The following is a 115,343-nucleotide window of genomic DNA, read 5'->3' as shown; positions in this document are numbered from 1 at the left end:
TCTCGACGCTCAGGACGTGTGAGGTGCTGTTGAAGCTGAACTTCGTGGTGGCTCCGGCGCGCGGCACGGTGAAGCTGATGTTGCCGCCGGAGGGGCTGCCGCCCTGCCCGTAGCTCTCGTCCCAGGACTGGCCGATGGCCGTCTTCACCTGATGGGTGCCTGCGGGGATGGAGTTGGTGCTCCAGGTGTAGGTGCCGTCGGCGTCGATGTCCTGGAGCCAGGACTTGAGGCAGTCCGAAGCCCAGTCGGCGGCGCAGCCGATCTCGGACTGGAAGGTGCCTCCGACGGTGACGATCTTGCTGGTGATGTCGTCGGTGATCCAGTGGGTGACGGGGTCGTAGACGAAGGTGACCCTTTTCCCGCCGACGGGAACGGTCAGGGGGATGTCGGCGCCGTAGGACTGGGCCTTGGCTCCGTAATTCTCCGACCAGCTCTTGTTGATCGCCGCCTTGTAGGCGTACGTGCCCGCCGGGAGGGTGTAGGTCTTGGACCAGGCGCCTGATCCGTCGGTGCGGGCGGTGAGCTGGGCCTGGGAGCAGTCGGGGGACCAGTCTGCTGAACAGCCGATCTCGCTGTTGAACGTGCCGGGGACGGAGACCGCGGTCGGGGCAGCGGCCTGAGCCGGAGCGCTGAGGGCGGGGACGAGGGCGAGGCTGAGGGCTCCGGCTGTGAGGGCTGCGGACAGGGTGCGGGTTCTGCGGTGCCGGGGTGGGTGCGAGGTGCCGTGCATGGTGGTGCCTCCTCGAAGGGGGTCCGCTCCGACCGCCGTGTCAGAGGGCCGTGAGCGGGTGGGGGCGTGCCGGTTGATCGTCGGCGGCGCGGCCGTGCGGCAAGGCAGTTGACTGCCGGCTTGGGTGCGCGTGCTTTTCGGGGGCGTCAGGGGCGCGCGCTCTTAACCTGTTTGCTAACTCAAGTTAATAATGTGTGTAGCGGAGGGCGTCAAGACGTCGCGCAGGAGATTCCCGTGACGGGAAGCAGGCCGCGCGCACAGGGTGGCCGGGCATGCTCGTGTGGCCCGGCAGGGCAGCGGTGGATCGCTGTCCTGCCGGGCTGGGTTGTGGCTGTTCCGGGTCTTGGTTACCGCTCGACGAACACGGCGACCGTGTGCGCGGGGACGGTGAACGTGCCGCTGTCGGTGCGGAACGTGGACTGCTTGACGACTGCGTCGCCGCCCTGCGCCAGGACCGGATGCAGCACCTGCCGGCTGCCTGTCAGGCCCTCCAGAGTCTGCTTCTGTGCTTGGGGAGTGGCGTTGTGGACGACTGTGACGGACTTGTAGGTGTCGAGCCCGTGGCCGTTCAGGTGCTGGGTGATGACTCCGGGGGTTTCGCCAGGTGTGCCGGAGAGCGGGAAGCTCAGGCGCTTCTGCACGGAGGCGGCGGTGCCGAGTGCGAAGAGCGGGGTGGACTTCTTGATTCTCAGGAGTTGCTGGAACTGAACAGTGGTGTCACCGATCTCGCCACACCCCGGGATCAAAGACGCGTCGGCCAGCAAGGGCTTGGCGTGGTCCCACTGGCCGCGGTTGGACTCGGCAAGCGGCAGGCCGTGCCCGAAGCCGTTGCCGGCGCGGCAGTCCCACTGTATGGCGTTGAACCAGTCGCCGCTGTCGTAGGAGTTGCCGTCCAGCGATTTCGAGCGCAGCAAGTCAGTGCCGGCCTGGGCCATGCTCGGGCTCTGGGAGAGGGTGCTGATGGCCAGAGCCAGGGCCTGGACACGGGCGCGGGCGGCCGGCGTGGTGGCCGCCGGAAGCTTGTAGGCCAGCGCGTCGTACAGGGCCAGGTTGTCGTGGGCCTCGACGTAGTTGACGGCCTCGCCGGGAGAGGCGGTGTAGCCGGCCGGGTGGCCGTTGTAGTCGAGCTGGGCTCCTGTGCGCCGGGTGCCGTCGCTGGTGGTGAAGGAGTAGTCGGCGAGGTTCCCGGTCAGCCCGATCTTTACCAGGTCCATGTCCTTCAGCAACCGGGCCTTCTGCTGGGCCGAGGTGCCGTTGACGTCGGCCCCGTTGGGGTCGGTGAACAGGCCGCTGGCGAAGCCCTGGCGTCGGGGGTCGGTATCCGAGATCCCGCCGCCGCGGACACCGTCGCGCAGCCGGTCGTTGAAGGTGCCGATGCCGGTGCCGGCCATGTTCTCCTGGGTGGCCTGGACGAACCGGGCGTCGTCGGCGACCACTCCGTAGTTCCAGCCCTCCCCGTAGAGGGCGATGTTCTTCCCGTCGATGCCGTCGCGGCGGGGGGTGAGGTCGGCCAGGGCGTCGTCGACGTCGAGCATGGTCTGCTTCGGGTCCAGGCCCATCAGGTCGAAGCGGAAGCCGTCGATGCGGTACTGCTTGGCCCAGGTGGTGACGGAGTCGACGACGAGCTTGTTCATCATCGCGTGCTCGGGGGCGGTGTCGGCGCAGCAGCTGTCGCGGGTGACGGTGCCGGTGGCGTCCAGTCGGTGGTAGTAGCCGGGGACGATGCGGTCCAGGACAGAGGCCGGGTCCTGGCCGGCGGCGGCGGTGTGGTTGTAGACGACGTCCATAACGACCCGCAGACCGTTGTCGTGGAGCCGCTGGACCATCCGCCGGAACTCCACGGTGCGCGAGGCGCCGTTCGGGTCGCCGGCGTAGGAGCCCTCGGGCACGGTGAAGTGGAGCGGGTTGTAGCCCCAGTTGTAGGCGTCGGTGGCCTGGGTGCCGGCCACGCACGCCTGCTGCGCCTCGGAGTCCGGAGCCATCGAGGGCAGGTCGCATGCAGGGGCGGCCTGGTCGGCGCGCTTTTCAGCGGTGCCGGCGAAATCGAATGCGGGCAGGAGCTGCACGGAGGTGATGCCGGAGCCCGCCAGCTCCTTGAGGTGCTTGAACCCGGATGACGCCGGGTGGGTGAGGGCATCGTACGTGCCGCGCTCGGCGGCGGGGACCTGCGCGTCGGCGGCCGAGAAGTCCCGCAGGTGCAGTTCCTGGATCTGCTGCTCACCGGCGGCGACCGCCTTGGGCGAGCGGCTGTCCCTCCACCCTCGTGGCGCGGTCGCGGGGTCGTCGAGGTCGACGATCTGGCTCAGCCGGGAGTCGGCGGACAGCGAGAGCGAGTACGGGTCGGTGACGCGGTTGGTAACGGTCTGCAGGACGGCGGGCGCCCACACCTTCACGGCGAACCGGTAGTAGGTGTTCTTCCAGTTCTTCTCACCGCGGACCGACCAGACGCCGGTGCGGGCGTCGAGCTTCATCGCCACGAGACGCGGCTCGGTGGACGTCGCCGTGTCGTACAGCTCGGCGCTGACGCTCTTCGCGGTCGGCGCCCACAGTGAAAGCGTCGGCTTGGCGCCCCGGAAGACGGGACCGAGTTCGGCCTTCTTCGCCCGTGCGGCGTAGAGGTCGTCGAGTACGCCGGGGGTCTGCAGGCCGGTCGCGGTGCGCAGGGTGCCGTCCGGGGCGAGGGCGGCGACGGCGACCTGGCCCTTGAGAAGATCGGGAGCCTTGGCGGCCCAGGCGCGCGGCAGCCGCAGCGCTCCGAGCTTCGCCAGGTGGGGGTACTTCTCCTTCAGCGCGGTGGGCAGTCCTGCCGAGTCGTAGGTCAGGGGGATGACGGTGCCGCCGGTGATGCCGGTGCCGCCCGCCGCGAGGCCGCCGTCGGGGGCAGCGGCGAGGTGGTAGGTCCCGGCGGCCGGTTTGTCGCCGAGGTCCCAGGCGATCAGGTCGTCGGTGAGCCAGTGTGCTGCTCGGGGGGCGAGGCTGGGCTTGGGATCGCCCGCGTAGACGTTGAGGACCGGCGAGGAGGCGGTGTGGCTGAACGTCGTCCTCGCACCGTCGTCGGCCACGGTGAACGGGGTCTGTGTCCCGGTGGGTGTGCCGGGCAGCCCCAGGGCGGCACGGGCCTTGTAGGTGCCGGAGGGCAGGGAGGCGGTGGTGAAGGTACTCGTGCCGTCGCCGTCGGGGTCGGTGAGCCAGGAGGCCAGGCAGTCGACGGCCCCGTCCGTCACGCAACCCAGTTCGCTCTGGAAGTCGCCGGTGGCGGTGACGAGGGTGGTGTTGAGGGTGTCGGTGACCCAGTGGGTGACCGGGTCGTAGACGAAGGTCACCTCCGCGCCGCCGGCCGGGATGCTCAGGGGGATGTTCGCACCGCCCTGGACGGCGTTGAGCCCGTAGTTGACCGCCCAGCTCTTGTCGAGCGCGGCCTTGTAGGAGTACGACCCGGCCTTGAGGCGGGCGGTGAGGGACCAGGCACCGTCGGCACGGGGCACCATCTGGGCCTGGTCGCAGTCGGGCGCCCAGTCTCCGGCGCAGCCGAGCTGGGAGTCGAAGTCGGAGGCGATGGCGACCGCGGCGGGCGGTGCTTCCGCGGCGAACGCCGGGGTGATGCCCGCGGCGCCGGTGGTGCCGGCCAGGACGAGTGCGGTGACGGTGAGCTGGGGTATCGACCGGCGGCCGGGGCGGGGCGCGCGGAGGGGTCTACGAAGCATGGAGACCTCGCTGTCTCGTGGGCAGGACGGAGGTGAACCGGCGGGGCGGTCCCGGTGCGGGAAGATGGAACGCGGGGTACAGGGGGCGGGAAGGCGCCGGGGCGGGGCCCCGGTCGGTTCAGCGGGCGGTCCACCAGGCGGTGGTATCACCCGGCAGGAGCGCCTCGGTGCCCTTGATGGTGATCTGGGCGTTGGCGAGGAGCTGTTCGCCCGGAACGGTGAGCCGGACCGGTGCATCGGTGGTGTTGACGGTGCAGGTGAAGACCCTGCCATCGGGGGTGGGACGCTCGAAGACGAGAACGCCCTGGGGACTGTCCAGCCAACGCAGGTTGTCAGCTGCGCCCAAGGCGGGGTGGGCGCGGCGGATGGTCAGCGCGGCACGGTAGAGCTCAAGCGTCGAGGCGGGGTCGCCTGTCTGCACATCGACACTGAGCTCGGCCCACTCGGCGGGCTGGGGCAGCCAGCTCGGCCCGCCGGTCACCGCGTTGAAGCCGTAGGGGGCCTGGGTGCCGGACCACGGGATGGGGACCCGGCAGCCGTCGCGGAAGCCGTCCTGGCCGTCGGCCCGGAAGTAGGAGGGGTCCTGCCGGGCCTCGTCGGGCAGGTCGGTGACGTCGGGCAGGCCCAGCTCCTCCCCCTGGTAGATGTATGCGGAGCCGGGCAGGGCGAGCATGAGGAGAGTAGCGGCGCGAGCGCGCCGCAGCCCCAGTTCCCGGTCGCCGGCGGTGCGGATCTGGGTGCCCAGACCGGGTGGGTTGGCGAAGCGGGTGGTGTGCCGGGTGACGTCGTGGTTGGACAGGACCCAGGTGGGCGGGGCGCCGACGTGGCGCACGGTGGCGAGGGTCTCGTCGATGACCTGCCGCAAGGGGCCTGCTTCCCAGGAAGTGGCCAGATACTGGAAGTTGAACGCCTGGTGCAGTTCGTCGGGGCGCACGTAGTTCGCGGTGCGCTGAAGAGTGGGAGCCCACGCCTCCGCGACGCCGATGCGGTCCCCGGCGTACTCCTCGAGGATGGTGCGCCAGCCGCGGTAGATGTCGTGCACGCCGTCCTGGTCGAAGCACGGCCCGGCACCGCTGTCCAGCAGGTGCAGCGGGTTGTGGACGCCCAGGTCGGGCAGGCCGGGGGCTTTGACCAGGCCGTGGGCGACGTCGATGCGGAAGCCGTCGACGCCCAGGTCGAGCCAGAACCGCAGGATCGAGGCGAACTCGTCGTGGACGGCCCGGTGATCCCAGTTGAAGTCCGGCTGCTGAGGGGCGAACAGGTGCAGATACCACTGTCCTGGGGTGCCGTCCGGGTTCTTGGTGCGGGTCCAGGCGGGACCGCCGAAGACCGACTCCCAGTCGTTGGGCGGCTGCTCGCCGCCTGGCCCCAGACCGTCGCGGAAGTGAAAGCGTTCGCGCAGGCGGGATCCCGGACCCTCCCGCAGGGCTTGCTGGAACCAGACGTGTGCGTCCGAGCAGTGGTTGGGGACCAGGTCGACGATGATGCGCAGGCCCAGCTCGTGGGCATCCTCGATCAGGGACACGGCATCGTGAAGGGTGCCGAACATCGGGTCGACGACCCGGTAGTCGGCGACGTCGTATCCGGCGTCGGCCTGGGGGGAGGAGTAGAAGGGGGAGAGCCACACCGCGTCGACGCCCAAGGAGCGCAGGTAGGGCAGCCGGCTGCGGATGCCGGGCAGGTCGCCCATGCCGTCGCCGTTGGAATCGGCGAAACTGCGCGGGTAGACCTGGTAGATCACCGCTTCGCGCCACCAGTCGGCATTGGGAGCGGGCGGTGCGGACGGGACGGAGTGGTGAGCAAGCAGGTGCTGGGTCATGGAGTGGGGTCCTCACGACGGTGGCGCGCGGCGCGCCGACGGCAGGCAGGGGCTTCGCTGCTGAGCAGGGCCACGGGATACGCGGGGCAACGGCTGGAACGGCGCTGGGTCAGCCTTTGGTGCCACCGGCGGTGAGGCCGGTGACGAGGTGCTTCTGGACGACGTAGAACACCAGGCCGGCGGGGATGGCGATGAGCACGGAGGTCGCCGCCATGTAGTTCCACTGGGAGTTGAACTGGCTGATGTAGGACTGCAGGCCCACCGCGAGGGTGTAATTGCCTTCCGAGAGCATGAACTTCGACGCGAAGGCGACCTCGCCCCAGGCGGTGAGGAAGGTGTAGAACGCGGCGACCGCGAGACCGGGCCGGGCCAGCGGCAGGATGAGGCGCCAGAACGTCCCGAAAGGGGTCAGGCCGTCGATGCGCCCGGCCTCGTCGATCTCGACGGGGATGGTGTCGAAGTAGCCCTTGAGCAGCCACGCGCAGTACGGCACGGCGGTGGAGCAGTAGATAAGGACGAGGCCGCCGTAGGTGTCGAGCAGGCCGATGCTGCCCATGATCTTGTACAGCGGCACCATCAGAACGGCTACGGGGAACATCTGGGTGAGCAGGAAGGTGTACATCAGCGAGCCGCGGCCCAGGAACTTCATCCGGGAGACGGCGTAGGCGGCGCTGGCGGCGATCATGACGCCGATGAGCATGGTCCCGAAGGCGACGATCAGCGAGTTGATCATCCAAGTGCCGAACCCGGTGTCCTGGAGCACGTGTCCGTAGTTGGACAGGGTCAGGTTGTCAAGGATGCGGCCGGGGTGCTGGTAGTCGTTCTTGTCCGGGCCCAGGGAGATGTAGAAGATCCACAGGATGGGAAAGACGGCGATGAACGCAGCGGCGATCAGGAAGCCGTGCAGCGAGGCGGAGACGGAGCGGCGTCGTGCGCCGCGCGGACGGTTCGGGGTTGCCTTCCGGTCCGGCGCGGGGCGGCGGGCGGCCGGAGATGTGGTCGCGGTGGTGGTCATGCCAGAACCCCCTGGTCGTTGCGCTTGAGCCAGCGGCGGTAGACGCTCGTGAAGACGACCAGGATCGACAGGCACAGGATGCCGACGGTCGCCGAGCCGGCGTAGTCCTGGGGCTGCTGACCGAAGAAGAGCCGGTAGGCGTAGGTCACGAGGATCTGGACGCTGTCGCTGTTCCCGCCGAACAGCAGGAAGATCACGTTGAACTGGTTGAACGTCCAGATCACACCGAGCAGGATCACCGTGCTACTGACCGGGCGCAGCCCGGGCAGGATGACGTGGACGAACCGCTGCCAAGGGCTGGCGCCGTCCATCTCCGCCGCCTCGTGGAGTTCGCGGGGAATGGCCTGTAGTCCGCCGAGCATGGAGATCATCATGAACGGCACCCCGCACCAGATGTTCACGCCGATCGCGGCGAACTTCTGCGCCAGTGGATCACTCAGCCAGGACGGTCCGGGCAGTCCGACCAGGCTAAGGAGCTGGTTGACGACACCGTCGTCAGCCAGGATCAGCCGCCAGCCGAAGATGGTCACGAACGTCGGCACCGCCCACGGCAGGATGAGCAGCAGCCGGTAGAGGCTGCGCGCCCGCATGTCGCGGTTGAGTGCGATGGCCAGGGCCAGGCCGATGGCGTAGGTCAGGGCGACGCAGGCCACCGTCCAGATGATCGTCCACACCAGGTGCGGCCAGAACTGGTTGTTGGCCCCGGTGAGGACGTCGGCGTAGTTCTTCAGCCCGACCCAGGAGAAGCTGTCGGGGATGTGGTTGACGCCGATGGTGCGGCCGACGTTCTGGCTGGTGGCGTCGGTGAAGGTGAGGTAGACCCCCTGCACCAGCGGGTAGGCGACGACGGCACTCAGGACGAGGACCACGGGTACGCACATGGCCCAGGCGTACCAGCGCTGATCGTAGGAGTTCTTGACACGGTTGAGCGGGCCGGAACCGGGCCCGGTAGTTCGCTGGCGACGGTTCGCGCGGGCAGGCTTGCCCTCGACGACGGCGGTCATCTGGCACCTCGGGGACAGGGATGAGGAAGAGAGACGTCGGGTGCGCCCCGCCCGCATCCGGCGGGGCGGGGCGGACCTCGTTCCTTAGCTGACGCTGTAGTTCGACAGGAGCTTCTTCGCCTCGGTGGCCGCGTTGTCCAGGCCGCCTTCGGTGCTCTCCTGGCCGGAGAGGATCTTGATCAGCTGGGTCTCCAGCGGGGTGTACAGCGAGCTGTACTCCGGCAGGGCCTTACGCGGCTGACCGCTGGGCAGGACCTTCTGGTACCCGGCGATGCCCGGGTTGGCCGTGACCTCGGCGGTGTAGGCGTCACCGCGGGTGGGCAGGGTGCCGTTCTTCAGGGCGACCTGACTCTGCGACTGCGCGGAGGTCATGAAGGCGATGAACTTGCTCGACGCCTCCTGGTGCGCGGCGTCCGAGCCCGCGTAGGCGACGAGGTTGTGACCGCCCAGCGGCGCCCCCGCCCTGCCCGTGCTGCCGGCCGGTACGGGTGCGATACCGAGGTTGTTCTTGTCGGCGAAGGCCGAACCCTTGAAGACGTTGGCGTTCTCCCACGGGCCCTGGATGATGGAGGCGACCTTGCCGCTGCTGAAGGCGTCCATGATGTTGGGGTAGGCGTTGCTGGTGGTGTCCAGCTTCCGCGTGCCCTTGGCCTTCACCAGGTCCTTGAGCGTGTCGATGCCCTTGATCGCGGCCGGCGAGTTCAGTGTGATCTTCTTCGCCCCGGGGTCGACCATGTCGGTGCCCTCGCCGTAGAGGAACGGCATGGCGTAGTAGCCCTGGGGGTTGAAGGCGAAGCCGTCGACGCCGGTCTTGTCCTTGACCGTGGCGATGTCGCTCTTCCACTGCGTCCAGGTGGCCGGCGGCTCGGTGATCCCGGCCTTGGTGAACAGGTCCTTGTTGTACATCATGGCCAGGGTGTCGGTGACCTGCGGAATGCCGTAGAGCTTGCCCTCGTACCTGCCCTGCTCGATCAGGCCCGGCTCGAAGGCGGCGACGTCCTTGCCCGCGGCGGTGTCGTCCAGCGGGGCGAGGTAGCCGGCCTTCGCGAAGCCCGGGGTCCAGCCGACGTCGGCGCGCAGCACGTCAGGGGCTCCCTTGCTGCCCGCGGCCGTCTGGAACTTGGTCTGCGCGTCACCGAAAGGCACGCTGACGTAGGTGACCTCGATGTCGGGGTTGGCCTTCTCGAACGCCTGGACCAGGGCCTTGTACGTCGGTCCTTCGTTGGTGGCGTCCGAGGTGTCCCACCAGGTGATGGTCACCGGGCCGGAGGCGTCCCCGGAGTCGGAGGTACCGCCGGAGCAGGCACTTGCACAGATGCTGATGGCCGATATCAGGGCGGCTGCGGCGATGCCACGGCGCATGAGGACTCCTCGATGGAAAGACTGATCCGACGACGGCGGACCCGGTACTGCCGCCGGCAACGGGGCGAAGCCGGCGGCAGTCTGCGGATGCACCTCCAGCACGTCCGTGCGCTGGAGGCCGGGCCGCGGGGCATGCTTCCTCACCAGGAGGAGGGCTGGTTGCCTCATTTTCTGGTGTGGCGAGAGTCTTGCGAACTCTTCGTTTCGCAGACGCTAGCAGGTTATTAACTGGAGTTAGTTAACGGTTTTGTAACGCGCTCGCCATCTTGACCGAACCGTGGTGGGGCCATGGCGAACGCCGCCCGAACACTCCGGAAACCGGGGTGGAGGGCGGCGCGGGACGGAAGGGCCGGGGGAGTACTCGGTCAGCCGGAGAGCCCTGTTCGGCCGGGGCGGCTGCTGGAGTCGCGAACGACCAGGTGAGTGCCGAGGAGCTGGTGCGGGTGCTGGTCCTCGTCACGCATCGCGGAGAACAGCAGATCGGCGGCCGTGCGGCCCTTGGTCGTGATGGCCTGGCGGATGGTCGTCAACCGAGGGCGCGTCCACGACGACTCCGGCAGATCGTCGTACCCGGTCACCGTCACGTCGCCGGGCACGTTCAGCCCGAGGTCGTGCATGGCGTCCACGGCACCGAACGCGAGGATGTCCGACATCGCCACGACGGCAGTGGGCGGCGCCGAAGCCATCAGCGCCTTCGCGGCACGGAACCCGTCCATCCTCGTTGCGGGCACCTCGACCAGCTCAAGGTCGCCCAGGCCCATGCCGGACTCCCCCAGAGCCCGTGTGATCCCCGCGATACGGCGCGCCAGCGGGCCCCGGTAGCCGCGCTCCGCGTGCTCCGGTCCGGGATCGATCGAAAGGAGTGCGATCCGCCGGTGCCCCAGATCCAGCACATGACGCATCACCTCGTACGCCCCGCCCTCGTCATCCACGTCCACGCTGGACACGTCCTGGTGAGGACTGCTGTCCACCAGCACGAACGGGATACCCCGCCGGCGCAGCTCCGCCACTTCACCGCGGTCGTGCTCCAGCCCGCACACGATGAATCCGTCGACCGCCGCGTACGGAATGGCCTTCAGCATCGAGTCCCGCAGCGGAGGGGTCAGCAGCAGCGTGTACCCCTGCTCGTCGCACACCTGACCCACCCCCGTCAGGAACCGGGCGTAGTAGGGGTTCTCCATGACCTTCGCCAGGTTCTGCGGCAGCAGCACACCCAACGACTGCGTCTGACCTGCCTTCAGCATCCGTGCCAGCGTGTTGGGCACATAACTGAGTTCCTGCGCCGCGGCGAGAATCCGGTCACGCGTGGCGGTCGAAAGCTTCTCGGGACTGTTGAACGCGAACGACACCGCCGACCGCGAGACACCTGCGGCCTTGGCCACGTCATTGGCGGTAGGGCGCGTTCGCCCGCCACGCGGCCCGGCCCCGGACGAAATGCTCGACATGCCAGCCCCCGATGTCTAAACGATTACTAACGATATAGCGCAGATAGGCCAACTGGACGAGGAAGTCGAAGGTCGACCGGCGCACTCTCCTTCGCTGCCAGGGCCCGGTGGGCATTAACCCATTAATAACTTGAGTTAGCAAACCTGTCCCCGGCACGCCCGCCGGAATCAGCCACGGTGGGGCATCGACTGCCGATGCGTAGCCCACAAACGCGGGCCGGTCCGCGATGCAGTCCTGATGACGGCACTCGGCGTCATCCGAGCCGTGCCGCGCCGGAGGGCTGATCCACTTCGTGACTGTGGTCACGAAGCCTTGCGTGACATACCCGGCCTCGGACCAGATCCTCTGGGACGGATCACTTCACGACACTGCTCACGAGGCGTCCCGAACCCGACAACCTCGCACCCGGCAAGGAAGTTGCCCGCTGAACGGCCAGGGCATGCCAGGTGCGCCCAGGCACACAGGAGCGGTCATATTTTCAGCACCGGTTTGGTCTAGACCAAGTCGGGTACGCTTTCATCGCCAGGCAATGACCGCCCACGGTCATGGAGTTGCTGCTTGACATGCACATGCCTGCTTCGCCTTCGGGCGGGCGGGCACGGACCCCCCACAGGAGTTGTCATGAAGAGCAAGAAGATGCTGGCCGCCGCCATCGGCGCGGGAATCGCCCCGCTTCTGGCCGTGAGCCTGCCGGCCGGCGGCGCGAGCGCGCACGGCTACATATCCTCGCCCCCCAGCCGACAGGCCCAGTGTGCCGCGGGCGTGGTCCCCTGCGGTTCCATCAAATACGAGCCGCAGAGCGTCGAGGGCCGCAAAGGTCTGACGAGCTGCAGCGGAGGGAACGCCGCCTTCGCCGAGCTCGACAACGACAGCAAGGGCTGGAAGGTCACCCCGGTCAGCCGGACGACCAGCTTCAACTGGCGGCTGACGGCACGTCACGCCACGAGCACCTGGCAGTACTACGCGGGTGGCCGGAAGATCGCGGAGTTCAACGACGGCGGTGCCCGGCCGGGCGAGACCGTCACTCACCAGGTGAACTTCGGCAGCCTGAACGGGAAGCAGAAGGTGCTGGCTGTGTGGAACATCGCCGACACCGTCAACGCCTTCTACGCTTGCGTGGACGTGAATGTGAGCTGACATGGTGCCGCACCAGCCGGCCCCGACGGGCCGGCTGGTGTCCCGGTGCCCGGAGTGGACGATGCGTCGCTCGCCCCGGACACCGGGTCCCTCTTCCTCGTTCCTCTCCCGGCCGCCCGGCGGCCAGGAGCCTTCGGACAACCGCGTGCGAGCACGTGCGAGAGGATGGGTACGGCATGGAAAGAGCCGGAGAGCGAAGCCTGTGCCCTCCTCAAGGGCCTGCCCCGGAGCAGACCGGGGACGGCGGGCCGGCCACCCGGACGGTCCGGTCCCTGGCCGGCCGGGTCCAGCGGCACGCCGCGGCGTTCCTCAGAATGTGCGTGGGCACGGTGTTCCTCTGGTTCGGGGTCCTCAAGTTCTTCCCCGAGGCCAGCCCCGCCGAGGGGGTCGCCGTCCGGACCGCGACGAAGCTCACCCTCGGCCTGCTGCCCCCGGACGTGGTGCTACGGACACTGGCGGCGTTCGAGACGGCCATCGGCCTCGGCCTCGTCACGGGAGTGCTTCTCCGTATAGCCCTGGTGGGATTCTTCGCCCACATGGCCGGCGTCTTCTCCGCGCTCGTGCTGCTTCCCGGAGAGATGTGGCAGGAGGGCGCGCCGGTCCCCACCCTGGAGGGCCAGTACATCATCAAGAACGTCGTCCTGATCGCGGCCTGTCTCGTGGTGGCGGCCGACGAGTGGGACCGGGACGGCGGCGCCATGCGGACGTCCGGGGGACCGGAACGCACCGACCGGCGCGTGATGGATCCTCCCGAACACCCCACGAGATACTCGCTGTTCGGGACTGAGTGCCACAAGAACGCTGCCCCTCAGGTCCCCGGCAGCCACCCCTCCAGCAGGTCGACCGACCGGTCGCCACATCGAGACGAGGTGCCATGAACCGACACGTACTCACCGCCGGAGCGGTCGCCGTGACCCTGCTCGCCGTCGCCGCCCCCGCCGCTCCCGCCGCCACCGAGGTGAAGGCCCGCGTCGGCGCCGACTGGGTGACTCAGTCGATCGTCTTCACCGCCACCGCGGGCGAGGCCAACGACCTCCACGTGATCCCCATGGACCTCGGCGACGGGGTCCGGCGGATCGGCTTCCGCGACGCGGTCCCGCTCGAACCAGGCGACCACTGTGCGTACCTCGAACCCGGGAACGACACCTTCGTCGTCTGCGAACTGCCCACCGGCAGCTCCCAGCCGGATGAAATCGACATCTTCCTCGGCGACCGGGACGACACGATCGTCACCAGCGACCCCGCGGTCGACACCGTCCGCGGCGGCCCCGGCGACGACACGCTGCACGCCCATACCGCGCATACGGTGTGGGGAGAGGCGGGGGACGACATGGTCATGGGGCGCGCGGTCCTGGACGGCGGCGACGGCATGGACCACCTGATGGGCGACGACAGCGACCAGCGGCTGCGGGGTGGCCAGGGTGACGACATGATCGAGGCGTACGGCGGTGCGGACATCGTGTCCGGCGGCCGAGGCGACGACGACGCCATGGGCGGGGACGGCCGTGACATCGTCCTCGGCGGCTCCGGCGACGACACGCTGCACGGCGAGGGCGGCGATGACCTGGTCAGTGGAGGCCCCGGGAAAGACGCCGTCGAAGGCGGCCCGGGCCGCGACATCGTCCTCCGATAGGCGCGTGCCTCCCACGCCCCGGAGATCTGGGACCGTGTCCTACATGATCAGCCCCACGCCCGCTGGCGATGTGGCGGCCCCGAGGGCGAGCGGCCCGTCCCAAGCACCGCTCCAGGCGCCGGCCGGCCCCGGGCTGGGAGGGGTGGCGGAGGAAGGAACAGCGTGATGGCCGCATGCGATCAGAAAGCGGGGAAGCAAGAGGTCGGTGCCGTGTCGTGAGGGCTGGTCCGGTGGGCGCTGGTGAAAACAGGTGCCGTGCGTGGTCGCTGACGACAGAATGGCTCTATGCCTGAGCAGAGGACAACCGCATCCCGGGGTGAGCTGGCGTTAGCCGTGCACGGCACCGAGGCCGAACAGCATCTGCGTCTGCTGTATGACTGGTTGACGCTTGAGGACGATCTCCGCGGCCGCCTTCGCCTGCGCTCCCGGCCTGTGGCCGAGGGTGAGATGGGCGGCGTGCTGGACGTGCTGACGGTGGCCCTTGGCGCGGGCGGCACCGGTGCGCTGATCGCGCGCTCGGTGTCCACATGGCTGAGTCAGCGCCGGGCTGACATCACCGTCACCGTCAAGGCCCCCGATGGCCGTGAAGTGAGCATCGACGTGAAACGCAGCCAGGATCCGCTGGCCATCATCCGTGAAGTCGAGCGGCTCGCTGCGCCGCCCCAGGAATAAGACGGTCCCGGTGACCGAGACGTGGTTCCCCCGTGCCGACGCCAGCCGGATCGTCCTCATCGGCGCCGGCACGTTCCGGGACCGAGCACTGCCGCCCATCGCGGCTGTCGACAACAACCTCCGGGACCTCAAGAACGCTTTCACCCATCCCGAACACGGGCTCGTCGCCGGACAGCCCACCGGACACTGCACCGTCCTGGGCCTGGACGGCGAACCGGTGGACCAGGCGGCCGTGGGCAACGCTCTGCAACGCGCCGGCAGCGAAGCAGACGACTTGCTGCTGGTCTACTACAGCGGCCACGGCCTCCTGGACGACGACGGCATGCTCTATCTGACGCTCAAGCACACCGACCCGGAGCGTCTGCGCTACACGGCACTGCCCCTTGACGTGATCAAACGTGATCTCGCCACAGCGCCGGCGCGGGCACGGGTACTGATCCTGGACTGCTGCTTCTCGGGCAGGGCCATCGCCGCCATGGCCACCGCCCCCAGCCTGGTGCTCGGTCAGCTCCCCGCCGGCGGCACCTACACGCTCACCTCCACCACCGCGACCGCCCCCTCCCACGCGCCTCCAGGCGACCGGCACAGCGCTTTCACCGCGGTGCTGCTGAACGCCCTCGCGGCAACCGAGCCGCTGAACATGGACCAGATCTACCACTACGCGGAAAGCGAGCTGAGACATCTCGGCCTTCCCAGTCCCCAGCGCCGGGGTACGGGAGCCGCCAGCTGGCTCGCCCTGGCACGCGGTCCCCTGCCGCACCCACCGCTTCCCACCCCAGCCCCGTGGCGCCGGCTGCGGCCGGCGCTCCTGTGGCCACTGGCAGCGGCAGTGATTGCGGCCGCCCTGGCCGTACCGGCTTTCCTGCTGTCGCAAGGTCACTCAGCGAAGGGAACGCCCGGCGCTTCCCGCTCCGCCAAACCCTCGCCCACCCCGTCCACCACAGCGCCTTCCCCCAGCGTCGGAGCCGGCTCCGGCGGCAGCCAGACAGAGCCCTCCGCGAACCCCAGCCGACCCCGCGAGGAACAACTCACCGCCGGCCTCCCCTGGACCGACAAACCGAGAAAGACCGCCTGGACGAAGGACCGTGAACTCGGAATCAACATCAACGACATCAGCGTCGGCTACTTCGTCATCACACCCACCCGCAGCTGCACCGTCAAGGGTGCCGAAATGGGACAGTCCATCGTGATCACCGGACCGGGGGACAACTGGACCAGACTCATCATCACCGACCTCGGCCAATTCGGCCCCGACCTGGAAGACCTCCCCGTGACCTTCCAGATAACCCGCGGACACGGTAACGCCCCCCACGGCAAGAAAGCCTGCACCTGACACCCGTGGGCAGCACGCGATGTCCCGTACGGTCCGGTCGTCGCCTGCGTGTGGTCGGAGTCTGGCCGAGCCGACGTCATCTCTGTTCCATAAGTTGAACTGGTTTCGATATCCGCGCGGCAAACGCTGCAATAGCTATTCGTCGGCTGCGGGGCGCAAGCATTTTCCTTGATAAGACTCCGTAGCCTGTCCACCACCCCTCCAACAGGAGCTCTACGGGTCGACGTGCACACTTTGCCTGCAAACGGCGCGGTGGGCGAGTAAGGGCCTGGCTCGATGATGCGCTTGACCCCCGGCGGGGGAGCGTCTGCCGACCCTGCACAGGGCATGATGGGCCGGCCCTCCGGCCCTCCGGCGCTGAGCAGCTGGTCGATGCGGCACCAACCGCATCGGTCGCACGCTCGCTGCCATTCACGCTTTCGAGATCGCTTGGCGCTCAAGATGAGAAGTGTGCGGTGATGCGGGGCGGTTGGCACTATGGCGCACCCACCCCTGCTTGGGTACCGTGCACTCGTTGCCATCGTCGTGCATGCCACTCACGATCAGGGGATCTTCATGCGCCTGGAGAAGAGCACTGCCTACCTTGCAGTTTCGGGAGCAACTGTGCTGGCTGTCGTCGGCATCTCCAGCCCTGCCCAGGCCGGCTCTTCGATGTGTCTCACGAAAGCTGTCTCCAGTTCCACCCCTGGGCTCTCCATGCAGACCTGTGGTCACGGGCTGATGAATCAGGCAAACGGTCAAGTGCTTGTGTACATGGTCAATGCGGATGTGGCAGTGCAGCACTACGTACGCGACATCTCGCTTACCTATGGCCTCGGCAGCTCCGGAGTAGGCTACGGCGGCTGGACCTGTGTCGTGAACAAGTGGATGAAGAGCGGCGACTCCTTCAAATGCACCACTGTCTCAAGTACGGTCAACCAGAATTACGGAGCTTGGTGGTCCGCCCAGTCCACGGTCGACTACTGGAACCCTTCTCTCGCCGGTTATCGGGAGACCACCGACAAAGTCTCCATCTACGTCGACGGTTACAACTGATCAGGTTGCGCCGGCGGCTGGCCTGCCGCTCGGATGTGGTGGTGCAGGATGGCGGCGTCGGCGTCCAGCCCTCGGTCGGTGTAGATGGAGGCGGCTTCCTGCCAGCAGTCGACCGCCTCGTTCACGCGTCCGAGGGCGAGTAGGGACGTCGCGAGGACGGTGAGAGGTCCGGCGAGGGTCTCTTCCTGGCTGCCCAGGGACGTGCGGCCGAGCGCGATGGCGTGTCGGCAGTGAACGATCGCTGTGTCGTGGTCGCCGATGCCCTGCCGGCCCACGGCGATGGCGGCGAGAGCGCATGCTTCGCCGTCCGTGTCGCCGAGCTCGTGTCGCAGTGCCGCGCTGCGCGTGCCGCAGTCGATGGCCTGCTGGTGGTTGCCGAGGTCGGAGTGGAGTGCGGCGAGGTGGCCTTCCGCCACCGCTTCCCACCGTCCTGTATCGAATCCTCTGCTGAGCAGGCGGGCCTCGTCGAAGTGGTGCTGCGCCTCGACGAAGCGGGTCTGCCGGCGCAGTAGTTGGCCGAGTTCGATGCGGGCGGCGATCTGGATGTGGACGTTGCCGGCCTCTTGGGCGAGCCGGCAGGCACCACCGAGGTCCGCCTGCGCGTCGGGGTGTTGCAGGTGTGCCAGCGCTTCTCCTCGGGCGAGCAGGGCGTTGGCTTCGTGGACGGTCCGGCCGGACCGCCGCGCCGCGCGCAGAACCGCGCTCGCGGTGTCGACGCGTTCCTCCCAGCCGCCCATGAGCACGAGGAAACCAAGAGCGTCGAGGAGGTACAGGGCGTAGTCATCCATGGTGCGGTCCACTGCCTGGTACAGGGCGGCGATCAGGTTGGCTCGTTCGTCGGTGAACCAGGCCCAGGCGTGGTCACGGTCGGCCACGGGGTGGGGGTGGGCAGGTTCGGCGACCGTGGTCACCACGCGTGTGCAGGTCGGGTAGAGCCGGCGGTCGGCGGTGTGAGCGGTGTGGCTGTACCAGGTGAGCATGGCGTCCAGGGCGTCGCGGCGCCGGCCCTCGCTGTCGTGTTCACCGGCCAACTCCTCCGCGTAGGCCCGCAGGAGGTCGTGGAAGCGGTATCGGTCGTGTGCGACGGGTTCGATGAGGTGGGCGTCGGCCAGCGCGTTGAGCAGTTGCCGGGTCTCGCGTGGTGGCCGTTGCGCGAGGGCCGCGGCCGCGGGTGTCGAGATGTCCGGACCCGGATGAAGACCCAGACGCCGGAAGAGATCCGCCTGCCCGATGGACAGCTGATCGTAGGACCAGGCGAGTACGTTGCGGACCGCCGCGTAGGGGTCGCGGCCCCAGCTCAGTGCGTCGAGCCTGGAGTTCTCCTCGGCGAGCTCGGCGACTATGTCGGCGACGGAGACATGTCCGTACGCAGCTGCGCGCCCCGCGGCGATGCGCAGCGCCAGAGGAAGGCGCGCGCACAGCCGGATGAGGTTGTCCACCGCAGCCGGTTCCGCTCGGGCCCGATGAGGGCCGATGATGCCGACGACCAGGTCCAGCGCCTCGGACGGGGCGAGCACGTCGAGAGTGAGACGGTGTGCGGCCTCGGTGATCACCAGGCCGGTCAGGCTGTCGCGGCTGGTCACCACCACCATGCAGCCGGGTGCTCCGGGCAGCAGCGGGCGTACCTGCTCGGCACTGTGCGCATTGTCGAGCACGATCAGCATGCGCCGTCCCGCCGCGAGTGTGCGGAAGAGTCCCGAGCGGGCGCCGGTCCCAGCTGGTACCGCCGCCGGGTGCACGCCGAGCGCGACCAGGAAGTCGTCGAGAGTCTCATCCGGACTCGCGGGCTTGCCGGGACCGTATCCGCGGAGGTTGGTGTGGAGTGTGCCGTCGGGAAACCGGTCCTGGACACGGCGGGCCCAGTGCACCGCGAGCGTCGTCTTGCCCACTCCGCCCGAGCCGTCCAGTGCGGAGATCACCACGGCCTGCCCGCCGGCCGGCGGCAGCAGGGCGTCGAGCGCGGCCAGGTGATCAGCCCGGCCGATGAAGTCACGGACAGTCTGCGGAAGTTGGCGTGGCACTGGTGGGGCGAGGGACCACGGCTGCCTCATCGCGGGCACGCGATGGATACCCCGGGTGCGAGGGTCCGGGCGGGGCCTGGGTTGTTCGCCGCGCAGGATCTGCTCATGCAGGCGCCGCACATCCGGCCCGGGGCCGACGCCGAGTTCCTTGGCGAGACGGGTTCCGAGGCGATGGAAGACGTGCAGCGCGTCCGCGCGTCGGCCGCAGTGGACCAGCGCCTCCATCCACCGCATGTGCAGGGTTTCGCGCAGTGGATGGTCGTGAGCGAGATCTGCCAGGTCGTCGGCGACCTCGTGGTGCTCGCCGAGCTCCAACCGCCATGTGACGGACAGCTCCAGCGTGCGGAGCCGCTGCTCGTCCAGCCGTGCGGCGGATCTGGCCAGTGCCGCGGTGCCTAAACCCTCCAGGGCGCTGCCGCGCCAGAGGTCCAGCGCCGTTCGGATCACCCCGACTGCCTGCTCCAGCCTTCCTTCCGCCGCGTGGCGACGGCTGTCGGCGACCCCAGTGGTGAACCGGAGCGAGTCGAGGTCCTGTTCCCCGACCCGGATCAGGTAGCCGGCGTCCTCAGTACGGATGAGCCGCTGTCCGGTGTCGCCCAGCCGTTCACGCAGCGCCGAGACCGAGTTCTGCAACTGCTTCACAGCGGTCACAGGGGGCTCGTCGTCCCAGGTCATGTCGACGAGTCTGGACAACGGCACCACCGAGTTCGGCGCCAGTAGCAACGCGGCCAGTACCCGCTGCCGACGCGCTCCGGGCACCAGTAGCCGTTCCTGGCCCGTCCGGACCTCAAGCGGCCCCAGAACGCGAAAGTCCATCCCCCGAACCGCCCCCGTCACCCAAAGTAACCCGTTGGAGCATAGCGTGCGCACGAATGATCGCTCAACGCCTGTGATGACGCGCTGATGACGCAATGGTGACTGCACACGAGAGGGTCGTCGACGTCGCCACCCAGCCCCGGTCGCCGGGGCCGGGGCGAGGGCACGTCGTCCTCGTCCCGCACAACCCGGGCCGGTGGTCGATCGGCGGCCAGGCGAGGAAGGAAGCGAGATACCTCGCGCGGAGCATCACCAACAAGAGGACGGAAAATCATGAGGAAGCTCATCAGCAGTCTGTTCGTCATCGGCATCGTGCTGATCGCGACACCGGCTTCGGCCTCACCCGGGACGGACCCCACACCGACGGCCTCGACCGGGCCGTACTGCTCGACAAGCCTGAGCACCGGGCGATCCGCCTGCTTCGAGAGCGAAGCCGCCCTGAAGCAGCACGTGTCGGCGTCAGCGGAGCTGGATCTGGTCTACCTCTACAACTGGTACAACTTCCAGACGGGAGGTGGCTACAAGATCCTGACCGGCAGCCACGCCTGTTCGGCGGACACCAACACGGTGGAGTACTACGACGGCAACCTCGGCAACGACACCTGGTATCCCAACGGGTTGAACATGAACGACACCGTCACGTCGGTCAAGACCGCGTACCAGTGCGACATCAAGTTCTTCGAGGGGACGAACTTCACCGGAGCCTCCACCTCGTACATCAACCAGTGCTCCTTCCTCGGCGGAGGAGGAACAGGGGACTGCCCGGCCGGCAACTGGAACGACAGGGCCAGTTCCTTCTACATCAGCTGACAACCGAGCGCGCGACACGAGCCCCTCACAGGTGGAGCTCTGCGCCCCGGCCGTGACCTTCCCTGGTGACGTCACCGGCCGGCCGGCCGAGGCCGGATCGCCGCTGCGGGCCTTTGGCGGCCCGCAGCGGCGATCCGGCTGTTCTCGGAATCAGATCTGCGGGGTGAAGCGTTCCCAGACGCGGTGGGCGCCGAGGAGTTCGGTGACACCCTGCAGTACGGCGGCGCCGCTGTCGGCGGTGACCACGCCCGGCGCGCCGGTGGGCACGCCCGCCGCGGCGAGGGCGCTGTCCCCGCCGCCCCAGGCGCCGATGGCCTTGCCGTGGCGGAACGCCTCGTTCACCAGGAGCAGGGCACGGGGATCGGTGACGACATCCGCCGCGGTGCCGGGGTTGTCGGCCTTGGCGTCCCTGGCACCCGCCGCGTCGCCGCCGGTGCCGGGTGCCCCGGCGAGCAGGATGGCATCGAACTCGACGGACCGGGCGGTGGCGAAAGTGCGCTGGACGGTGACGGGCTCGCCGTCCGCGTCGAGCTTGCCACCGGCCGGGGCGATGACCAGGGGCACCATCCCGGCGTCGAGCACCGTCTGCCGGACGGCGCGTACCCCGTCCAGGTCGGCGTGGGCGTCGGCGACGATGCCGATGATCCGCCCGTCGAGCGGCCACACCTGGCCCAGCTGGGACAGCGCGGGGCTCGGCTGCGGGTCGGTGAGCCCCGCGTCCGGGCCAGGGGCGGGCAGACCGAGCCCTGCGGCGACCTCTTCACAGAGCTGGGTGTCGATGCGGGCGAGTACGGTCAGCGCCCGCTCCTTGATGGCCTGCTCGTAACATTTGCCGAGTTCGAAGGTGTAGGCGGCGATGATGTGCTCGCGCTCGACCGGGGTCATGCTGAGCCAGAACTGGCGGGGCTGGCTGTAGTGGTCGTCGAAGGAGGCGGGGTTCTCCCGCACCTTGCGGCTCGCGGCCACGGCGGCCGGGGCCTCGATGAACGCGCTGGTGTCCTCACCCGCGAGGAACGGGCAGCCGCCGTCGAGGGAGTTGGGCCGGTACGGTGCGACGCCGCGGTGGACCGCGGTCTGGTGCATGCCGTCGCGGAGCATGTCGTTGACAGGGGCGTGGGTGCGGTTGATCGGCAGCTGCGAGAAGTTGGGGCCGCCGAGCCGGCTGAGCTGGGTGTCGAGGTAGGAGAAGAGGCGGCCCTGGAGCAGCGGGTCGTTGGTGACGTCGATGCCGGGGACCAGATTGCCCAGATGGAAGGCCACCTGCTCCGTTTCGGCGAAGTAGTTCGACGGGTTGGCGTTGAGGGTCATCAGGCCGATCGGCTGGACGGGTGCGAGCTCCTCGGGGACGATCTTCGTCGCGTCGAGCAGGTCGATGCCCTCGAACATCTGGTCCTCGGTGTCCGGGAAGACCTGCACACCCAGTTCCCACTGGGGGAACGCGCCTGCCTCGATCGCGTCGGCCAGGTCCCTGCGGTGGAAGTCGGGGTCCACCCCCGCCGCGATCTGCGCCTCCTCCCACACCAGGGAGTGCACGCCCAGCTTGGGCTTCCAGTGGAACTTCACCAGCGTGGTGGCGCCGGCGGCGTCCACGAGGCGGAAGGTGTGGACGCCGAAGCCCTCCATCATCCGGTAGGAGCGCGGGATACCTCGGTCGGACATGTTCCACAGGGTGTGGTGGGTCGCCTCCGTGTGGAGGGTGACGAAGTCCCAGAACGTGTCGTGGGCGCTCTGCGCCTGGGGGATCTCCCGGTCCGGGTGCGGCTTGCCGGCGTGGATGATGTCGGGGAACTTGATCGCGTCCTGGATGAAGAACACCGGGATGTTGTTGCCGACCAGGTCGAAGATCCCTTCCTCCGTGTAGAACTTCGTCGCGAATCCCCGGGTGTCGCGCACCGTGTCGGCCGAGCCCCGCGAACCCAGCACGGTCGAGAACCGTACGAACACCGGAGTCTCGACGTCCTTCGCCAGGAACGCCGCCTTCGACAGCTTCGCCGCCGTGCCGTAGCCGCGGAACACACCGTGGGCCGCTGCTCCACGCGCGTGCACGACCCGCTCCGGGATGCGCTCGTGGTCGAAGTGGGTGATCTTCTCCCGCAGGTGATGGTCCTGCAGCAGCACCGGACCGCGCGGGCCCGCCTTCAGTGAGTGGTCGGTGTCGTGGAGCCGGGCGCCCTGCGCGGTGGTCAGGTAGGCCCCGCTCTGCGCCATCCGGGCCTGCTCGGCCCCGGTGGGCTGCCCGGTGGGGCTGACGGTCTCCGGACCGTGCTGGTCCGCCTTGGGCGGCAGCGGCTCCAGCGGAGTGGTCGGTTCCTCGACCGGCGGGGAGACCGGTCCGGGTTTGCCGGGAATGCCGTCCTGCGGACCGTCGCCCTCACCGCGGAGCGTGTCCGCGATTTTTTCCGCTGCGGCCTTGACGGGGTTCTGCTCGTTCATCTTTTACTCCTTTGTACGTTGCGTTCAGGGGAAATCCGGGAGATGCGGCCGGGAGCACGGCGAGTGCCCGGCACGTTCACGCGGGCGGGTGGCTGCGGGCACCCGGTGGCGCCAGGTGTCACCCGGGCCACCGGTCCACCGCCCGTCTTCGGCGGCAGTCACGCTCCTGGAGGCACCGGCCTCGCTGAGGTGCCGGAGCCGGACCTCCACGAGGGAGCCGTTGACGCGGATATCGCAAGCCGGTCGGGCTGGGGTGGCCGGACCCGTCGTGCCCCAGCCGCCCGAGAGGCGGAGTGTGCGGCCGGCCAGGGTCGGCGCATGCATGCGCTGACCAAATCGTCGGTGCCCGGCGTCTGCCGGAAGGCCAGGTGACCGCCGACAGCGCAGCCCGCGCTCACTGCGGCCGGCCCGGCCGGCCCGCACAGCCGGCCGCGGGTACGGGCGGGGAGGGGAACCGGGTAGCAGGTCCCACCTGCCGCATCGGACGCTGCGTGCACCGGCCCGACACGCATCTGGAGGTGCCGCAGCTCCGCCCAGTCCGTCCGTCCGGCCGCCGCAGGGGGAAGCGCGGCCGCCAGGCCGTCCGCCACCGCGCACGGGCCGCCCGCTGCCGGCCTCGTACTGAGTCCGGCACCGCGGCCGACCTCAAGCCCTTCAGGGGCAACCGCACCGTCAGCGGATGTACGGGACGACCCAGCCACCGGCCGTGCGGAACATCCCCGATCCGGCCCAGGGACAGTCCCCGGACCGCACCTCGCGCCGCGTCGGCCTGCGGGTCCACGCGGTCGGAATGCCCGACACGGTCGATCATGGGGGCCAGGACCTGCCCCGGCCCCGCATCGGACGGCGAGACCGTGCGGGGAGCGCACGTCGGCCTGTCCCGCGTAGCAGAGGTATCCATGCACCTCGTTTAACCCACCAGCGCCCCTGGGAAACAGGCGAGATCGAGGCCATCGGACGCGAAACAGCCTGCCGCACCGCCGCACAGCGGGCACAGCCCTGTAAGAACTCCTCCGGCGTACCGACAAGCACTCACCCGGATCGCCCAGACACCCCGTCACCGCGTCCGGCCGCTCGGTCCCGCAGCGCTTGCCGTACCCGGACGCTGGGCGTTACCGCACCTGCTCATGGACGGCACCAGACGGCCCACGGGGGAACTGGCTCGGTGGGCCGGGGAGCCTGGGGGATCGATCTGATGCTCAGTCCTTCAGGACTTCACCGGCGACCTTCAGTTGCGCCTCGATGGACTTCCGTACCTGATCGAGCTCCTCGGCGTGTCGCTCAATCGCCTGCTTCTGGTAGGCGACATCGACGGCGTACCAGACACCCGCGACATTGTTCTCCATTTTGCACACGGCATCCGTGGTCGCGACGGTCTTCTCCTCCGGAGACGCCTTTTCGCCGGACCACTTCTTATCACTGGATGCATCGACCGGGGTTCTGTAGTGATATCCCTTCCGCTCCATGCAACGCGACCACTTGGCGAAGACGGCGAGCACACGCTCATCTCGGAGCGACCTACCGAAGCTGTCGAGATTCACGTCGTTGGCGATCTCCACGTCCCCGTAGTTGCCCAAGGTCTGCTGTGCCTCGCCGATGCAGCCCCCTTCGGGTACCGTTCGGCCATTGAAATCCTGACCACCCTTGCCCGTCTTCTCGCCAGGTTTGTCAGTGCCCTGGAGGACCATTCGCTCTCTCGGGCCGACCTCCGTCCGCTGCTCCTTGGCTGCTCTCATCTCGGCATCCGATTCGGTGCCGGAGGAGTGGGCTCCGGGATTCTCGTACCCGTGGACGGCGGTTTGCGAGGGATCCAGCTTGCCGTATCGGTACTGAGAAATACGCTGGCCGGTGGGCCCCGAAGTAGGCATGGGTTCGTCATAGGTGATACCGAACCGCTTCATGCATCGCACGCGCAGCACGGACTCGGCCCTTCCGAGTTCGGTCCACTGTTCTTCAGTGAGCAGATACGCCTCCACGGGGACGGGATCGATCACTGCCGTGGTGATCTTCGGTATCTCGACTGCGGCAGGACGGCCTGGGCCGGCACCATCCGCCCCCGCCCCGGACCGGCCGACGGGAGGGCTGGTGCAGCCTGCGAGCAGTGCCGCTGCCAGCGAGGCCGGCAGTGCAGCCAGAAGGGTGCGGTGGAGGGAATGTCCCATGGGCGTTGGTTCCCTTCGGAACTAATATCTGGAGGTGCGGGGATAAAGGAGGGGCACTCCGCCAGGTCTGTCGGGCGGAGTGCCCCTCGTCACGCAATGTACTCAGCTACGAGGCAGAAGAAGCTCCAGGAGAAGCGTTCCGTCGCAGCTTCGGGGTGCCTAATTCGTTCCGTAGTCGATGAACTTCCCGGATGCGTTGTTGTTCTTCATCGTCGCGTTGAGGTTTGCTTTTCCATTCTTGGCAATGGTCTGGTAGGCGTAGGAACCGTCGTAGTTCGAGTTGTAGTAGATGCGCACTCGGCTGAGCCTGTCCCAGTTGTCCACAGAAGCAGCGTTGTTCTTGACCTGCTGGCCAGCCCCGGCGCTCCCGTTGATGCTGGCTTCGAAGTAGCGACCGGCATAGTCCGGGGTGTCGTACAGCTGGTCGAAGAGTGCACCCTGGTAGTCGGAGTTGTAGTGCAGGCAGACGTGGAAGTCGCTGCACGAGATGATGGCGTTAGCGGGGGTCGCGAAAGCCAGGGTGGATCCGGCGACGGTCAAGGCAATGCCGGCGGATGCGGCGAGTCGCTTGAGGTGCATCAGATTTCCTTACGTGAGACAAGGGGAGTGGGGATTTCCTCATGGCACTCCCCGTCCAAGGGAGGAGAACGCCATAAGCGCATCCGTGTCGACCTCGGCTGGAGTGGAGTGCGAAATCCGGGGAGGAAGAGACTTTCAGGCGGCGACATGTACGTCGGGGTGGTTACACGCGTCAACGCCGACCCGAGCTCGCTCCCTGCGGTGGCCAGAAACTATCAGGCCCCATGACGGAAAATTGACGCAACGTCACCGCTATCGGGCGGGCTCCGTAAGGTGATCTCTCTAATAGGGCTCTACGGTTGACGCGGAAGACGCTGTAGAGGTAGAGGGCTGGCGTGGAGTTCCCTCTTGCATGCTCTGCGGCGCAGACAGCCCGCACCGCAGAGGTTTGAGGTGTCATCAGAACGGCGCGTTCCGGGGGCCCGGGGAGCGCGCGAACGATCAGATCTCGTTCCACGGGACAGCCGGCCGATCAACGACGTGATCCGGGTGAGGGTCCGCCGCTGATCGGCCCAGCCGTGCGCCGACTCCCTTACGGGAGGCTCAGACGGCAGTCGTACGGTCCGGGTCGTCCAGGGGGGTGTTCACCCGCAGCCAGAGATAACCGTACGGCTCCAGCTCGGTGCGGACGACACCGCCGGCGGCCGACTTCAGGGTGTCGCCGGTGAGGATGTCGGTGACCAGGCGACCGCCTTTCAGCCGGGGGACCGTCATGGTCGCGGTGACCGGGCGGTCGGAGAAGTTGTGTACGGCCAGGACCGCCCCTTCCGCGAGCGAGCTGATGTGGGCCAGGACGCCGGGGTCGTCGGTGTCGAGCACCTCGTACGTCCCCCAGGCCAGTTCCGGTGCCTCGCGGTACCGCTCGATCAGTGTCCGCATCCGTCCGAGCAGTGACCCCTGGTCGCGCGTCTGGTCGTGCACGTTGACCTCCTTGGGCCCGAACGCGCCTGCCACGACCGGGTTGGGCAGGGCGTCGCCGTCCGCGGTGGAGAAACCGCCGCCCTTGTCGGGGGTCCACTGCATCGGGGTACGCACGGCCTGCCGGCCCTCGGCGGCGAGATTCTCACCCATCCCGATCTCCTCGCCGTAGAAGAGGACGGGGGTGCCGGGCAGGGTGAAGAGCAGGCTGTAGGCCAGTTCGACCCGGCGCCGGTCGCCCGCAACCATCGGCGGCAGCCTGCGGCGCAGGCCACGGCCGTAGAGCTGCATGTCCTCGTCGGGGCCGAAGGCCGCGAACACCTCGGCGCGCTCGTCGTCGTCGAGCTTGTCGAGCGTCAGCTCGTCGTGGTTGCGGACGAAGGTGGCCCAGTGCGCGTCGCGGGGCGCACCGGGGCGCTCGCGCAGGGCGGCGGCCAGCGGGCCCGCCTCGCCCCGGGCCATCGACAGGTACATCCGCTGCATACCGATGAAGTCGAAGCACATGGTCAGCTCGTCGCCCCGGCCCGACTCCGGCTCCCCGAAGAACTTGGCGGTGTCGGCGTAGGGCAGATTGACCTCACCCAGCAGCACCGCGTCACCGTTGCGGCGCCCGACGAAGGCCCGCAGATCGGCGAGGTACTCGTGCGGGTCGGGGAGGCGGTCCGCGTCCTCCTGGCCGTCGGTCTCCAGCAGGAAGGGGACCGCGTCGACGCGGAAGCCGGACAGCCCCAACTGCAACCAGTACCCCATGATGCGGGCTATCTCGTCACGTACCGCGGGGTTGGCGACGTTGAGGTCGGGCTGCTGTTTGAAGAAGCGGTGCAGGTAGTACTGGCCGGTGGTCTTGTCCAGCTCCCACACACTGCGCTCGGCGTCGGGGAAGACCACGCCTTCGGGGCCGTCCTCGGGCGGGGTGTCGCACCAGACGTACCAGTCACGGTGGGCGGACGTACGGCTGGAACGGGCGTCCTGGAACCACGGGTGGTGGTCGGAGGTGTGGTTGACCACCAGGTCCGCGATGACCCGGATACCCCGGTCGCGGGCGGTCCGCACGAACTCGGTGAAGTCGCCGAGCGTGCCCAGTCGTGGGTCGACGCCGTAGAAGTCGGTGATGTCGTAACCGTCGTCGCGCTCCCGGGTCGGATAGAAGGGCATCAGCCACACACAGGTGACGCCGAGGCGCACCAGGTGGTCGATCCGCTGGGTCAGGCCGGCGAAATCGCCGGTCCCGTCGCCGTCACTGTCCTGGTACGTCTCGACGTCCAGGCAGTACACGACCGCGTTCTTCCACCACAGGTCGGAGGTCCGGGTCAGTCTCATCGGGCACTCTCCGCGAGGTAGGGGTGGGGCGGGTCACGTCGAGCTGCGGGAGCACCTCGGCGCCGAACGCGTCGATGAACGCGCTCTGCTCCCGGCCGACGTGATGCAGCATGACCGCGTCGAAGCCGAGGTCGGCGTACTCCTGGAGCCAGGCCGCGTGCCGACCGAGGTCCGCCGAGATGTTGACGGACTCGGCGACCTGCTCGGGCGTGACGTGCTCACTGACGCTGTCGAACAGCTCCGCCGAGTCCAGGTCCCAGCTCACCGGCGGTCCGTGGACGTTGGTGCGCCACTGGTCATGGGCGAGGGCGAGGGCGGTGTCCGGGTCGCGGTCCCAGCTGAGGTGGACCTGGAGGTGCAGCGGGCCGACGCCGCCGGCGGAGCGGTACGCCTCCACGATCCGGCGCAGCTTCTCGGCGGGCGCGTTGACGGTGATCAGGCCGTCGGCCCACTCCGCGCACCAGCGGGCGGTGGCTTCGCTGCACGCGGCGCCCACCAGCGGCGGCACGGTCTCAGGGCGGGTCCACAGCCGGGCCCGGTCCACGACCACCAGTCCGTCGTGACTCACCTCCTCACCGTGCAGGAGCGCCCGGATGATGTCGACGCACTCACGCAGCCGCGCGTTGCGGACATCTTTGCGCGGCCAGCGCGCGCCGGTGATGTGCTCGTTGGACGCCTCTCCGCTGCCCAGCGCCGCCCAGAAGCGGCCCGGGTACATGGCGGCGAGGCTGCCGATGGCCTGCGCGATGATCGCCGGGTGGTAACGCTGCCCCGGCGCGTTGACGACTCCGAACGGGATCTGGTCGGTGGCCTGGAGCGCGGCGCCGAGCCATGACCACGCGAAGCCGGACTCTCCCTGCCGGACACTCCAGGGCGAGAAATGGTCCGAGCACATAGCGGCGGTGAAGCCGGCACTCTCCGCGCGGACGGCCGCGGCCAGCAGGTCGGCGGGAGGCACCTGTTCGTGCGAGGCGTGGAATCCGTAGACGGTCATGGGGTGCGCGTACCCGGTCCCGCCAGGATCACCGACGTGAGGTCACCGTGTCTGCCGGTGCACCCTCGCCTCCCACGGTGCGAGCACCAGCCGACCGGGTGCCGCGGGAGCGGACGGGCCGTTACCCAGGACGACTTCGGCACCCTCCCAGCCGTCGGGCAGATCCACGGCGACCGTCTCGCCTGTGAAGTTTCCGGCGACGAGCAGCTTCGTGTGTCCGAAGCTGCGGGTGAAGGCGTAGATCCGCTCGTCGTCAGGCAGCAGCATGGTGAAGTCGCCGTGCACCACGGCCGGTTCACTGTGCCGTAGCGCTATCAGCCGCCGGTAGTGGTGGTAGACGGAATCGGGGTCCGCGCGGGCGGCGGTGGCGTTGACCTCGGTGTGGTCGGGGTTGACCGGCAGCCAGGGGGTACCGGTGGTGAAGCCCGCCTGCGGCGAGGCGTCCCACTGCATGGGGGTACGGGCGTTGTCCCGGCCCATGGCCTGAAGACCGGGCAGGATGTCCTCGGGCTTCGCTCCGGCGCCCAGCGCCTGCGCGTAGTGGTTCAGGGACTCGATGTCCCGGAAATCCTCGATGGTGCGCAGCGGCGCGTTGGCCATGCCCAGCTCTTCGCCCTGGTAGATGTACGGCGTGCCCCGGTGCAGGTGGAGGACGGTGGCCAACATGGTCGCCGACCGTGTCCGGTGGCGGGGCCCGTCGTCGCCGAACCGCGAGACCACACGAGGCTGGTCGTGGTTGTTCCAGTACAGGCTGTTCCATCCGACGTCCGCCAGGCCGGTCTGCCAGCGGCCCAAGGACGCCTTCAGGTCGGTCAGCCGCAGTGGCCGGGGATCGAACTTGCCGTCGCCGTGGTCGAGTCCGACGTGCTCGAACTGGAACACCATGTCGAGTTCGGCACGCCGCGGGTCGGTGAACAGCCGGGCCTCCTCGACGCTCACCCCGGGCATCTCTCCCACGGTGAGCAGCCGGCCGGGATACCGGGCGATCACCTCCCGGTGCATTTCCTGGAGGTAGTCGTGGATGCGCGGGCCGCAGACGTAGTGGGGCGATCCGTCGCCGAACGGCCCGTCGCCGTGCAGCACACCGTCCGGCAGCTCCGGATCCTTGGAGATCAGGTTGACGACGTCCATCCGGAAGCCGTCCACACCGCGCTCCAGCCACCAGCGCATCATGGCGTACACGGCCTGCCGGAGGTCGGGGTTCTCCCAGTTGAGGTCCGGCTGCTGCGGCGAGAAGAGGTGGAGGTAGTACGTGTCGCTCAAGTCGTCGCGCGCCCAGGCCGGGCCGGAGAAGAACGAGCCCCAGTTGTTGGGTTCGGCGCCGTCACGGGGCGGACGCCACCAGTACCAGTCACGTTTCGGGCTCTCCGGGTCGCGCGAATCCTGGAACCAGGGGTGCTCGTCGGACGTGTGATTGACGACCAGGTCCATGACCAGCTTCATCCCGCGTTCGTGCACGGCGGCCAGCAACCGGTCGAAGGCCGCCAGATCACCGAACACAGGGTCGATGTCCTGGTAGTCGCTGATGTCGTAGCCGTTGTCGTGCTGCGGCGACGGGTAGACGGGGGACAGCCACAGCACATCGACGCCCAGCTCCGCAAGGTGGTCCAGCCGGCCGGTGAGCCCGGCCAGGTCGCCGATGCCGTCCCCGTCCGAGTCGGCGAAGCTGCGGGGATAGACCTGGTAGACGACCGCGGTCTTCCACCACGGCTGTTCGCCTCGCACCTCGGTGTCGGCCACCATGGAGGTCTCTCTCTCGCCTCGGGAATCAGGGGACGTCGATTCCCTTCCCCGGACACGGCGGTTGTACCGGAGGGCCGTGCAGGAGAATGCCTACGGAGAACCTGCCATCGGGGCACGAAGGGTCAGCGGCGGCCGGTGGCCAGCGTGACGAGGAACTGGCCGCCGCCCGGCTCGATGTCGGCGGTCACCGGCAGCCCCGGTACCAGGCGGGAGAACCGGTCCACCAGCCAGTCCGCCGCCTCCTGGGCGTCCCGCCTGGTCGGACAACGCCCCACCATCTCGCGGCCCCCCTTGCGCTCCAGCCTCCCGGCAACCGTGATCAGCGGCGCGGGTTCGACCACGTACAGGCGGTCCGGCCAGGCGATGACCACCTTGACCGCGCCCTTGCGGGTGTTGCATCCGCGGTGCGCGAGCCGCTCGGTGACCTTGGCCTTGCGGTCGGCGGTCCGGCTGTCGACGCTGGGGCCCCGCGGGTCGTTCACCGACTCGTCGGGGTCGACCGGTTCGTCACACACCCAGCATCGCCAGCCGTCGCGCTCGGCCACATCATCAAGGAGACTCATCCGAGCAAAGTAGCCTGCCCGGCCGCCACCTCGCGCACCAGGGCCGCGGCGAGGTCCTGGTGCCCGCCGGCCTGCCTCGCTGGGGCGCGGGTGTCGCCTCGGCACGGAGTCCGGTCGCGGAGGACGGTCGAGGGGCAGACGAGCTCAGTCCGGTGGGGGATGGTGCGGGCGGGGTTCTCGCTCGTCGACGGCGACAGCGAGACACGCGGCGATCAGCACGACGTTCTTGATGATGTACTGCCCCTCCAGGGTGGGGGCGGGCGCGGTGCCGTCCCACATCTCGGCGGGCAGGATGAACAGCGCCGAGAAGACGCCGGCCATGTGGGCGAAGAACGCCGCCAGCGCCAGCCGTAACAGCACCCCGGTGACCAGTCCGATGCCGATCGCGGTCTCCAGAAGGGCGAGGAGCAGGCAGGACGCGCGTACGGGCAGAAGATCGAAAGTCAGGACATTCATGGTCCTGATGGCGACGCTTTCGGCGGGACTGACCCCGGGAAAGAACTTCATCAGGCCGAACCAGAGAAAGACCAGACCCACGGAGACCCTGAGAACGGTCGTACTGTGCGGACGGTAGCGGTCCCGGGCGACGGCCAGTGTCGCGCGAATCCCGCGGGGCGGTTCACCGGTGCGTCCCGCCGGCGCGGCACTGCGCCGGCTTTCGTGGCTTCTGGTTCTCACGTTCTTCCTCCTCCAACTCGCGGAGCTCTTAGGCGAAGGCGCGTCCCGTGCCGCTGGTGGCGCGGGCGGTTCCACCGCCCCACCTGCTGACGGTCATCCTCTGCGGCCCCAGTCACAGGCTTCCGAGGGCGTTTCACGTCCCCCTGCCGGGGACGACGGGGGAGACGACGGCATGCCGCACCACGGTCCCGGCCGGTACGCACCCAGCAGGTGGCACAGCTGGAGCTCCCCGACCGGAGCCCCGTCGACCGCGAGGCCCGGGTCAGGTTGGCGGCCGGACCTGAACGACGCCCTGCTCTCGTCGGCGTCGGAGCAGGGCCGGTTCGGGCACCCGGTCTTCAGCTGGTCGAGCAGGCCGGGGCAGGCCGTGGTGGACCCGGCGGCGCGGGCTGGAGGCGAAGACGTACGAGGAGGTACTCAGGCTGCCGGCCGCCCCGCCCCCGGGCCGGGGTGACGTCATGTGCCGTTGCGGTCCTGTTCAGCAGCCGATCCGGTCGGCGTCCAGCGCGATGTCGTCCATCCGCACGTCGTAGGAGGACGGGCTCGGGCTGCCCTGGTACAGCTGCCAGCCGATCTTCACCGTGTCGAACCGAGGGAAGACGAAGTCGGTGTCGGCGCCATCGTGATGACCGGTGGAGACGGTGAGCTCCGGCTTGGCCCGGCCGTCGATCCAGAGGGAGATCTCGTTGTCGGAGGCGTCCATCCGCCACTCCACGCACTGCCACACGCCCGCGCGGGCCGGCGCCGACTCGCGCCAGGCCGTCCAGTCGCCGGTCGGGCCCCCGTCGGAGCCGATGCCCCACAGGTTCTTCCCGGCCGTGGGTACGTACTGCCCGCCCAGGGGGCGCACGTATCCCGGTCCCTCACCGGTGGCCTCAACCATGGTCCAGTGCGCCCAGTCGGGGGCGACGGGGAAGGCGCCGACGCGCAGACGTACCCGGCCCCAGAAGCTGTTGCCAGGCGGCTTCACGTCGCTGACCTCCAGGAACGCCCGGCCGTTGTCCTCGGTGCGGATGCGCAGGTGCTTGCTGTGGCGGCTGGCGTCCCGCTCGACGGTCAGTGTGCCGTTCGCGCTGTCGGTGGTCCAGCCGCGGCCCTTGGCCTCGCCCGGCGGCAGGGCGGCGAAGTCCTCGCAGAACATCAGGGTGCGCGAGGCGCAGGTACGCGCTTCGGACTTCCCCGCACGGTGGTCCGGGCCGGGGCCGGAGCCCCACGACACGGGCGCGGTCGTCGCCGACAGCAGCCCCACGAGGGCGACGAGCATGGTCTTCTTCATCTGTGCAGCCTCCAGTCCGGGTTCAGGTGCCGATGCGGCACCTTCGCCTCATTTCCGAACAGAACCCTTGCCCCAGGAGGCCGACGAGGCCGGGGTCGCCGGTTCGGCCCGCGGTCCGAACGGTCTCAGTAGCGGTGCGGCCCTGCTGCATCCCACATCAGCCGCGGCCGGGCGAGCCCCACGCCGTGGAGGGCGGGCGAAGCCGGTGGCCTGCGGTGAGAACGACCACAGGCCACCGGTCCTCAGACGCGCTGTCTCACGCGGGGGCGCCGTTCCATGGCGCCGTCCTCCGCACGGAGCGGTAAACGTGCGACTCCTGCGAGGCGCCGCCGGAACAGCAGGTCCCCTGGCGTACTAAGCCACCGTGCACGCCGTCCCGTTGAGGCTGAACTGCGTCGGCTTGGCGAACGTTCCGGTATACGTGCCCTGGAAACCGAACGACTGGGTGCCGCCGGCAGGTATCTGCGCGTTGGAGGACGTGTTCGTCGCGGTCACCGCGCCGGAGGACGGGCTGACCGTGGCGTTCCAGGCGCTGGTTACGGCCTGGCCCGCGGGGAGCGTGAAGGCGGTCTTCCACCCGTTCACGGGCGCCGTACTCGTGTTGGTGACCGAGACGTTGGCGGTGAAGCCGCCCGGCCAGGAGCTGGTGCCGTAGGAGACGCGGCAGGCGCCCGGTGCCGGTGTGCCGGGGTCACTCGGACCACTGCCGCCCGTGTTGACCGTCGACGAGAAGGAGTTGACCTTCAGGCCCGCTCCGTTCTGCCAGGGTTCGAACCCGGCCTGCACGCTCGTCAGGTACCAGGAGGGCTGGGCCATGCCGCGCGCCACGGTCGCGTCGACGAAGTCCATGACGTCGAAGCTCCAGCTCGAGATCGCCGACGGTGCGACGAAGGAGATGACGTCATTGGCACCGTTGCTGCCGGTCCAGATCTCCCAGGTGCGGCCTCCCACCGCCGCCGTGCCGACGCGCGAGCCGATCGGCTGGATGGCGCCGGCCCGGTTGAACCAGATCATGATCTCCGTCCTGCTCACACCGTCCTTCTTGGGCGTCGGGTCCAGCCAGATGTCGTACGAGGCGTTGTAGACCGCGTTGGAGACGTAGCCGTAGGAGATGCTGCTGGGCGCGCTGCTGATCGTGCTCAGCTGGATCGGCAGGTTGGTGCCGGGGGAGCAGTTCGTGTAGTGGCAGCCGTTGTAGACCGAGGGATAGGACTTGGGAGCCCCGTTGGTCGGGACCGATCCGTCGGCCCGGGTGAGCTCGAAGCCGGTCGCGGTGGCGTTGACGCACTGCGTGGCACTGGTGCCCCAGCGATTGTTCTGGACCACATAGCGGCCCTGGATCGTCGTGGACCCGAACTGGTCGCAGATCAGGGTGTCGGCCTGGGCGGGCCCGGCCGTCGTCACGAGAGCGGCCATCGACGCCAGCACTGTCGCCATCGTGGCGAGGGCGGTGCGGGCGGAGCGGACTCGGTTGAGTAGCGGACTCATGCGGACCCTTTCCGTAAGCGTGGGGGGTGGGAGCGCTCCCAGTTCTTACTTAGGTCGGGACTGTAGGGACGGACGGAGGCACTGACAAGACCTGTGACCGAACAACTCGTCCGGGATGGCGCCGAGTTGACGCCGGGCTGCGGGACGGCGAGGGCTCGGGCGCGTAACATCTTCTGGCCGCCGGGTGAGGGTTTATCGAGCCGAATTCCGTCACCCTGGCCCAAGTCGCTTCCGGGAGGCTTGCACGGGGGCGCTGACCAGGGAGTCGTCCGTGACGGACGTGGTGGCGGCCGTACTCCGGAAACAGACCGCCTTGCGCCCGTGCCGAGGTCGGCCAGGTACGGGACGTCAACTTCTTGGCTTGTTCACGTCAGGTTTTACCCGTTGACGATCGCGTCCCCACTCTCCACAGTTAGGCATCGGTCCACGGTGGGAGCGCTCCCGCAAGTCGGGTTCGATCAGCAGCCGACTGACCGCTTCGTCGTACTCCCGTCCCCACCGCGTGATCCGGGCCCTCGGATCACGCCTCCCCATCCGCCCTGCCCGCTCAGGAGGAACTCCCATGCGCACCACCTCTCTACGGCCGATGCTGGCCACGTTGGCCGCACTGGCCCTGGTGCTCGCCGCGGTCGCCGTCCAACTCACTCTCTCCCGGCCGGCCACCGCTGCCGCCGGACAGACCACAGTGGTCTCCGGCGGTCCGAGCACCTTCACTCAGCAACTGCCGACGGGCGGGGCCTCGCAGTACTCCACTCCGCTGGAACGCTGCCACACCAGTCCCAGCTATCCCCTGGGTGGCACCAACCCGATCCTGAGCGAGCCGCTCACCACAGCCTTCACCTCCAACGTCCCGCTCTCCGTCAGCGTGAAGGCCGACAGCACCAGCGGTTACGGGGTGCGGGAGCTGGTCTTCGTCAACCGCTCCAGCAAGCCGATCCACCTGGACTGCGGCGTCCTGATCTTCCGCGCCCCCTCGGGCTCCGACCAGCACCACTACGGCGCCTCCCAGGCATTCGGCCACCCGCAGCAGGACTTCCTCGAGGTCAAGCGGGGTGACGGAACGTCGTTCTACATCGCACGGCTCGGCTTCCACGACGTGCCGCTCGCACAGCGCGGCATCGACCCGGGTCACACCTGGGTCTACAGGCTCGGAGGGTCCGGCCAGAGCGCGCTGCCCCTGGAAGCGACACGTGACTCCATCCGCTTCATCGCGGACATGAACGTCTCGTCCAACACCGACCTGGTGAAGAAGTACGGCACCAACCGCTACGCCAACTGACCATCCCGCGCCTCCCGGCGCTTCGTGCACCGGGAAACCACCGGCCGACCTCCCACCGCGGGTCGGCCGGGCGAGAGCCGCCGCGGGGGCCGGGCGATCACCCCCCGGCCCCCGCGGCCCTCGCCTTCGCCCCGGAGACATCGAAGGCATCGGAGACGGAGAGATCGTCCATGCAGAGACTCGTACACCGACGTGCTGACGGGCCGCCGGCGGGCCTCACCGCCCCCGGGGCGCCCGTCGACGCCGTGCCGGGGGCCCGGCACACGCGGCGTACCCGGCTGTTGCGGTTCGGTTCGGTGATCGTGGTTCTGATCGTGATGGTGCTCGTCAGCCGGGCCCAGGACACCGGTGGATCGCCCACCGCCTCGGGGCGTTCGGCGGGGGACGGTGCGACGGCCCTTCAGGCCGCCAGGTCGGCGGCGCAGACGCATCTCGGGCTTCTCTCGGGCGGTGACTGGTCGGCGGCCTGGAACGGATGGAGCGGGGACGCCCGGCGCCAGGTGCCGCGTGACACCTATGTCGGCACCCACCGGATCTGTCATCCGCTGCTCGCCGTTCCCCTCGAGGTGGAGAGGGCCGCTTCGGTGGACCGGCGCACGGTCGAGATCCACTGGCGCGGCGGAGGGGTCACAGGCACCCTGCTCATGGTGTCCGAGGACGGTGCCTGGCGGGTGGCTCCGACAACCGCCGACGTACGGCCGTACGCCAAGGGGGCCGCGGCGGCCGTCGCCGAACTGCGCCGTCGAGGCGAATGCACCATGCGGTGAAAGCCCGGTACCGGCTGCGACGCGGTCGTTCTCCGGCCAGGAGAACGACCGCGTCGCAGCCGGCGTGCCGTGATCCCCGTCAGGCGTCCCCTCCTCCTCCGTAGGACGTGTCGCCCTCCTCCGACAGGGACCGCGGACCGCCGGAGTGCGCCTCGCTCACAGACGACAACCGTTTCCGCGGCAACGCGGCAACGTCCGTGCCTGCCTCGGACGTCGGGTCAGCGTGCCTGTCCGACCGCCACGTTGTCGAAGGAGGCGGAGGTGTTGAAGACGCGGACACCGTTCGCGCCGCTGGGGTACGTGGAGTCGGTGACGGAGATCTTCGGTGTCGTCATGTCGTCGACGTACACCCTGATCGAGGAGCCGACGGCCGTGACGCGCAACCGGTGGGTCGAGCCCGGGGCGATAGGCATCTGGGCGGTCCCCAGCTGGGTCCAGTTGTCATTGGCCCGTCCGAGCACGACCCTGCCGTTCGGGCCGATGCCCGCGTAGTAGCCGGAGTAGCTGTCCCAGCCGACCGATGGCCGGGTCGTGCGGAACGTCAGGCCGGCGTCTCCGGCGCCCGAGTTCAGCGTCACGTCGGCGTCATAGGTGAAGTCGGCGAAGTTGGTGTCGAGCAGCGCCTTGCCGCCGAGGTCGTTCTCCACCCGGTAGCGCCCGTCGCGGACCGACCAGGAGCCGCCGTACGTCTTCCAGCCCAGCGCGTTGCCGTCGGCGAAGTTGTCCTTCACCTGCATCGCCACCCGCCGGATGGTCCCGTCGGAGTTGAAGTACAGCCGGTCGTAGGCGAGTTGACGGTGGTTGCCGTCCGTCTCGCTGAGCGGGCGGCGGTGGTAGACGATGTACCAGATGTCGGTACCGGGCACGTTGACGACCGAGTGGTGGCCCGAGCCGCGGGCGACGGCGGGGTCCTGGGCGAGTACCTTGTCGAGCTTCCTGAAGGGGCCGGTGGGCGAGTCGGACATGGCGTAGGACACGGAGTAGTCCGGGCCCGTCCACCCTCCCTCGGACCACATCAGGTAGTACCGGCCGTTGCGCTTGAACATGTAGGAGCCCTCGGTGTAGTTCTCCGGAGTGATCTCCTTGTAGGTCGATCCGTCGGCATGGGTCGCGAGGCTGGTCATATCGGGGTTGAGCTTGACGACGTTGGCGTGGTGCCAGCCGCCGTAGTACATGTACGCCTGACCGTCGTCGTCGATGAAGACGTCCTGGTCGATGGGCTGGGCACCGTTGTGGAACTGCGAGATCAGCGGCTTGCCGAGGGCGTCCTTGTACGGCCCCTCGGGGCGGTCGGCGACGGCCACGCCGATACCGCCGAGCTGGGAGTTGTTCTGGATGTCGTTGGCCGCGAAGTAGAGGTAGTACTTCCCGTTACGCTGCACCGGCGCCGGCGCCCACAGGGCGTACTTGGCCCAGGAGATGTTCGCCGTGTTCAGCACGTTGGGGTGTTTGGTCCAGTTGACCATGTCGGTGGAGGAGAACGCGTCGAGCGAGGTCTGCTCGTAGTAGCCCTTCGACGTCGTGGGGAAGACCCAGTAACGGCCGTTGTAGACCTCGGTGTCCGGGTCGGCGTACCAGCCGTCGACGAAGGGGTTGCCCGCCTCGGAGGTCGAGTACTCGGGAGCGGCGACGGCGGCGGAGGGGACGAGCATGGCGATGAGCCCGCCGGCCAGCAGCGAGGCACAGGACCTCGCGATGAGCCCGGTTGTTCTGACAGTCATGACTGGAGCTCCGATGCAGGGAGGGACCGCCTGGTGAACCAACAGGAACGAACAGGTTTCAATGAGATTGCACACTCTGTCCGGCGCACGTCAAGAGGGCGCACGTCCCTCCGTTGCGTATCGGTCGGAGACCGATACGCAACGGAGCCGATCAGGCGCCCTCGCCGTCTGCGCCGTCGACCACATCGACGGACACCCCTGCGCCTCAGGCGATTTGCTGGGAGCAGGACGCTCGCCCGGCGTCAGGGAGCTCGGGGCCCGAGCCCTGCTTCCCTCTTCCTCGCTCATCCCGTAGCGGGGTCCCGGAAGACAGCTCCAGACGCCGCGCACCCCTTGGCTCATGGAGGAACTCCACCGAAACTGAACACTCAAATCGCGACAACGTTGTCGTCATGAGTGAGGGACTCGATGCCCGTCCTGTGCTCTGGACGAGGAGGCCGTCATCCCTCACCATGCTTGTCATGAACCTGACCTTGAAGCAGGGTGTCGCTCTGTCCGCGACCGCCGTCCTCGCCCTGAGCGCCGCAGGTGTCGCCCAGGCGGAGCCGACAGTTCCGACGCACGCGGTCATCGTCTGTGACAGTGCGAGCTTCTACGCGAACTATGACAGTGCGTCAGGTCCGGTCGGCCTGAAACGCGTACTGCTCCGCGGTGACAAGGTCGGGCACACCCGCGGTGCCCACCCGGTCTACAACGGCTGGGCGGCCACCTTCGACTTCGGGCCCAACGACTGGGGCTTCGTCAGGCAGGAGTGCCTGGGCGGTTTCGGATCGTGGTGATCGAGCGCCTCGACGAACGGAAGGACCACTCATGACCCGTACCAGCAGGCTCGCCGCTCCGGCTCTGGCCCTTGCCGCGATCACCGTCATGACTGTCAGCCCTGCCGCCGCCGACAACGGCACCGTGGGCCAACGCGAAACCGTCTGTGCCCAGGACCTCTTCGTCCGGGTCACCGCCCCTCACGGAGCGTGGATGGGGACCTTGTACCGAGGCCAGACCTTCCTGGTGGAACAGGGCGGCGGGGACTGGGTCTACGGTTTCGCCTACGGGGACATCAACCGGCGCGGCTGGGTGCAGAACGGCTGGTTCTGCTGAGCCCGGTGATCTTCCTGGCCGTGCCGTGCCGTGCCCCGCGCCCCGCACGTCGGCGGGGCGCGGGGCACGGAAGGCCGCCCCAGTCGGGAACATGATCCGCGAACCGGAATCCTGCGGTGCCGGCGAGCTGTGAGCCACCAGCCCTCTCGGTTGTCAGCCGTGTGCCGTCCCGCCAGGACCGGCCCGTTTGTCAGTCCTTCTCGTCCGGGTGGCGGCCCGGACCCTCGGTCTGCGGCGACAGCGGGGTGGGGGAGAGGACGGTGGGCTCCTCGCCGTTCTCCAAGAGGGTGTCGGCCGAGCCGATGATGAGCGGATCGGCCTCACCGACCACCTCCGGGTCCCGGGCGTCGTAGTCGCAACGCAGCAGCAGGTGGCGCATGGCCTCCAGCCGGCCGCGGCGTTTGTCGTTGCTCTTCACCACGGTCCACGGCGCGTGCGGAGAGTCCGTCGCGCGGAACATGTCGACCTTCGCCTCGGTGTAGGCGTCCCACAGGTCCAAGGAGGCCAGGTCGGTGGGGGACAGCTTCCACTGCCGTACGGGATCGACCTGACGGATGGCGAACCGGGTGCGCTGCTCGCCCCGCGAGACCGAGAACCAGAACTTCACCAGCACGATCCCGTCGTCGGTGAGCATCTTCTCGAAGGCCGGGGCCTGCGTGTAGAACCGCTCGTAGTCCTCGGGAGTGCAGAAGCCCATGACCCGCTCGACGCCCGCGCGGTTGTACCAGGACCGGTCGAAGAAGACGATCTCCCCGGCGGCGGGCAGGTGCGTGACGTAACGCTGGAAGTACCACTGACCGCTCTCGCGCTCGGTGGGCTTGTCCAGCGCCACCACCCGGGCCCCGCGCGGATTGAGCCGCTCGGTGAAACGTTTGATGGTGCCGCCCTTGCCGGCCGCGTCGCGGCCCTCGCACACCACCACGATCCGCTGGCCGGTCTCCCGCACCCACTTCTGGAGCTTGAGCATCTCGATCTGGAGTATGCGTTTCTGCCGCTCGTACGGCTGGCGGCGCAGCTTCTCCTCGTACGGGTGGTTCTCCCGCCAGGTCTCGAGCGGCTTGCCGTCGCCGTCCAGCAGGATGGGCTGCTCGGGCCGCTGCTCGTCCACCCGCAGCCCTTCGAGGAGGACCGCCTCGGCGTCGGACACGTTCTCGCGGCCTGCCTCCGCCGTCGCCGGCCTTCCACGGTCAACCACAGGTGAACCCCTTCACTTCTTGCCTCGCCTTCTTCACGATACCGTCCTGAAATCGGTCGAACCGGATGAGATCGGGCTCAGGTCGCATGCCGTGCGACCAGCCGCCCGCGTCCGAAGTGGAGGAACGGGGAGCCGTGAGGCGACTCGGTGGACCTGTCGTGTGCCCGGTTACGGGCCGGGCATGTGCGGATGTGTCGTGCACCGCTTGGCGGAACGCGCCGTTTCATCCCCGCTCCGGTGGCAAACAGAACAGCGCAGACAGAACAGCACGCACAGAACAGGCCGCCGAATCGCGCCCACGCACGTCGGCCGCTTCCCCCTGACCCACCCGCACCACTCACTCACCCCGCTCGCGGCACGGTCGTCACCACGGCTCACCACGATGCTCAGCCCCAGTCGGCAGCTCCGCTGCCGGCACAGCGGTACCACACAGAGGAAAAAATGACCCGCAATGCCCTCGGAGCCCCTTCGCAGACGCCGCTCCGCAAGGTCCTCACCACGCGCCTGCTGTACTTCTTCATCCTCGGCGACGTCCTCGGCGCCGGGGTGTACGTACTGATCGGCGAGGTGGCGGGGAAATCCGGCGGCGCGGTCTGGGTGCCTCTGACCGCCGCTCTGCTGCTCGCCCTCCTCACAGCCGCCTCGTACGCCGAACTGGCGACGAAGTACCCGCGCGCGGGCGGCGCCTCCCACTACGCGACCCGCGCCTTCGGCCCCGTCGTCGGCTTCCTCGCCGGATACTGCATGCTCGCCGCCGGCATCGTCTCCGTCGCGGCGCTCGCCCGCGGCTTCGCCGGCGACTACCTCGGCGCGTTCGTCACGCTGCCGGTCGCCGTGGTGGCCGTCGTCTTCCTGGGCCTGCTGGCCCTGCTCAACGCGCGCGGCATCCGCGAGTCCACCCGCGCCAACACCTACGCCACGCTGATCGAGACCGGCGGCCTGCTGCTCGTCATCGGCCTCGGCGCCTGGGTCCTGCTGCGCGGCGACGGCGACCTCGGACGGCTCACCCAGCTCGGCACCGACACCGCGTCCCCCATGACGGCCGTCCTGGCGGGCGCGGTCCTCGCCTACTACTCCTTCGTGGGCTTCGAGACCTCGGTGAACGTCGCCGAGGAGACCCTCGACCCCAGGCGCTCCTACCCCAAGGCCCTCTTCGGTGCCCTCCTCACCGCCGGTCTCGTGTACGCCGCCGTGGGCGCCGCGGCATCCGCCGCCGTGCCGACCGACGTCCTCGCGTCCTCGGACGGACCGCTGCTGGAGGTGGTCAAGGTGGCCGGAGGTGTACCGGAGAAGCTGTTCGCGCTGATCGCCCTCGTCGCCGTGGCGAACGGGGCCCTGCTCACCGGCATCATGACCTCCCGCCTCGCCTACGGCATGAGCCGCGAAGGTCTTCTGCCCGCCTTCCTCACCCGGGTCCTGCCCGAGCGGCGCACCCCCTGGGCCGCCGTCGCGGCCACCACGGCCCTGTCCGCGCTGCTGGCGACCACCGGAGAGGTGGACGTCCTGGCCGGCACCCTCGTCCTGCTCCTGCTGGCGGTCTTCCTCACCGTCAACACCGCCGTGCTGGTGCTGCGCCGCGACAGTGACGCCCCCCAGGACCACTTCCGTACGCCCACCGCCGTCCCGGTACTGGGTGCGCTGTCCTGTGTCGGTCTGGCCACCCAGATCGAGGCCGAGGTGTGGCTGCGTGGCCTCGTCCTGCTCGCCGTGGGTGTCGCGCTGGGAGCGCTCACCCTGTGGCAGCGGCGACGCGCGGGGGCGGCCACGCCGTCGGCGTAGAGGTATCCCCGCTCCGTTCCCCGTCCGGCAGGAAGGGTCGTCGAACACCGGGCGTCTGGGGCTGGCCGAGGAGGCGCTCTTCTACCTGCCGGCTGCCGCCGAGACGTATGTCATCGGCATGGGGGACCGGTCGGCATGGTGGACCGGTCGAGAGCGGCAGGGAACGTGCCCGGCGTCGAGGTGAAGGCGGAGAAGGTCTTGGGAGAGCCCGATTCCGCGGGCCTCGGCGCTATCGGGCGAGCGTCGCGCTGACGGTCTTGCCGCCGGACGGCCGGTGGCGGACCGAGGTGGTGTGCGCCAGACGGTTGACCATGGGCCAGCCGAAGCCCCCGGTGCCACCGTTGAGGTCCGGGGTGCGCATCAGTGGCGCCTGCGGACTGAGGTCGTGCACGGTCACCTCGATGCTGTCCGGGTGGGCGGTCAGGTCGAGGGTGCAGGTGCCGCCACCGTGGCGCAGGGCGTTGGTGACGAGCTCCGACACGACCAGGACCACGGTCTCGGCGGCCTCGGCAGCCAGCGGCTCCGGGAGAGCCGCGAGGAAGTCCCGGGCGCTGTCGCGTGCGACGGCGACGGATGTCGCGGAGTGGGCGGGTACGACAGTGACGCTCATCGTGTCCATCAGGTCACCTGGTCTCTGCATCGTCATGCCCCGTTGTCTGAAAGGTGCTTGTGCCCGGCTTGTCACCCCTCACTCCCGATGCCGCCTCCGTTCGACATCGATTACCTCGCCGTCGAACACCGAAAATCTATGATGACTGGGGTAGACATTGAGCTCTGGTCCGGTTATGGTTTCTCTCGTAACCCGGAAAGACAGCAGGGCCCGGCAGAGACGAACTGCCGGGGAGCAGTAACGAAGTCGCAGTGCGCAGGGCGGTGCGGTGGCGGAGTCTCGAAGCCGAAGTGGTTGCAGGATGGCGACGGGACTGGCGACCGGACCGGGGGCCCGCAGTGATCAGGGGCCGCCGTGAGCAGTACCGCAGTTGAGGTAGTTCTCAGCAGCCAGGACTGAGCAGCACCTCGGTGAAGGCGTCGGCTGCGGACGCGCGCACCGGGAGGTTCGGCAGTGGGGTTCCAAGCCAGAGTGGATGCAGGACGGGCGACGGGGCTGGCTGTCGAAAAGTGGCGCTGTCACAGGCCACGGAGCAGTTCGCAGTATCAGATACGCAGGTGATCATCGAGGGAAGAACGGAGGAGCCAGGCGCCATCAGGATCGCCCGGGTGGAGTTTTGAGCCCGGGTACCGCAGGACATCGATAGTGAGGTGGTCTCCGGTCAAGCAACCGCGATCCCCGTACCCCCGACAGCGTTCCGGTCGGGCAGCGGAAAAAGAGAGCCGGCGCAGTAGCCAGGGCCGGCAGATGGTGTAGCAGTTCCTTCGGGGCCCTGGTGCCAAGTGGCACCAGGGCCCCTCCACGCGTGCAACAGAGAGGTGCAAGTGACAGCGGACGACTCCTTCGGCCGTCTCGACGACGACGACTACCCCGCCTACACCATGGGCCGGGCCGCCGAGCTGCTCGGCACCACCCAGGGCTTCCTCCGTGCCATCGGCGAAGCCCGCCTCATCACCCCGCTCCGCTCCCCGGGCGGGCACCGCCGCTACTCCCGTTACCAGCTGCGCGTCGCCGCCCGCGCCCGGGAACTCGTCGACCAGGGCACCCCCATCGAGGCCGCCTGCCGCATCGTCATCCTCGAGGACCAGCTCCAGGAAGCCCAGCGCATCAACGCCGAACACCACCGCATCGCTGAGTCATCCGTTTCGTCGGCCTCGGCCTGACCGGCGCCCTGGCCGCCTTCCTCGGCGGGGCGCCCGCACCACGTCCGACAGCTATGACCTCGGCACCACCTGCGTCATCGCCGCACTGGTCGGCCCGCTCATCCGCGCGGGCGCCGGCGGCTGCCTGCTGGGGCAGAAGCTCCGGCAGGCGTCCTCCTCGGTGCGTCACCGGCTACGACGTGGCGGGCACCCCCGGAGTGGGCAGGAAGCCCGACGCGTGGAAGTACGTCAGGTACCGGGTCAGGATCTCGTCCGTGAGCGGCTGCTGACGCACGCCGAGGGCTGCTGCGGCCTCGGCTGTCCGGGAGGAGTCGAAGCGGCGGTGGTCCGTCGTCCCGTGCCCGGTTCGGCTCTCTCCACCCAGGAACAGTTGCGCCGCGTTGTCGGGCTGCGCCGCGACGCGGGCCTGCCAGTGCGCCGGGGAGACGGTGCGCAGCTCGTGGCCGAGACGGGTGGCTGTCTCGAAGACCCGGTTCAGGGTCGGCGGGTCCGGGTTGGTGAGGTGATACGTCTCCGCACCGCTCCCGCCGGTCGTGGAGAGCGCCACGACGGCGGCGCTGACGTAGTCCACGGGCACCCAGTCCGTCGACCCGTGCGGCAGGTCCGGGACCGCTCCCGCCTGGAGGCATCCCTTGACGAGCTGCCACAGCAGGTCGCGGTCCTGGCAGGCGCCGGTGGCGGTGTCGCCGCTGATGCGGCCGGGCCGGTGGACGGTCACCGGCAGACCGCGCTCGCGGGCGATGCCCACGAGCCCCTCGGCGACCCACTTGCTCTGCGCGTACCCGTCGGGCAGGTCGGGCGCGGGCCCGGTCGGGGTCGACTCGGTGATGGTGACGGGTCCGGGAGCCGGGGCGTAGACGCTCGTGGTCGAGATGTAGTGCATCCCTGGTGAGGCGGAGTCGGCGTACAGCCGCAGCAGTTCCTCGGTGCCGGCCACATTGGAGCCGCGCACGTCACCGTACCCGGCGGCGAAGTTGACGTGCGCGCCGTTGTGCAGGACCGGGCCGAGACGGCGGGCCAGGGCGGTCCTGTCCTCGGGCGACAGGCCAAGGTTGGAGGCGGCGAGGTCGCCGGGGACCGCGTGGATCAGGTCCGCGTACCGGGGTCGCCACAAGCCGTAGCGCTCCAGGTTGGCCCGCAGCCGGTGCGCCGCGCGCTGCTCGTTCCCGGCCCGTACGAGACAGTCGACCGGGCCTTCGGTGGTCTCGATGAGGTCGCGCAGGAGGAAGGCGCCGAGGAACCCCGAAGCGCCGGTCAGAAGCGGCCGGGCGGAAGGGCGCAGCGGCCTTCGCGCGCCGGCGGGCACGGGAGCCGCGCCGGACCGGCCGGTGCCGGTGATCTCCGCCGCCAGCCGGACTTCGGCGAAGAGGTCCGGGGCGCGGGTGTCCTCATGGTCCTCCTCGCCCTCCGCGCGTCCCAGGAGGCGGTCGACGCCCTCGACGGTGGGCGCCGCGAACAGGGCCCGCAGGGAGAGGCGCCGCCCGCACCGCTCCTCGATCCGCTGGGCCAGGGTCACCGCGAGCAGCGAGTGGCCGCCCGAGGCGAAGAAGTCGTCCGTGACACCGACCTCGGGTACGCCGAGCGTCTGCGCGAAGACCTCACAGAGCGCCCGTTCGCGTGCGGTACGCGGCGCCCGGCCTCCGGCAGGAACGGCCTGGTCGGGCGCCGGAAGGGCGCGCCGGTCGGTCTTGCCGTTGGGGGTGAGGGGCAGGGCGTCCAGACGTACGTGGGCGGAGGGGATCATGTGGGCGGGCAGCGTCGTAGCGAGGTGCGTGCGCACGTCGGCCTCGGACGGACCGGGCACACCGCCGGCGGACACGGTGTACGCGACGAGGCGGCGGTCACCCGGCCGGTCCTCGCGTACCGCGGCGCAGGCCGAGGTGACGCCCGGCAGGGCGGTGAGCGCGGCTTCGATCTCGCCCAGCTCGATGCGGAAGCCCCGGAGTTTGACCTGGTCGTCGACGCGCGAGACGTAGACGAGTTCTCCGTCGGCCGTCCAGCGCACCAGGTCGCCTGTGCGGTACATGCGTCCCCCGCGCGGTCGAACGGGTCGGCCACGAAACGGGTCGCGGTCAGGGCGGCCCGGCCGTGGTACCCGCGGGCCAGCCCCTCACCCGACACGTACAGTTCGCCGGTCACACCGGGTGGCACGGGTACCAGCCGGTCGTCCAGGACATGGACCCGGGTGCCGTTGACGGGGACGCCGATGGACACGGCGCGGTCGGGGGCGAGGGGCCCGTCCGCGTGCTGGAAGGCGCTCATGGTGGCGCAGACGGTGGTCTCGGTGGGGCCGTAGGCGTTGACGAGGAAGCGGTCCCGCGCCCAGGTGCGCACCAGGGCGGGCGGGCACGCCTCGCCGGCGAGGACCACCGTGGTCCGGGCGGGCAGCGAGCCGGGCGGCATCACCGCCAGGGCCGCGGGCGGCAGGGTGAGGTGGGTGATGCCCCGCTCGCGGACCAGAGCGGCGAGGGTGGGGCCGGGCAGCAGGGCGTCGCGTTCGTCGATCTCCAGGCACGCCCCCGAGAGCAGTCCCATGCACAGCTCCCAGAACGCGGCGTCGAAGCTGACGGACGCCATGTGCAGCACCCGGCTGCCCGGGGCGACGCGCAACCGCTCACTCTGGGTCCGTGCCATGGCGCCGGCGCCCCGGTGGGTGACCACGACGCCCTTGGGCCGGCCGGTGGAGCCGGAGGTGTAGATGACGTACGCCGGGTGCTCCGGCAGCGGGGGCGGCAGGGCGGAACCGGTCAGGGCGTCGGCGCGCACGGCCGTGGAGGCACTGCCGCCGAGGTCATCGGTGTACAGGTGCGGCACCGGGGAGCCGGGGAGGCGCCGGTGGATCGCGGGGGTGGTGAGGAGCAGGCGCGGTCCGGCGTCGTCGAGCATGTGGGACAGGCGCCGGGCCGGGTAGTCCGGGTCGAGCGGGACGTACGCCGCGCCGGCCTTGAGGACAGCCAGGAGTGCCACGACGAGCTCGCGGGTGCGGGGCAGGGCGACGGCCACCCGGTCCTCGGGACCGATGCCCTGCGCGGCGAGGCGGCGGGCGAGGGCGTCGGCGAGGGCGTCGAGCTCGCCATAGGTGAGGGTGGCGGTGGCGTCGCGGACCGCCGGGGCGTCCGGGGTGCGCCGGGCCCACTGCCCGAAGAGCGCTGGGACCGTCGCCGCGGGCGGCTCATCGACGGGCCCGGTCCCCCAGACGGCGAGGCGCGCGCGCTCGGGGCCGTGAGCACGTCGTACGTGTGCAGCGGGCGGTCGGGGTCGGTGGTGACCGCGGCGAGCAGCAGGACGAGGCGTTCGGTCAGCGCGTGGACCGTCGCCGCGTCGAAGAGTTCCGTCGCGTAGTCGACGGCGGCCCGCATGCCGCTCGGCGCGCCGCTGCCGTCGTACGTCTCGGTGAAGGTGAACGACAGGTCGAACTTGCTGACTCCGGGGTCGACCGGTACGCCGGTGACGGTGATGCCGGGCAGGTCGACGGGGGCGGCGGGGGTGTGGTTCTGGAGGATGAGCATGGTCTGGAAGAGCGGATGGTGGTTCTGCGAGCGTGCGGGGTTGAGCAGTTCCACCAGACGCTCGAAGGGGACGTCCTGATGTGCGTAGGCGGAGAGGGAGAACTCCTTGACCCTGTCCAGGAGTTCGAGGAACGTCGGGTCGCCCGTGAGATCCGTACGGAGCACGAGCGTGTTCACGAAGAAGCCGACGAGGTCCGAAGCCGCCTCGTCGGTGCGTCCGGCGACGGCCGTGCCCAGGGGGATGTCCTCGCCCGCTCCGTGCCGGGAAAGGACGACGGAGAGGGCGGCCTGGAGCACCATGAAGACGCTGCATCCGCGGGTCCTGGCGAGCTCCGCGATCCGCCGGGCGGTGGCGCGGTCGACGGCGAAGTCGAGGGTGGCGCCGGCGTGCCGGGGCACGGCGGGACGCGACCGGTCCCACGGCAGTTCGATCATCTCCGGCAGTCCGGCCAAGGCACCCTTCCAGTGCGCGAGTTGTCGTGACACGAGGCTGTCGGGGTCGTGTTCGTCGCCGAGCAGGCGACGCTGCCACAGGGTGTGGTCGGCGTAGTCGACGGGAAGCTCGTCCCACGTGGGGGCCTCGGCGCGGACGCGGGCCCGGTAGGCCGCGCCCAGGTCGCGGGCGAGCGGCGCCAGGGAGGAGCCGTCGGCGGCGATGTGGTGGATGACGAGGACCAGGACGTGGGCGTCATCGGCCAGGCGCAGCAGGGTCACCCGGAGCGGGAGGCGCTGCTCGATGTCGATCGGCTCGGCCGCGGCGGCTCTGATCCGGTCGGGGAGCTTGTCCTCGTCGACGGCCTCCGGAGCGAACGGGAGGCGGACGTCGGCCGGGGCGGTGATGTGCTGGCGCGGTCCGCCGGCACTCTCGGGAAAGACGGTGCGCAGGGCCGGGTGCCGGGCGACGACGTCGTGCAGGGCCTGGCGCAGGGCCTCGGTGTCGAGCGGCCCGTCCAGGCGTACGGCGAAGGGGATGTTGTAGGTGGAGGAGGGGCCTTCGAGCCGGTGGAGGAACCACAGGCGCTGCTGGGCGTACGACAGCGGGAGTGTCGCGGGGCGTTCCTGCGGTACGAGGGCCGGGCGGGCCTGGTCCGCGCCCTCCAGAGCGGTGGCGAGCGTGGCGACGGTGGGGTTCTCGAACAGGGTGCGGATCTCGGTCTCGGTGTCCAGCGCGGCCCGGACACGGCCCACGAGGCGGGTGGCGAGCAGGGAGTGGCCGCCCAGGGCGAAGAAGTTGTCGTCGATGCCGACGCGGTCCACGCCCAGCACATCGGAGAACAGCCCCGCGAGGATCTCCTCACGCGCGCTGCGCGGCGGCCGGCCCGCCGCACGCGAATGGGCGGTGGGGGCGGGCAGGGCTGCCAGGTCGAGCTTGCCGTTGGCGGTCAGCGGCAGCGCGTCGAGTGGCTGGATGACGCTCGGCACCATGTACGCGGGCAGCTGGCGCCCGATGTGCGCGGCGAGCAGCTCCGGATCGGGGGTGCGCCCCGGCAGGGGGACGACGTAGGCGGTCAGGGTGCGGTCTCCGGGCAGGTCCTCGCGGACCAGGACACAGGCGGCGCGCACGGACGGGTCGGTGCGGAGCACCGCCTCGATCTCACCGGGCTCGATGCGGTGGCCGCGCAGTTTGATCTGCTGATCGGCGCGGGCCACGTAGTGCAGAGTGCCGTCGGCGCACCGGCGTACGAGGTCGCCGGTGCGGTACATGCGCGCCCCGCCGGCCGAGAACGGATCGGCGACGAACCGTGTCGCGCTGAGGCCAGGACGCCCCAGGTAGCAGCGCGCGACCCCGGGGCCCGCGACGTACAGCTCGCCCTCCGCGCCTGGCGGTGTGGGCCGCAGCGCCCCGTCCAGGACATGGAGGCGCATGCCGTCGAGCGGCCGGCCGAGCGGGGGCGCGCCGTGGGGGCCTCGTCGGGGCGCACGCGGTGCAGGGTGGCGAAGGTGGTGGTCTCCGTCGGCCCGTAGACGTTGAGTACGGCGGTGGCGGGGTGACCGGCGGCGAGCCGCTGGAGGACGCCGGGCGCGGCTGCCTCGCCTCCGGCAGCGGCCAGACGGAGCAGGCCGAGCGCACCGGGGTCGGTCTCGGCGACGACGTTGAACAGGGCCGTCGTCAGGAACGCCGCCGTCACGCCGTGCCGGGCGACGAGGTCCCGCAGCACGGCGGGCTGGAGGGTGCCCTCGGGGGCCACGACGACGCGGCCGCCGTTGAGCAGAGGCACCCAGATCTCGAAGGTGGAGGCGTCGAAGACGTACGCCGAGTGCAGCAGCACGGCGTCGGCCGCGCCGTCGCCCCAGGCCCGGTCGGACGCGAGGGCGGTGATGTCGGCGTGGGTGACACCGACGCCCTTGGGCAGGCCGGTGGAGCCGGAGGTGAACATCACGTACGCGAGCCGGTCGCCTCCCGTGACGGCGGGGAGAGCTCCGGGCGCGGCGGGGCCGCCGTGCAGGACCCGGCCCGCGGCGTCCACGGTCACCACGGGGATCGCCGAGCCGAGTTGGCGCACCCAGGGGTGGGAGCGGGTGCTCTCGTCGACGATCAGGGCGCGCAGTGCGGCCACTTCGGCGACGCGGTTGAGCCGTTCGGTGGGCCAGCGCGGGTCGAGGGGCACATAGGCCGCGCCCGCCCGCAGGGCGGCCAGCGAAGCGGTGACCAGGGCGGTCGAGCGGCCCACCAGCACACCGACGCCGTCCTCGACGCCGGTCCCGAGTCCCGTCAGGGCACCCGCCATCTCGTCCGAGAGGTCACCGAGCTGCCGGTAGGTCAGCTGCTCACCCACGCCGGACACGGCCACCGCTTCCGGGTGGCGTGCGGCGCGCAGCGCGACGGCCTGCGGGACACCCACCCCGGTCGTGCCGGGGGGAAGCCCGGCGCCGCACCCCTGGAGGGCCAGCGCCTCGTGCTCCCCGTCCAGGAGGACGGAGACCGAGTCGGCGCGGCGGTCGAGCCCTTGCGCCATCTCCGTCAGCAGCAGCCGCATACGGGCGACCGTGCGGGCCACCTCGTCGCCGTCGAGGACGGCGGCCCGGTAGCCGAAGGTGATCCGCAGGGCGTCGCCGGGAGCGATGGTGAGGGTGAGCGGGTAGTGGGCCGCGTCCGTGCCGCTGAACCCGGTGACGGCGAGACCGGGCAGCTCCTGCTGCGCGGTGCGCAGTGCCTCGGCGTCCAGCGGGTAGTTCTCGAACACGGCGAGGGTGTCGAAGAGTTGGTCCGGACCGGTGACTCCGTGGATCTCGGTCAGGCCCACGTGCTGACTGCCCAGGAGGCTGCCCTGCTCCTCCTGGAGCCGGGTCAGGAGTGCGGCCAGGGTCTCGCCGTGCTCCACGCGCAGCCGCACCGGGACGGTGTTGATGAACAGGCCGACCATCGACTCGATGCCGGGTATCTCCGGCGGGCGGCCGGAGACGGTGGTGCCGAACACGACGTCGGAGCGGCCCGTGAGGTGGGTGAGCAGCAGGCCCCAGGCGCCCTGGACCAGGGTGTTGAGGGTGAGCCGGTGGGTGCGGGCCGTCTCGCGCAGCCGCTGTGTCGTGGCCGGGTCCAGGTCGAGGACGAGGACTTCCGGCAGTTCGCCGGAGCCCCGCGCGGCCGTACCGCCGCGCCCGGCGAGCAGGGTCGGCTTCTCGATCCCGGCCAGGGCGGTGCGCCAGGTCTCCAGAGCGGTGGCGGTGTCCTGCTGGGCGAGCCAGGCGAGGTAGGCGCGGTAGGGGGCGACGCGGGGCAGGTCACTGTCGTCGCCGTGGCGTGCGTACAGCTCGAACAGCTCACGCACCAGCAGGGGTAAAGACCAGCCGTCGAACAGAATGTGATGGCTCGTCATGACGAGTCGGGAGCGCTCCGGCGCGGTGCGCACCAGGGTGAACCGCATCAGCGGCGGGGTGGCGAGATCGAAGCGGCGGACGCGGTCGGCGGCGAGGAAGGAGGCCAGACGTTCGTCCGCTCCCGCCCCGGTCAGATCCAGCTCCTCCAGCGGCACCGGCACCTCGGCGGCGACGGCCTGCACGGGCTCGTCCAGATCCTCGTGGAGAAAACCGACCCGCAGGTTGGGGTGGCGCCGCAGCAGACCGCCGATGGCGGCGTGCAGCGCGGGGACGTCGACGCGGCCTTCGAGGTCGAAGACGAACTGCGCGGTGTAGACGTCGACGGCGCGGGAGTCGTACAGCGCGTGGAAGAGCATGCCCGCCTGCAACGGCGTCAGCGGCAGTACGTCCTCCAGTTGGAACCCGGTCACTTGCGGCCACCCCACTTGTTCTGCAGTCGGTCGATCTGGGCCTGGTTGAGCGAGACCAGGGGAAGGTCGGACGGCGTGTAGCCGCCCGCGTCGGGTCGTTCGGCGTGTTCGGTGATGGCGCGCAGCGCGCGGGTGAAGCACTCGGCCAGGGCCTCCACGTCGTCCTCCTTGAGGAGGTCGCTGGGCCAGGTCCAGCGGACCACCAGGCGTGGGCCGTCCGGCAGGTCCTCGGTGTGCGCGTTGATGTCGAGGACGTGGTGGACGGGCATGTCCGGGTCCTGGCTGCGCGGGCCGCCGCCGTGGAGCACCACGTCCCAGTCGGCGCCCGGGTCACCGTCCCCGGCCGAATCGGCGTACCGGCCCAGGTAGTTGAAGCCGATCTGGGGGTCGGGTGCGCCGGCCAGCCGGGGACGGGTGGCCGGGTTGAGATGGCGCAGCATCCCGTAGCCGACGCCGTGGTCGGGGACGGTACGCAGCTGTTCCTTGACCCGTTTGACGGCGCGTTCGACCTGAGTGGCGTCGACGGGGCCAGGGTCGAGCCGGACCGGGTAGAGGCTGGTGAACCAGCCGACCGTACGGGACAGGTCGACGTGGTCGGCTATCTGCTCGCGGCCGTGGCCCTCCAGGTCGAGGAGGACGCCGCTGCCGCCCGGCCGGGAGCCGCCGAGGGTGGCGGCGCGTTCCGCGCGCCAGGAGCAGACGGCGAGCGCGAGTCCCGTGAGCAGCACGTCCTCCACCCCGGCGTGGAAGACGGCGGGGACGGTGGTGAGCAGGGGTTTCGCCCACGTGGCGGCCAAGTTTGTGCTCAGGGTGCGCGTCCGGTCCGCGGTGTCCAGGTCGGGGTCGAGCGGCCGGTATCCCAGCTGGGGGTCCGGAGTGCTCAACGCCTTCTCCCAGAGCGGCAGTTCCGCCTCGCGCGCGGTACCCCGCGCCTGGGACGCGAGGAGCTGTGCCCAGCGCCGGTAGGACGTGGGGACGGCGGGCAGCGCCGCTGCTGCGGAGGGGCGCCCGCCGGTGACCGCCCCGGTGGTGACCGCCTTCCATGCGGTGGCCAGATCGTCGGCGAGGATGCGCCAGGACACCGCGTCGACGGCCAGGTGGTGCACGACGAGCAGCAGACGCCCGCGCGCGTGCGGTCCCGCGTCGCACCAGACGGCCTCGACCACGTCCCCCTGCGCGGGCCGCAGCCGCCTGCGGGCCTCTTCGCCCGCCTCGGTGACCGCGGCGCGGACGGCCTCGGCGCCGAGCCCCGTGACGTCGAGGCGGGTGAAGCGGTGCCGGGCCGGCACGGCGCCGGGCGGCAGGACCTCGACGACGGGTTCACCCATGTCCGGGCGGGTGGCCCGCAGACGGAGCATGTCGTGGTGGTCGATGAGGAGCTGGAGGGTCGCGACGAGTGACTCCTCGTCGGCGCCCGCCGGCGTACACAGCACCCCGGACTGGTTGTAGCCGTCCGTGGTGCCCGGCCGCTCCAGGAACCAGGCGGCGATGGGCGTCGGCGGCATCTCGCCGGTGCCCTGGTCGTCCGGTGCGACGGTGTCCTGGCCGATCTCGGTGGCGGCGGCCGCGATGGCCCCCGGTGTGCGGTGGGTGAAGACGTCACGCGGGGTGACACGGAAGCCGGCCTCCCGGACCCGGCTGACGAGCTGGATGGAGAGGATGCTGTCGCCGCCGAGCGCGAAGAAGTCGTCGTCGGTGCGGACGGCGGGGACGCGCAGGACGGAGGAGAACACGTCACACAGGACACGTTCCCCTGCGGTACGCGGCTGCCCTCCCGGCCGGGATGCGGCGGGGCGCGGCGGGACGGGCATGGCGCGGCGGTCGGTCTTGCCGTTGGGCAGCAGCGGCAGCGCGTCGAGGGGGACGAAGACACTGGGCACCATGTACGGCGGCAGCGTCGACGCCAGCCGGGCGCGCAGCTCGCCATCGGTGAGGGCCGGGGCGCTGCCGCGCTTGTCGTGCACGGTGTAGGCGACCAGACGGCGCTCGCCCGGCCGGTCCTCACGTACGAGCGCGCAGGCGGCGGCGATGGGGTCGAGGGCGGTCAGAGCGGCCTCGATCTCGCCGAGCTCGATGCGGAAGCCGTGCAGCTTGACCTGGTCGTCGGCGCGCGAGACATAGGCGAGCAGGCCGTCGGCGTCCCGTCGCACGAGGTCGCCCGTGCGGTACATCCGGGACCCGCCGGGGCCGTACGGATCGGCGACGAACCGTGAGGCGGTCAGGCCGGGACGTCCCAGGTAGCCGCGCGCGAGTCCGTCGCCCGCGACGTACAGCTCGCCGGTGACACCCGGCGGCACCGGCCGGAGACCGGAGTCCAGGACGTAGGCGCGGGTGTTGTCGACGGGGAGGCCGAGCGGCACGTTCCCCTCCCCCTCCGGGAGGTCCCCGTCACCCCGGTAGCGGTGGGCGGCGGCGTCGACGGTCGTCTCGGTGGGTCCGTACAGGTTGTGCACCTCGACCCGCCAGGCCCGTCCGGCACGCTCCGCCAGGGACCGGGGCAGTATCTCGCCGCCGCACAGGACGGCTCGCAGTGTGGCGGGCGCCTGGTCGGGGCCGGTCTCGGTGAGGATGAGGGAGAGGTGCGAGGGAACGAACTGGGCGATGGTCACACCCGCGTCGCGCATCCGGGCCAGCAGCCCGGCGGGGTCGTGGTTGACGGAGGGCGGCACGGGGCACGTGGAACCGCCGTGCAGGAGCGGCAGCCAGGTCTCCCACACCGAGGCGTCGAAACTCGGCGACGTACGGGCGAGGACCCGGTCCTCGTCGGTGAGGCCGAGGTGGTCCGCCATCCACGCCATGTGGTTGGTCAGGGCCGAGTGCGTGACGACGACGCCTTTGGGGCGGCCGGTGGAGCCCGAGGTGTAGATGACGTACGCCGCGTCGCGCGGGTCCGGCGCCGCGGCGGGAGGCGCCGCGCGCCCGGTGGACCAGGTGGCCCGGTCGTCGAGCGCCAGGCAGGCCACGTTCGGCACCGACCGCGTGGCGCGGTGCGTGAGGAGCAGCGCCGGGCGGGCGTCGTCGAGCATGTAGGCGATACGCGCCTCGGGGTACTCCAGGTCGACCGGCAGGTAGGCGGCTCCGGCCTTGGCCACCGCCAGCATCGCGACGACCTGGTCAGCGGTGCCTTGCAGGGCGAGGGCGACGATGTCGCCCCGGCCGATGTTCCGGTCGTGCAGATGGTGCGCCAGGTCGTCGGACAGCGCGTCCAGTTCGCTGAAGGTGAGATGGTGCGCACCCTCCCGGACGGCGATCGCCGCCGGGGTCCTGGTGCACCGGGCACGGAACGCGTCGGGTACCGTGCGCGCCGCCACGGACCGCAGCGGGCCGCGCGCGGTGCGCTCCAGGCTCCGCAGCTCGGCCGTGTCCATGAGCTCGGTGGCGTGTACGCGCTGGCCGGGGTCGGCGGAGAGGGAGGCGAGCAGGCGGGTCAGCCGGGCGGCCAGCGCGTGGGCGGTGGTGTGGGCGAAGAGCTCGGTGGAGAACTCGAGGACGCCGTCCAGGCCGGCGGGCCGGCCCGTACCGTCCCGCGTCTCGGTGAAGGTGAAGGTCAGGTCGAACTTGCTGATGCCGGTGTGCACCGGCTGTTCCGTCACCGTGAGCCCGGGCAGGTCGACCGTGGCGTCCGCATGGTTCTGGAGGACGAGCATGGTCTGGAAGAGCGGATGGTGGTTCTGGGCCCGGGAAGGGCTGAGCGCGTCCACGAGACGCTCGAACGGCACGTCCTGGTGTGCGTAGGCGGCCAGGTCGAACGCCCGTACCCGGTCGACCACTTCGCCGAAGGTGGGATCTCCGCTCAGGTCGGCGCGCAGGACGAGGGTGTTGACGAAGAAGCCCACCAGATCGTCCAGGGCTTCGTCGGTGCGTCCGGCGACGGCGGTGCCGACCGGGATGTCCTCACCGGCGCCGTGCCGGGAGAGGAGCACCGACAGGGCCGCCTGGAGCACCATGAAGAGGCTGCACCCACGGGCACGGGCGAGGTCCGCGAGGGCTCGGTGGGTGTCCGCGTCGACGGGGAAGGTGAACGCGTCCCCCCGGTACGCCGTGACGGCGGGGCGCGGCCGGTCGCAGGGCAGATCGAGCAGGTCGGGGGCGCCGGCGAGTGCCGTGCGCCAGAAGTCCAGCTGGCGGGCGGCCTGGCTGGTCGGGTCGTCCTCGTCGCCGAGCAGCGCGCGCTGCCACAGGGTGTAGTCGGCGTACTGGACGCCGAGTTCCGTCCAGGAGGGTTCCTCGCCCTCGGCGCGTGCCCGGTAGGCGTCGCCGAGGTCGCGGGCGAGCGGGGCGAGGGACCAGCCGTCTCCCGCGATGTGGTGGACGACGAGCACCAGGACGTGCGCCTCGGCGCCGAGGCGCAGCAGCCGGGCGCGTACCGGGAGTTCACCGCCCACGTCGAAGGTGTGCGCCACCTCGGTGGTCAGGACGTCGTCGAGGCGGGCGGGGTCGGTGTCGCGGGGCGTCAGGTCGAGGTCGGCGCCGTCGGCGTCCAGGACGAGCTGGCGGGCCACGCCGTCGGAGTCGGGAAAGACGGTGCGCAGGCTTTCGTGGCGTTCGACGACGTCCGAGAGGGCGCTCTCCAGGGCCTCCGCGTCGAGCGGGCCGTCCAGGCGGAGCACGAGCGGCACGTTGTACGTGGCGCTGGGCCCCTCCAACCGGTTCAGGAACCACAGGCGCTGCTGCGCGAAGGAGAGCGGCAGGGGATCGGGGCGGACCGGGGCGCGCTCCAGGGGTTTCCTGGCCTCTTCCGCGCCGTCCAGTACGGCAGCGAGCGCGGCCGGTGTGGGGTGCTCGAAGAGCGCCTTGACCTGTACCTCGACGCCGAGCGCGGTGCGGATGCGCGCGGCGAGGCGGGTGGCGAGCAGGGAGTGGCCGCCCAGGGCGAAGAAGTCGTCGTCGGCTCCCGCCCCGGCGAGTCCGAGCACGTCCGCGAAGAGTCCGCACAGGATCTCCTCGCGGGCGGTGCGGGCGGCACGCCCGCGGACCGGAGCGTGGTGCTCGGGTACGGGCAGGGCACGCCGGTCCACCTTGCCGTTGACGGTCAGCGGGAGCGCGTCGAGCAGGACGACCGCGGAGGGCACCATGTAGGCCGGCAGCGACCGGCCCACCGCCGACAGGAGGTCACCGGGTTCGGGGCGCGCCCCGGGGGCGGGCACCACGTACGCGACGAGCCGCCGGTCGCCCGGGGTGTCCTCGCGGACGACGGCGAAGGAGTCGGCGACGCCTTCGCAGCAGGCCAGCACGCCCTCGATCTCGCCGAGTTCGATGCGGTAGCCGCGCAGCTTCACCTGGCCGTCGGCACGGCCGACGTACGCTGTCTGCCCGTCGCCGGTCCACCTGACGAGGTCGCCGGTGCGGTACATGCGCCCGCCCGCCGGGTCGAACGGGTCGGCCACGAAGCGGGTGGAGGTCAGGCCCGGAAGGCCGGTGTACCCGCGTGCCACGCCGCGTCCGGCCAGGTACAGCTCGCCCACGACACCCGGCGGTACGGGGCCCAGGGAGCTGTCGAGCACATAGCCGCGCATGCCGTCCAGGACCCGCCCGATCGGCGGCGGTCCCGACGCCAGGTCGGCCACCACGTCGTAGCGGCTGGCGAAGGTGGTGGTCTCGGTGGGCCCGTACACGTGGAGGACGCGCAGGCCGGGTACGGTCCCGGCCACCCGCTGCATCGCGTCCGGCGAGGCCAGCTCCCCTCCCGCGCAGACGAGCCGGAGACCGGCGAAGGCGCCCGGGTCGGTCTCGGCGATCACGTTGAACAGGGCCGTCGTCAGGAAGACGGCGGTCACGCCGTGCTCCTGTGCCGCTTCGCCGAGCGTGCGGGCCTCCAGGACGCCGTCCGGTGCGACGACGACCCGGCCGCCGCGCAGGAGCGGAGCCCAGATCTCGAACGTGGAGGCGTCGAAGACGTACGCCGAGTGCATCAGGACCGCGTCGGCGGCGCCGCCCTGCCAGGCGGAGTCGGACGTCAGCGCCACGACGTCGGCGTGCGTGACGCCCACACCCTTGGGCAGGCCGGTCGAGCCGGAGGTGAACATCACGTAGGCGAGGGCGCCGGGACCGGCCACGGCGGCCGGGCGGCCCGGCCGCTCGGGCGCGCCCCGCAGGATGCGGCCCTGCCGGTCCACGACCACGACCGGTACCCGGCGGGCCGCCGAGGTCACCCACGGGGAGGCGAAGGCGTCCTCGTCGACGACCAGGACCCGCACGGCCGCCACTTCGGCGACCTTCTCGAGACGTTCCTCCGGCCAGCGGGCGTCCAGCGGGACGTAGGCGCCGGCCGCGCGGACCGCGCCGAGGGAGACCGACACCACCGCGGGCGACCGGGTGAGCAGCACGCCGACCCCGGTCTCGGGTCCGACGCCCAGGCCCGCCAGGGCGCGGGCGAGGTCGCCGGAGATCCGGTCGAGTCCGGCGTAGGTGAGGGTGCCGCCGGCGTCGCTGACGGCGACGGCGTCAGGTGTGCGGTGTGCCTGGGCCGCGAAGAGCGCGGGTAGGGTGGCGTCCTCCGTGTCCGCGGGCAGGCGGCGGCCGGTGCCCCAGTGCGTGACGCGGGCGTGTTCGTCCGGCGTCATCAGGTCGTAGCCCGCCAGGGGCAGAGCGGGGTCGGCGGCCACCTGTTCCAGGAGGCGGACCAGGCGGTCCGTCAGTGCTTCGACGGTGGACCGGTCGAAGAGCGCGGTGGCGTACTCGATCCCGGCGGTGAGGCCCCCGCCGCCCGGCTCCTCGTCGAAGGCGAAGGTGAGGTCGAACTTGCTCAGGCCGTTGTGGACGAGCCGGCTCTCGACGGTGAGCCCCGGCAGGTCGGGGCGGGCGGGCTCCTGGTTCTGCAGGACCAGCATGGTCTGGAACAGCGGGTGGTGGTTGCGCGCCCGGACGGGGTTGAGGCTCTCCACCAGCCGTTCGAAGGGCACGTCCTGGTGGGCGTAGGCGGCCAGGTCGAACTCCCGGACGCGGGTCAGCAGTTCGCGGAAGGACGGATTGCCGGACAGGTCCGTGCGCAGGACCAGCGTGTTGACGAAGAATCCGACCAGATCCTCCAGGGCCTCGTCCGTGCGGCCGGCGACGGGCGAGCCGAGCGGGATGTCGTCACCCGCGCCGTGCCGGTGCAGCAGCGTGGCCACCGCCGCCTGGAGCACCATGAACAGACTGCTGCCCGACTCCCGCGCCAGCCGCAGGAGCTGTGCGTGCAGGGAGGGGGAGACGTCGAAGGTGTGGACGGCTCCCCTCGGGTCGGTGGTGACCGGGCGCGGCCGGTCCAGCGGCAGGTCGATCAGTCCGGGCAGATCCGCCAGGGCGCTGTGCCAGTGGTCGAGCTGCTGCCGCAGGACGCTCTGCGGCGCGACGCCGTCGCCGAGGGCGGCGCGCTGCCAGAGCGCGTAGTCGGCGTACTGGAGCGGGGCGTTGGCTACCGGCTCGGGTTCACCGCCCGCGAGACGGACCCGGTAGGCGTCACCGAGATCTCGGGCGAGCGGCGCGAGGGACCAGCCGTCGCCCGCGATGTGGTGCAGGACGAGCACCAGGACGTGGTGAGCGGGTGCGGAACGCAGGAGCAGGGCACGCAGCGGCGGGTCCGTGAGGACGTCGAACGGCTCGCGCACGGCGGCCAGGACGGCCGCCTCCAGACCGGCCGGCGCCGTCGTGACCACAGGCAGACGGGGTGTGGCGGCCTCGGCGGGCACCACCAGCTGGTGCGGCACCCCGTCCTGTTCGGGGAACAGCGTACGCAGCGCCTCGTGCCGCTCCACGACGTCACGCAGGGCGGCGCGCAGGGCGTCCGTCTCCAGGGTGCCGTGGAGTTCCAGCACCAGCGGGATGTTGTACGCGGAACTGGGGCCTTCCAGCCGGTTGAGGAACCACAGGCGTTGCTGCGCGAAGGACAGCGGAAGCGGATCGGGCCGGTGCGCCGCGGGCACCACGGGCGGGCGGCCCCGGCCCGGCGTGTCGAGGGCCCGGGCCAGACCCGCGACGGTCGGGTGCTCGAAGAGGGTGCGTACGGCGATCTCGGCACCCAGGACGGTGCGGACGCGGCTGACGACGCGCATGGCGAGGAGCGAGTGCCCGCCGAGGTCGAAGAAGCTGTCGTGCGGACCCACATGCGGCCGCTGAAGAACATCGGCGAAGATGCCGGCGAGCAGGTCCTCCTGGGGCGTGTGCCGCGCCGGTCCGGTGGGAGCATCGGTGTCCGGCCCGGGTTCCGGCAGCGCCCGCCGGTCCACCTTGCCGTTGGGCAGGAGCGGGAGAGCGTCCAGGGCGACGACGGTGCCCGGCACCATGTAGTGCGGCAGGGTCTCGGCGAGTGCGTCGCGCAGGGCGGCGGCGCGCGGGGCCGCCTCTCCCGCGACGGTGTAGGCGACGAGGCGGCGCCGGCCGGGCGCGTCCTCGCGGATCACGGCGCAGGCGGCCGTGACACCGGGCTGTGACAGGAGCGCGGCCTCGACCTCGCCCAGCTCGATCCGGAAGCCGCGGAGCTTCACCTGGTCGTCGGCGCGGGCCACGTAGTCGAGGAGACCGTGCGCATTCCACCGTACGAGGTCACCCGTCCGGTACATGCGGGCACCGGTGGCGTCGAACGGGTCGGCGACGAAGCGCGCCGAGGTCAGGCCCCCGCGGTTCAGGTAGCCGCGGGCGAGGTTGGGACCCGACAGGTAGAGCTCCCCGGTGACACCCGGCGGTACGGGCCGCAGACGGCCGTCGAGGACGTAGGCGCGCATCCCGTCGACGGCACGCCCGATCGGCACCGTCTCGTACGGCGTACCGGCGTCCGCGTGTCCGCCGCCCCCCGGGCCGTCGGCGCGGTGGGCGGTGGCGTCGATGGCCGTCTCGGTCGGCCCGTAGAGGTTGTGCACCTCGGCCCGCCACAGCTCGGCCACATCGTCGGCGAGGGCGCGCGGCAGCGGTTCGCCACCGCACAGCACTGCGCGCAGGCCGGGCAGCGGCGCGGTGCGCGCGGCCTCGGTGAGGACGAGGGTCAGGTGGGAGGGTACGAACTGGGCGACGGTGACGCCGAACCGGCTCATCCAGGAGACGAGTTCGCGGGGCTCCTGATTGGCGCCGTGCGGCAGCACGCAGACTTCGGCGCCGTTCATCAGGGGGAGCCACAGCTCCCACACGGAGGCGTCGAAGCTGGTGGACGTGCGGGCCAGGACCCGGTCCTGCGGGGTGATCGCCAGGTGCCGCGCCATCCACGCCATGTGATGGGCGAGGGCGGTGTGCGGGACCACCACGCCTTTGGGGCGGCCGGTGGAGCCGGAGGTGTAGATCACGTACGCGGGGTCCGCCGGGTGGAGGGCCGTGTCCGGGAGCGCCGGGGAGGGGCCCGGGGGTGTGGCGGCCGGGTCGTCGAGGGCGAGCCACGGGACGTCGCAGGCGGGCAGGTCCGCGTGGACGTCCGTGGTGGTGAGCAGCAGGACGGGTCTGGCGTCGTCCAGCATGTGCCGGATGCGGGCGTGCGGGTACTGCGGGTCGACGGGCAGGTAGGCGGCCCCCGCCCGCAGCACGGCCAGCGTGGCGACGACGGTGTCCACGGACGGCGGCGCGGCTAGGGCGATCCGGTCCTCGCGTCCCGCGCCCCGGGCCCGCAGGACGTGGGCGAGGGCGTCGGCGCGGGCGTCGAGTTCGGCGTAGGTGAGGCTCGTGTGCGCGTCACGCACGGCGACCGCGTGCGGTGTACGGGCGGCCCACTCCCGGACCGCTTCGGGGGCCGTGCGGGCGGGCAGCGCCGGTTCCGCGCCCCGTCCCTGGGCGAGAAGGCTGTCGCGCTCATCCGGGGTGAGCGGGTCGAGGTCGCCGACCGCCAGGTCGGGGTCGGTCACGGCCAGGGTGAGGACGCGGGTGAAGCGGGCGCACAGGGCGCGGGCGGTGGCGGCCTCGAAGAGGTCGGTGGCGTACTCCAGGTAGCCGCCGATGCCTCCGGCGCCGACCGGGGTGTCCGCGGCGGCGCGGCCGGCGTCGGTGTGCCCCGTGTGCTCGGTGAAATCCGAGTGCTCCGGGAGCTCGGTGAGCGAGAACGTCAGGTCGAACTTGCTGACCCCCGTGTGCCCGGACCGGTCGCGGACGGTGACGCCCGGCAGATCGAGCCCCGCCCGCTCCTGGTTCTGGAGGACCAGCATGGTCTGGAAGAGCGGGTGGTGGTCGCTGGACCGCTCCGGATTGAGGGCCTCCACGATCCGTTCGAAGGGGATGTCGCCGTGGCTGAGGGCGGCGATGTCGAATTCCTTGACCCGGTCCAGCAGTTCGCGGAAGGTCGGGTCGCCGGACAGGTCCGCGCGCAGGACGACGGTGTTGACGAAGAATCCGACCAGGTCGTCGAGGACCTCGTCGGTGCGGCCGGCCACGGCGGTACCCAGCGGGATGTCGTCACCGGCGCCGTGAGCCCGCAGCGTCACGGCGAGAGCCGCCTGGAGCACCATGAAGGGGGTGCAGCCGGCGGCGCGGGCGAGCCGGACGAGCGCGGCGTGCGCCGGGGCGGGCAGCTCGAAGGGGACGGCGTCGCCCCGGTGGCTGGGCACGGCGGGGCGGGCCCGGTCCACGGGCAGGTCCAGCAGGTCGGGGGAGCCGCGCAGGGCCTCCTGCCAGAAGGCGAGCTGGCGTGCGGCCAGGCTGTCCGGGTCACTGTCGTCGCCGAGGAGCCGGCGCTGCCACAGGGCGTAGTCGGCGTACTGCACGGGCAGCGCGGGCCAGTCGGGCGTGCCCGCGTCCGTGCTCCTGGCGCGGTAGGCGGCGCCGAGGTCACGGCTGAGCGGGGCGAGGGACCAGCCGTCCGCGACGACGTGGTGCAGGACGAGGACCAGGACGTGGCGGTCATGGCCCAGCCGGAGCAGCCGGGCGCGGACGGCGAGGTCGCCGGTGAGGTCGAAGGGCTCGGCGGTCAGGCGGGACACCGTCTCCTCGGCCCAGGCGTCGGCGGTCTCCTCGGCCGGGGCCGGTTCGACGACGAGAGGGGCGAGCGAGGCGGCGGCGCCCGCGTCGAGGACCTCCTGGCGGGCGACGCCGTCCTGTTCGGCGAAGACGGTGCGCAGGCTCTCGTGCCGGGCGACCACGTCGGCCAGGGCGCCGCGCAGGGCGTCCGTGTCCAGAGGACCGTCGAGTGCCAGGACGAGCGGAACGTTGTACGTGGCGGCGGGGCCCTCCACCCGGTTGAGGAACCACAGGCGCTGCTGCGCGTAGGACAGCGGTACCGCCGCGGGCCGCTCCTGCGGGGTGAGCGCGGGCCTGGCGGCCCCGGCGGTGTCGAGCGCGGCGGCCAGGGAGGCGACCGTGGGGTGGTCGAAGAGCGTGCGCAGACCAAGTTCGGCGCCCAGGGCGGCCCGCACCCGGGCGGTCAGGCGGGTGGCGAGCAGCGAGTGTCCGCCCAGGGAGAAGAAGTTGTCGTCGATGCCGACCGCGCTCACCCCCAGCACGTCGGCGAACAGGCCGGCCAGCACCTCCTCGTAGGCGGTGCGCGGCGCGCGGCTCCCGGGGGCGACGGCGCGGGGCGCGGGCAGGGCGCGGCGGTCGACCTTGCCGTTGGGGTTCAGGGGCAGCGCGTCGAGGGGCACGAAGACGGAGGGCACCATGTACGCGGGCAGCACGCGCCCGACACGACGTGCCAGGGCGGAGCCGTCCAGCAGGGAGCCGGGGGCGGGGACGGCGTAGGCGACGAGCCGGCGGTCGCCGGGTACGTCCTCGCGGACCAGCACGCAGGCGGCGCGCACGTCCGGGTCGCCGAGCAGGACGTTCTCGATCTCGGCGGGTTCGATGCGGAACCCCCGCAGCTTGATCTGCCCGTCCGCACGGCCGACGTACTCGACGTCGCCGCGCGCCGTCCAGCGGGCGAGGTCTCCGGTGCGGTACATGCGGCCACCGCGCGCGTCGTACGGGTCGGCGACGAACCGGGTGGCGGTCAGCGCCGCACGGCCCTGGTAACCGCGGGCGACACCGTGGCCGGACACGTACAACTCGCCCACCACACCGGGCGGCACCATGGACAGGTCGCTGTCGAGCACGTACAGGCGCATCCCGTCCAGGGCCAGGCCGATGGGCGGCACGCCCGTAGTACCGGCGGCGACCTGATGACGGGTGGCGAAGGTCGTGGTCTCCGTGGGGCCGTACACGTTCAGCACGCGCGGGCCGGGCGCGGCGGCCACCCGCTGCATCAGGTCGGGGGGCGCGGCCTCGCCGCCCACGGCGACCAGGCGCAGTCCGGTGAAGGCGGCCGGACCCGCCTCGGCCAGGACGTTGAACAGGGCAGTCGTCAGGAACAACGCGCTCACCCCGTGCCGCCGCACCATGTCCTGGAGGACCTGGGGCTCCAGCACGCCGCCGGGGGCGACGACCACGCGGCCGCCGTTGAGGAGCGGGACCCAGATCTCGAACGTGGAGGCGTCGAACACGTAGGCCGAGTGCAGCAGCACCGCGTCGGACACCCCGCCTGTCCAGGCGGAGTCGGCGGCCAGCGCGAGCACGTCGGCGTGGGCGACTCCCACCCCCTTGGGCAGGCCGGTGGAACCGGAGGTGAACATCACGTAGGCGAGCCGGTCGCCCCGGGCCACGCGGGGCAGCGGTCCCTGTTCCGGCGGAGCGCCGCGCACCACGCGCCCGGCGCCGTCGACGACCACCACCGGCAGGGTGGCGGCCCTCTCCCGCACCCAGGGCTCACCGGCACCGGCCTCGTCGACCACCAGGGCGCGGACCCGGGCGATCTCCGCGACGCGGTCGAGCCGTTCGGCCGGCCATGCGGGGTCCATCGGTACGTACGCCGCTCCCGCGCCGACCGCGCCGAGCGTCGCGGACACCAGGGCCGCCGAACGGCCCGCCAGCACACCGACACCGTCCTCGGCGTCGACACCCCACCCGGCCAGGGCGCGGGAAAGGTCCTCCGCCACCCGCGCCAGCTCCCGGTAGGAGAGCGTGACGGCGCCGTCCACCACCGCCGGGGCGTCCGGTGTCCGGCGTACCTGAGCGCCGAACACCTCGGGCAGGCTCGAGTCCACGGTCCCCGCGGGCAGGCCGGTGCCGCGCCCCTGCGCGAGCAGAGCCCCGGCGGTGGTGGCGTCGGTGAACGGCAGATCCCGCAGGAGGGTGTCGGCGTCCGCGCCGGCCAGAGCCGACAGGAAGGAGACGACCGCCTGCTGGTGCAGCCGCACGTCCTCGGGACGGTACAGCTCCGGGTTGGCGTCGAAGCCGATCAACGGCCCTGTGCCCTCGGACCGTTCGGAGACGAAGAGGGACACGTCGTCGACGGGTCCGATGGACAGCAAGCGGGAGGCGCCGGGACTTCCGGCGAAGTCCAGGTCGTACTCGTAACCCATGATGTTGACCACGACACCGGTCAGGCGCGCCGCGTCGTCGGCCATGTTCAGTTCACGGGCGAGCTGTTCGCGGGAGAAGCGGCGGTGGCGCAGCGCGCCGCGCATCTCGGTGGCGACAGCGCGTACGAGAGCGCCGACCGTCATGTCGGCGGTGACGGTCAGGCGCAGCGGCAGGATGTTGGCGGTCATGCCGACGATGTTCCTGAGCCCGCCGTGACGGCCGTTGGAGGCGAGGCCCACGGTGACGTCCCGCGTCCCGGTGACCCGGCCGGTGTAGGCGGCGACCGCGCTCACGAGTACGGCGGTCCAGGTGGTGCGATGGGCGGAGGCGAGCCGGCGCAGGCCGTCGAGGACGGCGACGGGCAGGGTGTCGCCGGTGTGCAGTCCGACGTCCGGGGCGTCGGGGGCGGTCGGCGCCGGAGCGTCGTTGCGCCGGCGGACGAGCGCCCTGCCGGCGCGCGCGTCCTCTTCGCCCTTCTCGTTCCCTTGGTGTCCGGCGCCGGCCGGGTCCACGGCGGGACCGGTGACCAGGTCCGCGAACCTGCTGGTCCAGTAGGCGCGGTCGGCCTCGTAACGGTCCGATGCACGGTAGGCCGTCTCGTCGTCCACGAGATCGCGCAGGGTGGCCGCGGGCGGCTCGACCTCGGCGAGGTTCTCGCCGTGCACGGCACGTCCGTAGAGGTCGGCCACCGTGCGGGCGAAGACGGCGCCGCCGAGCCCGTCGAGGGCTATGTGGTGGTAACGCACGTACCAGTAGTGCAGATGACGGCCGAGCCGCAGCAGCGCGAAATGGTGCTGCGGGGCATCGAGCCTGTCGACGGTGGCCATGTCCTCGGCCAGGTAACGTTCGGCCGCCGAGGCGGGGTCCTCGGCGCCGGACAGGTCGACCAGGCGGAGTCGGCCGGTTCGGGACGGACGACGGACGACGCGCTGACGGACCGTGTCGTCGCTGGTGACGAACTCGGTGTTGAGGCTCTCGCACAGGGCGACGGCACGGTCGACCGCTGCGGCGAACAAACCCTCGTCGAGGCCGCCACGGATCTCGAAGCACTCCCCGATGTTGTATTTAGGGCTGTCGGGGTCGACCAGCTGCCCATACCAGACACCTTGCTGAGCCGTAGTCAGATCGAATAACTCTTGGGAAACCGCGCGGGTTGCGGGGGAGTGGTTTTCGCGCATGCTGATGCACACCTTTGGGGAGAGTTTTCGGGGACGGCGAAGAGGGCAGGACGGAACTGCCCTGCCGGTTAGGAGCCGAGCGCCGGCGACGGGTGGTGAAAACGACGAGCGGACCATCGTCGCACCCATGGCGCGGACTCTGTCGGGAGTCCCTCACGGGGTGAGCACCCGGTGAGTAGCTCCGCTGTCTTCGCGCTTTGAGGACAAGCCACGAGGCAGTCCACCGATGTTTTACGAAAGCCACATAAGGGCAGCGCGAACTTGTGTTGGCGAGAAATGATCAATTGCTGCCAACATCTGATCGATTATGACCGAATCGGCGAGTCGCCCGGAGGGGACGCCGGGACACCGCCCGGCCCGGGCGCCATGACGCCCCTCGGCTGCCCGGCCTCGGGCCTACGCCGCGCCGTCCTCCATGGCCCGCACCAGACCGGCGGGCCGCATGTCGGTCCAGGCGCCTTCGACCGCGTCCAGACATTCCTGGCGCGACCCTTCCGGTCCGTCGACGCGCCATCCGCCCGGGACATCGATATGGGCGGGCCACAGCGAGTACTGACCCTCGCCGTTGACCAGCACCACGAACCGCCCCGACTCGTCATCGAAAGGATTGATCACGACCGCCCCCACCTGCTTCTCACTTTTCCACGGCACGTACTTCGTGTGTCTCTTTTCCGGGCATGCTGATCCGACCGATTCCCGCCGTGACGCCGCCGAGTACTCCGCCCCCATGGTGCGACTTCGGCTGCGCGGAGCGGAGATAGGTTGCGCCTCCGGAACAGCGGTACACCGGTGGCCGAGCCAGACTTTTTCCCTGACTTGGCCCGTTCATGCTAATCACACTAGAACACCCTCGCGGCCAGAAGATGAACATTCACTCGTTACTTGTGAGTAAGTCATCGGACGTCAAAGTGAGAAGCCCGCCCGAGACATATGCCAAACCCGTCTCTGCGGAAATATCCAGCCACGCCATGTCCCCGATGTGCACGTTTTACCGAGTACGACCCACGCAAATCCGGATAGCCGCCGGCGTGCGCCCGCAGACGGGGGTGACACACACAGGGAGCACACCGCGCCCCCGTGCGCCGGGCACGCGCCCCACCCGCCACCCGTACGCACGAGCATGAGACGGCCTCCGTCGCCACTCGCGAGGCGGGCGGATGGCCGGTTGACGTTCCTGCGCGCCGGCCTCCGCCGGCCTTCCGGGCGCCGTCCTCGTCGCAGGGGCGGCGCCCACCAGTGCCGTTCCGTCAGGTGGACCAGACGACTCTGCCGTGGTGCACGATGACCACCTTGGCGTCGGCCCGGAAGACCAGCTGGGCGCCGGCGTAGTCATGGGTCTTGGAGGCCCAGATCGGGCGGCCGTCGCCGTTGTGGACGACAAGGTTGCCGTCGGGCTGGAAGTTCGCCCGGTGGTTCGGGCCGAAGGTCATGGACGCCCAGATGGGCTTGCCCAGTTCGTTGAGGACGACGAGGTTGCCGTCGGTCTGCATGACCATGCGGATGCGGTTGGTGGTCCATGCCTGGTTGACCTGGAGGACGCCGGGCGCGGAGACGGTCACCGTGCTCCAGTTCGGCTTCGGGGCCGCCTTGGGCTCGGGCTTCGCCATGGGTGCGGGCTTCTTCTCGGCCGGGCGGCTCGGCTTGGGCTCCGGTTCCGGCTTCGGCACTACGGGCTCGGGGACGGTGGCCTTCGGAACCCCCGCGCTCCTCGGCTTCTCCGCGCTCGGGGACGCACTGCGCTTCTTCTTCGTGGCCGGGGAGGCGCTGGGCTTCCCGGCCACGTAGTCGTCGATGGCGGCGGGGGCGGAATTCGGGTTGAGGACGGTGTCCGCACCTGCCGCTACCGGTCGTGCGGTCTCCCGCTCCTTGTCGTCGGCGCTGCCGATCAGCAGCAGGGGTATGGCGATGAGGGCGGCGCCGACGAAGGCGGCCCCGGCCAGGACCGGGGTGCGTGGGCGCCCGCCGTCGACGCCTGTGCTCGTCCTGGTGCCCGGCGCCGTCGCGACGGCGGCCACCACGCCGACGCCCTCCTCGTGCGTCTCGGCGGTCCTGCCGGAGGCGGCCGCCGGGGGTGGCGCAACGGCGGGCTCCCCGGCCGGGGCGGCGGCGGTCTCCGCCTCGGGCGCGTCGGCGGCCGGGCGCGGCGTCTCCCCGGCCGGGGCGGAGGGCGGCGCCGGGGACCCGGCTTCCGGTGTGCGGGGGGCCGCGGCCGCCGCCGCGTTCGTGCCGGATGCGGGGTGCTGGGGAGACATTCGTGTACTCCTTTGTCGTGGACTGTCTGTAGGCAAGGGCAAGGGCAGGGGCAGGGCCGGACGTGAGGCTGTACGTCTGCGGGTGCGGTCGGGCGCGGCGCCGTACGGGCCGGCCGGCCCGCCTCGCCGGATTCAGCGGTATCTGGCGTGCTGGCGGTTTGGCACGGCCCGACGCCTTGCCGCGCTGCGAGGCGTTCCCGTACGGCCCCGCCCGGAACACGGGCCGGAAGGCGCCGCACGTGGAAGGGGCCGACGGCGTATCAACGTAGCCCGTGATGGGGGCGGTGGCCGTTCCCACCCCCGGACGCCTCCGCCGCTTTGTCCTCTCGCGCCCAACTGCTGGCGGAACGTCCATGGTTCGCACAGGGAACACGTGCACGGAGACCTCCGTAAGGATCTTCCCCGAGCTCCCGCGGGCAGGGCTCGTGTGACATCCTGTCGACTCCACGATCTGATGGGTGCCCGCGTGCGAACGCATGTGACGCGGCACCTGGGAGTGCGTGAAGACCCAAGAGTTCAGGTGGAGATGCGTCCCGGAGAACGGCAGAAGGACTTGAGCGACGCCCCGTCCGTCATCTCCGGGGCCACCGGCCCGGCCGCGGACCCCGTGTCACCCGCCCCGGACACCGCCGGTCCCGCCGACAGCGCGGACACCTCCGGCATACCCGAGGCCGTAAGGGCTGCCGCCCGCAGGGCGCCGGGGCACTGGGTCGGGGTGGTGGACCCGGAGTGGACCGAGGAGCGGCCGCCGCCCGAGTGGGCGGTGCTGGGGGAGTGGCAGTCGGACGGGAGCGGGAGCGTGGGGGAGTACCGTGCCAATCCCGCGTACCGGCCTTCGGCGCGGGTGCTCGGCTGGCCCGAGCCCACCGATCCGGTGGACGCCGCGGCGCAGCGAGCCGCCACCGGCTACGGCTCGGTGGAAGCCGCGCTCACGGCGCTCGCGGAGTCGGACGTCACCGTGGTGCGCGGACCGGACGGCGGGCCGCTCACGGCCGCCGGGCGGGACGGTGCGCCGGCGGTCCTGTTGTTCACCTCGCCGACCCATGAGTTCATGTCCGATGCACTTCACCATGACACCTTGCCGGCACGCGAACTGGCCCACTCACTGAAAGGCTCCGGCACCATGCTGATGGTCAACCCCGGTGCTGTGGCCCCGCTGTTCGTGCCGGCGGACAGCCTGACCGGCCCGGTGCCCGCCGAGGGCGGCGCGCGGGTCTCCCCCGCCACGGTCACCGCGGCGGAGGGCGCCCCCGGCGCTACGCCGGCCGCCTCTTCGGCGGACCGTGCCGACCGTCCATCCGAACCCTGGCCCCACACCACAGGGAGAACCCCGTGACGCGTCCGTCCCAGCAACCGCCCGCTTCCGAGGGGCCGGCCGCGACCGGCACGGCCGCCGCCCCCGCCGGACCCGAGCCCGCGGAGGCCGGGACCGGGCCGCAGGCCGCGGAGACCACGCGTACGGGTACGCGGGCCCCGGAGCACCCGAAGGCCGCGGAGCCCGCGGAAGGACCCGTCCGGCCCGAGGAGAAGCCCGGTGAGGGCGAGAGCGCGCCCGGAGAGGACCGGGCGGCCGGGCCGGCGACCTCGGAGCCTGCCGGGTCCGCGACCTCGGAGCCCGCCGGGCCCGAGTCCGATGCGGCACCCGGCGCCACGGCCGCCGCCCGCAGCAGGCTGCCGGCGCTCGTGCGGACCATGACCGCCACCGCGATCGGCCGCCCCCAGCAGGCCGCGACGGTGGGACGGCCGGGCAAGGCGGTACTGGCCGGGGCGGCGGTGGCCGGAGCACTGCTCGTGTCGGTGCCGTTCCTGGTACTCGCCGGGAACGACGACGAGGGCCCCGGGCAGCCGTCAGTGGCGGCGGCGGGGACCGTGCTCGACGGGAGCGCGCCGGAGGCGCCGGGGGAGTTCGCGGTGTCCCCGCCCGAGAAGGGTTCTCCGGAGGACGACAAGAAGAAGGGCACCGGCGAGCCCGCGCCCCGGAAGCCGGTGAAGCAGGCCCCGGCGCCGGAAGCGGCCCAGGACCCGCCGGCGAAGGCTCCCGAACCCAAGAGCGCGCCGAAGAAGCCGGCAGGCGCCGAGAAGCCGCCGGCGAAGGCGGCCGAACCGGAGGACAAGCCGGAGAGACGGAGCGTGCAGAAGCGTTCCGGCAGTGCCGCCGACCAGCCGGCGAAGGCGGCATCCGGAGTCACCTTCAGTGCCCCCGTCTCCCTGCGCAGCCATCTCTCGGGCCGCTGCGTCGACGTACCCGCCCACGACTTCAGCGACGGCAAGGCGCTGCACGTGTGGGACTGCAACAACTCCGAGGCGCAGCTGTGGCGGTTCGCGTCGGACGGCACCATCCGCATCAAGGACAAGTGTCTGGACGTGGCCAACGCGCACTTCGGCAACGGCACTCCCATCCAGATCACGTGGTGCAACGGCAACGCCGCCCAGCAGTTCGTCCTGAACGGCAGCCACGACCTCGTCAACACCGTCGTCGGCATGTGTGTCGATATCAGGGACAGCAACCGGAACCGCGGGACCGCCTTGCAGCTGTGGAGCTGCAACGGAGCCGACAACCAGAAGTGGAGCGTCTGACCGGAACGCCTCCACGCCGGGAGCACCGGTCCCGAAACCCGCACGTACCGGGGACGAGGCATGATGGCACCGGCGGCCCGCGCCCCCCGCAAAGGGTGGCGTTCGATCAAGACGCTCGCGTAGCAAGGAGGTTGGTGCGTGTCGCGCCAGGTACTGTCGGTCGGTCCCACGGACCGCTATCGGACGATAGGTGAGGCACTCGCCGCGGCCCGCACGGGGGCGCTCATCAGCGTCCGGCCCGGGACGTACGCGGAGAACCTGGTGATCCAGACCAGGGTCACCGTCACCGCCGCCGAAGGGCGGGGAACGGTGGAGATCCGGCCGCGTTCGGGCAGCGTGGTCGCGCTGCGCGCCGACGCCGTGATGTTCTCCGAGCTGACCCTGCGGGGCGGTGACGCCGAGCTTCCGGCCGTGGACGTGCGGCGCGGGCAGGCCGCGTTCGACGGCTGCGAGATCATCGGCGCGGCCTGGGCGGCGTTGCTGGCCGGGGGACGGGTTCCCTCGCCCTGCGGAACTGCCGGGTGAGCAACCCGCAGGGCGCGGGCGTCGTGGTCACCTCCACCACGCCCACCACCGTGGAGTCCTGCACGCTCGAACACCTGGGCACCAGCGGCCTGGTCCTCGCCGAACAGGGCGAGGCCCGCATCCGTGACTGCACGGTGCGCGACGCCCGCGGCAACGGCCTGCTCGCCAACGGCGAGAGCCGTGGCAGCGTCGAGGACTGCGACATCTCCTCCACCGACAAGCCCTCCATCGCCCTGGAACAGAACTCCGCGGTCTCCGTGCTCCGTACCGTGGTGCACGACACCAGCACCGGCGTGCACCTGAGCAGCGCGGGCCGTACGACACTGGAGGACGTCCGCGTCACCGGCGCATCCGGCAACGGGATCACGCTGGCCGCAGGCACCGACCCGGTGCTGCGCCGCTGCCGCGTCTCGCGCGTCCGCGGCCACGGCGTGCTGGTCACCGACCGGTCGCGCGGAACGTTCGAGGACTGCTGGGTGGACAGTGCGCAGGGCGCGGCGCTGCGGGTCGCGGGGGCCGCGTCCCCGGCGCTGACCGGCTTGACGGTCCGTGCAGGGGACGGGCCCGCTCTGCTCCTGGAGGAGGGCTCGGCGCCGGAACTGGACCGCCTGGAGGTGATCGGCGGCTCGCCCGCGGTCGCGGTGCTCGGCGGCGCCGGTCCCATGCTGCGCCGGGCGCGGCTGGTGGAGCCGTCCGGTGACGGCATCGCGGCGGCCAAGGACGCCAGGGGCCGCGTCGAGGACTGCGAGATCGTCCGCCCGAAGGGCGCGGGGGTACGCGTGGCCTCCGGCAGCACCCTCTACCTGGCCGGTGGCGGGGTCTTTGACGCCGCCACCAGCGGCCTGATCGTGGAGGACGGCGGCAACGTCACCGTCCGCGACTTCCGCGTCGAGATCTCCGGCGAGGAGGGCGTGGTGGTCGCCCCGGGCGGCGAGCTGACCGCCAACCGCACCGCCGTACACGCCTCAAAGGGCCACGGCTTCCTGCTCCAGGCGGGCGCGCTCGCCTCACTCAGCGGGTGCGAGGCCACCGGTGGCGCCCAGGACGGCTTCCGGGTGGAGTCCACCGCGCCGGTCTCGTTCGTCAACTGTGTCGCCCGGGAGAACCAGGGCGGTGGCCTGGTGCAGACCGAGGCCGGCGAACGGCTCGCGGTCGAGGGTCTGAACAGCACGGGAAACGGCAAACGGGACGCGTGGGGCACCGGCAGCGCGGAGAACACCGACCCGGCCGGCTCCGGCGCCGCTGACGCGCCCCCGCCGGACCGCGCGGACGGCCCGCTCGGCGCACTCAACGCGCTGATCGGCCTGGAGAACGTGAAGCACCAGGTACGCACCCTGGTCAACCTGACCCAGCTCGCCCAGCGCCGCGAACAGCTCGGCATGTCGGCCCCGCCGATGAGCAGGCACCTCGTCTTCGCCGGGCCGCCCGGAACCGGAAAGACCACCGTCGCCCGTCTCTACGGGGCGATCCTGGCCGAACTGGGCTCGCTGCGCAGCGGACACCTGGTGGAGGTCTCGCGGGCCGACCTGGTAGCGCAGATCGTCGGCGGCACCGCCATCAAGACCACCGAGGCGTTCCAGCGAGCGCTCGGCGGCGTGCTGTTCGTCGACGAGGCGTACACGCTCACCTCCGACAGCGGCAACGGCGGCGCCGACTTCGGCCGCGAGTCGGTGGACACGCTGCTGAAACTGATGGAGGACCACCGCGACGACGTGGTGGTGGTCGCGGCCGGCTACTCGCGCGAGATGGAATCCTTCCTCGGCTCCAACCCGGGCCTGGCCTCCCGCTTCTCGCGGACCATCGAGTTCGAGAACTACTCGGTGCCCGACCTGGTCGCGATCATGGAGAGCATGTGCGGGCAGCACCAGTACGAGCTGGGTGAGGGCACAGCGGCCGCTCTGGCCGCGCACTTCGAGGCGATGCCACGGGGCGCCGGTTTCGGTAACGGCCGTGCCGCGCGCGGTGTGTTCGAGGAGATGGTGGACAGGCAGGCGGTCCGGCTCTCCGAGCAGCCCCAGGTCAGCGAGCACGACCTGCGGCTGCTGCTGCCGGACGACGTGTCGGCCACCGCCGCCGCCACTGCCGCCGGTCCCTCCGTGCCGGACGACGACCCGTTGACCCGGCTCGGAGACATGATCGGCCTGGCCGGGGTGAAGCGCGAGGTCGCGGATCTCGTCAACCTCATCACCACGGCCCGCCACCGTGCCGCGGCCGGGCTGCCGGTCCCCTCGCTCAGCAACCACCTGGTCTTCACCGGCCCGCCCGGCACCGGCAAGACGACCGTCGCCCGCCTCTACGGGGAGGTCCTGACCCAGCTGGGCGTCCTCGACCGGGGCCAGCTGGTCGAGGCCGCCCGCGCCGACCTGGTCGGCCGCTACATCGGCCACACCGCCCAGCTGACCCGTGAGGTCTTCGAACGGGCCCGCGGCGGCGTGCTCTTCATCGACGAGGCGTACACCCTCACCCCGCGCGGCGGCGGCCCCGACTTCGGCCAGGAAGCGGTGGACACCCTGCTGAAGCTGATGGAGGACCACCGCGACGAGGTCGTCGTCATCGTCGCCGGTTACACCGACGAGATGGAGCGCTTCCTCGGCTCAAACCCGGGCCTCTCCTCCCGCTTCCCGCGCCGGATCGCCTTCGCCGACTACTCCTCGGAGGAGCTGGTCACCATCGTGCGGACCCAGGCAGCGGCCATGGGGTACGAGTGCGGGCCCGGCACCGGCCCGCTGCTCCAGGAGTACTTCGACGCGGTGCCCCGGGACCGGTCCTTCGGCAACGCCCGGCTGGCCCGTCAGGTGGTCGAGTCGATGGTCACACGCCAGGCGGGGCGGATCAGTTCGCTGGCCGCGCCCACCCTGGACGACCTGCGTGTCCTCCTCCCCGCCGACGTCACGGTCGCGGCACCGCAGGTGGCACCCCGATGACGCCCACCGCACGCCTGCTGTCCGGCGCCGGCCTGGCCGCCGCTCTCCTGCTGCCCACGGCCGTGCCCGCGCAGGCGGCGCCCCCTCGCGTCCCCCCGCGGCCGAGGAAAAGAAGGGCCAGGAACTTCCGGGCATGCCCTCCGCCCTGGATCCCGAGGCGGATGAGGTGGTCTGCACCCCCGCCTCCCGGGCGAAGGCGCAGAAGCAGGACTGGTCGCGCCAGCGCCTCGACCTGGACCGGCTGCACCGGCACAGCACCGGCGCCGGGGTGACCGTCGCGCTGATCGGCACCGGTGTCGATCCCGACGCGGCAGGGCTCAGCGGCCGGGTCACCGCCCCGGGTACGGCCGGGGACGACTGCGTCGGCCAGGGCACGTTCCTGGCCGGGCTGATCGCCGGGACCGGCGGGGACAGCCCCCGGCTGGCCGGGGTCGCCCCGGGCGCGAAGATCCTGGCCCTGCGGGGCACCGACCGGCGCGGACAGGCGAGCTCCGCCCTTGTCGTGGAGGCACTGCGAGCGGCGGCCGAGGCCGGGGCCGAGGTGATCGCGGTCATGGTGGCCCTGCCCCGGCAGGACGCGGCGCTGAGCGGCGCCGTCGCCGAGGCCCGCCGCGCGGGCGCGGTGGTGGTCGCCGCGGCGACCCCTGACCCGCCGGCCCGCGGCGCTGCCGACCCCATCCCGTCCCGCACCTACTGGCCGGCCGGTGAACCGGGCGTCCTCTCGGTCGCCGACATGCTTCCCGGCGGTGGCCGCCCGGACGGCTCCCTGCCCACCGAGGGCATCGACGTGGCCGCCCCGGGCGCGGGCGTGGTCTCCGGCGGCCCGCGGGGCGAAGGCCACTACCTCGGCGGCGGTGTGCCGGTGGCCACCGCCTACGCCGCGGGGGCCGCAGCGGCCGTCCGCGCTGTCCATCCCGAGGACTCGCCCGAGGAGGTCATCCGCCGGCTGACCGCCACCGCCTACCCCGCCGACATCCCCCAGCTCGACGCCTACGCCGCGGTCACCACCGTGCTCGGCGCTCCCGCCACGTCCCTCGGCGTCGAGCGCGCCGCGGACCCCGTGACCGTCCGCGACACCTCAGCCGCCGACCGTGCCACCGGCCGGGCCCTGCTCCTGGTCCTTCTCGGCTCCGCGGGTGTCTGCACCGTCCTCTGGGCCGGCTTCGCCCTTTCCCGGGCCCGCGCCCGGGGATGGCGTCCGGCGGGAGCGGCCGGAACGGCGACGGAATGAGCTGAGGTCCTGACGGAGGCACCCTCCCGAGGTATCTCAGGAGGGTGCCGTTCCCGGGTCCTCTCAGTCCTGCTGTCCCCGGCTCTCCTCCGCCAGCGCCGTCTGCATCAGCCGCGGCCGGCGGCGAGCGATGTGGAGGGCCCGTCCCGGCGGCAGGTTGAGCGGCTTCGCGTCGCCGAAGAGGCGGCCTTCCGTGGGCGGGCAGGAGAGCAGGACCGCGGGGTTGTTGGCCTCGTCGAGCCGGCGGATGAGCCCGTCGCTGAGGCCCCGGCCGGCACCCATGGCGCTGCGGGCGACGACCAGGTGCAGGCCCATCTCGAAGCCGAGGGTCAGATTCTCGAACAGCGGCTCGAAAGGACTCTGGAAGGAGTTGCCGGCGACCATGTCGTAGTCGTCGACCAGGATGAACAGGCGGGGGCCCGTCCACCAGTCGCACCGGCGCATACGGGCGGGTGCGATGTCGGCACCGGGGACGCGGCCCTTCATCGCGCGGGCCGCCCCCTCGACGGTCTCCTTGAGGTTGTCCATGGAGATCACGTGCCCGATGCGGTACTCCTCGGGGACGGCGTCCACCAGAGTACGGCGGAAGTCCACCGCGATGATCTTCGCCTCCTCCGGGGTGTAGCGGGTGGTGATGCCCTGGGTGATACCGCGCAGCAGGTTGGTCTTGCCGCTCTCGGTGTCGCCGACCACGATCAGGTGGGGGGTACGGCTGAAGTCGTGCCAGACAGGTGCCAGGGCGTCCTGGTCGATACCGAGCGCGATACGCATGCCGCCGCCCTCGGTGGGCTCGGGCGCCGGGAGTTCGGCGAGCGGGAGCCGGTGCGGCAACATCCGGACCTGCGGGGCGGGTGCTCCCGGCCAGTGCCGGGAGACTTCGGCGACCAGGTGCGTGACACCGTCGCCGAGATCCTCCAGGGAGCCGCTGCCGTCCAGCCGTGGCAGGCCGGCGAGGAAGTGCATCTTGCTGTCGGCGGTGATGCCGCGGCCACCGCTGCGCGGCACCGAACGGGCCTTGCGGGTGTCGATCTCGGAGTCCATCGGGTCACCCATCCGCAGTTCCAGACGGGTACCGGCCTGGTCCCGGACCTGGGCGGACAACTCCACCCAGCGGGTGGTCGTGATGATCAGGTGGATGCCGTAGTTGAGGCCGCGGGCGGCGAGTTCGTTGAACTTCGGGATCAGGTCGTCGTAGTCCTGGCGGACCGTGGACCAGCCGTCGACCACCATGAACACGTCGCCGAAGGGTTCGTCGGCGAACTCGCCGGCGGCCCGGCGGCGGCGGTAGGACTGCATGGAGTCGAGCGTGTGGTCCACGAAGAGCTGCTCGCGGTGGGCGAGCAGCGTCATCACCTCGGCGACGGTCCGGTGCACCCGCTCCGGGTTGAGCCGCGCCGCGACGCCGCCGACGTGCGGAAGGGCGGCGAGCTGGGAGAGGCCGCCGCCGCCGAAGTCGAGGCAGTAGAACTGGACCTCGGCCGGGGTGTGGGTGAGGGCGAGGGCCGCGATCAGTGTGCGGGCGAGGGTGGACTTGCCGCTCTGTGAACCGCCCGCGACGGCGACGTGGCCGCCGGCTCCTGACAGGTCCACCACCAGCGGGTCGCGGCGCTGGTCGAAGGGCTTGTCCACGAGGCCGAGCGGGACCCGCAGCCTGCCGGTGCCCGGCCAGCCGGCCGCGCTGAGTCCGCGCTCCGGATCGGGAGCGATCCCGGGCAGCAGGACGTCCAGCGGGGAGGGCTCCGCCAGAGGTGGCAGCCACACCTGGTGGGCGGCGGGGCCCGAGCCGCGCAGCCGGTCCAGGGCCACGTCGAGCAGGGCCTCCTCGTCGCCCGTCTCCTCGGTCTCCGGCTCCGGCTCGGTCGAGGGGTCCAGGGTGCGCGGCACCACCCAGCCGCTGGTCCACGGCACCACCTGGCTCGCCACCCGGGCCTGCACCACCGCGCCGGTGCGGCGCCGGTACGTGCCGGACGAGTAGGCGGCGCGGAACCGGGTCAGGGACTCCACACCGGACTTGAGATAGCCGCTGCCGGGCTGGGCCGGCAGCTCGTAGGCGTCCGGGACGCCCAGCACGCCGCGGCTCTCCATGGCGGAGAAGGTGCGCAGGCCGATGCGGTACGACAGGTGGCTTTCGAGCTGGTGCATACGGCCCTCGTCCAGGCGCTGCGACGCGAGCAGCAGGTGCACCCCCAGGGAGCGGCCGAGGCGGCCGATCATCACGAAGAGGTCCATGAACTCGCGGTGCGCGGAGAGAAGTTCACTGAACTCGTCGACCACCACGAAGAGACTGGGCAGCGGGGTGAGGGCGGCGCCCCCGGCGCGGGCCCGCTCGTACTCCAGGGCGGATGTGTAGTTGCCGGCGGAGCGCAGCAGTTCCTGGCGGCGGATCAGTTCACCGTGCAGGGCGTCCTGCATGCGTTCGACCAGAGCGACTTCGTCGGCGAGGTTGGTGATGACGGCGGAGGTGTGCGGGAGTTCCTCCAGGCCGAGGAAGGTGGCGCCGCCCTTGAAGTCGACCAGGATGAAGTTGAGCGTCTCGGAGGAGTTGGTCAGGGCGAGGCCGAGGACGATGGTGCGCAGGAGCTCGCTCTTGCCGGAACCGGTGGCGCCGATGAGCATGCCGTGCGGGCCCGACCCGCCCTGCGCGGACTCCTTGATGTCGAGGTCCACCGGCCGGCCGTCCACCCCGACCGCGATCGGTACCCGCAGCCGGGCGGAGCCCGTGTGCCGGTTGAAGAGCGTGTGCGGGTCGTGCCGGTGAAGGTCGGGGATGCCGAGCAGGGTGGTCAGCTCGACGTCGGTGTCCATCGGCTGGGCGATGTCGGTGCCCAGACTCATCCGCCGGGGACTGAGGAGCCGGGCCAGCGACTCCGCGCCGAGGAGGCCGAGCCGGTCGGGGCGGCCGAGTGGCACGGAGCGTTCCTTGCGGCTGCGGTCGGTGCGTACCAGGTTGACCTGGCCGGGGTCGACGGTGAGCCGCAGCGTGTTGCGGCCGGGGCGCCAACGCAGCGCCCCGGATATGTCCAGGGCCAGGGCGTTGCGGTAGCCGTGCCCCTCCCAGCGGTGGCCCTCGGGCACGGTGACGCCGTCCAGGAGGACGACCGTGTACGGCTCGTCGCGGCTGGGGCGGGCTTCCGGATCGAAGCCGGGGCGCTCGGCGAAGTCGGCGCCGAGCAGGTCGTCGAGCTCGGTGAGGTCGGCGGTGATCCGGCGGGCCTGGCCCGCGCCGTCCTCCTCGTACGGGTCCAGGGTGTGCGGGAGCCACTTGGCCCACTCCCAGTCAGGCCGCCGCTCGTCGCTGACGCAGAGGGCGATCCACAGCTCCTCGGGCGCGTGGAACACCGCGAGCTGTCCGAGCACGGCCCGCACCAGGGCGCGTACCGCTTCCGCGCCGGGGCCCTCGCCCGGCTCCGCGCCGCCCTCCCCGGCCGGCGGAGTGCCCGGCTCGGCGGGCTGCCGGCCGGGTGTCTCCTCGGGGCGCAGCAGAATCCGGGCCGAGGAACGCAGATAGAGCCCGAGGGGCTGTCCCGGGATGGTGGAGTAGGCGCGGACGAAGCGGCGCAGGGCATGCGCGCAGAGGGGTTCGAGGTCCTCCACCGGGCGGGTGGTGACCGGGTTCAGGGTGAGGGCGAGTTGCTGCTCGCCGACCGCGAGCCGGACCTCACCGAAGTCCTCGTCCGCCGGGCGGCGTTCCCACAGCCGAGACGTGCGGGCCAGCGAGCGGAGCGAAGCGGGCTCCGGGTGGCGCCAGGCGAGCGCCCGCTGCTGTTCCGTGATGGTCGTGCGGACCCGCTTGCGGATCTGCGCCAGATAGCGCAGGTAGTCGCGGCGTTCACCCGTCAGACGCTGCTTGCGCTCGCTGGAGCGGCGCATCAGCTGTCCCAGCAGCATGGCACCCGCGGAGAGTGCCATGACACCCATCGCCAGGTACATGAAGACGCCGTTGCCTCCGCCCGGGCGCAGGAACATCAGCATCATCGACACCGACATCAGAGCCATCGGCAGATAGGTCCAGATGGCCGAGGTGTCGGGGACCGTCTCGGCGAGGACCGGCGGTTCCTGGAGGGTCAACTGGCCTTCGGGCATCTCCGGCCCGCGCCTGCGGGCCGGGCGGCGGAACAGCACGACACTCAAGGGAACAGATCCTCCGGTTCACTGACTTTCCGGCCCGCACCGAATTCCGGCGCACCCGGTGGTGGAAAAGGCCGCATCACGCCGTTTCTCCGGGTCGCGCGTGGCACGGTGAACACCGGATGAATGTTTCGAGCGGATGGCGGGGCGGTCAACTTCCTTGGCGGTCAACCACATACCGGATATCTGGAGCCCGGTGCGCAGCACGACCCGGTGGTCGTAGGCAGTAGTGTGCATTCACGGAACGCGAACTGTCCACGCGGGGGTGGTCGTTGCCGGACCCGCGGGGGCAATTTCCCGGTGCGGGCCGCCGGTACCCGGCCGGGGCGGTCCTCCGTATCGTTCGCACATCCCCTCTCGCGGGGGAAGTCCTCCTGTCAAAGCCTTCCGGAAGACGAGAGCTCTGCTGATGACCGACAGCGCCGTGGCCGAATCGTGCCGCCTGACCGTACGTGCACCGAGCGTCAGCATCGATCTGTCGGTGCCCGCGGACGTGCCGGTCGCCGATCTGCTGCCCACACTGCTGCGTTACGTCGGCGAGGAGGCCGAGGAGGCCGGACTCGACCACGCCGGCTGGGTACTCCAGCGACTGGGCGACGCCCCGCTCGACGAGGAGACCACTCTGGCCCGCGCGGGGCTGGCCGACGGCGCGGTGCTCTATCTGCGTCCGCACACCGAGGCGCTGCCCGAGGCGCGGCTCGACGACCTGGTGGAGGGCATGGCGGAGACCGTGGGCCGCCGGCTGCACACCTGGTCGCCCGAAGCGGCCCGCGGCCTGCTGGTGGGCGCCGCGGTGGCGACCGTGGTGGCCGCTCTCGTGCTGGTGTTCCGGCCGGGTGTGACGACCGGTTCCGGCGCCTCCCGTGCGGCCTGCGCGGCCGTCGTCGGGCTGCTCCTGCTCGCGGGCGCGGCCTCCGCCAGCCGGGCGGTCGGCGACCGCGTCTCCGCGACGGCGCTCGGCCTGCTCGTCGCCCCGTGCCTGGCAGTGACCGGCTGGGTGCTGCCCGGCGGCGACCTGTCCGGGCCCGACGCGGGGCAGGTGGCGGGCGCCCGGCTGCTGGCGGCGGGCGCCGCGGGCGCGGGCGGCGCGGTCCTCGCGCTCGCCGCCACCGCGGTCGGGGCCCCGGCCCTGCTGGCCACCGCGGCGGTCGCGGCGGCTGCCGCGACCGCCGGGGCCCTGATGGGGTACACCGGCCTGGACGTGCCGGCCGCGGTGGTGCTGGTGGCGACGGTGGTCGCGCTCGGCGCAGGGGCGGTCGCGCCGTTCGCCTTCAAGCTGGCCGGGATGCGGATGCCGGCGCTGCCGTCCAACGTCGGCCAGCTCCAGGAGGGCATCGACCCCTACGCGGGCGACGAGGTCGCCCAGCGCACCGAACTGGCCGGGCGCTGGGTCACCGCGCTCTTCGCCGTCACCGGCACCATCGCCGCGGCCGCCCTGGCCATCCTCGCCGACGACCCGGACCTGCCCGAGGTGCTCGCCGGGCTCGCGCTGAGCCTCCTGCTGCTCCTGCACAGCCGGGGACTGGTGCACATCGGTCAGCGGCTGACCCTGGCCCTGCCCGGGGTCTGGGGGCTGCTGCTGCTGGCCCGGGCCTGGGCGGTGGACAGTGACGCGGACGGCCGCCTGGTGGTGTTCGGGGTGCTGCTCGCCGTGGCGGCCGCACTCGTGACCGCGTCCTGGACGGTGCCCGGCCGCCGGGTGCTGCCGTACTGGGGGCGTGCGGCGGAGCTGGCACACACCGGCCTCGCCGTCGCGCTGCTGCCGCTCAGCCTGTGGGTGGCGGGTCTTTTCGGCTGGCTGCGCGGTCTGTTCGGCTGAGCGCGGCCGTACGCCGGCCCATGGGATACGAGTTGAGGAGAGGCTGTGCAGTCCAAGCGCGACCAGGTACAGGCCCACACTTTCATGATGGGCAGGCTCAGCTCGGGCCTGCTGACGGCCGACCCGGACGCCCCGGAGAGTCCGCTGGGACGCACCACCCGGGGCGTGGTCTTCGGCGTACTGGTGACCGTCCTGATCGGCGCGGGCGCCGTCGTGTACGGGTTGCTGCGCCCCGGCGGGAACGACGGCTGGCGTCAGGAGAGGCATCTGGTGGTCAACCGCGACACCGGTGCCCGGTACCTGTGGACCGGTACGGACGGCGTGCTGCACCCGGTGCGCAACTACGCGTCGGCGCGCCTGATCGGCGGCTCCGACCTGGCGACCGTGGACGTGGCCACCGCCTCGCTGAAGGACGTCCCTGTGGGGTCCCCGGCCGGCATCCCCGGCGCACCGGACGCCCTCCCCGTGCCCGGTCAGCTCGACGACGGCGCGTGGCACATGTGCGTCACCGGGCCGGACGGGGCGGTGCCCAGTACCTCCGGCGCCGTGACGGGCACCGGCGTGGAGAGGCCGGGGGCCACCACGCTGGTCGCCGGGGCACCGCTGGACTCGCGCGGGATCGGCGCTGACCGAGGGGTGCTGGTACGCGGACCGGACCGCACCGAGTACCTGGTGTGGCGGGGCAGCAGACTGGCGCTGGACCGCGCGTCCGACGCCCGTAACGCTCTCGGGTACGGCTCCGAGCAGCCCATGCCTGTCTCGGCGGCCTTCCTCGACGCGCTGGCACCCGGCCCGGCCCTGGAACCGCCCGAGGTCGTGGGGCGCGGGGAAGAGGGGCCGGTGCTCGGTGGCGAAGCCGGCCGGATCGGCCAGGTGTTCGCGGTGAGCGTGCCCGGCGGCGGGAGCACGTACCACCTGCTGCGCGAGGACGGCCTGGTACCGCTGACCCGGCTCGCCGCAGCCCTGGTGCTGGGCGACCCGGCCACTCAGAAGGACGCCTACGGGGGGAAGTCGCCTCAGGTGCGCGCGGTCGGCGCGGACGCGCTGCGTGAGCACGGGGCGAAGGGCTCGGACACCATCGGCTCCGCGGAGCTGCCGGACGCGCCACCGGCCCCGCAGCCGGCACCGCGCGGTACCGCGCTCTGCGCGCAGGTGGACGGCGACGACGCCGGCGCCCGGATCAGGTCGGTGCTGGTCCCGCTGGACGCGCTCGGCCCGGTCGCGGTGTCGGAGGGCACGGCTCAGCCGCTGAAGGCGGCCTGCGTCCGGACGGACGCCACGGTGGTACGGCCAGGGCGCGGAGCCCTGGTCCGGGCCCTGCACGCGAGCGGCGCCGCGCACGCCGGAACCACCTATCTGGTGGCGGAGAACGGGGTGAAGTACCGCGTCACGGCCAAGGACTCCCTGGCGGCGCTCGGCTACGCGGACGGGGACATCAGCTCGGTCCCCGCACCGCTGCTGGCGGCCCTGCCGACCGGCGCCGATCTGGACCCGGCAGCCGCCTCCGGCGCGGCGGGGACCAAGGTCACGGCTCCGCGGTGCGGAACCGGCACGGGGGAGGACGGGCGGAAGGGCGCGGGGCAGGAGAAGGAGGCGGCCCAGCCGGCCTCGGAGGGCGCTCCCGGTGTGGCCGAAACCATCGGTTCCGCGCCCTGAACGCAGGCAAACGTCGCATACGGGCCGATGAAAGAGAAAGGTGGAAGAGGCGTCGTGTGACGGTCGGCTGAACTCCCGTCACCGAGAGGCGATTCCACGCGGACCGAGTGCGAAGAGAAACCTCAGAATTAGCTCAAGTTCTCCTCGGCGTCCGCACCCCGGAAGTCGCCAGGGGGAGTTGGCGCCCCATCGCTCCGTCCGGGCGGGTCCGTACGTTCATTTCGCGGAAACCATTGGACAACTCCTTTGCCGTGTAAGGATTATGCCGAGCTGACCTATCCTCAAATCTTCCCCCGATACGTTGCGCCGGGCAGTGGATTCTCTTTAGCCTCGGCGGACAACGGTGCGAGGGGACTCGCCTGAACGAAGGGAGCGTGACATGGCGGACGGTTCCGGCAGGAAAGCGGACTATGCCAAGGGCTTGGGAGGTGTCTCCTCCCTGGAGTCGGCCCGGGCCGCGGTCGAGAAGATCCAGAACAACGTGGCTGAGGTCGCCGCGCGTTCGGGTGTCGGCGGTGACGAGGGCCAGGCCCTGATGAAGCTGTTCCGCAGCTGGAACTCCGAGGCGCAGAAGGTCGTCGTCCAGATCAGCAAGATGATCGACGCGCTCCAGGAGAACGTCACCTCGGCGGACCGCCTGGCGAAGGAGAACCAGGACCTGACCGAGGTGCTCAACAGCAAGACCAGCCAGGGTGTCTTCGAAGCACTGCGCTGACCCACCCCCCTGCGGCACCCACCCCGCCGCGGTACCCGGCCCCCTCGCGGAGGCGGGAACCCGTGAGCTACCCGGGCCTTGGCGCCCGGCCCCCCGAGAGGAGACGTCATGGCCGACGGCATCATCGATGTGCAGTACTCCACGGTCCGGAACGCGATTGAGGAGCTGAAGGGCCAGACCCAGCAGATCATCACGACCCTCAACAACCTGGAGGACGAGCTGAAGCCGCTCGTGATGTCCTGGGAGGGTGACGACCAGAACATGTACCGCGGAGTGCAGGCGGAGTGGGACCAGGCCACCAAGAACATGGCCCTCCTCCTCGGCGACAGCGGTGATCTGGTCCAGAGCATCCACGACAACCACTCACGCGACGAGCGCAGGAGCGCCGACAACTGGGGCAACGTACGGGCCCGCTGAGCTCCGTCGTCCGGATTGTGCCGGGGCACACCTGCCCCGGCACGATCCGCACGCGAGGCCCAAAGTCCCGGCCGGGACTCCACTTCGCCCGGCCGGCCCGTTCCCCCGACCGGTAGCGAAGGGCAGGAGGACGTCCCATGGCCGGTGAGAAGGCCGACGTCAAGCATTTTGACCTCAAGCAGATGGAGAACTTCCGGGACCACGAGGTGCAGCCGGTGTACACCGCCGCGAAGAAGCACCGCGAGGACGGCGACGGTGCGCACATCCGGCCCCTGGGCCACCTCGTCGACGGTCACACCACCCCGGACAACCTCGCCCAGGACAAGCAGCTCCTGCGCATCGGCAAGATGGTCACCGAGCCCCTGGTCTCGGGTCCGAAGCTGATCGAGGGCGTCCGCACCGCGGCCGAGGCCATCGACAAGCTGCTGGGCGACCAGATGGAGCTCTTCAAGGAGCTGAAGGAGGCGCTCACCGACACCATCGAGGAGGCCAACAAGACCAAGGACAAGAACCTGGACGCGATCGACGCCCAGACCTTGCTGCAGACCTTCGACGAGGTCGACACGCTCACCAGCGGATCGCCGGAGACAGAAAGCACCTGACCCCCTCCGCGCGCACCGGCGGTTCCCCGGCCGCCGGGCAGGCCCACGGGTGAGGGCCGGCCCGCCGCACACCCACCCGAAGAGACCGTGCGCCGACACGGACGACAACCGACCAGAAAGGGCGCCCGGTGGCCGATCGGTACGATCCCAACTCCGTCGCCAACCTCGACAAGTTCGACAACGCGGGCGACTCGTCGACCGACACCTGGGCCACTCTGGTCACGCACATCACCGGCTACCCGGTCCCGGACCGCAACACCGTCTTCGACACGCTCCGGTCGGACCACGGCGGCAAGCTCTTCCGGATGGACATCAAGGAGCGCAGCCTCAGCCTGCTCGTCAAGGACTCCGGCTTCCTGACGAACAAGGGCGAGGACTACGACATCTGGTTTTTCGACAGCGGCAAGAAGCGGTCGATCATGCAGGCCCGGATCGTCTTCGAGGGCCGGGTGAAAGTCGGTGACGAGGTCCGCTTCGCCGACCCCGGCTCGGACAACGTCCACGACGCGCAGGTCCGTGAAGGCGCTGAGTTCACGGACTACAACAAGGACAAGATGAGCACCATCCCCCTCGCCCGGTACATGAACGGTCCGCGGGCGGCGCTCCTCGGACTGCTGGGCGGCAGCACCCAGGACGCCCGTTTCAGCAACCTGGGTGTGAGCGGGACCGACGCGGTGGACCTGAACTCCTTCACCACCACCGGCGAGTCGTTCGACTTCGCGGCCAAGTTCTTCAGGGACCACGCCACGGTGCTCAAGGACTGGGAGGACCGCTTCTCCCGGGACGACGCCAGCTGGAAGGGCGAGGCCGCGGAGGTCTTCCGCAGCCTGCTGAAGAAGATCCGCGAGAACTACGACAGTTACGTCGAGACCTTCGACTCCGCGGCCGGTACCGGAGACGCGACCGGAACCGGCGGCACGGTGTACTCGCGCGCCCTCTCCCTGGGCCGCTCGTACCTGGTGGACTCCGCGGACAAGCTGCTGGACGCGTGGCTGACCTGGGCCAAGTCCTCGTACTACGACCCGCACCAGGTGCTGCGCTACGTCCTGGACGACCTCGCGCAGTGGGTGGACGCCAACAACGTGGCCAAGACGGACATCACGTCGACCACGAGCCGCTACTCCACGACCGTCCGCCACAGCCCGCAGGGCGGGTTCTCCCAGGTGCACCCCGAGTACGGCGACCTCACGGACATCGCGAACTGGGCGAAGGTCGGCGACAAGGCGGTCAAGATCTGGACCCAGGGCGTCGACGAGTACCTGGGCAAGCCCGCCGCCCAGGTGCAGTCGGCCCTGAACAACCACTTCCTGGAGCTGGGCGAGACCTTCTCCGACAGCGTGCCCCGGCCGAAGTCGACCAGCACGGCGTCGGAGGACTACCAGGAGAGGAAGCTGGAGGAGGAGAAGGAGGAGATCAACCGGCAGAACGAGGAGAACAGGAGGTACCAGGACGAGCTGCGCGAGGAACAGGAGCAGCAGCGCGAGGAGGACAAGAGGTACCAGGACGAGCTGCGCGAGGAGCAGAAGCAGCAGCGCGAGGAGGACAAGAGGTACCAGGACGAGCTGCGCGAGGAGCAGCGGCTCGAACAGGAGGAGGCCAAGAACCTCCAGGACGAGCTGCGGAACGAGCAGAACCAGCAGCGTGACGAGGACAAGAAGTATCAGGACGAGCTGCGTGAGGAGCAGCGGCTCGAACAGGAGGAGGCCAAGAACCTCCAGGACGAGCTGCGGAACGAGCAGAACCAGCAGCGTGACGAGGACAAGAAGTACCAGGACGAGCTGCGCGAGGAACAGCGGCTCCAGCAGGAAGAGGCCAAGCGCGAGGCCGAGGAGCAGCAGAAGGCCATGGAGGAGAGCCTCGGCGGGATCAATGATCCCGGCGCGGGCGGTGAGCAGAATCTCGGCAGCCTCGACGAGCTGCTGAACATCCCGGTGACCGAGAGCGGCGGCAACCTCAACGGCCAGGGTGGCGCCGACGATCTGAACAGCACGATCACCGAGGAGCTCGGCAACCTCGGCGACCTGAACGGTCCCGGCGCCGAGAACCAGTCGCCCACGGGTGTCGTACCGCCCCTCACCCAGAACCTCGGCAGCCTCGGCAACCTCAACAACGGCCCCGGCGGGACGAAGAACGCCGCTGACGCGGCCAACGAGGCGATCACCCAGAACCTCGGCAGTCTCGGTGGCCTGAACGACGGGGCAGGCGGCGCGCTGGAGACTCCGACCGGGGGCACTACGCAGCTGGGTGAGGGTGGTTCTCTGACCACTGAGTTCCCGGACGGCAGCAGTGCGGAGTTCGACCCGGACAGTGGTCTGCTGACCACCACGCATCCGGACGGCAGTGTCACCACGCAGGACTTGGGTGACGGTGGGCGGGTGACGAATCCGGACGGGTCGGTCACGTCGCTCGGTGACGACGGGAAGCTGACGACGACGTTCCCTGACGGCACCACTCAGGTCGTCGACCCGTCGACGGGTCTGGCCACCTCCACCGCGCCGGACGGTACGACCACCACCCAGAACCTCGGGGACCTCGGTGGCCTGAACGGCGCCAACGGTCTCGGGGACCTGGGAGATCTCGGGGATATCAACACCGACGTGCCCACCACCTCGGTCGATGACCTCGGTGATCTGGGCGACATCAACGGCGGCCGGTCCGAACTGGAGACTCCGACCGGGGGTACTACGCAGCTGGGTGAGGGTGGTTCTCTGACCACTGAGTTCCCGGACGGCAGCAGTGCGGAGTTCGACCCGGACAGTGGTCTGCTGACCACCACGCATCCGGACGGCAGTGTCACCACGCAGGACTTGGGTGACGGTGGGCGGGTGACGAATCCGGACGGGTCGGTCACGTCGCTCGGTGACGACGGGAAGCTGACGACGACGTTCCCTGACGGCACCACTCAGGTCGTCGACCCGTCGACGGGTCTGGCCACCTCCACCGCGCCGGACGGTACGACCACCACCCGGAACCTCGGCGACCTCGGTGATCTGAACGGCGCCAACGGTCTCGGGGACCTGGGAGATCCCGGCTCCATCGACGGCATCGAGACCCCGACCGGTGGGCACACCGCGCTCGTCGACGAGGGCTTCGCCACCACGTTCGCGGACGGCGGCAAGGCCGTCTTCGCCCCGGAGAGCGGAATGCTCACCAGTACCGGGCCGGACGGCTCCACGGTGGTCACCGATCTCACCCACGGGGCGAAGGTGACCAACCCGGACGGCTCCACCACCTTCCTGGACAACGGCCTGCTGAACACCACCTTCCCTGACGGCACCAAGCACGTCATCGACCCGGACACGGGCGTCGCCACCATCACCGACCCGCAGGGCAGGACGGAGACGGTGGACCTCAAGGACCTCAACACCTCGGTCGGACTGAACAGTTCGGACGCGCTCGACGATCTGGGCAGTCTCGACGGCCTCAACGGCCTCGGTGGCCTCACCGATCCGAGCGGCTTCGGCGGGTCCGGTGGCGGCAGCGGAACCGGTGGCGGTGGCACGACCAGCCGGGACCTCGCGTTCTCCGAGCTGGGCCTCGGCGCTGGCCAGGTGGGCGCCGCGGCCTCGGGCGGCGGCCTCTTTGGCGCCGGCTCCGTCTCGCTGGACGGTGGCGGCGGGGTCGCCCCTCTCTCGGACAGCGCCGCCGGCGCGGGCGCTACGCTCGCCGCGGCCGGGGCGGGTGCCGGCGGCGGTGCCCCGGGCTCCCCGGGCATGCCCGGCAGCCCCGGCATGCCGATGGGCGGAGGCATGGGCGGCATGGGCGGGGGCGCCGAGAAGGGCAACGGCGAGCGGGTGCGTGCCGTCCTGGTCGACGCGGCCGAGGAGAGCGAGCGCCGCAACCGCCGTCGGCGCAGCCCGTGGAACCGGCAGGAGGACAGTGACACCTTCCTGGCCCCGGCCTCCCGGGTGACGACCACCGGCGGGGATTCCCGCGAGGAGGAGGCCGAGCCGGGCCGCAGGCCCACCACCTCCGCCGACTACCTGGAGGAGGACGCCGACGTCTGGGGCACCGAGGAGGGCGGCACACCGTCCGTGATCGGCCGGTGATCACCGCTCACGCGGGGCGCGCCGCCGTGCGGAGAGGACCCCGGCTCACGCGGCGCGTCGCTCACCAGGCAGGATCAACCGAGCAGTTGAAGGACCGGAGTCCGGGACCGGACGCGCCCGGCCCGATGGAGGGCGACCGCACGCGAGGGTGTCCCGACATACCGGTAGACCGACGCAGAGGGAGGGAGCGGAGCATGGCGGAACCGCTGGAGAAGCGCCTGGAGAAGGCCATGGTCGAACTTCAGGCGGCCCAGGAGGCGGTCGCGCGCACCGAGCGCGAGCTGCGGACCGCGTCGTTCGCGGCGCTCTCGTCCGACCGCGCGGTACGGGCCACGGCGGGCCCGCAGGGCGAGCTGACCGGGATCGACTTCCTGGAGAACAAGTACCGCGACATGTCACCGCAGGAGTTGGCCACCAGCGTGCTGGAGGCGGCGGGCGCGGCCCGGCTGAAGATGAACCGGCACGTGATGAAGGTGATGGCGCCCTTCACCGAGCCCAGCGCCACCGTGCCGGAGCTGAAGGGTTTCGAGATGGACTGGGAGCGGATCTTCGGTCCCGAGGTGCTGCGCGAGGACGACGGTGACACAGCACGTGGTGCTCAGGCGTCCCCCGCCTGGCGGGACGCGATCGGTGACGAGGGTGAGGACTGACGATGGGACAGCGGTACTACGCGGACCCGCATCGCATCGAGGCACTGGCGCGGCAGCTGGAGGAGATCGGCACCCTGACCAGGAGCATGACCGAGGAGTTCCTCGACGAACTGGCTCCCACGGTGAGCTGGCCCGGCACGGAAGGCGAGTTCGCGGAGAAGGCCAGGCCGCAGGAGCAGAAGGAACGCCAGACCACCAAGGACACCATGATGTCCATCCGTGACGCCCTGGTGGGCATCACGGACGCCACGGTCGGCCAGGTCCGGATGATGAAGGACACCCGGGACCGCAACATCGAGAACGTCGAGCAGGGCACCAACCGCATCGACACCGGCGGACTCGGCAACGGCCCGGGCGGGCATGGCCGGCGCTGACCTCCGCGCCGCAGGCCGTTCCCGCACGACGCCGGGAGCGGCCGCTCCGTCCTGCCCGCGCGGACTCCGGGACGGCCACCGATGAGCATCCAGGTGTCGCCCGAGGTCAACGCGATGATCTTCATCCTCACCGGGGAGAGGCTCATGGACGCGGACGAGGACCTCGCCTTCGACAGCCGTCGTCCCTACTCCGGCCTGGGACGCAAGCTGGAGAGGCTGTCCTCGCTGATCGACAAGTCGATCCACGACATCGGTGAGTCCATGCCGGACGACCTGGCCAGGTCCTACGGCAAGGCGATGGGCATGCTCATCGACGACGGCGGCAAGAACTACCTGCGCGACTTCGCCGAGCAGCTCGACAAGATCGCCGAGGGCCGGCGCAAGACCTCCATGGACATCATGGAGTCCAAGTGGCAGGTCATCGCCGAGATCATCCGGCTGCTCATCGAGATCGCCATCTATCTGGCGCTGTCCTTCTTCACCGGAGGGGCCTCGGCCAGCCAGATCATGCTGGCCAAGATGCGCAGCCGGTTCTTCATCCTCACCACGCTCAGCCACCTGCTCCAGCGGTTGCACCTCGCGCCCTCGCTGACCGAGGCGTTCGCCGAGGCATTCACGACCTTCGCGGTGCGGCTGGCGATGATGAACTTCGCCCCGGAGGGCCGTCGCCCTGACGGCATCGACTGGAACGACGTCCTCAAGTCCGCGGCGTTCGGCGCCGCGGCGGGCTTCTTCACCAGCGTCTTCGACAGCTTCGCGAGAAGCATCGTCAGGAGTTTCGACAGCAACTTCCTGAAGAACGGGCCGGACCTCGACTTCAAGAACAACCCCGACCTGAAGAACCTCGACCTCCCCGGCAACGGCCCGGACCGCAGGCCGGACCCCGCCCCGGGCCCCGACCGCGACAGCCCTTCCGGGGCCCGCCCCGATCCCACCCCGTACGGGAACGGACCCAATCCCCCGGACAACGTGCCGGTCACCTTCCGCAACGACCCGCTCTCCTTCCGGAACAACACCGAACTGTGGCGGAACAACCAGCTGTTGCGCGACAACGCCGACCGGCCGGGAGCGCTGGCCGGCCACTACGGGCTCAAGGGGACAACCGACTTCCTCGCCGCCGGCTCCGGCGAGGCGCTCGCGGAGATCCTGATCAAGGGCGCCTTCGAGGGCGACTGGTCCACCAGTTGGTCCACCTTCGTCGGCGCGGGCATCAGCAGCCTGGTCGAGGCCACACTCAGTGACACCGCCGTGAACAGCGCCGCCGAACTGCGCCACGCCATCGACAAGCTGCGCCACCAACCACCGACCGTGTCCGCAGACACCGCAGACACCGCAGACACCGCAGACACCGCAGACACCGCAGACACCGCGGATTCCGCGGGGTCCGGTGACGGCCCGGACCGTACCGTGGACCCCGCACGCACGGACACCACGGGCGCTGGTGGCCCCGCGCCCACGATGCCGCCGCCGGTCGTCAGCCGGAACACCGGTCCCGGGGACGCCACCGGGAGTCAGCCGCCCCCGGTCCTCTCCGCCTCCTCCGCGGACAGCCAGTCGCCTCCGCCGTACGTCGCGGAGAGCCCTCCGCCGTACACCACCCAGGCTCCGCCGCTCCACGTTCCGGGCCCGCTGCCGGTGACCGCCGCCGAGAACGCCCTGTGGCACCAGGTCCACCAGGGTCCGGCCGAGGTCCGCGAGCAGGCGTTGCGAGACCTCGCCGCTCTGCGTGGTTCCCAGCCGCCCGGCAGCGCCGAGATCGGTGTGCGCGACAGCCTGCACGACACCTTGTCGCAGCTGCCCGAGGTCCGGGTGGTGCCCGCCGGGAACAGCCCGGCGGCCCAGCTCCAGACGGACGAGGTCCGCCGGGCCCTCGGCGGGTTCGACACCCCGGTCACGGTGGACGGGCCGGTCTCGACGGGCCTCCCGGGCGCGGTGGACAGCCCTGCCTCGGCGGGCCTCCAGCCGGCCACGCCCCAGGGTTCCCCGGTGACGGCCTGGTCACGACCCCGGTGAACATTCCCGTGAACACTCCCCTCCCGGCGGACGGGGGCACGCCGGTGGGCGACGGCCTGGACGCCCCGGTCGACGGCACCGCCGATCAGCCCGGTGGCGCACCCGGGGTCTCCCCGCAGAACGCGGCCGTGGACGTGCTGGCGAGCTCTTCTGTGACGCCCGCTCAGAACCCGGCGAGCACACGTCAGAGTGGTCCGGACGAGGCGGCCGGGCAGAACGGGCGAGACGACCGTACGGCCGCGGGAACGGGCCCGGGAGTCGGTGCTCCCGTCGCCTCCGCCGCGCCGGGCGCGGGCAGCGCCGCCCGTCCGGGTGGTGGTCCCGCCACCGGAACCCCGGCCCCCTCCGCCAACGCGCCCCAGACCCCCGGCGCCCCGGACGGCACCGCCCCGGTGGACGGCTCCCGGACCGTGACGGACGACCCCGCGCTGTCCTCGGAGCCCACGCACCTCCCGGAGACGGCCACCTCACCCGAGACCGTCGCCCCCGGCCCCGGGGGGGCTCCGAAGACCGGACAGAGCGCTGTCACTCCTTCCCCCGACACCGCCACGGCTCCGCCGCGGGTGGGCACCGTCGGCTCGTTCTCCGAAGCGGGCGACGTACACGAGGTCTCCGAGGGCGTACGGGATGCGGACGCTGCGCTAGGGGGCGCCGACGTCAAGGCCGGGCCCACCCGCGCCGGGGAGCCGGCTTCCACCCAGGCGCCGCCGCTGACCATCGTGGTCGCGGAGGTGCCGCCGCCGGGGGAGGGGTCGCCGGAGGCGGCCGAGCTGCTGGACAGGGCCGGGACCGACCGGGCCGTCGTGCTCGGGCCTGTCGTCACTCCGGAGGGAGCGGGGCGCCCTGTACGCGCCGCGGTCGAGCTGTCCCGTGAAGGGCCGGGCGCCCCGGTCCAGGCCCGACCGCTCACCGGCCCGGCGCCCACCGGGCCGGCCGACAGCGCCGCGGACTCCGCCTTCCCCGGCGCGGACGTCCTGCTGCCGCTCGCTGACGCCCTCGGCCCCGTGCCCCGCCCCACCACCGAAAGCGCCGCGAGGGACGACGGCGCCCCGGTCCTGCCCTCCACGTCCAGAGCTCCGGCAGACGTACTCCCGGAGCAGGCGGCCCCCGTACACAGCGACGGGCCAGGACCGAACTCCACCGCCACCGCCGAGCCCGGTCCGGTGAAGCTCGCCACCCTGTCGGACCCCTGGACCGGGACGGCAACCGACCTGCATCTGGAGTCGGGGGCAGGCGGCGGTGACGCCGCCTCCGGCGGACAGGCCCCAGGCCCCGGCGCGGGACACGGCGCGGGGAACGGAGGCACTCCGCCCCCGCCCCTGCCGGAAACACCCCCGAACACACCGGTGAGCCCTCCCGGGACACCGCCCGTGCTCCTTCCCCGCCCGCGGCCCGGATCGTCGTACGCCCCGTCGCCGGCGGTGTCGCCGACAGTGCCGGGAACGGCTCACGGCGGCCCACGAACGAGCCGGTCGTCGTCACCCTGGACGGCCCCACGGTGCCCCTCGCCCTGGTGCGGCGCCTGTCGCCGGACGCCACGGGACAGCTCCCACCGGGCCGGGCCGTGCGGACGGTGACCCTCTCGCAGAGCCCCGCCGAGGACGGGACGGCCCGCGACGCCGGGCGCCGGGCACTGCTCGGCCAGGACACCTTCCGCGGTGTACGCACCGTGTCCGCGCCCCCGCTGACGGACTCCGTCGCGGGGACCGAGGCGGCGCCGCCCGCCCGCCGTACGGTGTTCACCGGTCCGCCGGTCGCGCTCCCCGGCGCGGGCACCGGGCTGGGCGCCGACTACTTCGTCAGTCACGGCACTCCCCGGTCCGTCACGCTCGGCACCGACGACGCCGCGCGGCCCAGCGTGAAGGTCAGCGGAGTGCAGCTCGGTGAGGCCCTCAAGTCGTGGGGGGTGGACGACGACGAGGACCGGCCACTGGTGCTGTTCTCCTGCGAGACCGGACAGCAGCCCGCGATCGCCGGCCTTCCGGTGGCGCAGCACGTGGCGAACCGGACCGGGCGGCCGGTGTACGCGCCGACGAGCGAGGTCGGTACGGCACGCGGTCAGGACGGCGAGGTCCGGGCGGTGCTCACCGAGGGCCCGGACGGCCCGGGGCGGTGGCGGCTGTTCACGCCGGAGCCCGGCGGGGCCGACCTCGACCGGGTGGCGCGCGACGCCGGTCTGCACGCGGGCCCCGGCCCGGCCGACGAGTTCGCCCGGGCCCGCACGCTCCAGCAGATCCGTACCCTGCGCGACGCGCTCGGCCCGGACGCCGAACAGCGCCCCGGGAACCGGGAGCTGCTCGCCGGGCTCGCCTACGTGGACGGTCTGCGCTGGCTCGGCGCGGACAGCGCCGCCCGGTACGCGGACGGCCGCATGACTCCGGACCTGCTGCGCCGGATGGCCACCGACTGGCTGACCGCCACCGGCGCCACCAGCGGTGGCCAGGGGGCCGGTCCCACGGCCGAGCAGTACACCGCGTTCCTGCGCGCGGCGGCCGGGCTGCGGGCCGGTGCGGGTCCCGGCACCACACTCGGCGATCTGCTGCCCCCGCCGCCGCCCGGCCTGCTCCCGACCACGCCGGTCTCACGGGAGGAGGTACGCGGACTCTCCTACGCGCAGTCGGCACAGGTCTCCTGGTCGCTGTCGGACGCGCCGCTGCCCCTGGCCGACCTGGCGCTCAGCCCCGAGGACACCGCCGAACTGGTCCGCCGCAGGACCGGTCCCCCTGCCGTGCCGGGCCGGCCGGAACCCCTCGCCGGGGATCTCGCCCCGACCGGCGGGGACCCCGGCCCGGCCCCGGGCTCCACCGGCCTCATCCGCGCCGACGGCCTCGCCTTCCGCCGGGTGAACGCCCCGGGCGACGGCAACTGCCTCTTCCGCGCGGTGCTCGACAGCGCGCGCGGCCGGGAGCTGCCACCCGCGTGGGCCGCGCGGAACATGGCGGGGCTGCGCAGCCTGGTGCGAGACCGCGTCAGCGGCTCCGAGCTGGGCGCCGTCGCCGACCTGGCCGTACCGGACCCCGTGTTCACCGTCGTGGACGACCTGCGGATACGCGCCCTGGCCGGCGTCCACGACGCGGACGGGCGACGCCGGCTCACCGAGGAGTGGAACCGTGTCGCGCAGGCGGTCGTCACCGACGGCGACCCCGGCCGGTGGCAGCGGATACTCGCAGACAGTGACTATCCGCAGCTCGCCGAGGTGGCGCCCACCCCGGACGCCGCACGGCGGCTCGGCGGACGCGGACTGCTCGCAGCCGCCGCGGAGCGCCCCGGACTGTGGCCGTCGCCCTTCGCCGACCTGCTCCCGGAGGCGCTGGCGCACACCCTCGGCCTCGACCTGCGACTCGTCAGGCCCGACCCGCAGGTGGCGGGCGCTCTCCTGGTCACCGAGCTCCATCCGGGCGGGGTGGGCGGCACGCTGCACCTCGCGTACAACGGATCGGACCACTACGACGCACTGGTGCCCGCCCCGGAGCCGGCACCGGAAGAGACTCCGGAGCCGACCGGGGGGCCCGTCCCCCGGACCCGGACGGTTCCGACCCCTTCGGGGAGTGGCTGCGCGGCATGGCCGGGATCACCGATGCCGACGGGGCGCAGACCCCCGACCGGGGCGACCCGGTCCCGCTGGAGACCCAGCTCGAACGGCACCGCCCCGCCCGCCTGATGACCGGCGAGGACGCCCGCCCGCCGGACCCGGCTCCCCGCACGGTCACCTTCGAGGACGGCGGCAGGCTGCCCGCCGTCCTGATCAGGCCGGGCGCCGACCCGCGCGACACCGCCCCGGACGGGGCACCGCAGGGCTCGCGCACCGGCCTGCTGGCCGGGCCGGGCGTACTCACCCTGCGCTCGCCCGAGGCGGCGGCGCGGGAGATCCTCGACACGCTGCCCGCGAAGGTGCGCGCGCGGTTCGACGAGGCGGAGCTGCTGCGGCTGCTCACCGACCACCCCTCGGCGTTCACCGCCCCCCGCGGCGCGCGCTTCGTGGGCCGGGAGAAGTCCGGGGTCGGCCTGGAGATGACGGTCGAGGCCATCCCGTACCACCGCTGGGAGCGCTTCTCCGACGTGGGTGGCGCCACGGTCCGGCTGGACACGATGCGGCGCGGGCAGGCAGGCACCGGCGGCGGGCGCAGCGTGGGCTTCGGGCGCCGGATCGCCGCCGGCATCGGCATGGGGCCGCCGCTCAACTGGCTGCTCAAGATCGGTGTCTCGCTGGGCTGGAACCGCAGGACGGACTACTCCCAGGGCACTTCGGCGTACCACCAGGTGGAACACCGCGCCCACGAGGGTTCCCACCTGCACCTGGACGACGTGCACTACCGGGTGCGGGTGGAGCGGGTCACCGAGGCGCCCAAGGCCACCGGGAGCGACAGCCCGACGACAGGTCCCGCCGCTCCGCCCGCGCCGGGACCGCGTTGGCAGCGCGTCGAGGTGCACGCCGCCGCCTTCGCCATGCGGGACGGGCTGAGCTGGCGGCTCCCCGACGACCTCACCGTGCCGTTCACGGGGCCCCGCCGGGCGCCGGAGACACTGACCTTCCCGGACGGGGTGGAGCCGCGGCTGACCGACTCCACCGGCCTGCACCTGACGGCCGCGCCCGAGGACATCGCGCTGGCGCTCTCCGGGGCCCGGCCGGGCAGTTCGGCGCACCGGACACTGATCTCGTACGTCCGCCCCGGCAGGCTGCTGGGCCTGTTCGGCAGGCTCACCGGGCCGGTCAGCGGGCCCGAGCTGACCCAGGGCAGCGGGCAGCGTCCGCTGGGCCATCTGGTCGTGGAACGTTCGTTGCCGCACCGCGCCGTGCTGGTCACCGAGTCGGTCAAGGCGGAGGTGCGCGACCTGACCCAGACCACGTACCAGAACCAGCGCGGTCACGTCCGCGACACCCGCTTCGGGTTCCAGGTCACCGCGGGGCCGAACCACACGCTCCTCGGCCCGGAGACCGACGTACGGGTCCAGGGCGGCCCGCTGGTCCGCATGGACCTCGCGGCCGGGCGGGGCCACTACCTGGGCACCGACGCGGCCCGCAAGGTCACCGGCCGGGTCCGTAACCATCCGATGGCGCTGTACCAGGTCGAGCGCACCCTGATGGTCCGCAGGGCCGGGGAGCCGGCGTCCGCGGCCCAGCCGGTGCGGGTGGTCAGCCTGGACTGGATCTCCACCCAGGACGCCCGCCGGCTCGCGGGCTGGGACAGCCGTACGCCCGGCCGCACAGGACCCGACCCGGACGCCGAGCCGCCGGTGCCGTGGTACCTCAGCCGTGAGGACCCGGTGCATCTGGGCGGCCAGGTCCGAGCGGAGGGCTTCCGCCCGCAGGCACGCGCGCAGGAGCAGCCGCCCGCGACGCAGCCGCCGACACCGGCGCCCTCCGCCGGGCAGGCACCCGCGGCGGCCGGGCAGCAACCGCCGCCCGCGGCCACGCCGCAGGACGGCACCGTCTCCCAGGACCCCCTGCGGGTCTTCGCCGACACCGTCCTGGACACCCTGCACCGCTCGTACCCGTCGATGTTCGTGCCGCCGCTGGTGCTGCGGCACCCCCGGCTGGCCCGGTTCTGGTACGGCGACGGGCGGTTGCGGACCGCACTGCACAACGACCGGCAGGTGCGCGAGGCGCTGAACCGGCCCACCCTGACGCAGAGTCTCGGCGAACTGACCACCACCGGGGTCCCCGTCACGCTCACCGAGGACGGCAAGGTACGCCGGGGCCAGCACACGCTGATCCTGCGGGCGCGGCTCACGGACCGCCGGTTCGAGACCACCATGAGCGAGCGGTCACTGCGCAACGCGGTGATCGGCAACGAGGTCTCAGGGCAGGGGCAGCAGGAGTCGAGCACCTACTCCGCCGGTGTGGAGGCGGGCGTCTCGCCGCGCGACCACGGCAAGGATGCGGGAACGGGCCTGCCGCGCCGGGCCGGCAACGTGTCGGTCGGCGCCCGCCACGCCCGTACCTACCAGAAGGGCACCCGGAACACGGTCACGGTCACCCACGACCACCTGACGTTCCAGAACGGCGCCGACCTCTACAGCTACCGGGTCGAACTGGGTGCCTCCTTCGAGGGCCACCGCCGCCCCCGCGGCTGGGCCCGGCTGATGACGGTCGGTCTGCTCGGTGCGGGCGTCTTCGTCAGCAAGGTCGAGGAGCGTCCGCTGTTCAGCCGGGGCACCGAGACCGTGGGGCGGGTGGAGCTGGCCGTGCCCGCAGCGCACGGCTCCGACCGCCATGCCCCGGCCGACGCAGGCACGCCACCCGCGTCCGCCGTCACCCCCGTACCGCAGCGCCTCCCGGCCGCCGAAGCGGACCAGCTCCTCGACGGAACCCGCCCGCCGCCCGGCGCGGACTCGGACGTCCGCAAGCTCGTCCGGCGGCTGCTCAGCTCCCCGCACGTGGTGCTCACCGCCGAGGGCGGCCCGCTGCGCCAGCAGGTGATGCAGGAGACCGCCGACCGGGCGTCGGGCACCTCCTGGCACGTCAGCGCGCCCGGCGCACCGGTGCGCACCGCACTGCGCCGGGCGATGGACGACCTCGGTGTGGCCGGCCAACTCGGCCAGTACCTCGGCCCGTTCGGCTCCCGGATCACGGGGCTCAACGGTGCGGGGCCGTTCCGGACGCACTATCTGAAGGCCGCGATCCGCGGTGAGCTGGACAACGTACGGGTCAGGAGCGATCCGAAGGCGGCCAGCCTGGAGAGCACCATCGGCAACGAGCACCGGGTCGTCGGCACCGCGAGCACCGTCTCGCGGACCACGCTCGGCGTCCAGGGCGCGTACATGCCGTTGCAGCAGCTCCCCGGCGAGCAGGCGGTGGTCGGCTCGTACTCGACCGCGCTCCAGTACGCCTGGGGCAAGGGCCGCGGCGTCTCCCAGGCCGTCGCCCGGGGGCGCAACACCACCCTGACCTTCGCCGGGCGGATGTACCTGGTGGTCGCCGACGCCACCGAGACCGTGGCCGTGCGCGACCGCTGGACGGCCGCGATGGGTACGGTCGGCACCCGCGCGGGGGCCCGCGTCGGCTCCGCCGCCGGGCGGCTGTCCGAGCGCCTCGGACGCGGTCTGTCCCCCCGCCGGGCCGCCGCCGCGCTCCATCGCATCCGGGACGCCGTCATGTTCCACCTGCCGATCCAGGACGCCATCGAGGCCGGGCTCGCTCCCGACGGGCTGGGCGTCACCACCCCGGACAACCTCGGCGGCGGCTACCGGTTGCCGGGCTTCCTGCGCGGCCGGCGCTTCCCGACCCACCCCAGCGGCCAGCTCGACGCGAGCAGGGCGGCCGCGCAACTGCTGCCGCGCCTGGAGAGGATCGGGGTGCCCTCGCACGACCGGGAGCAGGTCAGGCAGCGGCTCTCGCCGGACTTCCTGCGCGCCCATCTCCACGAGCTGACCACCGAGGGAATGAGCCTGCCGGTCCGCTACCGCGCCTGGCCCAGCCCGCACCACCTGCCGGTCGGGGGCAGCCCCGGGCAGATGCGCTTCAAGCTGACGCCGGTCACCACGACCGTGCAGCGGCTGCGCACCGGGTACGAGCTGGAGGACTACCGCAACACCTCACGCGACGACGCCGTCAGCGCCTCCCAGGACCGCGGCGCCGACCTCACCCTGAGCGTCAGCCAGCGCGCGGCCGGTCACGGCGTCCTGGTCGCCAACCCCTCGCTCCAGGGCACGGCGGCCAAGCAGCGGTCGAGCAACCGGACCGAGACCACCAGCAGCACCACGATGCCGAACATCGCCACCACGCAGGCGCACGCGGAGATCGTCACCAGCTACATCCTGACCGTCACCATGACGGACGCGTCGGGTGACGCCCTCGCGCCGCGAGCCGTCGCCCAGGTCGGCACCCTCAACGAGATCGCCCCGGCGGGTCTCCTCACCCCGGTGGGCGACGGAGACGACGCCGCGCTCACCGAGCAGGACATCCCCGAACCCGAGCGGGCCGTACACCTGCTGACGGCCGGGGAGTCCGGGCCCGAGGGCGTCGCCGCCTGGCGCACCACCGGTGACGGCAGGACCGGCGCGGACTCCGGCATCCTGCCCTTCGACGACCGGATCGGCGCCGGCATCCTCGCCGTGGACATCCGCGGCGCGGCCGGTGTGCACGACGCGCTGACCCTCGCCACCGCCCGCGCGGACGGCCTCGGCGACAGCGACCTCGGCCGACGGCACACCGGCGACAGCCTCACCGCACGCCTGCGCATGGCCCGCCACACTCCGCTCACGGGCCTGGGCACCGCTCCCGCGCAGGCGCAGCAGGAGGCCGCGTCGCAGGGTGCTCTGACCGCCGGATTCCGTGAGGCGCTCGGTGCGGACGGCTCCCGGCTGCCCACCCAGTCATCCGCGCACCTGTTCGGCCAGTCCCACACCGCCGACTCCCGCCTCTACGCCAAGATGCACCGGCACGGCGCGCGACTGCTCGCCGTGGAGAGCAGGACCCGCATGGAGGCCATGCGGCGGCACAAGACCTCCGACGCGCTGGAGGCCGGCATCACCGACAACGTCGAGGGGGCGGTGGGGACGGCGCCGATGGCCGGTAACAGCAACGCCGGGATGACCAATCCGGGCGTCACCATCCCGATCGGCGGCGCGAACGACTCCACGGCGCTCAAGGGCGCCGTGGACACCACCCTCGGCACTCATATCAAGGTCGTCGCCGACCGAAGCATGCTGTTCGCGGTGCCGGTGACCTGGCTCGCGGTGGCCGAGGTGGACCACCGGATCACCAACGGCCGTCTGATGCGCGCGCTCGGCGCGGCCCGGCGCGGACCGCGCGCCGCCGAGACCGGAACCACCGCGCTGGTCTGGCTGCGTGAGGACATCGCCCGCGACTACGGCCTCCTGGACGACAGCACGTTCCCCGAGGAGGCCGGCACCGCCTGGGACGACGTGGCCAAGGCCGCCGCCGACCTCGCCTCGGCCGAGAAGCAGTACTACGACGCGCGGGCCCGGGCCCGTGAGACCTGGCTCTCGCTCAGCCCGGAGCAGCGGACCGCGCTCGGCGACGACGACCCCCGCCTCGCGACCTCGCTGCCGCGCGATATCGCCGGGGCCCCGGCGGTCAACGCCTGGCAGGCGGCCCGGGACGAGGCACGACTGTGGGAAGGGCGCACCGCCGCCGCCGCCGCGGACCACCACCGGCTGCACCTCGCCGCGTCCCGTCTCACCGCCCACCACCAGGGCTCGGCCTCGGTCCCGGTACGTGACCTGCCGCAGGAGTACGCCGTACCGGGATGGCACTCCGAGGCGCCGGAGCCGTACCGGATCACCGCCGGCGGCGGCTCCGCCCCGCGCACGCTCACCTCGCCGGACGGTGTCACGGTGCGCGAGGTCCACGACGTGCCGCACGACGGCGCCTCGTTCTTCCACGCCCTGCTCGCCGCCGCCGGGGTCCGGGGCCGGCTGCCCCACCTGCTCGGCAGCGACCTCGCAGGCCGGTTCGCGGGCGCCCCCGGCGACCCGGCGGTCACCGCCGAGGCCGTGGGAGCCGCCCGCGACCGCCTCGCCTGGGCGTTGGGCGACGACGGCAACGAGGATCTGCTCGACGCCCTCGCCCTGGACGTCGCGGACACCTTCACACAGGACGAACTGGACGCCGCCGGCATCGTGCTGACCCCGGCCCAGCAGGCCGAGTTCGACGCCTTCGGCCGGCTTCCGCTGACCCTGTGGCCCACGCCGGACCAGCGGGTGGCGCTGGCCACCGTGGCCCTGGCCCGCCCGTTCGCGAGCGAACCGCCGCAGGACGGCGCGGAGCGCTCCGCGGGCCGGCCGGCCCCGCCCGAGCGCCGCGCCGGCGACCACGGCGGCGCCGACCTGCTGCCCGCCCTCGCCGCACGGGTCCTCGGCACCCCGCTGACCGTGGTGACCGGTGAGGGCCGCGATCAGCTGTTCCTCCCGCACGGCGTCGATCCGGCCGCCGTCGATCCGGCCGCCGACCCGGTGCTGTACTCCGCCGGCGGCTTCTTCCACGCCGCCCTCCCGCCGGGCACAGCGGCCCCGGTCACCGCGGCGCTGCCGGCCCCGAGGCCGCAGGAGCCCCGGGCACGGACAACACGCCGCCGGCGACGCCGCCCGCGCACCGCAGCCACACCACCGCGCCCTGGCTGCCGCCCGCCGACAGCAGCCGGCCGCGCTACCGCCTCGCCCGCGACGGCGTTCTCACCGCACCCGACGGCACCGCGTACACCCAGGGCACGCCCACCGGCCGGGGCAACGGCTTCTTCGGCGCCCTCTCCACGGCCCTGCTCCAGGCCGCGGCCCGGCCCGGCGCGGACCAGAGTGAGGCCGGCCGGCTCCGGCTGCGCGCCCGGATGTCGCCCGCCCGGCTGATGCGGCTCAACGGCCTCTCCGGCGACCCGGCCGAGCGGGACGCGCTGCTCGCGCCCCCGCCCCCCGCACCGGGCGGGGCAGCCCCCGCGCCGAGCACGGAGGCCCTGGAAGGACGACTGCGCCGCCACCTCGCCGAGGCCCCCTGGGGCCCCGGGGCGGACCGGGCGGTCGCCGAGTGGGCCGCCGCAGCGACCGGTACGACCGTCACCCTGGTCGAGGAGAACGGCACCGCCCACACCTACCCCGGCCCGGCCGGCGAGAGCGGCCCGCACCTGCGGCTGCGCCGCCGTGGCGGCGACTTCGTCCCGCTGGTCCCGCGACCCGCGGCGACCGGGCCGGGGGAGCGGCCCATGCCCCGGACGGCGCCGCAGACCGACAGTGCCGCGCGGAACGCCGCGACACCGCCGGTGACGACGCGGGTCACGTCCTCCGCCACCCCCCTCCCGCCGATTCCCGAGCACGCGCCTCCCTCCCCGTCCCCCACGGCGCCGCCCCCGGCCGCCGGTGACCTGCCCGGCCTCCCGGGCGATGAGGAGGCGTACGAACTGAGCACGCTCTCCGGCCGGCCGCGCCCCCCGCGGTCCGAAGCCGAGGCGCTGGCGCAGTTCCGGTTCACCGACGACACCAGCGACTCCCACGGCGACTCCGGCTCCGACAGTGCGGACGTCACCCCGGAAACCACGCACGAGGCATGGCTCGACCTCCTCTTCGGACCCGCGGTCCGGCAGGACTACCCGCCCGAGATGCTCGTCGGCACGGCGCTGTCGCTGCGGGAACTGGCCCAGCGGGCCCCGGAGTCCTCGGCCGCGGCCACCGGGAGCCGTTCCCCCCTCCGCGAGCTGACCAGGCGGGTGCTGGGTCTCGGTCCCGGCGCCTTCGTGAGCGAACGGCGCCTCCTGCTCCTCGGATCGCTGGCCCTGAGCGCCTCCCCGGCGGCGCTGGCCGACGAGGACGCCCTCGCCTCGTACCTCAGGCAGCACGACGACGCCCTGGAGCGGGGGACGGCGCTGGTTTCGGGGAGCGGCACCGTGCGGAACTGGACGGGCACCGGCGCTCAGGTGCCGCCCGTCGACTCCTACGCGGTGGAGGGCGAGGACGGCCGGGTGAGCACCTGGCCCGCGCCGTGGTCGGACGCGTACGTGGTCCTCGCCCAGGAGGGCGGGGAAGCGGTCCTGCTCAACACGCCAGGCGGCACCCTGACGCTGGATGACCCCGGGGAGTTCGCCCGGCTCGTCGCACGGGACCCGGCGCGGCCCGTGGACGCCGACGTCGTCCTGGCCTTCCCCCACCACGACATCGTGTCCCTGGCGCGGCACGTGGCCGACCTGTCCGGGGCCACGGTCTGGTACTCGGAGCACGCCCCCCACCCGTCCACGGACTGGCGGACCGGCACCGAGCGACTCACGCTGGCCCACGCCGGGGACGGCCTGGGCCGGGAGTGGGCCTCCCTCCGGCCGGGCCAGGACGCGGACGGGGCAGGTGACCTCGACGACCTGCTCGGGCTGTACGACCACGAATCCGACCCGGGCCCCTCCGAATCCGGCCACCGTGACGGGATCGCGGCACGACGGGCCGACCCGCTGATCACGACGGAGTACGGAGTCGTGGACGAGAGCGGCGAGGGCGTGCTGTTCCGCAGGCCCGGCGGCCTGGGGGGCGCCTGGCAGACCCCGCGCGCGCTGACGGGTACGGAGGGCGCCCCCGAGTACGCCATGTCCGTGCAGGAGTACAGGGAGACCCTCGTCACCGACCGGCCCGCCCTGCGGATCTCCTCCGACCGTACGCTCGCGGTCGAGAACGGGGCGTACGGGCAACAGGTCTTCGCCACACCGGAAGCCGTGGCGAGCGCCTCCGTCAAGCTGGCGCGGGCGGGTCTCGCGGTGCGGCTGCGGGCCGACGAGGACCTGAGCGTCATCCTGCCCACCCCCGAGGGGGGCAGCAGGCGGCTGTTCCGCGTCACCCCCGTCTTCCTCACCCGCTCCGGCCGGTCCACCGAGGAGATCTGCCGCGACTTCGCCGACATGCTGGCCGACAACTCCCGCACGTCACACATGGTCTTCCGTGCCCCGGGGAGCGGCCCGCCGGCCGTGGCGCCGGTCAACGCCTCCGACGGGGCAGAGGTCACCGGCACCCACCACCTCGCCGACTCCCTGAGCCGGGTCGCGGACGGCGAGGTACGGCCGGAAGCGGCCGGTCCGGCATGGGCGGCCTCCCTCGTCCGTCAGGACGACCGGCCCGCCGGCGGCGACGGCGGGCCGCTGCCCGGCCGTGCGTACGGCAGCGCGCTGAGTCTGGACCAGCCGGACGACCCACGACGCGACGCCCTGTCGGAGGCCGCACGCCGCATCGGGGTCAACGAGCACGCGTGGGCCGATGTCGGCGAGGGCTACGTCGTCCAGTCCGTCGCGGCGGCCGGCGAGCAGGGCGCGCCGAGCCTGGAGCGGAACCACGCCAAGCCGGGAAGTGCCACCGGCGGTGCGCACTTCGGCTACCACTTCCTCACCGTGGTCCTGGCCAGCGAGGACGGCACCCACCAGATCTCCCTGGAGAACCACGCGCGGTCCTCCGTACGCAACCACCGGAACCGCAGGACGGTCCAGGCGAACCTGGACACCGTCCATCTGGACGAACTGCGGGCGAACGCGTCGCGACTGCGCCAGGAGATCGAGCGGCGCCAGGGGACAGGGGACGAGGAGCAACTCGCGGAGCTGCGCGGCCACCTCGACCTGACCCTGGCCCTGATCAGGGCGAACCAGGCCCGCACGGAGATGCTGGCGGCACCGGCCCGCTCCCCGGAGCGCGCCGCGGCCGAGCGCGCCCTGGAGGGTGCCACCCGCGCGGCCGCGCTCCGCGTCGGACAGCTCGAAGCGGTCATCCCGGGCAAGCAGCAGTGGTACATGCGGATGTACGCGCAGCGTCCTGGCGAGTCGGCCCATGACACCAACGCGGACCTGCTGGGCGAGGGGCCGTCCGCCGAGGCCAATCCGCTCACCGCCGTGGTGCTCCGTGGCCAGATGGCGCTGCCGGTGACCATCTCCTTCGCCAAGGACGCCCAGCAGACGCCCGAGAGCGCCAAGCACCTCCTGCGGCACCTGGCCACGATGGTGGCCAGGGCAGGACTGTGGAACGCCGCGAACGGGCTGCCGCTGCCGGACGTCGGCATCAGCGGGCTGCGCAGCGCCCGCCTGACGGGCCGAGACCTCACCAAGACGCGTACCGAGGCGGTCGCGGCCTCGTTCCGGCAGGAACTCGCCGAGGTCCTCGCGGGGTGGCAGCAGGACACGCCGCAGCCGCACCTCACCGCCGACCGCTTCACCGTGGAACCGGTGGCGGTACGCGGCCGCCGGCCCTCCACCGGGGACGCGGGCACCGCCACCGTGCACATCACGGTCGACGACCACCGCGGCGGACCCCGGCAGGTCGCCACCCGCGGGCTGCGCGGAGGTCTGATGCCGGGAGGTCTGCGGGGCGGCTCGCGCGACGACGGCCTCGACCCGGTGGCGGAGCAGTGGCCGATCGGCCGCCCGGTCACCGTCATGCGGCCCCGCTTCGGCGTCGACCCGGGGTTCCTGGTGTCCACCGCCGACGTACCGGTGACCGGCGTGCCCGCGGCCGGCGTACCCGCGGACACCGGGACCGGGAAGGGCAAGGCCGCGGCCGTCGAGACCGCCGACGACGCACCGGCCACCGTGGACACACGGCCGGGCCGGTGGTTCACGTACACGCGTAACGCCGAGTCCCGTGCGGAGCCCTTCCAGTACGAGGTCGCCGACACCGGGCACATCAGGCTCCCCGGAGGGGACGGGATACCACCGGCCGGATGGACCCGGTTCGGCCACGACTTCGTCCACGTGACGACGGGCGCGCTCCTGCGGGGCGACAGCGGCTGGATCGGCCGCGTGGACAACATGGACACCCTCTCGGCCGTCATGGCGGACCTGGACGAGGACTCCACGCCCTACCGGGTCGTGGCGGACTCCTCGGCCCTCTACCTGGTGCCGGAGGGCGACGGCGGGACGGCCCTGCGCATCCCGCTGCGGGAGCCCGCCGCCGGGTCCGCACCGCCGCCCCGCGTCCGCCTCGACGACCGGCCCCGCGTCGTCGTACGGTCGGCCTTCGACGTGCGGCGTCTCACCCACGGCGGCGAGACCGTCACCGACCTGACCGTCCGTCTCGCCTTCCGCCAGGAGGACGGGCAGGGGGACGGGGAGGCCGGCACCGACGCCGTCATGGCGCGGGTGCTCCAGGGTGTGGAGCAGTACTACAACGGCCCACGGCACAAGCTGCCCAACGGCGACCGGCTGCACGTCACCGTCGAGCCGGTCCAGGCGGACGGCAACCCCCATCTCACGGTCGACCTCATCGGCCGTGACCAGCGGATGAACCAGCGGGCGTGGTGGCCCGACGCCGAACCGGTGGACTTCGCGCACGAACTGGCACACCAGCTGTTCCTGCGGGACGAGACGCGGGACGCGAGCAACCCCGGCCGCCTCCACGCGCCGGGCAGTCTGCTCGGGCCCTTCGACGAACAGGCCCACGACGGCCTCGCGCAGAGTGGTCTGCGCCCGCGCCACCTCCAGCTGTGGGCGGCGGTGGCAGGAGACATCGAGCCGCACATCGCGCCTGCGGGGACGAGCTGGGCCGACGCGCGGGGGAGCGCCACGGCGGAGCGCAGGGAGCCGGTGTGGGTCGACCCGGTGTCTCTCCCCGAGCCCCTTGCGGGGGGCGGGCCGCAGGACGGGGTACCGCCCCCGCTGCCTCCAGGCCGCTCCCTCACACCGCTGGCGGAGGCGTCCGAGGAGTCGGAGTCGGAGTCAGAGTCGGATACCGACGACGGGGACGAGCGCCCGCTCTGGGCCGAACCGAGCTGGCTCGACGCGGTGTTCGGTCCCCAGCGGAGTGGCATTCCGCGCGCCCGTCTCCATGAGACCTCCGAAGCGCTGTACGGCCTCGTCCGGACGGAGGCGGACGCGCACCGCACGTCGCGGACGCTGCGCGACGGCCTGAAGCGCCTCACCCGGCAGGTCCTGCACATGGGCGGCGGGGCCCGGCCGGGCCCGGCCGACTTCCTGCTGCTCGGCTCGCTCGCGCTCGACGCCTCGTCGGACGACCTCGTGAGCGCCGGCGGCCTCGCCCTGTACTTCGTCGAGCGGCAGATCGAGACCGGGAGCGGCGCTCTGGGGGAGGGCACGCTGCTGCGGGACGACGAGGGGAACGCCGTCGGACGGGACTTCGGCGGACCGGGGAAACCCACCCCTGAGCTGGAGTCCTACGCCGTGCGGGGGCGGGGCCGGGTGGTCCCGAGGCCCGCGCCGTGGCAGAACCCGTACCTGGTCGTGGCAAGCGCGGCCGGCCGCGCCGTCGAGGTCGCCCTGCCGGGGCGCACCTTCCAGGTGGACAGCCCCGACGAGCTGGCCATGCTCATCTCGTACGACTCCCGGCGGCCCCGCGGCGCGGACATCGTCCTGGTGCTCCCCCCGGAGTACGCCGCGACCGTGGCCTCCCTCGTCGCGGGCACGACGGGCCGGCGCGTCTGGTACCCCGAGGCGCCGGCCGGTGTGGCCACGCATCCGACGAACGGGACCCGTCACCTCATGCTCGACCCGGACGAGGGCCACGCGGGCGCGGGCTGGGCCTCGGCCGACCCGCCCGCGGACGGCGGGCTGGCCGGAGCCCGCGACCCCGCGAGCGACACCGACAGCGTGTCCGGACCTGACAGCGACGACGACCGGTCGAGCGACGGCGGTGACGCGGAGTTCGACCGCGTCGTCGACCAGGCCGTCCTCGAACGGCAGATCGACGCGCGTCGCCCCCGGCCGCTGACGACGCGCGACTACGGCGTCATCGACAAGCGGGGCACCGGCGTCCTGTTCACCCAGCCGCTCCCGCCTGCCGTCGGGGAGGTCCGGGCCGGCACCGGTCCCGACGCGTTCACTCTGGTGCTGCCGCGCCAGGACCACAAAAACGTCCCCATGGCCGACCGGCCGCCTCTGCACATCTCCGAGGACCGGACGGTGGCGATGCCCGCCGCCGACGACGGCACCACGGGCCGTGGCCGGCAGGTGTACGCCACGCGCGTGGCGATCGAGCGGTCGTCGGCGCGGCTTGCTGCGGCAGGGGCGGGCGTCCGGCTGAAGGCCGACACGTCCACCGGGGTACTGCTGCCGAAGGCGGACGGTTCGTACGGTGAGCCGCTGTTCCGGGTGGAGCCGGAGTTCCTGACGGCTTCCGGCGGTTCCGAACACGCCTTCACGCGGGACTTCGCCCAGATGGTGGCCGGCGCGGCGAGCGCACCGCTGTCCCACATCGCCTTCCGGGACCCCACCGGCCAGGTCGTCTCCACGGCCCCGGTGAACGGCCTGCACGGCCGGGAGGTGACCGGGACCCACCACCTGGCCCAGGCACTGACGGAGGTCGCCGAGGGCACGCGTACCGCCACCGATGTCGGCCCCCGCTGGGCCGCCGGCCGGACGGGCCTGGACAACCGCTTCACCGGCGGTGTGGTGGGCGCGCCCACGCCGGGCGAGCGCTACGGCCGGGCCCTGAGCTACGAGCCGCGGGACAACCCGCTGCGCACCCCGCTGGCCTCGGCGGCACGGCGCATCGGCGTCAACGAGTACGCGTGGGCGGAGGTCGGCGAGGGCTACCTGATCCAGTCGGTCAGCACCACCAACGACAGCGGCGCGCAGCTGTTCACGCACAACCACGCCAAGCCCGGCGACCGGGTGGGCCCGCACGCCCCGTACCACTTCGCGCAGGTGGTGCTGGCCGCCGAGGACGGCACCCACCAGATCACGCTGGAGAACGAGACCCACTCCCGGAGCGGGATCCCGGACGGGCTCCTGGACGACGTCATCGACGAGAACCTCGACCGTTACGGCGAGGACGAGCTCGCCCGGCTGGCCGGCGGAGCCGAGCAGCGCGTCGCCGAGGCGCGGCGGAACGGTACGGACCAGGCGGAGACCGGCAGGCTGGACAGCTTCGCACGGGTGGCCAGGGCTCTGGCCGATGTCCACGAGGCGGAGCAACTGCCGTGGTACTTCGACGAGAACCGGCCCGAGCACGCCGTGGCACTGCGCGAGGCGGCGCAGGCCCGCTTCCGCGCGAGGGAGCTGATCCGGGCCGCGGCGCCGATGGCGGACAGCAAGGACCTGTGGTCCTTGCGGGCGTACAGCAGGCGGCCGGGTGAGTCGGCGCACGAGATCAACGCGGCGCTGCTCTCGGACTCCGCGCCCGCGGTGGCCAACCCGCTGACGACGGTGGTGCTGCACGGTCACACCCCGCGCCGGCACCAGCGGACGATCCACTTCGAGGAGGGGGAGCGCGGAGCTCCCGCCGGCGCGGACGGCGCGATCGACGCCCTGGCCCTGTCGCTGGCACGCGCGGGGCTGTGGAACCGGGCCCACGGTCTTCCGGTGCCGGCCATCACCCTCACCGGGCACGGCAACCGCTCGCGGGCCAGTGGCCAGGAGCGGGCTGACGCCGTCGCCAGAGCGCTCGCGGTCAGGCTCGCCCAGGTCCTGGACACCTTCCAGGCCGGCCGGACCGGGCCACGCGTCGGCGTGGGCGACTTCCGCCTCACCAAGGCGGCCAGGCGGGTGCGCAGCGCGACCGACCCGGTCCAGGGGCGTGTGGTGACGGTCGAGATCGACGACCACCGGCTCCTCCCGCATGGGCAGCCGGGCCGCATCACGTCCGTGGGGGAGCCGGCCGGGTCCCAAGTGACCGCTCCCGCGCGGCCGGCCGAACCCGCGCCGTCCGCTCCCGCGCCTACCGAGACCGCGCCGTCCGAATCCGCGCCCGCCGAGGCCGTGCCGACCCCCGGGCGCGACAGGTCCCGCTCGCCGGGCCGTCCCGTCCAGGCGAGCCCGGAGCGCAGGAACAGCGAGGCACCCCCCTGGGTCCTGGCACGTATCCGCTACGCCGAGGAGGCCGTGGCCTTCGACAGACGGCTGGGCGAGTACCTGGCCGAACACGAGGCGGTGACCGCCGAGTTCAGGAAGATGGCGAGTGCCGCCTGGGCGGCGGCGCGTCAGCGGTATCCGTGCGCGCTGGCGACGTTCGGCGACACCAGCGCGTTCAAGGCGGGTGTCGTGGGAACGTCCCGCGAGGCGCTCCAGCGGGTGGTGCGGAGCGGAAACCTGCGGGAGCTCGTGGCGCTCCTGTACGAGGGGATCTCCAACGATCTCGTACCGGAGATGCTCGGCGGTGCCGAGGAGCAGCACCCGGAGATCGCCGCGGAGCGGCCGAGCCGGCGGCAGCGGGAGGCGTATGCCACGTACATGCGGCGCGCCATGGAGATCCAGGCGTCGGACATGTCCCTCGCCGAGAAGGAGGCCGCGGTCGCGGAGCTGCCGCGGCCCGTGGAGAACCCGGCGCATCCGGACGACGCGCGTCCGCCGTTGAGCGCGGCGGAGCGCCGGTTCGCGGTCGGCGACTCCGGCCTGACCTGGATGCCGGCGACTTCGGTGTACGACATCGCGATGAGCGCGGACTTCCAGGGACGCTCCGAGGACTCCGGCGCCCTGGTGGCGACAGGCACCGCCGGGTCCACGTACCGCTTCGTGCTGCACGCCGCCCGCATGCGGGACCAGTGGGGCGTCGATCTGGACCTCGGTCTGATCCGGGCCGGGATGATGGCCATCTCGCTGACGGTCGGCCACCACACCGCCCACGAGGTGATGCGCGGCGCCCAGCTGGCGCTGAACGACGTGCCCGGACACGACCCCGCCCTGGACTACACCGACAACTGGGGCCGGTACTGGAACATCTACCCGCTCGACGAGCGGGAGCTGCGGGAGAACGTCGCGCGGGACGGGCTCTTCCCCGACGAGCACGCCCGGGCGTTGCTGGACGAGCTGGAGCCGGATTCCGCCCCGGGCACCGTCACCCGTGCGGGCGGTGCGGGCGACCGCACCGTTCCGCCGGACCACCAGGGGCCGGCCCCCGCCGCGCGGTCCACGCCGGTGACCGCCGCTGGATCGCCGCGCGGTTGGCCGAGACCGACCTGCCACCCGTTCCGCCCCGCCCCGCCGAGGGCGAGACGGTCGGCCTGCGGGAACTGGAGGCCGCGGACATCACGCTCTCCGTCGGTCTGCGGACCGAGATGATGCTGCGCGGCGACGACCGGCTGCCCGCGGACGCGCTGTCACCGCTGGAGCTGCTCCGGGTGCGGATGACCGGGCCCGACGCCTGGACGGACACGATGGACGCGGTGGCCGCGAGCGCGTCGCGGCGCCTGTGGTCGCAGGCGTACGCGCGCTTCGCGGACTCGGCACCCGAGGGCACGGACGCGGCCGGGACCGCCCGTGCCTGGGACGCCGCCGTGCTCCTGGTGCTGTCGGCGGAGCCGGACGCGGTCCTCACCGACCTCCGGTACGCCGGTGACGGCTTCCGGGACGCGGTGCGCCGGGTCGCCGTCCACCTGCTGGACACGGGGACCGGCACCGGGGCCGCGCCGGCGTCCGCCACCGAACTGGCCGCCCTCCTCCGCTCCGGCCTGGGCCTGCGTTAGCGCTGGACGGCGCGGATCGCAGGGACGGTGGCGGCGGCGCGGTCGGGGACCGGCGCCGAGGGTGGGACTGCCGGACAGCGGAGCAGGTGAGGGCGCCGGTCCACGCCGCCTGAGGGGCGGACGCCGTGCGGTACCCGTGACGGTGGCTCCGTCAGACGAGCGCATCCTTTGCGCCACACGTCGCGGAAGTGGCGCAAACGAGCGTTGCCCGGTTGCCCGGTGGCGCGCAGTCTGGAGGCGCGGGAGCGCTCCCACGCCGCCGAAAAACTTGCCGGAAACCCGGCATCCCCCCAGCCGAAAGAGGACGATCATGGATTGTCATGCACCTGCCACCTATGTACGACGCCGGCTGGCGCTCGTCCTGAGCACCCTCGCCGCGGTGCTCATCACCCTGATCCCGATGAGCGGCACCGCGGCGGCCCACGGCTCGGTCATCGACCCGGCGTCGCGCGCGTACGGCTGCTGGCAGCGGTGGGGCAGTGACTTCCAGAACCCGGCCATGGCACAGCAGGACCCGATGTGCTGGCAGGCGTGGCAGGCCAACCCCAACGCCATGTGGAACTGGAACGGCCTCTACCGGAACGGCTCCGGAGGCAACTTCCAGGCAGCCATCCCGGACGGGCAGCTGTGCAGCGGCGGCCGGACCGAGGGTGGTCGCTACAACGCGCTCGACACGGCGGGCGCGTGGAAGACCGCCAACATCACCAGCAACTTCACCGTCAAGCTGTACGACCAGGCCAGCCACGGCGCGGACTACTTCAAGGTCTACGTGAGCCGGCAGGGTGTCGACACCACCGCCCAGCCGCTGCGCTGGAGCGACCTCCAGCTGGTGGCGCAGACCGGCAGGTACGGCCCCAGCCAGAACTACTCGATCCCCGTGAGCACGTCCGGCTACACCGGTCGCCATGTCGTCTACACGATCTGGCAGGCGTCGCACATGGACCAGACGTACTTCCTCTGCAGTGACGTGAACTTCGGCTGATCTCGCAGCTCACAGGGCAGTCCCGCCGGACACCACACGTCCGGCGGGACTGCCCGTGCCCTGACGTACCGACGACCCGTCCGGACGCCAGGGCTTCCCACCGACCGCGGCCGTACCGGACACGCCACCGGGTGCGCGTACCACCCGGGTGGCGATCCGCCGCCGTGCAAGCGTCCTCGATTCTGGAGCCGACATGCTACGACGCCGCTGGACCGGACAGCTCCTGCTGGCCCTCCTGCTGACCACCCTCGCCCCGCTTCCCGCCGCCGCCCAGTCGCGCGCGGCGGACCCCCTGCCGGCCGGCGCGGCGGCTGCCCCCTCGGCCGTCCCCCTCCCGTCGCTCCACGCGACCACCACCCAGGTCGCCTTCGGACTGAGGCGGCCCACCGCCATCGTCGCCCCCGACGACGGCACGGACCGGTTGTTCATCACCGAGAAGTCCGGGACCGTACGCACGTACCACCCGACCACCGGCCTGGCCCGGGACCCCCTCCTCGACATCACGTCGGCCGTGGACGAGTCGGGCAACGAGCGAGGTCTGCTCGGCATCGCGATCTCGCCCGACTTCGCTGCCGACCGCAGCCTGTACCTGGCGTACACGGCGCTCCCTGACGGCGCGGTCACGGTCGCCCGCTACCGGCTCGACCAGTCCCGCCTGGAAGTCCTGATCTCCCAGCCGCACGCCGAGTACAGCAACCACAACGGCGGCCAACTGGCGTTCGGCCCCGACGGACACCTGTACTGGAGCATCGGAGACGGCGGCGGCTCAGCGGACCCCCTGCGCGCCGGGCAGCGGATGGACACCCTGCTGGGCAAGGTCGTACGCATCGACGTGAGCCGCAGCTGCGGCTCACTCCCTTACTGCGTTCCCGGTGACAACCCCTTCGTGGGCACCCCCGGCGCCCGCGCGGAGATCTGGCTGTACGGGCTGCGCAACCCGTGGCGGTTCTCCTTCGACAGCGCCGACGGCTCGATGTGGATCGGCGACGTCGGCCAAGGCCGATGGGAGGAGATCAACCACCTCAGGCGCGGACAGGGAGGGCTGAACCTCGGCTGGTCCTGCTACGAGGGTCTGGAGAAGTTCAGCGGCGGCACCTGCGTGCCGGGCCAGGAGTACACGAAGCCGGTCTTCACCTACTCCCCGTACACCGGCGGCTGCTCGGTCATCGGCGGTCAGGTCTACCGGGGCGAGAAGTACGCCGCCCTCCTCGAAGGCACCTACATCGCCACCGACTACTGCTCGTCCACCGTCTGGGCGCTGCGCCCCGATGGTGCGGGCGGTTACGAGAAGGCCGAGATCGGGGAGATGCCCACCCAGGTGACGTCGATCGGTGCGACCGTCGACGGAGAGTTCTACGTGGTCAACGACCTGCCCGGCGGCCTGCACCGGGTGTCCTTCGCCCGGGAGGAGCCCACCTGCCGCGTGGACCGCACCGTGCAGGCGTGGGGGACCGGTACGACGGTCGACCTCAAGGTCACCAACACCGGCAGCACCCCGGTGGACGGCTGGACGCTGAGGTTCCCGCTGGCCCTGGGCCAGACGGTCACCTCGGACTGGAACACGGACCTGGTCCAGGGAAGCAACGTGATCACGGCGACCAACGTCTCGCACAACGCCAAGATCGCTCCCGGCGCCAGCGTCACGCTCGGCTACCTCGCCGCCCACACCGGCGACTCGTCGGCACCGCCGCGGTTCATGCTCAACGGGGACGCCTGCGCGGTCGGCCGCTGAGGTCAGCTGCTGCGCCGGGCGAGGTTGTAGACGAGGATCAGGACGGCTGCCGCCATCACCAGCAGGTGCAGCCATCCGGGGGCGGCTGAGGCATCGGTGGCTGCGAGCGTCATCAGGGAGGTCATCGTGGTCTCTCCTTCGTGGAGTCGTCCAGGTGAGAGCGGCCGTTGATCGAGGTGCCCGCCGCTTTCGGTAGGGCGGGCCTGTCAGCCGCGTTCACCTTCGTGTACCCGCACCGGGAGGCAACAGGCATCGACGAAGGCGCGCTCGTACACGACCCGGTTCTCCGGGTGTGCGGACGCCGCCACGGGACGGTGACGAAAGGGGGCCCCTGACCCCGTGCGCCGCATGCCGGAACATGCGCGCAGGGATCAGGAG

58 protein-coding genes and 3 pseudogenes (1 of these 61 running past the window's edge) are annotated in these 115,343 nt (G+C 71.6%); 33 read left to right on the top strand and 28 right to left on the bottom strand.

The genetic code is table 11. The annotated features are described in order from the left end of the window. The 8 genes from Sfulv_RS02120 to Sfulv_RS02085 all read right to left on the bottom strand — a co-directional run. Window positions 1–730, bottom strand: partial view of a pullulanase X25 domain-containing protein gene (locus tag Sfulv_RS02120; RefSeq protein WP_173310736.1) — the start only. 1,850 nt of this gene lie to the left of the window's left edge; only the first 730 of its 2,580 coding nucleotides appear in the window; it begins with the start codon at window positions 728–730; its stop codon lies off the left edge, out of view. Between the two features lie 347 nt (window positions 731–1,077). Continuing rightward, on the bottom strand, window positions 1,078–4,434 hold the full coding sequence (gene pulA / locus Sfulv_RS02115) for a pullulanase-type alpha-1,6-glucosidase (protein ID WP_246352992.1): 3,357 nt from the start codon (window positions 4,432–4,434) through the stop codon (window positions 1,078–1,080). A gap of 118 nt (window positions 4,435–4,552) precedes the next feature. Next, the gene (locus Sfulv_RS02110; RefSeq protein ID WP_173310734.1) at window positions 4,553–6,253 is read right to left on the bottom strand and encodes a glycoside hydrolase family 13 protein; all 1,701 of its coding nucleotides are present in this window, start codon (window positions 6,251–6,253) and stop codon (window positions 4,553–4,555) included. A 109-nt stretch (window positions 6,254–6,362) separates the two neighbouring features. Continuing rightward, window positions 6,363–7,268: a sugar ABC transporter permease gene (locus Sfulv_RS02105; protein ID WP_173310732.1), complete on the bottom strand. Its 906-nt coding sequence runs from the start codon at window positions 7,266–7,268 to the stop codon at window positions 6,363–6,365. Beyond that, on the bottom strand, window positions 7,265–8,272 hold the full coding sequence (locus Sfulv_RS02100) for a carbohydrate ABC transporter permease (RefSeq protein ID WP_173310730.1): 1,008 nt from the start codon (window positions 8,270–8,272) through the stop codon (window positions 7,265–7,267). The genes Sfulv_RS02105 and Sfulv_RS02100 overlap by 4 nt, the downstream gene beginning before the upstream one ends. An 84-nt stretch (window positions 8,273–8,356) precedes the next feature. Next, window positions 8,357–9,634 (bottom strand): extracellular solute-binding protein, encoded by a 1,278-nt coding sequence (locus Sfulv_RS02095; protein WP_173310728.1) that lies wholly within the window; start codon window positions 9,632–9,634, stop codon window positions 8,357–8,359. 365 nt (window positions 9,635–9,999) lie between these two features. Then, window positions 10,000–11,016: a LacI family DNA-binding transcriptional regulator gene (locus Sfulv_RS02090; protein WP_218578031.1), complete on the bottom strand. Its 1,017-nt coding sequence runs from the start codon at window positions 11,014–11,016 to the stop codon at window positions 10,000–10,002. A gap of 1 nt (window position 11,017) precedes the next feature. Further along, the gene (locus tag Sfulv_RS02085; RefSeq protein ID WP_173310074.1) at window positions 11,018–11,386 is read right to left on the bottom strand and encodes a hypothetical protein; all 369 of its coding nucleotides are present in this window, start codon (window positions 11,384–11,386) and stop codon (window positions 11,018–11,020) included. Between the two features lie 315 nt (window positions 11,387–11,701). Between Sfulv_RS02085 and Sfulv_RS02080 the strand changes: the two genes are divergently transcribed. The 6 genes from Sfulv_RS02080 (at window position 11,702) to Sfulv_RS02055 (ending at window position 16,890) form a co-directional block, all read left to right on the top strand. Beyond that, a complete protein-coding gene (locus Sfulv_RS02080) occupies window positions 11,702–12,217 on the top strand; it encodes a lytic polysaccharide monooxygenase auxiliary activity family 9 protein (protein ID WP_173310724.1) in 516 nt (171 codons plus the stop codon). Window positions 12,218–12,393: 176 nt separating this feature from the next. Then, a complete protein-coding gene (locus Sfulv_RS02075) occupies window positions 12,394–13,095 on the top strand; it encodes a DoxX family protein (RefSeq protein WP_371874622.1) in 702 nt (233 codons plus the stop codon). After that, window positions 13,092–13,850, top strand: coding sequence for a calcium-binding protein (locus Sfulv_RS31105; protein WP_173310722.1), 759 nt, complete (start codon window positions 13,092–13,094; stop codon window positions 13,848–13,850). Before Sfulv_RS02075 ends, Sfulv_RS31105 begins: the two co-directional genes overlap by 4 nt. Before the next feature lie 285 nt (window positions 13,851–14,135). Then, complete coding sequence (locus tag Sfulv_RS02065) at window positions 14,136–14,522, top strand: effector-associated constant component EACC1 (protein WP_173310720.1); 387 nt, start codon at window positions 14,136–14,138, stop codon at window positions 14,520–14,522. A 10-nt stretch (window positions 14,523–14,532) separates the two neighbouring features. Further along, on the top strand, window positions 14,533–15,855 hold the full coding sequence (locus Sfulv_RS02060; RefSeq protein WP_173310717.1) for a caspase family protein: 1,323 nt from the start codon (window positions 14,533–14,535) through the stop codon (window positions 15,853–15,855). 555 nt (window positions 15,856–16,410) lie between these two features. Continuing rightward, the gene (locus Sfulv_RS02055) at window positions 16,411–16,890 is read left to right on the top strand and encodes a hypothetical protein (protein ID WP_173310715.1); all 480 of its coding nucleotides are present in this window, start codon (window positions 16,411–16,413) and stop codon (window positions 16,888–16,890) included. Here the strand turns inward: Sfulv_RS02055 and Sfulv_RS02050 are convergent. Then, entirely contained in the window at window positions 16,881–19,670 is a 2,790-nt protein-coding gene (locus Sfulv_RS02050) for an AfsR/SARP family transcriptional regulator (RefSeq protein WP_173310713.1), read from the bottom strand. The two genes, Sfulv_RS02055 and Sfulv_RS02050, sit on opposite strands and share 10 nt — an antisense overlap. Before the next feature lie 330 nt (window positions 19,671–20,000). On the opposite strand from Sfulv_RS02050, the gene Sfulv_RS02045 reads away from it, so the two are divergent. Continuing rightward, window positions 20,001–20,537, top strand: a complete 537-nt coding sequence (locus tag Sfulv_RS02045) for a hypothetical protein (protein WP_173310711.1) — start codon at window positions 20,001–20,003, stop codon at window positions 20,535–20,537. A 150-nt stretch (window positions 20,538–20,687) separates the two neighbouring features. On the opposite strand, the gene Sfulv_RS02040 is transcribed toward Sfulv_RS02045, so the two are convergent. The 10 genes from Sfulv_RS02040 to Sfulv_RS01995 all read right to left on the bottom strand — a co-directional run bounded on the left by Sfulv_RS02040 (window position 20,688) and on the right by Sfulv_RS01995 (window position 34,691). Beyond that, entirely contained in the window at window positions 20,688–22,970 is a 2,283-nt protein-coding gene (locus tag Sfulv_RS02040) for a catalase (protein WP_173310709.1), read from the bottom strand. Between the two features lie 1,199 nt (window positions 22,971–24,169). Next, window positions 24,170–25,132: a hypothetical protein gene (locus Sfulv_RS02035; protein ID WP_173310707.1), complete on the bottom strand. Its 963-nt coding sequence runs from the start codon at window positions 25,130–25,132 to the stop codon at window positions 24,170–24,172. 159 nt (window positions 25,133–25,291) lie between these two features. Next, entirely contained in the window at window positions 25,292–25,711 is a 420-nt protein-coding gene (locus tag Sfulv_RS02030; protein ID WP_173310704.1) for a peptidase inhibitor family I36 protein, read from the bottom strand. 543 nt (window positions 25,712–26,254) lie between these two features. Further along, entirely contained in the window at window positions 26,255–27,949 is a 1,695-nt protein-coding gene (locus tag Sfulv_RS02025; protein ID WP_173310702.1) for an alpha-amylase family protein, read from the bottom strand. Continuing rightward, window positions 27,867–28,943 carry a TIGR03885 family FMN-dependent LLM class oxidoreductase gene (locus Sfulv_RS02020; RefSeq protein WP_173310700.1) on the bottom strand — a complete coding sequence of 359 codons (1,077 nt, stop codon included), beginning with the start codon at window positions 28,941–28,943 and terminating at the stop codon, window positions 27,867–27,869. The genes Sfulv_RS02025 and Sfulv_RS02020 overlap by 83 nt, the downstream gene beginning before the upstream one ends. Window positions 28,944–28,985: 42 nt before the next feature. Then, window positions 28,986–30,686, bottom strand: coding sequence for a glycoside hydrolase family 13 protein (locus tag Sfulv_RS02015; RefSeq protein ID WP_173310698.1), 1,701 nt, complete (start codon window positions 30,684–30,686; stop codon window positions 28,986–28,988). A 122-nt stretch (window positions 30,687–30,808) separates the two neighbouring features. Next, window positions 30,809–31,249: a hypothetical protein gene (locus Sfulv_RS02010; RefSeq protein ID WP_173310696.1), complete on the bottom strand. Its 441-nt coding sequence runs from the start codon at window positions 31,247–31,249 to the stop codon at window positions 30,809–30,811. 144 nt (window positions 31,250–31,393) lie between these two features. Then, the gene (locus tag Sfulv_RS31380; protein ID WP_344571363.1) at window positions 31,394–31,705 is read right to left on the bottom strand and encodes a hypothetical protein; all 312 of its coding nucleotides are present in this window, start codon (window positions 31,703–31,705) and stop codon (window positions 31,394–31,396) included. 700 nt (window positions 31,706–32,405) lie between these two features. After that, window positions 32,406–33,203 (bottom strand): hypothetical protein, encoded by a 798-nt coding sequence (locus Sfulv_RS02000; protein ID WP_173310692.1) that lies wholly within the window; start codon window positions 33,201–33,203, stop codon window positions 32,406–32,408. Window positions 33,204–33,557: 354 nt separating this feature from the next. Further along, entirely contained in the window at window positions 33,558–34,691 is a 1,134-nt protein-coding gene (locus Sfulv_RS01995) for a glycoside hydrolase family 12 protein (protein WP_173310690.1), read from the bottom strand. Window positions 34,692–35,253: 562 nt separating this feature from the next. Here Sfulv_RS01995 and Sfulv_RS01990 point away from each other — a divergent pair. Continuing rightward, entirely contained in the window at window positions 35,254–35,970 is a 717-nt protein-coding gene (locus tag Sfulv_RS01990; RefSeq protein ID WP_173310688.1) for a hypothetical protein, read from the top strand. 170 nt (window positions 35,971–36,140) lie between these two features. After that, window positions 36,141–36,737, top strand: coding sequence for a hypothetical protein (locus Sfulv_RS01985; protein WP_173310686.1), 597 nt, complete (start codon window positions 36,141–36,143; stop codon window positions 36,735–36,737). Window positions 36,738–36,955: 218 nt separating this feature from the next. Here Sfulv_RS01985 and Sfulv_RS01980 read toward each other — a convergent pair whose 3' ends face one another. Then, the gene (locus Sfulv_RS01980; protein WP_173310684.1) at window positions 36,956–38,458 is read right to left on the bottom strand and encodes a glycoside hydrolase family 43 protein; all 1,503 of its coding nucleotides are present in this window, start codon (window positions 38,456–38,458) and stop codon (window positions 36,956–36,958) included. 461 nt (window positions 38,459–38,919) lie between these two features. On the opposite strand from Sfulv_RS01980, the gene Sfulv_RS01975 reads away from it, so the two are divergent. Both Sfulv_RS01975 and Sfulv_RS01970 read left to right on the top strand, forming a co-directional pair. Continuing rightward, the gene (locus Sfulv_RS01975) at window positions 38,920–39,237 is read left to right on the top strand and encodes a hypothetical protein (protein ID WP_218578030.1); all 318 of its coding nucleotides are present in this window, start codon (window positions 38,920–38,922) and stop codon (window positions 39,235–39,237) included. A 31-nt stretch (window positions 39,238–39,268) separates the two neighbouring features. Continuing rightward, window positions 39,269–39,553 (top strand): hypothetical protein, encoded by a 285-nt coding sequence (locus Sfulv_RS01970; protein WP_173310682.1) that lies wholly within the window; start codon window positions 39,269–39,271, stop codon window positions 39,551–39,553. Window positions 39,554–39,743: 190 nt separating this feature from the next. On the opposite strand, the gene ppk2 is transcribed toward Sfulv_RS01970, so the two are convergent. Next, window positions 39,744–40,700 carry a polyphosphate kinase 2 gene (gene ppk2, locus Sfulv_RS01965; RefSeq protein WP_256669220.1) on the bottom strand — a complete coding sequence of 319 codons (957 nt, stop codon included), beginning with the start codon at window positions 40,698–40,700 and terminating at the stop codon, window positions 39,744–39,746. Window positions 40,701–41,189: 489 nt separating this feature from the next. Here ppk2 and Sfulv_RS01960 point away from each other — a divergent pair, with 489 nt between their 5' ends. Beyond that, a complete protein-coding gene (locus Sfulv_RS01960) occupies window positions 41,190–42,527 on the top strand; it encodes an APC family permease (RefSeq protein ID WP_173310678.1) in 1,338 nt (445 codons plus the stop codon). 229 nt (window positions 42,528–42,756) lie between these two features. On the opposite strand, the gene Sfulv_RS01955 is transcribed toward Sfulv_RS01960, so the two are convergent. After that, window positions 42,757–43,146 carry an ATP-binding protein gene (locus Sfulv_RS01955; RefSeq protein WP_173317520.1) on the bottom strand — a complete coding sequence of 130 codons (390 nt, stop codon included), beginning with the start codon at window positions 43,144–43,146 and terminating at the stop codon, window positions 42,757–42,759. Window positions 43,147–43,961: 815 nt separating this feature from the next. Here Sfulv_RS01955 and Sfulv_RS01950 point away from each other — a divergent pair. Continuing rightward, a complete protein-coding gene (locus tag Sfulv_RS01950; RefSeq protein ID WP_173310676.1) occupies window positions 43,962–44,300 on the top strand; it encodes a helix-turn-helix domain-containing protein in 339 nt (112 codons plus the stop codon). A 172-nt stretch (window positions 44,301–44,472) separates the two neighbouring features. On the opposite strand, the pseudogene Sfulv_RS31100 reads toward Sfulv_RS01950, so the two are convergent. From Sfulv_RS31100 to Sfulv_RS01930, 4 genes and pseudogenes are all read right to left on the bottom strand, one after another. Next, a pseudogene (locus Sfulv_RS31100) lies at window positions 44,473–52,038 on the bottom strand (amino acid adenylation domain-containing protein). After that, on the bottom strand, window positions 52,035–66,497 hold the full coding sequence (locus Sfulv_RS01940; RefSeq protein ID WP_173310674.1) for a non-ribosomal peptide synthetase: 14,463 nt from the start codon (window positions 66,495–66,497) through the stop codon (window positions 52,035–52,037). Before Sfulv_RS01940 ends, Sfulv_RS31100 begins: the two are co-directional and overlap by 4 nt. 396 nt (window positions 66,498–66,893) lie before the next feature. Beyond that, the gene (locus tag Sfulv_RS01935) at window positions 66,894–67,112 is read right to left on the bottom strand and encodes an MbtH family protein (protein ID WP_256668793.1); all 219 of its coding nucleotides are present in this window, start codon (window positions 67,110–67,112) and stop codon (window positions 66,894–66,896) included. 632 nt (window positions 67,113–67,744) lie between these two features. Beyond that, window positions 67,745–68,749, bottom strand: a complete 1,005-nt coding sequence (locus Sfulv_RS01930; RefSeq protein WP_173310669.1) for a mannose-binding protein — start codon at window positions 68,747–68,749, stop codon at window positions 67,745–67,747. Between the two features lie 526 nt (window positions 68,750–69,275). On the opposite strand from Sfulv_RS01930, the gene Sfulv_RS01925 reads away from it, so the two are divergent. The 4 genes and pseudogenes from Sfulv_RS01925 to Sfulv_RS01910 all read left to right on the top strand — a co-directional run bounded on the left by Sfulv_RS01925 (window position 69,276) and on the right by Sfulv_RS01910 (window position 76,006). Beyond that, the gene (locus Sfulv_RS01925; protein ID WP_173310666.1) at window positions 69,276–70,085 is read left to right on the top strand and encodes a type VII secretion system-associated protein; all 810 of its coding nucleotides are present in this window, start codon (window positions 69,276–69,278) and stop codon (window positions 70,083–70,085) included. Then, entirely contained in the window at window positions 70,082–71,326 is a 1,245-nt protein-coding gene (locus Sfulv_RS01920) for an RICIN domain-containing protein (RefSeq protein ID WP_173310664.1), read from the top strand. The genes Sfulv_RS01925 and Sfulv_RS01920 overlap by 4 nt, the downstream gene beginning before the upstream one ends. A gap of 138 nt (window positions 71,327–71,464) precedes the next feature. Then, window positions 71,465–74,775, top strand: a pseudogene (locus Sfulv_RS01915) (right-handed parallel beta-helix repeat-containing protein). Then, a pseudogene (locus Sfulv_RS01910) lies at window positions 74,772–76,006 on the top strand (S8 family serine peptidase). Before Sfulv_RS01915 ends, Sfulv_RS01910 begins: the two co-directional pseudogenes overlap by 4 nt. A gap of 63 nt (window positions 76,007–76,069) precedes the next feature. On the opposite strand, the gene eccCa reads toward Sfulv_RS01910, so the two are convergent. Then, window positions 76,070–80,137, bottom strand: coding sequence for a type VII secretion protein EccCa (gene eccCa, locus Sfulv_RS01905; protein ID WP_246352988.1), 4,068 nt, complete (start codon window positions 80,135–80,137; stop codon window positions 76,070–76,072). Window positions 80,138–80,543: 406 nt separating this feature from the next. Here eccCa and eccD point away from each other — a divergent pair, with 406 nt between their 5' ends. From eccD to Sfulv_RS01825, 16 genes are all read left to right on the top strand, one after another. Continuing rightward, window positions 80,544–81,953: a type VII secretion integral membrane protein EccD gene (gene eccD, locus Sfulv_RS01900; RefSeq protein ID WP_173310662.1), complete on the top strand. Its 1,410-nt coding sequence runs from the start codon at window positions 80,544–80,546 to the stop codon at window positions 81,951–81,953. Window positions 81,954–81,998: 45 nt separating this feature from the next. Further along, complete coding sequence (gene eccB / locus Sfulv_RS01895) at window positions 81,999–83,609, top strand: type VII secretion protein EccB (RefSeq protein ID WP_173310660.1); 1,611 nt, start codon at window positions 81,999–82,001, stop codon at window positions 83,607–83,609. A gap of 379 nt (window positions 83,610–83,988) precedes the next feature. Then, window positions 83,989–84,324 (top strand): hypothetical protein, encoded by a 336-nt coding sequence (locus tag Sfulv_RS01890; RefSeq protein ID WP_173310659.1) that lies wholly within the window; start codon window positions 83,989–83,991, stop codon window positions 84,322–84,324. Window positions 84,325–84,432: 108 nt separating this feature from the next. Further along, complete coding sequence (locus Sfulv_RS01885; protein WP_173310656.1) at window positions 84,433–84,741, top strand: WXG100 family type VII secretion target; 309 nt, start codon at window positions 84,433–84,435, stop codon at window positions 84,739–84,741. A 137-nt stretch (window positions 84,742–84,878) separates the two neighbouring features. Next, a complete protein-coding gene (locus Sfulv_RS01880; RefSeq protein WP_173310654.1) occupies window positions 84,879–85,343 on the top strand; it encodes a type VII secretion system-associated protein in 465 nt (154 codons plus the stop codon). A 128-nt stretch (window positions 85,344–85,471) separates the two neighbouring features. Beyond that, on the top strand, window positions 85,472–89,392 hold the full coding sequence (locus Sfulv_RS01875; RefSeq protein WP_173310652.1) for an AAWKG family protein: 3,921 nt from the start codon (window positions 85,472–85,474) through the stop codon (window positions 89,390–89,392). A gap of 194 nt (window positions 89,393–89,586) precedes the next feature. Further along, complete coding sequence (locus Sfulv_RS01870; RefSeq protein ID WP_173310650.1) at window positions 89,587–90,042, top strand: YbaB/EbfC family nucleoid-associated protein; 456 nt, start codon at window positions 89,587–89,589, stop codon at window positions 90,040–90,042. A 2-nt stretch (window positions 90,043–90,044) separates the two neighbouring features. Beyond that, window positions 90,045–90,416, top strand: coding sequence for a hypothetical protein (locus tag Sfulv_RS01865; RefSeq protein WP_173310648.1), 372 nt, complete (start codon window positions 90,045–90,047; stop codon window positions 90,414–90,416). An 81-nt stretch (window positions 90,417–90,497) separates the two neighbouring features. Further along, window positions 90,498–92,429, top strand: a complete 1,932-nt coding sequence (locus Sfulv_RS31710; protein WP_173310646.1) for a WXG100-like domain-containing protein — start codon at window positions 90,498–90,500, stop codon at window positions 92,427–92,429. 8 nt (window positions 92,430–92,437) lie between these two features. Next, window positions 92,438–94,006: a hypothetical protein gene (locus Sfulv_RS31705; protein WP_173310644.1), complete on the top strand. Its 1,569-nt coding sequence runs from the start codon at window positions 92,438–92,440 to the stop codon at window positions 94,004–94,006. Next, a complete protein-coding gene (locus Sfulv_RS31700) occupies window positions 93,928–96,090 on the top strand; it encodes a DUF8616 domain-containing protein (RefSeq protein WP_173310642.1) in 2,163 nt (720 codons plus the stop codon). Before Sfulv_RS31705 ends, Sfulv_RS31700 begins: the two co-directional genes overlap by 79 nt. After that, window positions 95,991–102,737 carry a hypothetical protein gene (locus Sfulv_RS31695; RefSeq protein WP_173310640.1) on the top strand — a complete coding sequence of 2,249 codons (6,747 nt, stop codon included), beginning with the start codon at window positions 95,991–95,993 and terminating at the stop codon, window positions 102,735–102,737. The genes Sfulv_RS31700 and Sfulv_RS31695 overlap by 100 nt, the downstream gene beginning before the upstream one ends. Then, window positions 102,719–111,847 carry a hypothetical protein gene (locus Sfulv_RS31690; RefSeq protein WP_173310638.1) on the top strand — a complete coding sequence of 3,043 codons (9,129 nt, stop codon included), beginning with the start codon at window positions 102,719–102,721 and terminating at the stop codon, window positions 111,845–111,847. Before Sfulv_RS31695 ends, Sfulv_RS31690 begins: the two co-directional genes overlap by 19 nt. Next, window positions 111,730–112,251, top strand: a complete 522-nt coding sequence (locus tag Sfulv_RS31685; RefSeq protein WP_173310636.1) for a hypothetical protein — start codon at window positions 111,730–111,732, stop codon at window positions 112,249–112,251. Before Sfulv_RS31690 ends, Sfulv_RS31685 begins: the two co-directional genes overlap by 118 nt. Window positions 112,252–112,561: 310 nt before the next feature. Further along, complete coding sequence (locus Sfulv_RS01830; RefSeq protein WP_173310634.1) at window positions 112,562–113,233, top strand: lytic polysaccharide monooxygenase auxiliary activity family 9 protein; 672 nt, start codon at window positions 112,562–112,564, stop codon at window positions 113,231–113,233. A 193-nt stretch (window positions 113,234–113,426) separates the two neighbouring features. After that, window positions 113,427–114,965: a PQQ-dependent sugar dehydrogenase gene (locus Sfulv_RS01825; RefSeq protein ID WP_173310632.1), complete on the top strand. Its 1,539-nt coding sequence runs from the start codon at window positions 113,427–113,429 to the stop codon at window positions 114,963–114,965. A 2-nt stretch (window positions 114,966–114,967) separates the two neighbouring features. Here Sfulv_RS01825 and Sfulv_RS30020 read toward each other — a convergent pair whose 3' ends face one another. After that, window positions 114,968–115,090: a hypothetical protein gene (locus Sfulv_RS30020; RefSeq protein WP_256668788.1), complete on the bottom strand. Its 123-nt coding sequence runs from the start codon at window positions 115,088–115,090 to the stop codon at window positions 114,968–114,970. Between the last annotated feature and the right edge of the window lie 253 nt (window positions 115,091–115,343).

This window comes from Streptomyces fulvorobeus (genome assembly GCF_013167895.1).
GTDB lineage: Bacteria > Actinomycetota > Actinomycetes > Streptomycetales > Streptomycetaceae > Streptomyces > Streptomyces fulvorobeus.
The sequence above is the reverse complement of the archived record's forward strand: the minus strand, read 5'-3'. Positions and strand labels throughout refer to the sequence as shown.

Coding starts and splice junctions, on each gene's coding strand:
- Sfulv_RS01975 (WP_218578030.1), top strand. CDS start 38,920: ATGAACCTGACCTTGAAGCAGGGTGTCGCTCTGTCCGCGACCGCCGTC.
- Sfulv_RS31380 (WP_344571363.1), bottom strand. CDS start 31,705: ATGAATGTCCTGACTTTCGATCTTCTGCCCGTACGCGCGTCCTGCCTG.
- Sfulv_RS31695 (WP_173310640.1), top strand. CDS start 95,991: ATGGCCGGGATCACCGATGCCGACGGGGCGCAGACCCCCGACCGGGGC.
- Sfulv_RS31690 (WP_173310638.1), top strand. CDS start 102,719: ATGTCGCCCGCCCGGCTGATGCGGCTCAACGGCCTCTCCGGCGACCCG.
- Sfulv_RS02015 (WP_173310698.1), bottom strand. CDS start 30,686: ATGGTGGCCGACACCGAGGTGCGAGGCGAACAGCCGTGGTGGAAGACC.
- Sfulv_RS01925 (WP_173310666.1), top strand. CDS start 69,276: ATGCGTCCCGGAGAACGGCAGAAGGACTTGAGCGACGCCCCGTCCGTC.
- Sfulv_RS01980 (WP_173310684.1), bottom strand. CDS start 38,458: ATGACTGTCAGAACAACCGGGCTCATCGCGAGGTCCTGTGCCTCGCTG.
- Sfulv_RS02110 (WP_173310734.1), bottom strand. CDS start 6,253: ATGACCCAGCACCTGCTTGCTCACCACTCCGTCCCGTCCGCACCGCCC.
- Sfulv_RS02100 (WP_173310730.1), bottom strand. CDS start 8,272: ATGACCGCCGTCGTCGAGGGCAAGCCTGCCCGCGCGAACCGTCGCCAG.
- Sfulv_RS02035 (WP_173310707.1), bottom strand. CDS start 25,132: ATGGGACATTCCCTCCACCGCACCCTTCTGGCTGCACTGCCGGCCTCG.
- Sfulv_RS01985 (WP_173310686.1), top strand. CDS start 36,141: ATGCAGAGACTCGTACACCGACGTGCTGACGGGCCGCCGGCGGGCCTC.
- Sfulv_RS02025 (WP_173310702.1), bottom strand. CDS start 27,949: ATGAGACTGACCCGGACCTCCGACCTGTGGTGGAAGAACGCGGTCGTG.
- Sfulv_RS01960 (WP_173310678.1), top strand. CDS start 41,190: ATGACCCGCAATGCCCTCGGAGCCCCTTCGCAGACGCCGCTCCGCAAG.
- Sfulv_RS01940 (WP_173310674.1), bottom strand. CDS start 66,497: ATGCGCGAAAACCACTCCCCCGCAACCCGCGCGGTTTCCCAAGAGTTA.
- Sfulv_RS31105 (WP_173310722.1), top strand. CDS start 13,092: ATGAACCGACACGTACTCACCGCCGGAGCGGTCGCCGTGACCCTGCTC.
- Sfulv_RS02105 (WP_173310732.1), bottom strand. CDS start 7,268: ATGACCACCACCGCGACCACATCTCCGGCCGCCCGCCGCCCCGCGCCG.
- Sfulv_RS02020 (WP_173310700.1), bottom strand. CDS start 28,943: ATGACCGTCTACGGATTCCACGCCTCGCACGAACAGGTGCCTCCCGCC.
- Sfulv_RS01995 (WP_173310690.1), bottom strand. CDS start 34,691: ATGAGTCCGCTACTCAACCGAGTCCGCTCCGCCCGCACCGCCCTCGCC.
- Sfulv_RS01825 (WP_173310632.1), top strand. CDS start 113,427: ATGCTACGACGCCGCTGGACCGGACAGCTCCTGCTGGCCCTCCTGCTG.
- Sfulv_RS02055 (WP_173310715.1), top strand. CDS start 16,411: ATGCGCCTGGAGAAGAGCACTGCCTACCTTGCAGTTTCGGGAGCAACT.
- eccD (WP_173310662.1), top strand. CDS start 80,544: ATGACCGACAGCGCCGTGGCCGAATCGTGCCGCCTGACCGTACGTGCA.
- Sfulv_RS02065 (WP_173310720.1), top strand. CDS start 14,136: ATGCCTGAGCAGAGGACAACCGCATCCCGGGGTGAGCTGGCGTTAGCC.
- Sfulv_RS01955 (WP_173317520.1), bottom strand. CDS start 43,146: ATGGACACGATGAGCGTCACTGTCGTACCCGCCCACTCCGCGACATCC.
- Sfulv_RS02010 (WP_173310696.1), bottom strand. CDS start 31,249: ATGAGTCTCCTTGATGATGTGGCCGAGCGCGACGGCTGGCGATGCTGG.
- Sfulv_RS02080 (WP_173310724.1), top strand. CDS start 11,702: ATGAAGAGCAAGAAGATGCTGGCCGCCGCCATCGGCGCGGGAATCGCC.
- Sfulv_RS02045 (WP_173310711.1), top strand. CDS start 20,001: ATGAGGAAGCTCATCAGCAGTCTGTTCGTCATCGGCATCGTGCTGATC.
- Sfulv_RS01830 (WP_173310634.1), top strand. CDS start 112,562: ATGGATTGTCATGCACCTGCCACCTATGTACGACGCCGGCTGGCGCTC.
- Sfulv_RS01885 (WP_173310656.1), top strand. CDS start 84,433: ATGGCCGACGGCATCATCGATGTGCAGTACTCCACGGTCCGGAACGCG.
- Sfulv_RS01970 (WP_173310682.1), top strand. CDS start 39,269: ATGACCCGTACCAGCAGGCTCGCCGCTCCGGCTCTGGCCCTTGCCGCG.
- pulA (WP_246352992.1), bottom strand. CDS start 4,434: ATGCTTCGTAGACCCCTCCGCGCGCCCCGCCCCGGCCGCCGGTCGATA.
- Sfulv_RS01880 (WP_173310654.1), top strand. CDS start 84,879: ATGGCCGGTGAGAAGGCCGACGTCAAGCATTTTGACCTCAAGCAGATG.
- Sfulv_RS02075 (WP_371874622.1), top strand. CDS start 12,394: ATGGAAAGAGCCGGAGAGCGAAGCCTGTGCCCTCCTCAAGGGCCTGCC.
- Sfulv_RS01865 (WP_173310648.1), top strand. CDS start 90,045: ATGGGACAGCGGTACTACGCGGACCCGCATCGCATCGAGGCACTGGCG.
- Sfulv_RS01990 (WP_173310688.1), top strand. CDS start 35,254: ATGCGCACCACCTCTCTACGGCCGATGCTGGCCACGTTGGCCGCACTG.
- Sfulv_RS01890 (WP_173310659.1), top strand. CDS start 83,989: ATGGCGGACGGTTCCGGCAGGAAAGCGGACTATGCCAAGGGCTTGGGA.
- Sfulv_RS02030 (WP_173310704.1), bottom strand. CDS start 25,711: ATGCACCTCAAGCGACTCGCCGCATCCGCCGGCATTGCCTTGACCGTC.
- Sfulv_RS02000 (WP_173310692.1), bottom strand. CDS start 33,203: ATGAAGAAGACCATGCTCGTCGCCCTCGTGGGGCTGCTGTCGGCGACG.
- Sfulv_RS02095 (WP_173310728.1), bottom strand. CDS start 9,634: ATGCGCCGTGGCATCGCCGCAGCCGCCCTGATATCGGCCATCAGCATC.
- Sfulv_RS31710 (WP_173310646.1), top strand. CDS start 90,498: ATGAGCATCCAGGTGTCGCCCGAGGTCAACGCGATGATCTTCATCCTC.
- Sfulv_RS01930 (WP_173310669.1), bottom strand. CDS start 68,749: ATGTCTCCCCAGCACCCCGCATCCGGCACGAACGCGGCGGCGGCCGCG.
- Sfulv_RS02040 (WP_173310709.1), bottom strand. CDS start 22,970: ATGAACGAGCAGAACCCCGTCAAGGCCGCAGCGGAAAAAATCGCGGAC.
- Sfulv_RS30020 (WP_256668788.1), bottom strand. CDS start 115,090: ATGACCTCCCTGATGACGCTCGCAGCCACCGATGCCTCAGCCGCCCCC.
- Sfulv_RS01870 (WP_173310650.1), top strand. CDS start 89,587: ATGGCGGAACCGCTGGAGAAGCGCCTGGAGAAGGCCATGGTCGAACTT.